Raw genomic sequence first — 104,983 nt, forward strand, 5'->3', positions numbered from 1 at the left:
TGAGAAAGTTTATTGAGTATAAAGCAGCGATCGCTGGCGTGCCGGTGGTATTGGTTCATCCAAAAAATACTTTCCCGCACCTGTCCGGTTTGCGGACATGTGGCCAAAGAAAACAGACCGTCAAGGGATCAGTTTTGTTGTCGAGCTTGTGGGTACGCTGCCCCTGCCGACAACGTGGCTGCGGAAAACATCCGCAGGGCTGCTGTCAACCAGCCGAACGCGGCAGCCAATTAGGCTAGTTGCAAGCCCACGGCTTTAGCCGTTGGGTAGTTGACATAAACGGATGTGATGACATGGTTTATAGCATGACAGGCTTTGGACGCAGCACGAAAAAGAATGAACAGCTAAGCATTACCGTGGAAATGAAGTCAGTGAACCACCGCTTTTGTGAAATTTCCATCCGCATCCCTAGACAATGGATTGTTTTTGAGGATAAAATAAAAAAAGCAATTTTGCAGTACGTGAAACGGGGAAAAATCGAAGTTTTTGTCAATATCGAAGGCGATGGATTGGTGAAGCGAAAATTACATATTGATTGGGATTTAATGAAGGAGTATTATAATAGTTTGCAAAGAGCGAATGAGCAGTTTTCTTTGCATGATCGTGTGACACTTTCCCACTTATTTCAGCTCGAAGGTGTTGCGGAAATTATTGAAGAAGAAACCAACAATGAGGAAATGGAGCAACTGTTACTTGCAGCAGTCAAAGAGGCAGCAGAGCAACTTGCATTTATGCGTAAGCAGGAAGGTGAGGCGCTCCTTGTTGATATAAAAACGCAGCTTTCTAGTATTGAAAAAAGCGTGCAAGCGATTGAGGAGTGGGCCCCTTGCGTCATTGATCATTATCGCGAGCGGTTAATGAAACGTATCAATGAGCTTGTTCCACTTCCTGCCGATGAGTCACGCATTTTAACAGAGGTGGCGATTTTCGCGGAAAAAGCGGACATTAACGAAGAGCTAAAGCGGATTCGCAGCCACCTTAAGCAAGTTGCCGCAACGCTCGAAAAAGACGAACCAATCGGTCGAAAGCTTGACTTTTTAGTACAAGAGTTAAACCGAGAAGTGAATACGATCGGGGCAAAAGCGAACGATAGCCGAATTGCTGCGCAAGTAGTAGAGATGAAAAGCGCGCTCGAAAAGATGAAAGAGCAAGTGCAAAATATCGAGTAATCGTTTAGAACTGCCCAATTGCGGCAACAATAATTTTTATGGCAGGTGGGCATTTCGTGGGGATAAAATTTATTAATATCGGATATGGAAATATGGTATCAGCCGCTCGCATTATTACGATTGTCAGCCCCGATTCAGCACCAATTAAACGAATTATTCAAGATGCGAGAGAAAGCGGAAAATTAGTTGATGCCACTCATGGAAGGAGAACACGGGCTGTCATTATTATGGACAGCGATCATGTCATATTATCTTCCGTTCAACCGGAAACAGTAGCCAATCGTTTATATGGAAGCGATGATTTATCGGAGGAAGGGTAGGGTTTTATATATCTATGAGTGAAAGAGGATTATTGATTGTGTTGTCTGGACCGTCTGGCGTTGGAAAAGGAACGGTGCGAAAAGCATTGTTTTCCCAGCCGGATATTAATTTGCATTATTCCGTTTCCGTAACGACAAGGAAACCGCGGGAAGGAGAAGTCGATGGTGTCGATTACTTCTTTAAAACGCGCGAAGAATTTGAGCAAATGATTCGTGAAAACAAATTGCTTGAGTGGGCAGAATACGTTGGCAATTACTATGGAACTCCAATTGATTATGTGGAAAAAACGTTGCAAGAAGGAAAAGATGTGTTCTTGGAAATTGAAGTGCAAGGGGCGCTTCAAGTGCGCAAAGTGTTTCCGGAAGGTCTTTTTATCTTCCTTGCCCCTCCAAGTTTAAGCGAATTGGAAAAACGAATTATAGCGCGCGGTACAGAGTCAGAAGAGCTCATTCAAAATCGTTTGAAAGCAGCAAAAGAAGAACTTGAAATGATGGATGCTTACGATTATGTCGTGGAAAACGATAAAGTCGAGCTCGCGTGCGAGCGGATTAAAGCGATCGTGATTGCTGAACATTGCCGACGAGAACGTGTGGCAAAACGCTATAAAAAAATGTTGGGGGTGGAATAAACCGTGCTATATCCTTCCATCGATTTGTTGATGCAAAAAGTGGATTCGAAATATAAGCTTGTTACGGTTGCAGCGAAACGCGCGCGTCAACTTCAGGAAAATGAAGAATTAACCATTAAAAATCCGGTGTCGAAAAAATTTGTTGGGCAAGCTTTAGAGGAAATTGCTGCGGACCATATCGAATTAGTAGAAGAAAAATAACAACCTAGCTGTTAGGTTGTTATTTTTTTACAAAAGTATAGTAGAGGTGTTTCTAATATGGTGAATGGAAAGAACATTTTATTATGTGTAACAGGGGGAATTGCAGCTTATAAAGCCGCTGCCTTAACGAGCCAATTAACCCAGCGCGGTGCCAATGTGAAAGTAATGATGAGTGAAGCTGCCTGTCAATTCATTACTCCGCTTACATTCCAAGCATTATCGCGCAACGAAGTATATGTGGATACATTTGAAGAAAAAAATCCAGCGGTAATTGCTCATATTGATGTCGCAGATTGGGCTGATCTTGTTCTTGTTGCCCCTGCTACCGCCAATACAATTGGAAAATTGGCAAACGGCATTGCCGACAACATGATTACAACAACGCTTTTAGCGACAAAAGCGCCGGTATGGATCGCGCCGGCAATGAATGTTCATATGTACGAACATCCGGCAGTGCAAGCCAATATCGAAACGCTATATCGCTTTGGCTATCGCTTTATTGAGCCGTCGGAAGGGTATTTAGCTTGCGGATATGTCGGAAAAGGGAGACTAGAAGAACCAGAAAAAATTATTGACAATATCGAAACATATTTTGCCTCCCTCAATCCTTTCTTAAATGGAAAAAAAGTGCTTGTCACCGCGGGACCGACGCGTGAAAAATTAGATCCTGTCCGCTTTTTTTCCAATCGTTCCACAGGGAAAATGGGCTATGCGATTGCGGAAGCGGCAGCGCGCTTTGGTGCGGAGGTGACGCTCATTTCTGGCCCTACGGAGCTGGATGCGCCAGCAAACGTAGAAACCGTTCGAGTAGAGTCTGCGCAAGAAATGTATGAAGCGGTGATGGATCGCTTTCCGCATGTGGATATCGTCATCAAAACGGCGGCGGTGGCTGACTATCGACCGAAGCATGTGTTTGATCAAAAAATAAAAAAACAGCCGGGCGACTATGTGATTGAAATGGAAAGAACGGTTGATATTTTAAAAACGCTAGGTGAACAAAAAACGACGCAAATTTTAGTCGGATTTGCGGCGGAAACGGACCATGTTGAGGAATATGCCCGGCAAAAATTAGAAAGCAAACGGCTGGATATGGTCGTTGCCAACAACGTCTCGGAAGAAGGAGCGGGGTTTGCTGGCGACACGAATATTGTGACCATTTTCAAACGCGACGGCTCCGTACGTTCGCTGCCACTTTTGCCGAAAAAACAAGTAGCAGAAGAAATTTTAAAAGAAATTCATCATTATATCGAGGCGATTCGATGAAAGTAGCAGCGGTTATTGTAGATGTTCCTTCGCGTCAGACGGATCGGCCTTTTGATTATGCCATCCCAAAAAAATGGGAAGATGTATTGCAGCCAGGCATGCGTGTCACCGTTCCGTTCGGTCCGCGGCGATTGCAAGGGTTTGTGATCGATATTAAGTCTCACTCGGACGTAAAAACATTGAAACCGATTGAAGAAGTGTTAGATGTCACCCCTGTATTAAACGAAGAGCTGCTCGAGTTAGGGAAATATTTAACAGAAACGACGCTTTGTTTTGCGATTTCCGCTTACCAAGCGATGCTTCCGGCAGCGATGAAAGCAAAATATGAAAAGGAAATCCGGCTCGTTCGTACAGAAAATCGCTTTTTACTTCCGGAAGCGATTCAGCCGCTTTTTGTGGATCGCACTGCCATTGATTGGAAAGAAGTGGAGCATAGCGATCTGCTTTGGCCGTTGCAAAAGGCGATTCAACAAGGCTATTTAGAAGTCGTATACCATGTAAAAGAAAAAGCAACAGCAAAAACGGTGAAGTACGTGGAACTGGCGCAATCGCATGAAGAAATCGCGCGTGCCATTAACGCATTGCCGGCAAACGCCGCCAAGCAAAAACAGTTGTTAACGGTTCTTCTGTCTGCGGATGAAGCAATGCCGTTGAAGCAGCTGTTAGAGCAGACCGATGCTTCCTATGCTTCGCTGAAAGCGTTGACCGCAAAAGGACTCGTTGTAGAAAAAGAAATCGAAGTATATCGCGATCCATATGAGCATCGTTCGTTTTCAAAAACAGCGCCGCTTCCGCTTACCGATGAGCAAGAAAAAGCACTTTCCGCCATTGTTGAGCGCGTAAGAGCCAATGAGCATGAGGTGTTTTTGCTATACGGCGTGACGGGAAGCGGAAAAACAGAAGTTTACATGCAAGCGATTGAAGAAGTATTGCGGCAAGGAAAAGAAGCGATTGTTCTTGTTCCGGAAATTTCGCTGACGCCGCAAATGGTCGAACGGTTTAAAGGGCGTTTCGGTTCACAAGTGGCAGTGCTTCATAGCGGTTTATCTGTCGGTGAAAAATATGATGAATGGCGAAAAATTCATCGGAAAGAAGTGCAGCTTGTCGTCGGCGCCCGTTCTGCTATTTTCGCTCCGTTTGAAAATCTCGGCATGATTATTATTGATGAAGAACATGAGACAAGTTACAAACAAGAAGAAAATCCGCGTTATCACGCCCGTGATGTGGCGATTTACCGCGCCCGTGTCCACGGATGTCCTGTCGTACTCGGCAGCGCTACTCCTTCGCTCGAATCGTTTGCGCGGGCGAAAAAAGGGGTATATCAGTTACTGACATTACAAAAGCGGGTAAGCGATAATGGGATGCCGGACGTTCATGTTGTAGATATGCGGGAAGAAATGCGGAGCGGAAACCGTTCGATGTTTTCGCGCTCGTTATTCGAAAAGTTGAAAGACCGTCTTCATAAAGGAGAACAATCTGTATTGTTTTTAAATCGGCGCGGCTACTCGACATTTGTTATGTGCCGTGATTGCGGTTATGTGATTCGTTGTCCACATTGTGATATTTCATTGACGTATCATCGGGTCGAGCAGCGATTAAAATGCCATTATTGCGGGCACGAGGAGCCGATTACGTATCGCTGTCCATCATGCGGAAGTGAGCATATTCGCTTTTTTGGAACGGGAACGCAAAAAGTGGAAGAAGAATTGACGAAACTGCTTCCCGAAGCGCGCGTGATCCGCATGGATGTCGACACAACGAGCCGCAAAGGCGCCCACGAACGGCTGCTTGCTGAGTTTGGCGCAGGGAAGGCCGATATTTTGCTTGGCACACAAATGATTGCCAAAGGTCTTGATTTTCCAAAAGTAACGCTTGTCGGCGTGTTGGCCGCAGATACGATGCTCCATCTTCCTGATTTTCGCGCTTCAGAAAAAACATTTCAGCTGTTGACACAAGTAAGCGGGCGCGCCGGGCGCCACGAGCTTCCCGGCGAAGTCGTCATCCAAACGTATACGCCGGAGCATTACAGCATCACGCTTGCCGCTAAACACGATTATGATGCATTTTATCAAAGAGAAATGGTGCTTCGTAAAATGTACGGCTACCCGCCATTTTACTATTTGACATTAATCACCGTATCACATCCGGAAATAACGAAAGCGGTGGCTGTGACAGAAAAGATTGCGGCATATTTGCGGGCACAGCTGTCGAATGAAGCGATCATTCTTGGCCCTGTCGCTTCACCGATTGCTCGACTTCATGATAGATATCGCTATCAATGCATGATAAAATACAAACGGGAGCCGAACATGACACGGGTATTAAAAGCGGTTATCGATCGTTATCAGCACGATGTTTCCCAAGGAGATTTATCGATTACGATCGATACGAACCCATATACAATGATGTAAATGGAGGAATTGTGTTGGCAATCTTACCAATTGTGACATACCCAGCGGATATTTTAGAAACGATGTGCGAACCGGTAAAACAATTTGACCGTCAGCTTATTCAGCTGTTAAATGACATGTATGAAACAATGATAGATGCGGACGGCGTCGGCTTAGCCGCGCCTCAAGTCGGAATCGCGAAACAAATTGCCGTTGTTGATGTCGGTGACAAGCACGGCCGGATTGAACTGATCAATCCGCGCATTATAGAAGCGCGCGGGGAGCAAATCGGTCCGGAAGGCTGTCTAAGTTTTCCAGGGCTGTTTGGTGAAGTAAAACGCGCCAATTATGTAAAAGTTCGTGCTCAAGATCGGCGCGGTCGGGTGTTTACGCTTGAAGCAACCGAATTTTTAGCGCGCGCGCTTCAACATGAAATCGACCATTTAAACGGAATATTGTTTACTTCGAAAGTAATTCGTTATTACGATCCGGAGGAATTAGAAGGGTAGATGATGGAAAGATGATAAAAGTTGTGTTTATGGGAACACCGGATTTTTCTGTTCCTATATTGAAGCAGCTAATAGAAGATGGCTATAACATTGCTGCCGTCGTTACACAGCCGGATAAACCGAAAGGAAGAAAGCGGGAGTTGACACCGCCGCCTGTCAAAGTGGAAGCGGAAAAACACGGAATTCCGGTATTGCAGCCGACAAAAATTCGTGAAAAAGAACAATATGAACAAGTGTTGGCGTTCAAGCCAGATTTAATTGTGACAGCGGCGTTTGGCCAAATTTTGCCGAAAGCATTGCTCGATGCTCCGAAATACGGCTGCATTAACGTCCATGCTTCATTGCTTCCGGAATTGCGTGGCGGCGCTCCGATTCATTATGCGATTTTGCAAGGAAAGACAAAAACAGGCGTCACGATTATGTATATGGTGGAAAAGCTCGATGCCGGCGATATTTTAACACAAGTGGAAGTACCGATTACCGAAACCGATACGGTTGGCACGCTTCATGATAAATTAAGCATTGCCGGGGCAAAACTGTTATCAGAAACGATTCCGCAATTAGTAGCTGGAAAATTAACTCCAATCAAACAAGACGATGAAAAAGCAACATATGCGTATAATATTAAACGCGAACAAGAAAAGATTGATTGGACAAAGCCGGGAGAAGACATTTATAACCATATACGCGGCTTGCACCCGTGGCCAGTTGCATATACAACGTTTGCCGGAAATGTATGGAAGGTTTGGTGGGGAGAAAAAGTTCCGGCTCCGAAAAAAGCAGAACCCGGAACGATTATTGATATCGTACAGGATGGAATTGTTGTTGCGACCGGCAATGAAACGGCAATTAAAATTACAGAATTGCAGCCGGCGGGGAAAAAACGGATGAATGCGGCGCAATTTTTGCGCGGCGCCGGCGCCCATCTCACTATTGGAATGAAGCTAGGAGATGAACATGAAAGCTAAAAACGTACGAGAAGTCGCTTTGGAAACATTGTTGGCTGTCGAAGAAAAAGAAGCGTACAGCAATTTATTATTAAATAAAATGATTGAGACGCATCGTCTTTCCGAAAGAGATGTCCGGCTGTTGACGGAAATTGTGTACGGAACGATTCAGCGCCGGGATACGCTCGATTATTATTTGACCCCGTTTTTGAAAAAAGCGCGCAAACTAGAGCGGTGGGTTCGCGTGCTTCTTCGCTTGACCCTTTATCAAGTATTGTATTTAGACCGCATCCCTGACCGCGCGGCGATTTTCGAAGCGGTGGAAATTGCGAAAAAACGAGGGCATCAAGGGGTCGCTTCGCTGGTTAACGGGGTGATGCGCGCCATTCAACGTCAAGGGGTGCCGCCTCTTGAGAAAATAGAAGATGAAGTGGAGCGGCTAGCCGTTGCGACAAGCCATCCACTCTGGCTTGTCAAGCGCTGGGTCGAGCAATACGGACTTGAAGAAACAAAACGGATGTGTGAAACGAACTTGTTGCCGCCAAAGCAAACGGCTAGGGTGAATACCGCAAGAATAACTGTCGAGGAAGCAATAGACAAGCTCAAGCAAGAAGGAATGGAAGTGGTACTCGGCGAGGTGGCAGAGGAAGCGATTCAAGCAAAAAGAGGAAATCTTGCGCACACGGATGCGTTTCGCCGCGGATGGATTACGATTCAAGACGAAAGCTCGATGTTAGTGGCGCGGGCGCTTGGACCGAAAGAACATGAGCGCGTTCTTGACAGTTGTGCTGCGCCGGGCGGAAAATCGACCCATATCGCAGAGTTAATGAACAACACCGGACAAGTAATATGTGCGGATATTCATGAACATAAAGTGAATTTAATCGAGGAGAATGCGAAACGACTGCAGCTTACGAATATTTCTGCGCGTGTGCTTGATAGCAGACGTTTAGGCGAAGTATTTGAGCGGGAGATGTTTGATAAAATTTTAGTTGATGCCCCGTGCTCGGGGTTTGGCGTCATCCGCCGTAAACCAGATATTAAATATGCAAAAACGGAAGCAGATATTCCTTCCCTTGTGGCGTTGCAACGTGAAATTTTGCACGCAGTTGCGCCATTGTTAAAAAAGGGCGGTACGCTTGTATATAGCACATGTACGATTGACCGTGATGAAAATGAGGCGGTCATTGCTCAATTTTTAGACGATCACCCAGAATTTTCACCAGATGAAACGATGAAACTGCGGTTGCCCGAAAAAGTACAACCATACGTTCACAACGGGCAACTGCATCTTCTTCCACATTATTTTGGGTCGGACGGATTTTTTATCGCATCATTACGAAAGAAGGTGTAGCTTCGTTGGAACAGACGAATATTGCAAAACAGAAAAAAGAAGAAACAGTATCACGCAATCCATCGATTTATTCACTTACGTTCGAACAGTTAAAAGATTGGATCATCGAGCAAGGAGAAAAACCATTTCGTGCCACGCAAATATATGAATGGTTATATCAAAAACGGGCAACCGATTTTTCTGAGATGACCAACCTTCCGAAAACGTTACGTGAAAAACTAAGCGAACATTTCGATATTACAACATTAAAAACGTTAGTGAAACAAACATCAAAAGACGGCACCATTAAATTTTTGTTTGAACTTCATGACGGATATTCGATTGAAACAGTATTGATGCGTCACAATTATGGAAATTCCATTTGTGTAACGACACAGGTTGGCTGCCGCATCGGTTGCACATTTTGCGCTTCGACGCTTGGCGGATTGAAGCGTCATTTAGAAGCAGGAGAAATTGTAGCGCAAGTCGTAAAAGTACAAAAAGCGCTTGATGAACAAGGAGAGCGCGTAAGCAGCATTGTTGTCATGGGAATCGGCGAGCCGTTTGACAATTACGATGAGCTGATAAAATTTTTGAAAATCGTCAACCATTCAAAAGGGTTGAACATCGGTGCACGACATATCACCGTTTCTACAAGCGGGATCATCCCGAAAATTTACCAATTTGCGGATGAAGGAATGCAAGTGAATTTTGCGATTTCGCTACATGCCCCGACGACAGAGCTGCGCACGAAGTTAATGCCGATCAATAAAGCATATCCGCTTCCAAAATTAATGGATGCTGTCCGTTATTACATTGAAAAAACAGGGCGACGCGTTACGTTTGAATACGGATTGTTTGGCGGAGTCAATGACCAAATCGAACATGCGGAACAGCTAGCCGAGCTCATTAAAGGATTGAAATGCCACGTTAACTTAATTCCGGTAAACTATGTGCCGGAACGAAATTATGTGCGGACACCGCGCGACCAAATTTTTGCGTTTGAACGCGCATTAAAAAAACATGGAATCAATGTTACGATTCGCCGCGAACACGGACACGATATTGACGCAGCATGTGGGCAGCTTCGCGCGAAGGAGCGAAAAGAAGAGACGAGGTGAAATAATGAAAGTCGTTTTTCAAACCGACATTGGTAAAATTCGGGCTCACAACGAAGACAGCGGCGGAGTTTTTCAAAATAAAGACGGGCATTATTTGGCGGTTGTTGCAGATGGGATGGGGGGACATCGCGCCGGCGATGTTGCGAGTGAAATGACGATTTCCTATTTAAAAGAAGAATGGGAACAGTCAGAGCACATCTCTTCTCCAGATATAGCAGAGCAATGGTTGAAAGATCATGTAGCGGCTGTGAACCGGATTTTATTCGAGCATTCCTTGAAGCATACGGAATGCCAAGGAATGGGGACAACGATTGTCAGCGCGATTTGCACTGACCAGTTTGTCACGGTCGGCCATATTGGCGACAGCCGTTGTTACCTTTTAAATAAAAATGGATTTCAGCAAATTACGGAAGACCATTCACTCGTCAATGAATTAGTGAAAACGGGGCAAATTTCAAAGGAAGATGCAGAACACCATCCGCGTAAAAATGTTTTGTTGCGCGCGCTCGGCACGGAAAAAGAAGTGAAATTGGATATGAAGACAATCAGCATCGATGAGCATGATATGTTGCTTTTATGTTCGGATGGTTTGTCAAACAAAGTATCGGAACAAATGATGGTACATATTTTGACATCAGACGACTCGCTCGAGCACAAGGCGCAAGCGCTAATTGACTTGGCAAATGAACATGGAGGAGAAGACAATATTACGCTGGCAATTATTGATTTTTCATTGGAACGTGAAAGTAGGTGATCCGCATGCTCATCGGCAAACGGTTAAATGATCGCTATAAAATTATTAGTTTAATTGGCGGCGGTGGGATGGCAAATGTTTATTTAGCGAGAGATATCATTTTAGACCGCGACGTCGCCGTAAAAGTATTGCGCTTTGATTTTGCCAATGATGAACAGTTTATCAAACGGTTTCACCGCGAAGCACAGGCGGCAACGAGTTTGAATCACGAAAATATCGTCACCATTTATGATGTTGGAGAAGATGAAGGCATTTATTATATTGTCATGGAGTATGTGCGCGGGTATACATTAAAACAATATATTCATCAGCACGCCCCCCTCCCGGTTCCAAAGGCGCTTCATATTATGGAGCAATTAACATCAGCGATTGCGCACGCTCATGAAAACGGGGTTATTCATCGGGATATTAAGCCGCAAAACATTTTAATTGATGAGAATGGAGATGTAAAAGTAACTGATTTCGGGATTGCCGTTGCCCGTAGTTCTACTACGATTACGCAAACAAATTCGGTGCTTGGCTCTGTTCATTATTTGTCCCCCGAACAAGCGCGAGGCGGAATTGCGACAGAAAAATCCGACATTTACTCCCTAGGAATTGTCATGTTTGAGCTTGTAACAGGGCGGCTCCCTTTTTCTGGAGAGTCTGCCGTATCGATTGTGCTCAAACATTTGCAGGCGGAAACTCCTTCTCCAAAAGCATGGAATCCTAGTATTCCTCAAAGTGTCGAGAATATTATTTTAAAAGCGACGGCGAAAGATCCGTTTTATCGTTACCGTTCGGCAAGGGAAATGAATGAGGATATCAGCACGGCTTTAGATCCGGAACGCGTCAATGAGCAAAAATTTATGATTCCTGCCGATGATGAAGAACCGACAAAGGCGATTCCTGTTATTAGAGAGAGCCTTGTCAGCGCCGGGCTGGAACAGCAAACCATTGTTTACGAAGAAAAAAAGGAAGAAGAGAAAAAAGAAACAAAACCGAAGAAAAAGCGAAAATGGATTGTTTGGCTTACTGCGTTATTTTTATTTCTTGCAGCAGCGGGGGTGAGCGCTGTTACGTGGATTCCCGATTTGATTTTTCCGAAAGAAGTGACAATGCCGAATGTCGTCAATGAAGATTATGACGAGGCGGTCGAAAAGTTATCATCGCTAGGATTGGAGATTAAAGATACGATTGACGTCGAGGATGACGAAATCGCAGAAGGAAAGGTTGTACGCACGAAACCGGAAGCAGGAATGATGGTAAAGGAAGGATCTGCTGTTATTATTTATAAAAGCATCGGTAAAAAGAAAGTAGAGTTTGGCGATTTTATCGGCGAAGATATCGAAACAGCGGAAGCACAGCTGAAAAACGAAAATTTTATGAATGTTACACGCAATGAACGTTATAGCGACAAGCCTCCTGGTACCATTATCGATCAATTTCCTTATGCAGGAGATAAAGTCATTCCTGAAGAAACAAAAGTGATTTTCACTGTCAGCCTTGGTCCGGAAAAAATTATGTTGAAAGACTTGACGGGATATACAGAAAAGAGTGTGCGTGATTATGTAGATGATCAACAGTTGTACTTGAAGGTAAAATACGAATATTCGGATAAAGTTCCGGAAGGGCTCGTTATTTCTCAAACACCTACAGCCAATGAAAAAGTAGATAAAGGCGATACCATTACAGTAATTATTTCACGCGGCAAGGAGACGCTTCCTGTGAAAACGGTGATAAAAGATATTGAAATTCCATATGAACCGGAAGAAGAAGGACAAGTGATGGAAGCGCAATTATATATTCAAGATGCCAAACATAATATGACAACGCCGTATAAAACATACCGTCTGACCGCACCGGTAACGGAGACGGTGGAATTTGAAATTCCATATAAGGAAACGGCGTATTATCGTGTCATTGTAAACAATGTAGTAAAGGATGAAGGAACAATTCCATATCCAAACAATGTCACAAAGGAGTGAGGCTATGGCAGAAGGAAAGATTATTAAAGCGCTAAGCGGATTTTATTATGTATTATCGGAAGGAAAGGTGTTTCAATGCCGAGGCAGAGGAGTATTTCGAAAGCAGAAAATTACTCCTCTTGTCGGGGATCATGTCGAGTTTCAGGCGACGAGCGAAACAGAAGGATATATTATGAATATACGCGAACGAAAAAACTGGCTCGTTCGTCCGCCAATCGCTAACGTAGAACAAGCGATTTTAGTGTTTTCGGCAGTGGAGCCAGATTTTAGCACAAGACTTCTCGACCGTTTTCTCGTTCTTGTCGAATCCAAACATATTCGTCCGATTATTGTCGTGAATAAAATGGATTTAGTGGACGACCAGACAAAACCAACAATGGAACAATATATTCGTGATTATCGGCAAATAGGCTATGATGTCATTGAAACGTCAACCATCACCAAATTAGGAGTAGAACAGTTGCTTTCATATTTAGAAGGGCATATTTCCGTTTTTGCTGGGCAATCCGGCGTCGGGAAATCCTCGCTTTTAAATGCGCTCCGTCCGGATTTGCAGTTAAAAACCAATGATATTTCTACACATTTAGGACGTGGAAAACATACAACCCGCCATGTAGAATTGTTGGAAATTGGCGGCGGCCTTGTTGCTGATACGCCAGGTTTTAGTGCATTAGAGCTTGATGATATAGAATTGGAAGAGCTGCCGCTTTATTTTCCAGAGTTTTGTGAGCGCAGCGAGGAATGTAAATTCCGCGGATGTTTGCACATCGCGGAGCCAAAATGCGCTGTGAGAGAAGCGGTCGAATCGGGTAAAATCCCTTCTTATCGATATGAGAATTACATGAGTTTTGTCGAAGAAATTAAAGAACGAAAGCCGAGGTATTAACTATGGTAAAAATTGCACCATCGATTTTATCCGCCGATTTCGCGCGGCTTGCTGAGGAGATCCGTGACGTGGAACAAGGTGGAGCCGATTACATTCATGTTGATGTGATGGATGGCCATTTCGTGCCGAACATTACGATCGGACCGCTAATTGTCGAAGCGATTCGTCCCATTACAAAGCTTCCTTTAGATGTTCATTTAATGATTGAGCAGCCTGACCGATACATTCCTGCTTTTGCAAAGGCGGGAGCGGATTATTTATCCGTTCATGTGGAAGCGTGCCCACACTTGCATCGTACGATTCATTTAATTAAAGAGCAAGGAGTAAAAGCCGGAGTTGTCTTAAATCCACATACGCCGGTAGAAATGATTCAACATATTATCGATGATGTTGATTTAGTGTTATTGATGACAGTTAATCCAGGATTTGGAGGACAGAAATTTATTCCATCTGTATTGCCAAAAATTCGACAAGTTGCGCAACTGGTGAAAGAAAGAGGACGATTTGTAGAAATTGAAGTAGATGGCGGGATTAATGCCAAAACAGCCCGCCTATGCATGGAGGCTGGGGCAAACGTGCTTGTTGCTGGTTCTGCTATTTATAATGAACGTGACCGTGCTGCGGCGATTCGTGCCATTCGTGGCGAAAATGAGGCGGAAGGTGTATAACCTTCCGCTTTAGAGTAAGCAAGAAAGGAAGAAACGTATGTTTATTCATATTGTCGGCGGCGGACCGAGTGAACATCTTCCCTCTTTAGCTAGTTACGATGGAGAACATGTACGATGGATCGGGGTGGATCGTGGAACAAAGACGCTGCTTGAAGCGGGAATCCGGCCGATAAAAGCGTTTGGTGATTTTGACTCCATGACGACGGAAGAGATTATATTACTACAAAAAACACTCGATGATCTTGATATATGGCCGGCGGAAAAAGATAAAACCGATATGGAAATTGCGCTTGATTGGGCGGTGCAGCAAGAAGCGGATAAAATCCGCATTTTTGGAGCAACCGGCGGCCGCCTTGACCATTTATTTGGCAATGTTCAATTGCTGATCAAATACGCAGGGAAACCGATTGAGATGATCGACAGACAAAATATTGTGACTGTCCATCTTCCAGGCACGTACACCGTTTTTTACGATGAACGATATCGATACGTTTCTTACATTCCGATTTCCAATGATATTAAAGGAATGACGTTGGATGGATTTAAATATCCGCTAACAAATAGTCATATTTTTCGAGGTTCGACACTATGTATTAGTAACGAACTTATCCAATCTTCTGGTACTTTTTCATTTTCCAAAGGCATATTAATGATGATAAGAAGTAGCGATGTAGGTACGATTTAAAGTGAAGGGAATATACTTATAAAGAGATGAAGGAAAGTCCGTTATGATGGCAGTGAGGAGGGAATCGGAATGAAATTTTATACCATTAAATTACCGAAATTTCTTGGTGGAATTGTGCGTGCCATGTTAAATTCCTTTAAAAAAGGATAATAAAAAAGCACCAATTTTTTGGTGCTTTTTTATTATGCGGTGTCCGTTAAACGCGTTGTACTTTTCCAGATTTTAATGCGCGGGCAGACACCCATACACGTTTTGGTTTTCCATCGACTAAAATACGAACTTTTTGAAGGTTTACTTTCCATGTGCGTTTATTTGCATTCATCGCATGTGAACGTGAATTGCCGAAAGATTTTTTCTTTCCTGTCACAAAGCATTTTGCCATCTTTTTTCCCTCCTTACTCGTACCGCATTCCGATGTGAGTCTAAAAAACACTATTATAATTTACCATACAAACAGTTAAATTTCAATATATGATGTTTTATCTTTCAAGAAAATATCCTTGACATATATTTTTATTTTCGGCTAAATAATACTAGTGGGCGATGGGAGAACTTTTAAAAAGCAGAGCGTTATAGTACAATGACTGTAGCTATGCGAACAATTCCGAAGGGGGAACTGTCATGTCCATTGAATTGCAAACGAAATACGGGAGAATCGAAATTTCCAATGATGTAATTGCGATGATTGCAGGGGGCGCTGCGGTCGATTGCTACGGAATCGTTGGAATGGCATCGAAAAATCAAATTAAAGACGGAATTTCTGAAATTTTGCGGAGGGAAAACTTTTCTAAAGGTGTGATTGTCCGAGAAGAAAATGGGGAAGTGCATATCGATATGTACATTATTGTTAGCTATGGAACGAAAATTTCTGAAGTTGCTCACAATGTGCAAACAAAAGTGAAATATACGCTTGATCAAATGTTAGGGCTTTCTGTACAGTCGATTAATATTTATGTTCAAGGGGTTCGTGTAACGAATCCGTAGTAAGGAGGAGTTAGTAGGTGACAATTAGGATACTTGACGGAAGACTGTTTGCAGAAATGGTCTTTCAAGGAGCGGCGCATTTATCCAACAATGCAAAAGCGGTCGATGCGCTGAACGTCTTTCCGGTTCCGGATGGCGATACAGGCACGAATATGAATTTATCGATGACTTCTGGTGCAAAGGAAGTAAAAAATAACATTTCTGATCATATTGGAAAAGTCGGCAGTGCATTAGCAAAAGGGCTATTGATGGGAGCACGCGGAAATTCAGGAGTGATTTTATCGCAATTGTTTCGTGGTTTTGCGAAAGCGGTGGAAGCGAAAAAAGAAATTAATAGTGCGGAATTTGCTGCTGCGCTTGAAGCAGGTGTCACCACCGCTTATAAAGCGGTAATGAAGCCGGTGGAAGGCACGATACTGACCGTAGCGAAAGACGCGGCGAAGCGGGCGGTAGAAATCGCAAAAAAAGAACAAGACATTGCCATTGTGATGGAAGAGGTAGTGAAGGAAGCGAAGGCGTCTTTGCAACGCACACCTGAATTATTGCCGGTATTAAAAGAAGTGGGGGTTGTCGATAGCGGCGGTCAAGGGCTTGTCTACGTATATGAAGGATTTTTGAGCGCATTAAAAGGGGAAAATGTTGCTGATCGAAAGCCTATAGAAGTCTCGATGCAAGAATTAATCAATGCTGAACATCATAAAAGTGCACAAAGCCATATCGATACGGATGAAATTGAGTTTGGTTACTGTACCGAATTTATGGTACGGTTTGAACGAGATAAATTGCAAAAACATCCATTCTCTGAAGAAGCGTTTCGTCAAGATTTAAGCCGATTCGGTGACTCATTATTAGTCATTGCTGATGATGAACTTGTAAAAGTGCATATTCACACAGAACAGCCTGGCGAAGTACTGACATATGGACAAAAATACGGAAGTTTAATAAACATTAAAATTGAAAATATGCGCCAACAGCACGCAAATATAGTAAATCAAGAACGCAATGCTGCTTCGAGCGCATCGAAGGCGAAACAAAAAGAGAAATATGGAATTGTGACAATAGCGATGGGATCCGGCGTTGCCGAGCTGTTTAAAAGCATCGGCGCACACGTTGTCATTGAAGGCGGCCAAACGATGAACCCGAGCACGGAGGATATCGTAAAAGCAATTGAAAGCATTAACGCAGAAACAGTATTCGTGCTTCCAAATAATAAAAACATTATTATGACAGCACAACAAGCTGCGACCATCGTCAACCAAAAGGTGATCGTCATTCCATCGAAAACAGTCCCTCAAGGGATGTCGGCATTGCTGGCGTTTAATCCATCACTTTCTGAGGAACAAAATGAAAAAGCAATGACGGTCGCCTTGTCGCGTGTCAAAACAGGACAAGTTACGTTTTCAGTACGGGATACAACGATCGATGGGGTGGAGATTGAAAAAGACGATTATATGGGTCTTGCTGATAATAAAATCGTTGCGGCGGAAAGAGATAAGCTTTCGGTGACGAAGCAATTGCTTAATACGCTAATTGATGAAGATAGTGAAATCGTTACAATGATATATGGGGAAGAAGCAACAGAAGAGGAAGTCGAAGCAATTGTTTCTTATATTGAGGAAACATATCCGGACGTAGAAGTGGAAGTGCATAACGGAAAACAGCCGTTATATCCATTTATCTTTTCTGTTGAATAAATTATGTTAGAATAGTAGAAGGGGAGTTCCCCTTCTATTTTATTGTAATATTAAGGGAGTGAAAATGTGAAATATAAAAGCGTCTTTGATATTATCGGACCGATTATGATTGGCCCATCGAGTTCGCATACAGCGGGAGCGGCGCGAATCGGGAGAGTGGCGCGCAGCTTATTTGGCAGAAAACCGAAATGGGCACATATTTCTTTTTACGGCTCTTTTGCGCAAACGTATAAAGGGCATGGAACCAATGTAGCCATTGTTGGTGGCCTTCTTGATTTCGATACATTTGATGAGCGAATTCCTTATTCGCTTGAAATTGCGAAACAAGAAGGAATGGAAGTCACTTTTTATGAAGAAGATGCGATTCCTCATCATCCTAACACTGCGAGAGTGCGCATTGGAGATGAAAAAGGGGAATTGGAACTTGTCGGTATTTCCATTGGCGGTGGAAAAATCGAGATTATCGAGTTAAACGGATTTGAGTTGAAGTTGTCTGGCCATCATCCGGCATTGCTCATTATGCATAATGACCGGTACGGGGCGATCGCGTCGGTGGCGAATGTTTTAGCGAAATATGCGATTAATATTGGACATATGGAAGTGTCACGGAAAGAAAAAGGAAAAGAAGCGTTGATGACCATTGAAATAGATCAGCCGATTGATCAAACCATTATTGATGAACTGGCGGCATTGCCACATATTATCCAAGTAACAAAAATTGCGGATTAGCGTAAGCGTTTGCAAAAAAGGAGGCCGCATCATGATGTTTCGCAACGTTGCTGAACTTGTGCAATTGGCGGAAAGCCAAAACATTAAAATTGCCGAAGTAATGATTCGGCAAGAGATAGAAGTAACGGGGAGAAGCCGTGAAGAAATTTTTGCGCAAATGGATAAAAACTTGCAAGTAATGGAACAAGCGGTTGCAAAAGGGCTTGCCGGTGTTGTCTCCAGATCGGGGCTCACTGGCGGGGATTCGGTGTTGTTGCAACAATATATCAGACAAGGGAATTTTTTATCAGGAGAAACGATTTTAGATGCCGTTAGTAAAGCGGTGGCGACAAATGAAGTAAACGCGGCAATGGGCGTCATCTGCGCGACGCCGACTGCGGGTTCCGCCGGAGTTGTTCCGGGGACGCTTTTTGCAGTAAAAGAAAAATTAAAGCCGACGCGTGAAGAGATGATTGAATTTTTATTTACAGCGGGGGCATTCGGTTTTGTTGTTGCCAATAACGCCTCCATCTCTGGCGCGGCTGGAGGGTGTCAAGCGGAGGTCGGCTCAGCCGCGGGAATGGCGGCGGCAGCGTTAGTCGAACTTGCCGGGGGAACGCCGAGCCAAGCAGCGGAAGCGATGGCGATCGCTTTAAAAAATATGTTAGGATTAGTATGTGATCCTGTCGCTGGTCTTGTCGAAGTTCCATGTGTAAAGCGAAATGCGATGGGAGCGGCAAATGCGATGGTAGCAGCAGACATGGCGCTTGCTGGTATTAAAAGCCGCATTCCATGTGATGAGGTCATTGAAGCGATGTTTCGCATCGGTGAAACGATGCCAACTGCATTGAAAGAAACTGCAGAAGGAGGGTTAGCAGCAACGCCGACCGGCCGCGCTTTAGCGGCAAAAATTTTCGGCGTTTCAGCTAATAGCCGTGAATCGTGAGTTGCAACAACCTGTTACAGCAATAAAGGGAATTGGAGAAGAAACAAGTGAAGCGCTTCGAGAAATGGGGATTACAACGATCGAGGAATTGTTTATGCATATTCCATACCGCTATGAAGATTATGAGATAAAAGATTTAGCGGAAGTAAAACACGACGAAAAAGTAACAGTCGAAGGGAAGGTTCATAGCGAGCCTTCTCTTACCTATTATGCGAAAAAAAAATCGCGCTTAACATTTCGTCTGCTTGTGGGACGGTATTTAATCACCGTCGTTTGTTTCAATCGTCCTTATTTAAAAGGAAAATTATCCATTAACGATACCGTTACAGTCATTGGAAAATGGGATCAACACCGTCAAATGATTACGGCATATGAATTGAAATTAGGACCGCTGCCGCAAAAGCGGGAAATTGAACCGGTTTACTCGGTTCGTGGATCCATCACAGTGAAAGGAATGCGTCGTTTTATCAAGTTGGCTTTAACGCAATACGGCGAAGCAATCGTGGATCCGCTCCCGCTATCGATACGGCAAACGTACCGGCTTATTTCAAAGCAGGAAGCGATTCGAGCGATCCATTTTCCACGTTCTCATGAGGAATTGAAGCAGGCGAGACGGAGGCTTGTATACGAGGAATTTTTGCTTTTTCAATTAAAAATTCATGCTCTTCGTAAAGTGCAAAGAGAATATTCGGAAGGAATCGCCCATTCGTTTTCGGAGGAAAAATTGCATGCCTTCATCCAACAGCTTCCATTTTCGTTGACAAAAGCACAGCAGCGCGTTGTTCATGAAATACTAGCGGATATGCGATCCCCATACCGTATGAACCGCCTTCTTCAAGGAGACGTTGGTTCGGGAAAAACGGTCGTTGCGGCGATTGTATTATATGCTGCCGTTCTATCCGGCTATCAAGGAGCGCTAATGGTGCCAACGGAAATTCTAGCGGAGCAGCACGCGCAGTCATTGCAAACATTATTCGCATCAACCAATGTAGCGGTGGCGTTACTAACAAGTTCTGTGAAAGGAAAGAAAAGAAAGGAAATTTTAGAACAGCTTGCTTGTGGAGATATTGACATTATTATTGGGACACATGCACTTATTCAAGAAGAAGTAAATTTCAAGCAGCTTGGTTTGGTGATTACAGACGAACAACATCGGTTTGGAGTGGAACAGCGCCGGATTTTGCGCGAAAAAGGGCAATCGCCTGACGTGTTGATGATGACGGCGACACCAATTCCGCGCACGCTTGCCATTACTGCGTTTGGCGAAATGGATGTGTCGGTGATCGACGAAATGCCGGCCGGAAGAAAAAAAGTGCAGACATATTGGGTAAAACACCATATGTTTGAACGCGTTCTTGATTTTATCGAAAAAGAAATTCAAAAAGGACGCCAAGCATATGTCATTTGTCCGCTCATTGAAGAATCGGAAAAATTAGATGTGCAAAATGCGATTGATGTTCATAGCATGTTGACACATTATTACAAAGGGAAATATCATATCGGCCTTATGCACGGACGGCTTTCTTCGGAGGAAAAAGAGGAAGTAATGAAAGCGTTCAGCGAAAATCGTGTGCAAGTGTTAGTTTCTACTACGGTTGTGGAAGTTGGCGTAAATGTCCCGAACGCCACTGTCATGGTGATTTACGATGCGGAACGATTTGGGCTGGCACAGCTGCATCAATTGCGCGGTCGGGTCGGCCGCGGTGATGAGCAATCATATTGTATTTTAATTGCTGATCCAAAATCAGAAACAGGAAAAGAGAGAATGCGCATTATGACGGAAACGACAGACGGATTTGTTCTATCAGAGAAAGACTTGCAGTTGCGCGGCCCTGGTGATTTTTTTGGCACCAAACAAAGTGGTATGCCTGAATTTAAATTTGGAGACGTCGTACATGATTATCGCATTCTGGAAGTAGCGCGCAACGATGCGGCAAAATTAGTTCAATCTACTGCTTTTTGGCGCGATGAGCCGTATCAATGGCTGCGTCTTTATTTACAAGAATCCGGTGTGCTAGATGGCGAAAAATTAGATTGATACGGAGCTGTTTTCGCCATTTTCACCAAAGAATGAAACCACTTTTTTTGCTTGCAATCTTTTTTTTGAGATTATATACTACTATTAGTACCTAGTCATAGAAGTGGACGGTGTAAATAGATGCGAAAAAGCAAACGGGAACGACAACGGCTTTTGCAAGAAACGATTCAAGAAAATCCGTTTATTACCGATGAGGAATTAGCTGAAAAATTTTCCGTCAGCGTTCAAACGATCCGCTTAGACCGTTTAGAGTTGTCGATACCTGAACTGCGTGAGCGAATTAAACATGTCGCGCAGCAATCGCTGGCCGATAAAGTCAGGTCGCTTCCGATTGAGGAAGTAATCGGGGAAATTATCGATATTGAGCCCGACCATAGCGCCATTTCTATTTTCGATGTGAAATCAGAACATGTGTTTAAGCGGAATCGTATTGCGCGCGGTCATCATTTATTTGCCCAAGCCAATTCACTTGCCGTTGCCGTCATCAACGATGAGCTTGCATTGACAGCAAAAGCGAACATTCGCTTTACAAGACAAGTGAAAGAAAATGAACGAGTGGTAGCGAAAGCAAAAGTGGTCGGCGAAAAAGAGAACGGACGAACGATTGTGGAAGTAAACAGCTACGTCGGGCAAGAACTTGTCTTTTCCGGAACGTTTGAAATGTATCGATCAAATCGCGAAAAAAAGGATGGAGACAGCAATGAAAATAGCAATTGATGCGATGGGAGGAGACCATGCCCCAAAAGAAATCGTTCTCGGGGCGATGAAGGCCGTTCAGCACTTTTCAGATGTACATATTACTCTATTCGGAGACGAGGGCAAAATTCGCCCTTATCTTACATCAGACGAACGGATCACTGTCATTCATACCAATGAAGTGATCGAAGCAACGGATGAACCAGTGCGGGCGGTAAGAAGAAAAAAACAATCGTCCATGGTGTTAATGGCCGAAGAAGTGAAAGAAGGACGCGCTGATGCTTGTATATCGGCGGGAAATACGGGCGCGCTTATGGCGGCAGGGCTATTCGTCGTCGGACGAATCGCGGGGATTGATCGACCTGCATTAGCACCAACGCTTCCGACGATTGGCGGCGAAGGGTTTTTGTTTTTAGATGTCGGAGCAAACGTCGATGCCCGTCCGGAACATCTGTTGCAATATGCTTTAATGGGAGCGGTGTACGCGGAAAAAGTTCGGGGAATTCCACGTCCGCGCATCGGCCTATTAAACGTTGGAACAGAAGACCAAAAGGGAAACGATGTTGCCAAGAAGGCGTTCCAACTTTTGCGAGAAACCGATCTTAATTTTATCGGCAACGTAGAAGCGCGCGATTTATTGCAAGGCGTCGCCGATGTGGTTGTCACGGATGGTTTTACTGGCAACGTTGCATTAAAAACGATTGAAGGTACGGCTATTTCCGTTTTTTCTATGTTAAAAGAAGCATTAACAAGCAGTTTTTTAAGCAAATTAGCGGCAGCTATTTTAAAGCCGAAATTAATAGATTTGAAAAAAACGATGGATTATTCCGAATATGGAGGGGCTGCGCTGTTTGGGCTAAACGCTCCTGTCGTAAAAGCGCACGGTTCGTCTGATGCGAACGCCATCTTTCACGCCGTCCGTCAGGCGCGGGAAATGGTAGCGAACGATATCATCACTACAATAAAAGAAGCGATTGAACAAAATCATTCATAAGGGAAGTGGAACATATGGGGAAAATTGCTTTTATTTTTCCAGGACAAGGGTCGCAAACGGTAGGCATGGGAAAAGACGTCGCGCAAAGCGATGCCAACATCGCTGCGGTGTTTCAGTCCGCGGACGAACGTCTTGGTTTTTCGCTTTCTTCGCTTATTTTTGAAGGGCCGCAAGAAACGCTGACTTTAACGTACAACGCACAGCCGGCCTTATTAACGACGAGCATTGCGCTTCTTGAAAAAGTAAAAGAAGCCGGCATTACGGCGGATTATGTCGCTGGCCATAGTTTAGGAGAATATACGGCGCTTGTGGCGGCGGGAGCGATTTCGTTTACCGATGCGGTGTATGCGGTAAGAAAACGCGGGGAGTTTATGGAAGAAGCGGTGCCGGCAGGAGAAGGAACGATGGCCGCGGTGCTGGGAATGGATGCGGCCGCGCTTGAAGCGGTGACAAAAGAAGTATCGGAACAAGGCGATCCAGTACAGCTGGCGAATTTAAACTGTCCAGGGCAAATCGTTATTTCCGGTTCAAAAGCGGGAGTAGAAAAAGCCGGGCAGCTTGCGAAAGAGAGAGGAGCAAAAAGGGTTATTCCGCTTGAGGTGAGCGGTCCGTTTCATTCTTCCCTTATGAAACCGGCAGCAAGCAAATTGCAGGATGTGCTAAACACCATTGCGATTCGTGATGCTGAAATTCCTGTTGTTGCCAACGTTACTGCACAGCCGGTCGTGAAAAAAGAAGAGATTTTGCGTCTATTAATCGAGCAATTGTATTCTCCTGTACGCTGGGAACAATCGGTAGAAATGATGATCGGCTTAGGAGTAGATACATTTATTGAAATCGGTCCGGGAAAAGTGCTGTCAGGACTTGTGAAAAAAATTAACCGCAACGTGAGCGTGTACGCAGTGAACGATCTTGAGTCTTTACAAGCGACCGTTGCGGCATTGAAAGGAGAATAAACGATGTTGCAAGGAAAAGTTGCGCTTGTCACGGGAGCATCGCGCGGCATCGGCCGGGCGATTGCATTGGAGCTGGCGCGTCAAGGCGCAAAAGTAGCGGTCAATTACGCCGGCAATGAAGCGAAAGCGAATGAAGTTGTCGAAGAAATTAAAAATATGGGTGGGGAAGCGTTCGCCATTCAAGCGGACGTATCTAATGCCGAAGCTGTTGATCAGATGGTCAAAGCGGTATTAGAACGATTTGAGCGCATCGATATTTTAGTGAACAATGCCGGCATTACCCGCGATAATTTATTAATGCGCATGAAAGAAGAAGAATGGGATGACGTGATGAATATTAACTTAAAAGGGGTGTTTAACTGCACGAAAGCAGTGACACGCCCGATGATGAAACAGCGGTACGGACGCATCGTGAACATTGCTTCTATCGTCGGCGTCAGCGGAAATCCGGGACAAGCAAACTACGTCGCCGCAAAAGCTGGCGTCATCGGGTTAACGAAAACAGCAGCCCGTGAGCTTGCGAGCCGCAACATTACCGTCAATGCGGTTGCTCCTGGATTTATTACAACCGATATGACCGACCGTCTTAGTGAAGAACTGAAGGCGGAAATGTTAAAACAAATTCCGCTTGCTCGCTTCGGCGAACCGGAAGATGTTGCGAAAGTCGTTTCATTCCTTGTATCGGATGCCGCTAGCTACATGACAGGGCAAACGCTTCATGTCGACGGCGGAATGGTCATGTAAAATCATATGTTTTTGAAATAGCCGCTAGTATTTTCTAGCTGAATCTACTATAATCATGAAGGGAGGTGAATGTGATGGCAGACGTGTTAGAGCGTGTTACGAAAATTATCGTCGACCGCTTGGGTGTCGAAGAATCCCAAGTTACATTGGATGCTTCTTTCAAAGATGATCTAGGTGCAGACTCTCTAGATATCGTAGAGCTTGTGATGGAATTAGAAGATGAATTTAATATGGAAATTTCTGATGAAGAGGCTGAAAAAATTGTCACAGTAGGAGATGCTGTGAACTACATAAAAAGCCACATGTAATATCGTATAGAAAAGTCCCGTTACAAAAGCGGGGCTTTCTATGCTTTTTATCAGTGTAACGTACGGATGAACGGATATAATAAGGAAGGATAAAACATTGCTTTTTCTATATATATTTTTGTGTGGAATGAAGTCGGAGGGCCTTATGTATGTCGAAACCAAAAGATAAAGAACGAATAAATGAAAAAAGGCGAGCGAAATTTAAGGAACTGCAAAAAAAAATCGGCATTTTTTTTACGAATGAAAAACTTCTTATTCAGGCTTTTACCCATTCATCGTATGTGAATGAGCATCGGAGACGGCCGCATGAAGATAATGAACGGCTCGAGTTTTTAGGTGACGCGGTGCTTGAGCTTACCGTTTCGCAATATTTGTTTAAAAAATTTCCGCATATGAGTGAAGGAGAATTAACAAAACTGCGCGCGGCCATTGTATGTGAACCATCGCTTGTCAAATTTGCCAACGCCTTATCATTCGGTGAACTCGTGCTTTTAGGAAAAGGGGAGGAGTTGACAGGGGGGAGAACAAGGCCAGCGCTGTTGGCTGATGTATTCGAAGCATTCATTGGTGCGCTATATTTAGACCAAGGAATGGATGCGGTCATGCAATTTTTGGGACAAACGATTTTCCCAAAAATTGATGAAGGTGCTTTTTCTCATGTGATGGATTTTAAAAGCCAATTGCAAGAACTCGTTCAACGCGATGGCATCGGTGTGCTTGAATATAGCATTTTAGAAGAAAAAGGACCGGCACATAATAAAGAATTTGTCTCTCGCGTTTCGCTAAATGGACAGGCACTTGGCATCGGAATCGGAAAGTCAAAAAAAGAAGCAGAACAACATGCAGCGCAAATGGCATTGCAAAAATTAAAAACAATAGGAAAAGAATAAGGGGCTGGCTCTCCAATATAGTCAGCCCTTCTTTCGGTTCTTTATGTTATAGTGATGGTACAGACATAGGAAAGATTGTGAGGCGGGTATGAATGTTCCTCAAACGGTTGGATATTATCGGATTCAAATCATTTGCTGATCGAGTATCCATTGAATTTGTTCCCGGGGTGACGGCGGTTGTCGGTCCGAACGGGAGCGGAAAAAGCAATATAACCGATGCGATTCGTTGGGTGCTTGGCGAGCAGTCAGCAAAGTCGTTGCGCGGTGCGAAAATGGAAGATATTATTTTTGCTGGGAGTGATTCCCGGAAACCGCTGAATGTGGCAGAAGTGACGATCACTCTTGACAACGAAGATCAATTTTTGCCGCTCGATTATCAAGAAGTCAGCATTACGCGGCGTGTTTACCGCTCGGGAGAAAGTGAATTTTTCATTAATAAACAGCCGTGTCGTTTAAAAGATATTGTAGATCTATTGATGGATTCCGGGTTAGGAAAAGAAGCCTTTTCCATCATTGGCCAAGGTCGCGTCGAGGAAATTTTAAGCAGCAAGCCGGAAGAAAGACGGACCATTTTTGAAGAGGCAGCCGGTGTGTTAAAGTATAAAATCCGCAAGAAAAAAGCGGAAAATAAGCTTGCGGAAACGCAAGAAAACTTGCACCGTGTCAGCGATATTTTACATGAACTAGAACAACAACTAGAGCCGCTGAAAATGCAAGCATCCATCGCGAAAGATTATTTAGAAAAACGCGATGAACTCGAAAGATTTGAAGTAGCACTGATGGTGCATGATATTGAACAATTGCATCAGCAATGGACATCGCTAAAGCAACTGCTTGCCCAGCACCAAAACGAAGAGATACAGCTATCTTCCACATTGCAAAAAGAGGAAGCGGAAATCGAACAGCTTCGCGATCATATTACGGCGCTTGATGAGTCGATTGACGGCCTGCAGCAAGTATTGCTCGTTGCGAGCGAAGAATTGGAAAAGCTCGAAGGGAAAAAAGAAGTATTAAAAGAGCGAAAGAAAAATGCCGCTCAATATAAAAAGCAGCTCGAAGATACAATTTCATCTCTTTCCGAAAAAAAGGAACGCCTCGAGCTAACGTTAAAGCATGAGAAAGAACAGCTTGCTCAGTTAAAGAAGACCGTTTCTACTATTCAAGCGGAACTAAAAGAGAAACAAGCGTCTCTTTCAGCCTATGACGCAAACGTCGAAGAGAAAATCGAGCAGTTAAAAAGCGATTATATTGAACTAGTTCATGAACAAGCTTCGCTAAAAAATGAGCGCTCCCATTTGCAAACACTGTTAGAAAAATTACAGGCAAAACAAATAGCGCTTGCCGAAGAAAACCGCAAATATTTAGACGAGCGCAAATATCTCGAAGAGCAATACGCAAAACTAGACCAAAAGCGTCAACAAATGGAAAAAACGCTGCAAGAAAAGGAAACGCTCTTGCAGCAAAAAACAAACGAAGTTGCGGCGATGAAAGCCGATTTGGAAAAGAAAGAATCCATGCTTTATCAAGCATACCAATATTTGCAACAAACGAAATCGCGCAAAGAAATGCTTGAGGAAATGCAGCAAGACTATGCAGGCTTTTTCCAAGGAGTAAAAGAAATATTAAAAGCACGTGCACAGTTTCCGGGCATTCATGGAGCCATCGTCGAATTGATTCAAGTGCCTGACCGCTACGAAACGGCGATGGAAATCGCTCTCGGCGGCGCGATGCAGCATATCGTTGTAGAAAATGAGGAAGTAGCGCGAAAAGCGATCCATTACTTAAAAGCGCATGCTTACGGGCGTGCTACTTTCTTGCCGATGAATGTCATGCAGCCGAAAACAATTTCTTCCGAACAACTTGCCCTTATTAAAGACCATCCGTCATTTGTCGGAATTGCAAGCGAGCTCATTCATTATGACAGCGCCTATCGTTCGGTCATTGCCAATTTGCTTGGAAATGTGATTATCACAACCGATTTAAAAGGAGCGAATGAACTAGCGCGCTTGCTTCATTATCGTTACCGTCTTGTAACACTCGATGGAGATGTCGTTAGTCCGGGCGGTGCGATGACTGGCGGCGGAATCGCGAAAAAAGCGAATTCTCTTTTAAGCAGAAACCGTGAATTAGAAACGATTACGGCAAAGCTGCATGAAATGGAGCAAAAAACAGAACAGCTTGAACGTTTTGTACAAACGAAGAAGAAAATGATTCATCAAGAGGAAGCGGCATTGCTTGCATTGCGAAAGCAAATAGAGGAGGAGCGTTTTGCGCTTCAAGAAGTAAAAAGCGAATTGCGCGAAGTACAATTGCAGGAAAAAAATATGAATGAACGTCTTGCTCTCTACGACCATGAAAAAGCCAATGATGAACAAGAAGCAAAACAGATGACAGAAAAGCTTGCTGTGATTGAACAACAGCTTTGCGACTTAGAAGAAAAATTGAAGGAAATCGATCGGACGATTGAAACGCTTCAAGCGCAAAAACAAACAGAGCAGACATCAAAAGAAGCGCTGCAAACAGCGATGACGGAACAAAAAATCGCTCTAGCCGAAACACAGCAGCGCCTAAAAAATGTTCAAGAAAAAGTAGAACAGTTCCATAACGAGCTAGCAGATACAGAAAAACAGCTGCAGGCGTCCAAACAAGAACTTGCCTCTTTGATCGAAGAGATGAATTCGAGCCATTTTGGAGAAGAAGAATTAGAGAAAATGCGGCAAAAAAAATCACAAGATAAGCAAAAAACGATTGAACTGATCGCCAGCCGCCGTGAACAGCGCTTGCAATATCAGACGAAGCTCGAGCATTTGGAACGGGAATGGAAAGAGAAAAAACGCCAGCATAAACAGCTTGCAGATATTGTAAAAGACGAAGAAGTCAAGATGAACCGCCTTGATGTAGAGTTGGAAAATTTGTTAAGCCGTCTTCGCGAAGAATATATGCTTTCGTTTGAGGCGGCAAAAGAAGCGTATCCGTTAACGGTGGACGTTCAAGAAGCGCGCAAACGAGTAAAGCTTATTAAACGGGCGATCGATGAGCTCGGAACGGTGAACTTAGGCGCAATTGATGAATACGAACGGGTATCAGAGCGTTATCAATTTTTAACAGAACAAAAAGCGGATCTTCAGCAAGCAAAAGAAACGCTTCATCAAGTCATTGACGAGATGGACCAAGAAATGAAAAAACGATTTTTATCAACGTTTGAACATATTCGTTCCCACTTCGGCGACGTGTTTCGCCAGCTGTTCGGCGGAGGAAACGCTGATTTGCGCCTGACGAATCCGGACGACCTGCTCGAAACAGGCATCGAAATCGTCGCACAGCCGCCAGGAAAGAAATTACAGAATTTAAGCTTGCTTTCCGGCGGGGAGCGTGCGCTAACGGCGATTGCTCTATTGTTCTCCATTTTAAAGGTGCGCCCTGTTCCGTTTTGTGTGCTTGATGAGGTGGAAGCAGCGCTGGATGAAGCGAACGTGCATCGCTACGCCCAATATTTAAAACAATTCAGCGACCAGACACAATTTATTGTCATTACCCATCGAAAAGGAACGATGGAAGAAGCGGACGTGCTGTATGGCGTCACGATGCAGGAATCTGGCGTATCGAAACTCGTTTCCGTCCGTTTAGAAGATTCGAAACAACTCGTAAAGTCATAATGTAGAAAGGATGGCGTCGATATGAGTTTTTTCAAAAAGTTAAAAGAAAAAATTACAAAACAAGCGGATTCGGTTACGGAAAAGTTTAAGCAAGGCCTTTCGAAAACGCGTGATTCATTCGCTGGCCGCGTCAACGATTTAATCGCCCGCTATCGGAAAGTCGATGAAGAATTTTTTGAAGAACTCGAAGAAATTTTGATTAGTGCGGATGTTGGTGTGAATACCGTTATGGAGCTGGTTGATGAACTGAAAATGGAAGTGAAACGCCGCAATATTCAAGATCCGAAAGAAATGAAGGCGGTCATTTCCGAAAAGCTTGTTGAGATTTACCGCGGCGATGATGACGCGAAAGCCGAATTAAATATCCAAGAAAATGGCTTAACCGTTATCTTGTTTGTCGGTGTCAATGGAGTCGGCAAAACGACGACGATCGGCAAGCTTGCCCATAAGTTGAAATCAGAAGGAAAGACGGTTATGCTCGCGGCAGGCGATACGTTCCGCGCCGGAGCGATTGAGCAGCTTGAAGTCTGGGGGGAGCGCGTCGGTGCGGAAGTCATTAAACAATCGGCAGGTTCAGACCCAGCGGCCGTTATATATGATGCGATCCAAGCGGCAAAAGCGCGCCATGTCGATGTGCTTTTATGCGATACAGCTGGACGTTTGCAAAACAAAGTGAATTTAATGAAAGAGCTTGAAAAAGTAAAACGCGTCATTGAACGGGAAATTCCAGGAGCGCCGCATGAAGTGCTGCTTGTACTTGATGCGACAACCGGACAAAATGCGATGAGCCAAGCGAAAATTTTTAAAGAAGTAACTAACGTCACTGGCATCGTGTTGACGAAGCTCGACGGCACGGCCAAAGGCGGGATCGTGCTTGCGATCCGCAATGAGCTTCATATTCCGGTGAAATTCGTTGGGCTTGGCGAAAAAATGGATGATTTGCAGCCGTTTGATCCGGAACAATATGTATATGGTTTGTTTGCGGATTTATTTGATGAAACAAATGAGTAACATATAGGTCTAAAAGACGGGGCTGGCTCGAGACATCATGATTCATGGTCTTTTTGAGCCAGCTTCTTTTTTGTAAAGATAAAATCTTGACATGTATAATAAAAAAAGATACACTAAACATCTGTAAAGGTGTTTCACTTAACAAAAAAGGAGATACACTAAACATCTGTAAAGGTGTTTCACTTAACAAAAAAGGAGGGAGTTTCATGCTCGAAAAAACGATGAGAATGAATTATTTGTATGACTTTTATCAAGCGCTGCTGACGCCAAAACAGCGCAGCTATATGTCGCTCTATTATTTAGACGATTACTCCCTCGGTGAAATTGCCCAGCAGTATGAAGTCAGCCGTCAGGCTGTTTATGATAATATAAAGCGAACCGAAGCGATGCTAGAAGAATATGAAAAAAAATTATCGCTCTTTCAGAAGTTTCAAAAACGAAAACAGCTGATGAACCAACTAAAAGATTATGTTTTACAAAAATATGGAGAGGACAAACAACTTTTCGATATGATTAAAGAACTAGAAGAATTAGAATGATAAGGAGGTGAAAACAGATGGCGTTTGAAGGATTATCCGAACGTTTGCAAAACGTGATGAACAAAATCCGCGGCAAAGGAAAAGTAACGGAAGCGGATGTTAAGGAAATGATGCGTGAAGTTCGCCTTGCCCTTCTTGAAGCGGACGTCAACTTTAAAGTTGTCAAAGACTTTGTCAAGCGGGTCAGCGAACGCGCGGTTGGGCAGGAAGTGTTAAAAAGCTTAACGCCGGGACAGCAAGTCATTAAAGTCGTCAAAGAAGAGCTGACCGAACTGATGGGCGGCGAACAAAGCAAAATTGCGGTTGCCAGCCGTCCGCCGACCGTCATTATGATGGTTGGATTGCAAGGCGCCGGAAAAACGACGACGACCGGGAAATTAGCGAACTTGCTGCGGAAACGATATAATCGCAAACCACTGTTAGCCGCGGCGGACATTTATCGTCCAGCGGCGATTAAACAGCTTGAAACGCTTGGAAAGCAACTAAATATGCCTGTTTTTTCTTTAGGCGATCAAGTCAGCCCTGTGGAAATTGCCAAGCAAGCCATCGAAAAAGCAAAAGAAGAGCATTACGACTATGTGCTCATCGACACGGCCGGACGTCTCCATATTGACGAAACATTGATGGATGAATTAAAGCAAATGAAAGAAGTAGCGAAGCCAGATGAAATTTTCCTCGTTGTCGACGCGATGACGGGGCAAGATGCGGTAAATGTCGCGCAAAGCTTTCATGAACAGCTTGGCATCACCGGCGTTATTTTAACGAAGCTTGACGGCGACACGCGCGGCGGGGCGGCGCTTTCGATTCGAGCGGTTACGAACACCCCGATTAAATTCGTCGGAATGGGTGAAAAGCTCGACGCGCTCGAGCCGTTTCATCCGGAGCGCATGGCTTCGCGCATTCTAGGAATGGGTGATGTGCTTACACTTATTGAAAAAGCGCAGGCCGCTGTCGATGAAGAAAAAGCCAAAGAGCTCGAACAAAAAATGCGCACTGCTACGTTTACACTTGAAGATTTCTTAGAGCAGCTTGGGCAAGTGCGTAAACTCGGACCTCTTGATGAAATTTTAAAAATGCTTCCGGGTGCGAATAAAATAAAAGGGTTGAACAACTTACAAATTGATGAAAAACAAATTAGCCGCGTTGAAGCGATTATTCGCTCGATGACGAAAGAAGAAAAAATGCATCCGGAAATTATTAATGGAAGCCGGAAAAAGCGGATTGCAAAAGGAAGCGGTACATCCGTGCAAGAGGTAAACCGGCTTTTAAAACAGTTTGAAGAAATGAAAAAGATGATGAAAATGATGACAAATATGCCAAAAGGAAAGAAAAGAGGGTTTAAATTCCCGTTTATGTAGAGAATGATGTGTTAAGAAAAAACACTTTACAAACTACGTAATTATTGTTAATATACTATCTTGTGTGAACTATTTACGGAGGTGCTAAAATAACATGGCAGTAAGAATTCGTTTAAAACGCATGGGTGCGAAGAAAAAACCTTTCTATCGTATCGTTGTTGCGGACTCTCGTTCTCCGCGTGACGGACGTTTCATCGAAACAATTGGTACGTATAATCCGATTACAGAACCAGCAGAAATCAAAATCGATGAGGAACTTGCGCTTAAATGGCTGCAAAACGGCGCAAAACCGTCGGATACGGTCCGCAACCTGTTATCCAAACAAGGCATTTTAGAGAAGTTCCATAACTTAAAATACGGCAAATAATGTCTGTGGTGTACATGAAACAATTAATTGAAACGATCGTACAAGCGCTTGTCGATCATCCCGAAGAGGTTTTCGTGACAAACATCGAGGATGAACGGACAATCATTTATGAGGTGTCAGTGCACGAAGAAGATATCGGCAAAGTGATTGGAAAGCAAGGTCGTACGATTCATGCGATTCGCACGGTCGTGTACGCTGCAGCAGTAAAGCAGCCAAAACGTGTGATCGTGCAAGTAAAAGAAAAAGGGTGAGGGTGATTTTCCTCTCCCTTTTTCTATATTTATTTCCGTTAGGAGTGACATTATGAAAATTATTCAAACGATAGAAGTGCGGCAAATCGTAACGGAAAAGAGCAAACAAGCGCTTCGTGAGGCATTTTTAGCCCAAAAACAACAACTCAAGCGGGAATGTGATCAGCTTCGTTTCGAACAGAAACGGCTCGAAAAAACAGGAAAATATTCTTCTTCCCTTCTAAAGCAGCACTTTGCAAAAGAAATGGATGCAAGGCTGGAAAAGATCAAACTTCTTGATTTTCAGCTGGAACAATTACATATCCTACCGTTAGGAAGCGAATTAAAAGAGCGGGAAGTACAAGCGCTCATTGACGTAGAGGTCGGTGACAAGTGGGAAAATGTCATTTCCAAACGTGCCATTATTATTGAAGATGGAATCGTCAAAGAAATTCGCTAGAAGGGGTGAATGGAATGGAAAAGTGGTTTAATGTCGGAAAAATTGTGAATACGCATGGGATTCGTGGCGAAGTACGTGTTATTTCCCGCACTGATTTTCCAGAGGAACGTTATAAAAAAGGAAATACGTTATATATTTTTATGGAGAAATCGAAAGAACCAGTCGCAGTAACCGTCAAAAGCCATCGTGTTCATAAATCATTTGATTTGCTTGCGTTTGAAGGATATGACAACATTAATCTTGTCGAGAAGTTTAAAGGGGCGATGTTGAAGGTGCCGGAGAGCCAGCTTGGCGAGTTAGATGAAGGAGAATATTATTTCCATGAAATTATTGGCTGTACGGTCGTTACAGAAGAAGGGGAAACGATCGGAACCGTGAAAGAAATTTTAACTCCGGGCGCCAACGATGTATGGGTGGTAAAACGGGATAACGGAAAAGAAGTGCTTATTCCATATATAGAAGACGTTGTAAAAAATGTCGATGTAGAAACGAAAACCATTACCATTCGCCCAATGGAAGGGCTGCTCGAATGATGAGAATCGATATATTAACATTATTTCCGAACATGTTTACTGGAGTTTTTAATGAGTCGATTTTGAAAAAGGCACAAGAGAAAAAGGCGGTTTCGCTTAATGTGATCAATTTTCGCGATTTCGCGGATAACAAGCATAAAACAGTGGATGATTATCCATACGGCGGCGGAGCGGGAATGGTGTTAAAGCCGCAGCCGATTTTTGACGCAGTTGCCTATGTGACAAAGTATTCCGAACATCCACGCATCATTTTGCTTTGCCCGCAAGGTGAACGCTACACGCAAAAAAAAGCGGAAGAACTGGCGAAAGAGGACCATTTAGTGCTTATTTGCGGCCATTACGAAGGCTATGATGAACGAATTCGCGAATATTTAGTGACCGATGAAATCTCAATTGGGGATTATGTATTAACAGGCGGGGAATTAGGAGCAATGGTGATCGTCGATAGCGTTGTCCGGCTGCTTCCGGGTGTGCTTGGCAACGAAGCTTCTCCTGTTCATGACTCGTTTAGTTCCGGCTTGCTCGAACACCCACATTACACGCGTCCTGCCGATTTCCGCGGCATGAAAGTTCCAGAAGTACTTTTGTCGGGAAATCATCGCCTCATCGAAGAATGGCGTGAAAAACAATCGTTAAAACGAACGTTTTTGCGCCGACCGGATTTACTAGAAAATTATCCATTAACAGAAAAGCAAAAACGATGGATCGAAGAGTGGAAAAAAGAAGAGCGGTAACTATTGCGCATGATGCAAGTTTATGCTAGTATATTTTTTGTGTGACTTAAGTGATTTGCTTAAGTGAGGAAAACGATGTTCCGCTGCAATGATGGATAAGCATTGTCATGAACATCTGTTGGAAGGAGTGGAAAATGATGCATCATTTAATCCAAGAAATTACGAAAGAGCAATTGCGGACAGATTTACCAGATTTCCGTCCTGGTGACACGGTGCGCGTTCATGTGAAAGTCATCGAAGGAAACCGTGAACGTATCCAAGTGTTTGAAGGCGTTGTAATTAAACGCCGCGGTGCTGGTATTAGCGAAACATTCACCGTCCGCAAAGTATCTTACGGTGTTGGTGTAGAGCGTACTTTCCCAGTGCATACACCGAAAATCGCGAAGTTAGAAGTTGTTCGCCGCGGTAAAGTACGCCGTGCGAAATTGTATTATTTACGTCAACTTCGTGGTAAAGCAGCACGCATTAAAGAAATCGTTCGATAATGAACATTATGAATGGAGAAAAAGGAGCTTGATGGCAAGCTCCTTTTTTCACTACCCGTAATTGTGTCATAATAGATAAAAAATCGTTTAGGTGGGAGAATGATGGAAAAGAAAAGAAGCGAACTGCGGGAATGGTTAAAAGCGATTGTGATTGCCGTTTTGCTCGCGGGCGGCATTCGTTATTTTATTTTCGCGCCGATTATTGTCGACGGCCAGTCAATGATGCCAACCCTGCACAATCATGACCGTATGATTGTCAATAAGCTCTCTTATAAAATCGGTACGCCTCATCGTTTTGACATTGTTGTTTTTCATGCCGAAGAGGGAAAAGACTATATTAAGCGGGTGATCGGTTTGCCGGGCGACCATATTGAATATAAAAACGACACGTTATATATAAACGGCAAACCGTACGACGAACCGTACTTGGCCGAATATAAAAAACAAGTGGTCGATGGTCCATGGACCGAACCGTTTACTTTAGAGGAACGTACCGGCCGGAAGACAGTACCGGAAGGCCATCTGTTTGTGATGGGCGATAACCGCCGTTTTAGCAAAGATAGCCGCCATATTGGGTTTATCCCAATGGACAAAATTGTTGGCAAGGCCAGCATCGTCTATTGGCCGTTGTCTGACGCACGGATTGTGAAATAACGCGATAAATGGGTGATGCATATGACGATTCAATGGTTTCCAGGCCATATGGCGAAGGCAAAACGGGAAGTGCAAGAAAAACTGAAACTAATCGATATCGTGTTCGAATTGCTCGATGCCCGCATTCCGCTGTCATCGAGAAATCCGATGATTCATGAAATTCTCGGCAACAAGCCGCGTATCGTTTTACTAAATAAAGCGGATATGGCTGATGAGACGGTGACGGAGCAATGGATTGCCTATTTCGAACGGCAGCAGTTGCATGCGTTGGCGATCGATGCGCAAACAGGCACAGGAATTAGGCAAATTGTATCGGCAGCAAAGGAAATGTTGAAAGACAAATTTGCGAAAATGGCGGCGAAAGGAATAAAAAATCCTCGACCGATGCGCGCGCTCATTGTTGGAATTCCGAATGTTGGAAAATCTACGCTAATTAATCGTCTTGCTGGAAGGAATATTGCAAAAACAGGGGATAAACCGGGGGTCACGAAAGCGCAGCAATGGATTAAAGTCGGCAAAGAAATGGAGCTTCTTGATACACCAGGTATTTTATGGCCGAAATTTGAGGATGAGGAAGTTGGTCTGAAGCTTGCCACAACCGGGGCCATTAAAGATACGATTTTAAATTTGCAAGATGTTGCTGTATATGCGTTAAATTTTTTAAAACAGCATTATCCAGAACGATTAAAAGAGCGGTATTCTCTTGATGATATTCCTGGAGAAATTGTGGCATTGTTTGATGCAATTGGCAAACGGCGCGGCTGTCTTGTCAGCGGGGGTGCCGTTGACTATGATAAAGTATCCGAAATTGTGCTTCACGATATTCGTACGGAAAAATTAGGAAGATTGAGTTTTGAAACTCCATAAAAGCCCGCTAAATGAATCGGGCTTTATTTTTTTATTGCAATGCCGATAAAATGTATAGAGAAAGAAGAGAGGGACAGGAGAAATGAATAAATATACTGTAAAAGAAATACAAGCTCTATTACAGCAAATCGATGATGAGAATGCTCCCTTGTTTAAAGAGATTGTTCAAGATGAGCGAAAAAGCGTACAAAAGCTCGTTGCTCGCTGGTATAAACAGAAAAAACAAGAAGAACAAGCAAAAAGACAATGGCAGGAAATGTCGCGCTATGAGCGGCAGTTGTTTGAACAAGGAATCGAGTATATAGCCGGCATCGATGAAGCGGGACGAGGGCCGCTTGCTGGTCCAGTTGTTGCCGCGGCCGTCATGCTGCCGAAAGATGCGTACATTCCGGGATTAAATGACTCGAAAAAGCTATCGGAAGCAAAGCGGGAAATGTTATTTCATATGATTCAATCCTGTGCGATTTCGATTGGCATTGGCGTCGTCACAGCTGCGGAAATTGATGAAATGAACATCTATGAAGCAACAAAAAAAGCGATGATCAAAGCGGTCGAACAGCTTTCACCGAAACCGGATTATTTATTAATTGATGCAATGACACTGCCTATATCAACACCGCAACAAAGCATTGTAAAAGGCGATGCAAATAGCGTTTCGATTGCGGCTAGTTCCATCATTGCAAAAGTGACGCGCGACCATTTTATGAAACAGCTCGCAAAGCAATATCCACAATATGGATTTGAAAAAAATATGGGATATGGCACTGCCCAGCATTTAGAAGCGATTCGCGTATACGGTACCATTGATGAACACCGTCGTTCTTTTTCTCCAATTAAAGAAATGATAGAAATGAAGAAAGAAGGAAAGGAATATGATCAAACGCATCGACAAAGCATTGCCGGTTTTTCCAGCTAGCGATGCAACGCACGGCCGCTTTCGCCATGGACAAGTTGTCTATGGAAAAATTGAGAGCATACAAGGAGAAGCTGAAAAGATCGCTCATGTGCGCGTCGGGGATGAAATGGTAACTGCAAGATTACGCGCTTCTTTACAAGCGGGAAATTATTATTTATTCGAAGTAAAAGCCGAAAATGACAATATATATTGGAAAATAATAGGTGAAGAGAGAGGGCTCTCTTTCAACATCGATGAAGCGGCGCAGCATCTTATTCAAAAATGGAAATTACCGCGTGATGCGCATTCTTTTCTTCGCTTTGTATTACAAGAAAAAATACCGGTTGCGAAAGAAGAAATGAGTAAAATCGTTCAATGGACAGAGCAATTAGAAGATAAGGAACAAGGATGGGAAACGCTTCGCTATATGTTTGCCCGTCGTTTTCCGGTGACGAAAGATGTTTTCTTTTCATTGCTTGCGGTAAAAACCAATCCCCCGCTTTTTCAGCAGCTGCAATATACGGAAAAACTGCTGGCGTCTTTGCCAACGGAACAGCAAAAAGATTCATTGCAAGCGTTGCATCGCTATTTGCAACACATTACAAACAATTTTAAAAACGCCTATGAGGTTCTTGCCAAATTACTTCAATCATTACAACAACCTGAACAAAAGATTGCGCAACAATTATTGAACAAGTTAGGTTTACCGTTACACAACATAGATTCTAATCAATTAAAAAAATTCCAAACTGCCATTAGGAATGGCGACTTCCAAGAAATACAGCAGCATTTACAGCTGTTATTTCCAGGATTTGAAGAACAGCAATTTCTTAAACATTTTCAAACGCTTTATGAATCCTATGAGAACGGTTTTCTCTCCAATGAGGAACAACAGCTTTTTTCTGCTATTTTAACAAGATCGGATGATGATATTGCTTTATCGATTTTTCATCTATTAAAAGAGTCGTTTCAGAAGCTTGGGCTTCAGTATGAAGCAAATATACGCCGAGCGCTGGAAACAAAAACGCTTGCCATGACGACGCTAACGTCTTTAAAATCCCTTCTTTTGCAGGCGTTAGAAAACGCGCATGAACCGGTATTGAAAGAAACGTTACAGACGCTTCTTTATCATATTACTGGTCAGCAACTATTATCCCAAGGCGAAGGACCGTTGCAACATGTATTTATGCAAATTCCGATTCAGATTGGAGAACAACGGACGGATGTAGCGATTCATTGGCAAGGAAAAAGACAAAAAGATGGGAAAATCGACCCAGACTATTGTCATATCGTTTTTTGCTTACTTTTGGACAAATTAAAAGAAACGGTTGTCGACGTGCGCGTGCAACAACGTATTGTTCACATTTCCATTTTCAATGATCATCCCCATTTACTCCGCATTGCCAATGAGTTTCAACCTATGCTGAAAGAACGGCTAGAGGCGCATGGATATACGTTATCCGCTTTGAAAATCGAAACATCTAAACAAAAGAAAATGCCCATTGATATCGTATTTCAACAACGTTATAACGGGGTGGATTACCGTATATGAAAAACAAAGAAAAACAAGCGGTGGCCCTTTCCTATGATTCGAATGTACATGAAGCTCCGGTAGTGGTTGCCAAAGGAAGAGGGCATGTAGCGGAAGCGATCATCGATGCCGCAAAACAACACGGGATCCCTATACAAGAAGATCCGTCTCTCGTCCAATTATTGAGTGAACTGGAAATAAACGAAACAATCCCTGAAGATTTGTACTATCTTGTTGCTGAATTGTTTGCGTTTATTTATCGTTTAGACAAACATGTAAAAAAAGAATAGATCCCCTTGTATCAAAGGATTGAAAGGGTTTTCCCTTTTGAAATTTTTTAATTTTGTGTCGAAAAGGTGGACAATATAGAAAGTATCATTATAAAATGAAAGCGCTAGAACTTTTTAGTTTTATACATAGGAGGTTGGCGCATGAATATCCATGAATATCAAGCAAAAGAAATCCTCAGAAATTATGGCGTTAGCGTACCAAACGGCCGCGTAGCGTTCACTGTTGAGGAAGCGGTAGAGGCGGCGAAAGAATTAGGAAGCCCTGTTTGCGTTGTAAAAGCGCAAATTCATGCCGGCGGGCGCGGAAAAGCCGGAGGGGTAAAAGTAGCAAAAAGTTTAGATGAAGTTCGTACATATGCGAGCGAACTGCTAGGAAAAGTGCTTGTTACTCATCAAACAGGTCCGGAAGGAAAAGAAGTAAAACGCTTACTTATTGAAGAAGGCTGCGACATTAAGAAAGAATATTACATTGGTCTCGTTGTGGATCGCGCAACTTCTCGCGTTGTGTTGATGGGTTCAGAAGAAGGCGGTACCGAAATCGAAGAAGTAGCAGCAAAAACACCAGAGAAAATTTTTAAAGAATATATCGACCCAGCGGTGGGATTACAAGCGTTTCAAGCACGTCGTTTAGCGTTTAACATCAACATTCCAAAAGAGCTTGTCAATCAGGCAGTCAAGTTTATGATGGGGCTTTATCAAGTGTTTGTTGACAAAGACTGCTCGATCGCGGAAATCAACCCGCTTGTTGTCACTGGCGACGGCAAAGTAATGGCGCTTGATGCGAAATTAAACTTTGACTCGAACGCTTTATATCGCCATAAAGACATTTTAGAATACCGCGATTTAGATGAGGAAGATCCGAAAGAAGTTGAAGCATCCAAATATGATTTAAACTATATCGCCCTTGACGGTAATATCGGCTGCATGGTCAACGGCGCCGGCCTTGCAATGGCAACGATGGATATCATCAAATATTACGGCGGCGAACCAGCAAACTTCTTGGATGTCGGCGGCGGCGCAACCGCGGAAAAAGTAACGGAAGCGTTTAAAATTATTCTTTCCGACCCGAACGTCAAAGGCATTTTCGTCAATATTTTCGGCGGCATCATGAAATGCGACGTGATCGCTAGCGGCATTGTCGAGGCGACAAAACAAGTCGGCCTTAATCTTCCGCTTGTTGTCCGTCTCGAAGGAACAAATGTCGAACTAGGGAAAAAGATTTTGCAAGAATCGGGTCTAAACATTACCGCTGCTGATTCGATGGCAGACGGCGCACAAAAAATCGTGGAGCTAGTACGTTAAGAAAGTGAGGGAGAAACGTGAGCATTTTTATTAATAAAGATACAAAAGTGATCGTACAAGGGATTACGGGTTCACAAGGATTATTCCATACAAAACAAATGCTCGAGTACGGAACAAAAATTGTAGGCGGTGTCACGCCAGGAAAAGGTGGTACAGAAGTCGAAGGAGTACCAGTGTTTGATACTGTTTCCGAAGCGGTAGAAAAAACAGGAGCAAACGCTTCTGTCATTTACGTTCCGCCAGCATTTGCCGCAGACGCGATTATGGAAGCGGTCGATGCAGAATTAGACCTTGTCGTTTGTATTACGGAAGGTATTCCTGTCCTTGATATGGTGAAAGTAAAACGCTACATGGAAGGCAAGAAAACTCGTCTCATCGGACCAAACTGCCCTGGCGTCATTACGCCGGAAGAATGTAAAATCGGCATTATGCCAGGCTACATTCATAAAAAAGGCCATGTCGGCATTGTTTCCCGCTCTGGTACTTTAACGTACGAAGCGGTTCATCAATTGACGCAAGCGGGCATCGGCCAATCGACAGCGGTCGGAATCGGCGGCGATCCGGTCAATGGCACAAACTTCATTGATGTATTAAAAGCGTTTAACGAAGATGAAGAAACGTATGCCGTTATTATGATTGGGGAAATCGGCGGCACCGCGGAAGAAGAAGCGGCAGAATGGGTAAAAGCGAACATGAAAAAACCGGTCGTCGGCTTTATCGGCGGCCAAACAGCGCCTCCAGGAAAACGGATGGGACATGCTGGCGCAATTATTTCCGGCGGTAAAGGAACGGCAGCAGAAAAAATTAAGAAAATGAACGAATGCGGCATTAAAGTGGCAGAAACACCTGCAGTAATTGGCGAAACATTAATTTCCGTTTTGAAGGAACAAGGCCTTTACGAAAAATGTAAAACTCATTAAAATACATCGTCCCGCATCGTTTTTCAGGCGGGACGATTTTTATTGGGTATTGGCGAATTCTATCATCGTTATGGCAGATTCATGATCGGAACCGTGCAAAAACAGACAAAGGGATAGAAAGGAAGATACGATGTATTCATCCGTTCGTGAGCGCCTTATTCATCTTCACCACTGCCGCGGGGCAGGCTGGAAAACGATCCATCGCTTATTGGAAATCGATCCGACCTTTTCCTCTGTATTTACCCTTCCATCTTCTGCATTGCGAACGCGTATTCCTTTATCCTCCCAACAATATACACAATTTTTCCAAGATTTACATTCCCCTCATATTGAAAGTATGATAAAAACATATAAGGACAAAAATATCCACGTCATCACAATTTTTGACTCAGACTATCCACCTTTGTTAAAACATATATACAAGCCCCCATGGGTGCTATATGCAAAAGGGAATATTCGCCTTTTGTCGTCATTTAAAATGATTAGTATTGTTGGGACGAGACAGCCGACAAAAGAAGGGATACAATCGTTGCGGCAACTAGTTCCGCCGCTGGTGGCGAACGATTGGGTAATCGTAAGCGGTCTCGCGGTAGGAATCGATACGTTAGCGCACGAAATGACAATTGAAAACGGTGGACATACAATCGCGATCATCGCAGGAGGATTTGAACATATATATCCAAGACAAAATAAAAGACTAGCAGACCAATTAATGGGCGGACACCTTATTTTATCGGAACATCCGCCGCATGTGCGGCCGCAAAAATGGCATTTTCCGCTGCGCAATCGGATTATCAGCGGAATATCGCTTGGAACGATCGTCGTACAAGCGAAAGAGAGAAGCGGCTCATTAATTACTGCTCTATTAGCGCTAGAGCAAGGAAGAGAGGTGTTTGCCGTTCCTGGTCCAATTTTTTTGGAACAATCAAAAGGGCCAAACATGTTAATACAGCAAGGAGCAAAATTAGTTCATTCGGCAACCGATATATTCGAGGAATTTTCCTACATTCGATAAAAGCAATGCAAGAATTTTTCATATCTTGTTTGACAAATATCATAAGAATCATTAATAATAATGAAGATTTTAAATTTACCTCGTTAGGGGAGGAAGTTTGATGTCAGACTATCTTGTCATCGTGGAATCGCCAGCGAAAGCGAAGACGATCGAACGATATTTAGGAAAAAAATATAAAGTAAAAGCTTCGATGGGACATGTTCGCGATCTGCCAAAAAGCCAAATGGGCGTTGATATAAATAACGGCTATGAGCCAAAGTATATTACGATTCGCGGTAAAGGGCCAATCATTAAAGAATTAAAAACAGCAGCGAAAAAAGCAAAAAAAGTGTTTCTTGCCGCGGACCCGGACCGCGAAGGGGAAGCGATTGCTTGGCATTTAGCCAATATGCTCGACCTTGATATTCATTCCGACTGCCGCGTTGTATTTAACGAGATTACGAAGGATGCGGTTAAAGAGTCATTTCAACATCCACGTCCGATCAATATGAATCTTGTTGACGCGCAGCAAGCGCGCCGAGTGTTGGACCGGCTGGTTGGATACAACATTAGCCCGCTTCTTTGGAAAAAGGTGAAGAAAGGATTGAGCGCGGGGCGTGTTCAATCTGTAGCGCTGCGTTTGATCATCGACCGCGAAAAAGAAATTAAACAATTTCAGCCGGAAGAGTATTGGACGATTCAAGCCGAATTTGTAAAAGGAAATGAAACGTTTACTGCTTCTTTTTACGGAGTGGATGGGCAAAAGCTTGAATTAAAAAAGGAAGCAGACGTTGCCGCGATTTTACAACGCATAAACGGCAACCACTTTACGGTGACATCGGTGGCAAAAAAGGAGCGGAAACGAAATCCAGTGCCGCCGTTTACGACGTCTTCCTTGCAGCAAGAAGCAGCGCGCAAGCTTAATTTTCGAACGAAGAAAACGATGATGATCGCCCAGCAGCTATATGAAGGAATCGATCTTGGCAGTGAAGGAACGGTCGGCTTAATTACCTATATGCGTACAGACTCGACAAGAGTATCAGAAAGCGCACGGCAAGAGGCACTATCTTATATAGAAGCGACGTTTGGAAAAGAATTTGTCGCACAAGAAAAGCGAAAAGAAAAGAAAAATGCCAATGCGCAAGATGCGCATGAAGCGATTCGTCCGACATCTGCATTTCGCGAGCCGGAAAAGGTAAAGCCATATTTAACCCGCGATCAATTTCGGTTGTATAAGTTAATTTGGGAACGTTTTATCGCAAGCCAAATGGCAGCCGCACTGTTAGATACGATGAGCATTGAACTTGAAAATGAAGGGGTGATCTTTCGGGCAAGCGGCTCGAAAGTAAAATTTCCTGGTTTTATGAAAGTATATGTAGAGGGAACGGATGACCAAACGGATGAACAAGATCGCCTTCTTCCGGATTTGCAGGAAGGGGAAACTGTTTTCAGCAAAGATATTGAACCAAAGCAGCATTTTACTCAGCCGCCTCCTCGCTATACGGAAGCGCGGCTTGTGAAAACGCTAGAAGAGCTTGGCATCGGCCGGCCGTCTACGTACGCGCCGACGCTTGATACGATTCAAAAACGAAACTATGTCGTGCTAGAAAATAAACGTTTTGTTCCAACAGAACTTGGAGAAATCGTGTTAGAACTAATGTTAGAGTTTTTCCCAGAAATCATTGACGTGGAGTTTACAGCGAAAATGGAGAAAAATTTGGATGAAATCGAGGAAGGAAAAGTAGAATGGGTGAAAGTGGTCGACGAATTTTACCAGGAATTTGAAAAGCGGCTGCAAACCGCGGAAAAGGAAATGAAAGAAGTCGAGATTAAAGACGAGCCGGCGGGAGTCGACTGCGAAGTGTGCGGAAGCCCAATGGTATATAAAATGGGGCGATTCGGCAAATTTGTCGCCTGCTCCAATTTCCCGGAATGCCGCAATACAAAGCCGATCGTTAAGGAAATCGGGGTAAAATGTCCGAAATGCCGCGAAGGAAATATTGTGGAGCGCAGCAGTAAGAAAAAGCGGATTTTTTATGGCTGCGACCGTTTTCCACAATGCGATTTCGTCTCGTGGGATAAACCGCTTGCCCGCCCTTGCCCGAAATGCGGCGGCTTGCTAGTGGAAAAGAAACTGAAAAAAGGCGTGCAAGTGCAATGTACGGCATGTGATTACGAAGAAGCACCACAATCTTGACAAATAAAGGAGGAATATATGGTGAACGAACGAACGGTAAATGTCATTGGCGCAGGTTTGGCAGGCAGTGAGGCGGCATGGCAGCTTGCCAACCGCGGCATCCATGTCCGCCTTTACGAAATGAGACCGGTGAAGCAAACGCCTGCTCACCATACAGATAAATTTGCGGAACTTGTTTGCAGCAACTCGTTGCGTGCTAATTCATTAACAAATGCAGTCGGCGTATTAAAAGAAGAAATGCGCCGCTTGAATTCTGTCATTATGAAGGCAGCAGATGAATGCTCTGTTCCGGCGGGAAGTGCGCTTGCTGTAGACCGGCATGAGTTTGCCGCGCGTGTAACCAATCTTGTCCAAGGGCATCCGAATGTGACCGTTATTCGTGAAGAAGTGACAGAAATTCCGTCTGGCCCAACGATTATCGCAACAGGGCCATTAACGTCTAAAGCATTATCCGAACGGCTAAAAGAGCTAACGGGAGAAGAATATTTATATTTTTACGATGCCGCTGCTCCAATCATCGAAAAAGAAAGCATTAATATGGATAAAGCATATGTCAAATCACGTTATGATAAAGGCGAAGCTGCGTATATCAACTGCCCGATGACAGAAGAAGAATTCGACCGCTTTTACGAAGCGCTCATTTCCGCAGAAACGGTTCCATTAAAAGAGTTTGAAAAAGAAATTTATTTTGAAGGCTGCATGCCGATTGAAGTAATGGCGCGGCGAGGGAAAAAGACGCTTCTATTTGGGCCGATGAAACCGGTTGGTTTGGAAGACCCGCGTACCGGAAAGCGTCCATACGCTGTTGTTCAGCTTCGGCAAGATGATGCGGCAGGTACGCTTTACAATATTGTCGGATTCCAGACACATTTGAAATGGGGCCCGCAAAAAGAAGTAATTCGCCTTATTCCGGGGCTAGAAAATGCAGAAATTGTCCGCTATGGCGTGATGCATCGCAATACGTTTATCAACTCGCCAAAATTATTGCGGCCAACGTATCAATATAAAGAACGTGACGATTTATTTTTTGCTGGACAAATGACCGGTGTCGAAGGGTATGTGGAATCAGCAGCATCGGGGCTTGTCGCAGGAATTAACGCAGCACGGCTTGTATTAGGGCAAGAACTTGTTGTTTTTCCGCGTGAAACAGCAATTGGCAGCATGGCGCATTACATTACGTCAACGAATCCAAATCATTTTCAGCCGATGAATGCTAATTTCGGTTTGTTTGCACCTCTAGAAGAAAAAATCAAAGATAAACAGCGCCGCAATGAACGATACGCGCAACGGGCATTGGATACAATTCAGAATTTTATTAAAAAAGATTGCAAGGGCTATTAATATATGTTAATATTTAGTAGCCTTTGTGAGGTGTGAAAAATGGAAAATTCGAAAATTGCGTTAAAATTGTTCATAGAATATTTACAAGTCGAGAAAAATTATTCACAATATACTATTGTGTGTTACCAACGAGATGTAGAGCAGTTTTTCGAGTTTATGAATGAACAAGGGATTCATCATCTGCATGAAGTAACGTATAATGATGTTCGTCTCTATTTGACGAAGCTGTATGAACAAAAACAGTCAAGCCGTTCCATTTCACGGAAAATTTCTAGTTTGCGAAGCTTCTATAAGTTTTTGCTGCGGGAAAAAAAGGTAAAAGAAAATCCGTTTGCGCTCGCTGCACTTCCGAAAAAAGAACAAAAAATTCCTAATTTTTTATATGAGCAGGAATTAGAAAAACTTTTTTATGTCAATGATGTTAATACAGCGATCGGCCAACGCAATCAAGCGATTCTTGAGCTTCTCTACGCGACGGGCGTCCGTGTTAGTGAATGTTGTCACATTCAACTTTCTGATATCGACTTTTCTGTTTCAACTATTTTGATTCATGGTAAAGGAAATAAACAGCGCTATGTCCCGTTTGGCCGTTTTGCCAAAGAAGCATTGGAGCGTTACATTCATCATGGACGGCGTGAGCTTTTGCAAAAAGCAAAAAGCGCTCATGCTTATTTGTTTGTCAACGCCCGCGGCAATCCGTTAACACCTCGGGGAGTGCGTTATATTTTGGATGAAATAGTAAAAAAAGCGGCGCTTACTCAAAATATTAGCCCACACGTGCTGAGACATACGTTTGCGACTCATTTATTAAATGAAGGGGCCGATATGCGTACAGTTCAAGAATTGCTTGGACATGCGCATCTTTCATCAACACAAGTGTATACCCATGTAACGAAAGACCGGCTGCGCCATATTTATTTACATACGCATCCGCGAGCATAACTCTGCCGCGAGCAAAAAGGAGGATGGATAGCGATGGAACAGTTCCACGCGACGACGATTTTTGCGATTCATCATAATGGAAAGGCTGCGATGGCAGGAGACGGTCAAGTAACGTTTGGCAATGCAGTGGTGATGAAACATACAGCGAAAAAAGTACGGAGATTATTTCAAGGAAAAGTGTTAGCAGGATTTGCCGGATCGGTCGCAGATGCGTTTACATTATTTGAGATGTTCGAAGGAAAGCTAGAAGAATTTAATGGGAACTTGCCGCGCGCCGCTGTGGAATTAGCAAAAGAATGGCGCAGCGATAAAGTATTGCGGCGCTTAGAGGCAATGCTAATCGTGATGGATGAACGCCATTTGCTTCTCGTATCAGGAACTGGTGAAGTCATTGAACCGGATGACGGAATATTAGCGATCGGTTCTGGCGGAAATTACGCGCTAGCGGCAGGACGTGCATTAAAACAATACGCAGGAGATCAGCTATCGGCCAAAGAGATTGCCAAAGCGGCGCTAGAAATAGCCGCAAATATTTGTGTGTATACGAATGACCATATTATTGTGGAAGAACTATAAAAAGAGAGGAGGGACAGCGGTGTCAGAAGCATTAACGCCTCGGCAAATTGTCGAAAAGCTTGATCAATTTATCGTTGGGCAAAAGGAAGCGAAAAAAGCAGTTGCGATTGCGCTAAGAAATCGTTATCGCCGCAGTTTGCTTGATGAAAAATTACGGGATGAAGTTGTCCCGAAAAATATTTTAATGATCGGTCCGACAGGGGTCGGAAAAACGGAAATCGCCAGACGGTTGGCGAAGTTGGTTGGCGCTCCGTTTGTCAAAGTGGAGGCAACAAAGTTTACGGAAGTTGGATATGTCGGCCGCGATGTCGAATCGATGGTGCGCGATCTTGTGGAAACGTCCGTTCGATTAGTAAAAGAACGGAAAATGAACGAAGTGAAAGATCGCGCTGAACAGCAAGCGAATAAACGGCTTGTTGAGCTTTTAGTGCCGGGAAAACAAAAACAAACGATGAAAAACCCTCTTGAATTGCTATTCGGTGGAGGGCAAACGACGCAGCAAGACCCAACTCAAACATACGAAGACGATCACATCGAACAAAAACGGAGACAAGTCGCTTGGCAGCTGGCGAACGGTCAGCTGGAAGATGAAATGGTGACAATCGAAGTAGAAGAGCAACAGCCGATGTTTTTTGACTTTTTGCAAGGGGCCGGCATCGAGCAAATGGGAATGAACATGCAGGACGCACTAAGCAGCCTCATTCCGAAGCGCCGCAAAAAACGAAAATTGAAAGTAAGCGAAGCGCGTAAAGTGCTTACGAATGAAGAAGCACAAAAGTTAATTGACATGGATGAAGTAACGCAGGAAGCAATACGTCTTGCCGAACAATCCGGTATCATTTTTATCGATGAAATCGATAAAATTGCGCGCAGCGGGCAAGCTGCTTCTTCAGCGGATGTATCGAGGGAAGGCGTGCAACGCGACATTTTGCCGATTGTCGAAGGCTCCACCGTTATGACGAAATACGGCCCTGTGAAGACAGATCATATATTGTTTATCGCAGCCGGGGCATTTCATATGGCAAAACCGTCCGATTTAATTCCGGAGTTGCAGGGGCGGTTTCCGATTCGTGTCGAATTAACGAAACTTTCGGTTGATGATTTCGTAAAAATATTAGTGGAGCCTAATAATGCTCTTATTAAACAATATAAGGCGCTTCTTGCGACGGAAGGTATAAATCTTGAATTTTCTGACGATGCTATTCGTAAGATTGCCGAAGTCGCCTTTGAAGTGAATCAGACAACCGATAATATTGGAGCAAGACGCCTTCATACGATCATGGAAAAGCTGCTTGAAGATTTATTGTTTGAAGCTCCGGATATTACGCTAGATGAAGTAGTCATTACACCTCAGTATGTCGAACAAAAACTAGGCAACATTGTCAAAAACAAAGATTTAAGTGAATTCATTTTGTAACAAATTAAATGAGGAGGAGAATGAACATATGAATTTATTACAAAAAACAAGAAAGATTAACGCAATGCTGCAAAAAGCAGCGGGAAAACCGGTAAACTTTAAAGAAATGGCAGAAACGCTTTGCGAAGTAATTGAAGCAAACGTATTCGTTGTGAGCCGTCGCGGTAAATTGCTCGGTTTTGCGATTAAACAATCGATTGAAAATGAGCGAATGAAAAGAATGTTGGAAGAACGTCAATTTCCAGAAGAATATACGAAAAAATTATTTAACATCACAGAAACGTCCCCTAACATTGATATTAATAGCGAATATACAGCATTTCCAGTGGAAAATCGCGACTTATTTAAAACTGGTTTGACGACGATTGTTCCGATCAACGGTGGTGGCGAGCGGCTCGGAACGCTTATTTTATCGCGATTGGATCGTGAATTTAATGATGATGATCTTATTCTAGCAGAGTATGGCGCAACGGTTGTCGGCATGGAAATTTTGCGTGAGAAAGCGGAGGAAATTGAAGAAGAAGCACGCAGCAAAGCGGTCGTACAAATGGCAATTAGCTCGCTTTCTTATAGCGAACTAGAAGCGATCGAACATATTTTTGAAGAGCTAGACGGTACAGAAGGGTTGCTTGTCGCAAGCAAAATTGCTGACCGTGTCGGCATTACTCGTTCCGTTATCGTGAATGCCCTTCGTAAACTAGAAAGCGCCGGTGTGATTGAATCACGATCCCTCGGTATGAAAGGAACATATATTAAAGTGTTAAATGATAAGTTTTTAACAGAACTAGAGAAATTAAAATCCAGTTAATAAAATAAGAAAACTGGCCTAAAAGCAGACTTGCTTTTAGGCCGGTTTTTTATATGTCAAAACATTTGTTTGGCCAGCGATTTTAGTACATTTACAATAATATAAAAACGACAGACATAGACAAATTTCGTCTTTTTTTCTATTTAGGATGAAAAAAATAGTACAATCTTCCGGCTATACAATATTTTTTCATTCTCGTAAAATGAATATTAGCATATATTGTCGAAAAAATAGGATAAAAGAGGGGATACCTTTGTCACTGTTTTCGCGTACATTTATGATGCTAGAGCAAGGGCTGGATTATGCGTCATTAAGGGAAAAAGTGATTGCAAACAATATCGCCAATGTAGACACGCCCAATTATAAGGCAAAAGAAGTGCGGTTTCGGGCAGAACTAGACCGAGCGCTTCAACCGCTAGAAGCAAAGCGAACAAATCCGAAACATCTTCCGTTTACCCGTCCAATGACAAACAAATTTCTCGTGACGTCAAGGACCAATGTAGTATACAATCATAATGGAAATAATGTTGATATTGATCAAGAAATGTCATATTTGGCAGAAAATCAAATTTATTACAACGCTTTAGTCGAGCAATTGAACGGAAAGTTCACAACGTTAAAAACGGTCATTAAGGGAGGAAAATAATTATGTCTATTTTTCAAAGTTTAGATATAACAGCGTCTGCGCTTACGGCTCAACGGTTACGCATGGATGTAATTTCCTCCAATATGGCTAATGTCGACACGACTCACGCTCGATTGGTTAATGGACAATGGGAACCGTATCGACGCAAATTCGTTGTGATGGAACCGCGTCAAGAAGGATTTTCTACATATTTGCAAGCTGCGATGAATAGCCGCTCATCTGTTGGTAACGGAGTGAGAGTAACAAAAATTATGGAGGATCAAACTCCTTTTAAACTCGTTTACGATCCTTCTCATCCTGACGCAGACCCTAACGGATATGTTCGCCTTCCTAACGTTGATCCGTTAAAAGAAATGGTCGATTTAATGAGTGCAACACGGTCATATGAAGCAAATGTAACGGTTTTTAATGCGACGAAAGGAATGTTAATGAAAGCATTAGAAATCGGAAAGTAAAAAAATAAAGGGGATATAGATGATGATACAAGGAATTCATCGCTCTTTGTTTTCAGAGGCGACAAACGTTGCTTCACAAGCGACAAAACCAGCTGATGCGCAAAAGGCGTTTTCCACTTTTTTGAAAGATGCGCTGAATAAAGTGAATGACGAGCAATTGCAAGCTTCCCAATTAACAGAGAAGCTTGTAAAAGGGGAAAACGTTGATTTACACAAGGTGATGATCGCTTCGCAAAAAGCGAGCATTTCCTTACAACTTACATTAGAAGTGCGCAACAAAGTGATTGAGGCATATCAAGAAATGATGAGAATGCAAATATAGCATATGGATTGTGAAATAATCGGGGGAATAGTATGAGCAACAAATTAAAAGAATGGCTGAGCCGATTCACCTTATTTTGGAAAGAGAGAACAAAAAAACAAAAATGGATCGCCATTGCCAGCCTCGCTCTTTTCTTGCTTATAACCGGCGTAGCTATATATTTTGCGACAAGAACAGAGTTTGCGCCGTTATATAGCAACTTAACGCCACAGGAAGCGGGGCAAATTAAAGCAACGCTCGACCAGCGGGGAGTCAAATCGGAAGTAGCGGATAACGGCACCACGATTAAAGTGCCAAAAGAGTTAGTAAACTCGTTAAAAGTTGATTTAGCGGCAGAAGGAATTCCAAACAGCGGCACCATTGATTATTCTTATTTTGGAAAAAATGCAAGCTTCGGAATGACGGATAACGAGTTTAATGTTGTCAAACTCGAAGCAATGCAAAATGAGCTGGCAAATTTAATTAAAAGCATCGATGGTGTAGAAGACGCAAAAGTAATGATTAATCTTCCACAGCCGAGCGTGTTTGCTTCCGATGACCAAGGCGAGGCATCGGCTTCGATCGTGTTAAAAACAAAACCGGGATATCAATTTAGCGATCAGCAAATTAGGGCGTTGTACCATCTTGTTTCTAAAAGTGTTCCTAACCTTCCTACAGATAATATCGTCATTATGAATCAGTTTTTTGAGTATTTTGATTTGAAAAATAACGAAAATTTTTCGACAGGCACAACGTTTGCCACACAGCAAGAAATTAAAAAACAAATTGAACGGGATATTCAACGGCAAGTACAGCAAATGTTAGGAACAATGATGGGGCAGGATAAAGTCGTTGTATCCGTAACGGCTGATGTGGACTTTACGCAGGAAAAACGGGAAGAAAACCTTGTTGCTCCGGTTGATGAAAAAAATAACGAAGGCATTGCCGTCAGCGTGCAACGTATTAAAGAGACATACTCTGGGAAAGGCGCGCAGCCGGGCGGCGTGGCCGGTACGGGAGAAAACGAAGTGCCAAGCTATCAGGCTGGAGCAAGCGAGACAAATGGAGATTATGAGCGAACCGAGGAAACGATTAATAACGAAGTGAATAAGATCAAAAAACATATCGTCGAAAGTCCATATAAAATTCGTGATTTAGGCATTCAAGTAATGGTTGAGCCGCCAAATCCGAAAAATCCAAACTCTTTGCCACAGCAAACGATCGACGATATTCAAAAAATATTAGGAACGATTGTCAGAACATCGATTAATAAGCAAGATGGCCAAACATTAACCGATCAGGATATTCAAAATCGCATCGTTGTTTCTGTTCAGAAATTTAACGGAAAACCAACATTTACGGAACCAAAACAGACGATTCCAATGTGGGTATACATCGTCGGTGGAATTGGCCTTGTTCTTCTTATTGCATTGCTCATCTTATTGTGGCGCAGACGTAAAGAGGAAGAAGAGGAAGAAGAGGAAGATATTCTGGAGCCTATGGTTCAAGAAATTCCAGATATCCATGAAGAGAACGAAACGGAATCGACGATGCGCCGTAAGCAACTAGAAAAATTAGCGAAAGAAAAGCCAGACGAATTTGCAAAGCTGTTGCGAACATGGCTATCGGAAGAGTAGGAGGAACGGAAAATGGCAAAGCGCGACAAAAAAGGAGGGTTAACAGGGAGACAAAAAGCAGCGATCCTTCTCATTTCCCTTGGTCCAGATGTGTCCGCCTCCGTTTATAAACATTTGTCAGAAGAAGAAATTGAAAAACTAACGTTAGAAATTTCGAATATGCGGCAAGTGACAGCAGACGCAAAGGAAGAAGTGCTGGAAGAATTTCATCAAATTGCACTGGCACAAGATTATATTGCACAAGGCGGGATCGCTTATGCAAAAGAAGTGCTGGAAAAGGCGCTCGGTCCGGAAAAAGCGATGAATATTATTAACCGGTTAACGTCCGCCTTGATGGTGCGGCCGTTTGATTTCGCCCGTAAAGCGGATCCAACGCAACTATTAAATTTTATTCAAAACGAACATCCACAAACGATTGCCCTTATTCTTTCTTATCTTGAACCGGCGCAAGCAGGACAAATTTTATCGGCACTGCCGCAAGAAATGCAGGCGGATATTGCGCGACGCATCGCGTTAATGGATAGCACATCTCCTGACATTATTAATGAAGTGGAGCAAATTTTAGAACGAAAACTATCGACAACGGTTGTGCAAGATTATACACAAGCCGGCGGCATCGAAGCGGTAGTGGAAGTGTTAAATCAGGTGGACCGCAGCACAGAACGGACGATTCTCGATGCCCTTGAAATTCAAGATCCTGAACTTGCCGAAGAAATTAAGAAACGAATGTTTGTCTTTGAAGATATCGTCACTCTTGATAATCGCGCAATCCAGCGCGTGATTCGTGAAGTGGATAACAATGATTTAATGCTAGCGCTCAAAGTGGCAAGCGATGAAGTAAAAGAGATTGTGTTTCGCAACATGTCCACGCGCATGGCAGAGACATTTAAGGAAGAAATGGAATTTATGGGTCCTGTCCGTTTACGTGATGTTGAAGAAGCGCAGTCACGGATTGTCGCAGTGATTCGCCGCCTAGAAGAAGCAGGGGAAATTGTGATTGCACGCGGTGGAGGAGATGATATTATTGTCTAACGTCATTAAAGCTCCTTTTACAAAAACAAATCGTACTGCTAAAAAAACGATTGAAATTAAACGACTTTTTCTCGAACAGCAAAATATAACAGAAAAACAGCAAGAAAATCACGAAATGATGATGGAACATGCCAAGTATGAGGCAGAACAAATCAGACGGGAAGCAGAACAATATTATGAATCTATTCGGCAGCAATTGTTGAAAGAACAAGAAGCCTGGCATATAGAAAAGGAGCAGCTTATCCAATTAGCGCGTGAAGAAGGATATCAAGACGGATTTCATCAAGGAAAAGAAGAAGCGCTGCATCGTTATCGCGAGCTGATTGAACAGGCGAGACAAATTACAGAAAAAGCAAATGTTCAATTTTATGAACAAATCAATGCATCCGCAGAAACGATCCTCCGCATTGGAATGAAAGTAGCAGAGCGTATTATCGGTGAAAAATTAGCGGAAAATCACGACTATTTTTTATCACTAGTAAAGCGGGCGATTAAAGAAGTTCGGGAACAAACGGAAGTAACGATTTACGTCCATCCGCTTTCTTATGAAACGGTCGTGCAACAAAAAGAAGAATTAAAAGCGTTATTTCATCATGAAGCGGATGTGTTCATTCATCCAGATTTGCAGCTTGCGGAATATAGCTGCATCATTGAAACCCCGTTCGGACGCATCGATGCAAGCGTTGATACACAGCTTGAGCAAATAAAAGAGAAGCTGTTCGAACGAATGAAGGAGGGGGTATCCACTGAATTGGCAAGCTCTGCTCGATGAAATCGACGAGATGGACACTTATAAACGGTTTGGCAAAGTTTCACGGGTCATTGGCTTAATGATTGAAGCGAAAGGACCGGAAAGCTCAGTCGGCGACATTTGCTATATTCACACTAGAAGCGGCAGGCAAAAACAATTGATTGCGGCAGAAGTAGTTGGATTTAAAGAGCAACATGTATTGTTAATGCCGTTTTCGACTGTTCAGCATATTTCACCAGGATGTATTGTTGAAGCAACTGGAAAACCGTTGCAAATTCACGTTGGCTCGCCATTAATCGGGCAAGTGCTTGACCCTCTCGGCTATCCACTGGATGGCAGCCCATTGCCGAAGGGATTGCATCCTATTTCGATTGAGCGCAATCCGCCCAATCCGCTTGCAAGGCCGCCGATCAACGAACCGATCGAAGTTGGGGTTCGGATCATTGACAGCTTGTTAACGGTTGGCAAAGGGCAGCGCGTCGGAATTTTTGCCGGTTCGGGAGTTGGAAAAAGCACGTTAATGGGGATGATTGCCCGTCACACGAATGCGGATATAAATGTTATCGCATTAATTGGTGAGCGCGGACGTGAAGTCCGTGAATTTATTGAACGGGACCTCGGTCCGGAAGGTTTGGCCCGTTCTATCGTTGTCGTTGCCACTTCTGATCAGCCTGCGCTCATGCGTGTAAAAGGAGCATATACCGCCACGGCGATTGCGGAATATTTCCGCGACCAAGGGATGGATGTGATGTTTATGATGGACTCTGTCACACGCGTTGCCATGGCGCAGCGAGAAATTGGACTAGCCATCGGCGAGCCGCCGACAACAAAAGGGTATACTCCGTCCGTGTTTGCTATCTTACCGAAATTATTAGAGCGTACAGGGACGAGCGCTTACGGCACTATTACCGCATTTTATACCGTACTTGTTGACGGAGATGACATGAACGAGCCGATTGCTGATACGGTACGCGGCATTTTGGACGGACATTTCATCCTTGAACGAAGCTTAGCCAATAGGGGACAGTATCCAGCCATTAACGTATTGAAAAGCGTTAGCCGCGTAATGAATCATATTATTACACCAGAACATCGGCAAGCGGCAGATAAACTGCGCCAGCTTCTATCCACTTATATTAATTCGGAAGACTTAATCAATATAGGGGCGTACAAACGAGGATCGTCAAACGAAATTGATGAAGCGATTCGTTATTATCCAAAAATCATTTCCTTTTGCAAACAAGATATTCATGAAAAAATAACAAAAGACGAAAGCATTGAAATGCTAATTGACCTAATCCATGCAGGGTGAAAAAAATGGGATACGCATTTAAGCTGCAAAAAGTTTTAACAATGAAAGAAAATGAGAAACATCAAGCAGCAGGAGAATACAATGAAGCCGTACGGCGCTTTGAGGAAGTGGCGGAAAAATTATACCACTTTCTTAAGCAAAAAGAACAATATGAAGAAATCCATAAACAAAAACTTCAATCAGGATTGTCCATTCAAGAAATTCGCCACTTCCAGCAGTTTATTTCCAATCTTGAACGAACGATCCACCATTATCAGCTTCTAGTGATGCAAGCAAGAGAACAAATGCACCGGAAGCAAATGAAATTAACAGAGCTTAATATAGAAGTAAAAAAATATGAAAAAATGAAAGAAAAATATATACAAGCTGCTTTCGATGCGGAAAGAACCGCAGAAAATAAATGGATGGATGAAATTTCGATTCAACGTTTTGTACATCGGGGAGATTAGAAGATGGCACAAAATCAAGAAATGGAGAGAGAAGAAAAAGAAAGCAAACTCCAATGGTTTTTATTTATCATTGTCATTCCATCGTTGTTTGCGGCGGCATTAGCTCTTGTCATTATGACCATTGCGGGAGTTAACGTTCTTGATACGGTAAAAACATTCAGCAAAAATATTCCGATTATCTCGCAATTGGTAGATGTGCACAAAATACAAAGAAAGCTAGAAACAACGATTGAAAAGCAAAACGAAGTGATCGAGCAACAAAAGAAACAAATTAACGAGCTAGAAAATGAATTATCGGCAAAACAACAAGAAGTGGACAGGCTGAAAAAAGAGAAGGAACATTTAGAAGAACAATTATCATTGATGGAAGCAAACAAAGAGGAACTACCTGAAGACAAAACCGCAACGATGAACACAACGAACAACACAACGATGGAAGACATTGCGAGCATGTATGAAACGATGTCAGAGAAAAACGCTGCAATGATTTTAACAAAAATGCCGGAAAGCGATGTACTGACGATCTTATCCTCACTAGACAGTGATAAAGCGGCGGCCATTTTAGAGAAAATGCCGCCAGATGATGCGGCAAAATATACGTCGATGCTGGCAAAACGCGCTGAAGAAAATCCACCCGTTGAGGAGGCGGCAAGGTGAAAATTGGAACTAGCTATCCACAGTTCGGTCAACCAATAGTAGGACCGCCAAAAAAATCAACTCTTAAGCTAGCAGGGGAAAAAGAGGAATGCAGTCCGTTTCAGCAGCTGCTGGCGATGATCGAAACAAATGCAAAAAATGAAGAAGGAAACGTTCTTGTTTCTAATGAGCGTTTTTCCACGCCATCGAAAGAACAGGAAGACGTAACCGGTGAATTTAGGATAGAAGAATCGTTTTCTTTTCTTCTTTTCCTGTTGAACAACATGATAGATACCAATCAAACTAATTTTCATTCTATTTTTCCCAACCGTTCAATCGAACAGTTAAATAATGTAGTAGATAAAGAAGCGATCATACAGTTAATCCAGCAAATAAGCAATGTTGCGGATAAAGATATGTCAGTAGAACAAATAAGCAATGTTATAAATGACGAAGTAGCGTCCCGTTTGTATTCCTTTTTTGATAACGATATACAGCCTTTGCAGCAAAACAGTATCATGAAAGAAAGTGAAAAACAGATCGATATACAAGCGTTTTTGCGAGAAGTGCTGACAAGATTGGATAGGCAAGAAGAGAAAAGTAAAAAAACAGAAAGATCGATGTTGCAAAATCGGTTTTCACTTTCATCTGCTTTTAGTAAAAGCTTTGATTCCACATTAGGAGACAAAGCGGCTGCTGAAAACGTAGAGAGACAGAAAGAATATCTGAAACAACCGTTTAATAGGTTGTTGCCGAATGGAAATATCATGATGTCACGAGAGAACGCACCGGTTATTGTTGTGGATCAAGCCTTATCAGAACAAAAAGTAAATGAGGCATTTCTCCAACAATTAACAACCATTCTTCAATCAGGTCGATTTGCTCGTTTAAAAAATGGAAATGCGCAACTCGTCATTCGCCTTTATCCTGAGCATTTAGGAACATTGACCATAAAGATTGTACGGGAACATGGGACATTAACAGCAAAGCTGATCGCGTCGACGGATTCGGCGAAAGAACTTTTAGATGCAAATTTATCGCAACTTCAGCAAGTTTTGTCGACGGAAAATATAATGGTGGAAAAATGGAACGTATTGACGCAAGATCGCCATGCGCCTGCATTTTACCAAGAAGAACGCGGGCATGAACAAAAAGAACGGCAGCAGCGAAAAGAAGAGAAAGCGAAAAAGCAGCCTCCTTTCCATACGTTGATGTCAGAAATGATCGATAGGAAAGTATAGGAGGGAAAAGCGTGACAAATGGAATTGATTCAAGTTTGCTGTTAGACAACTATAAGCCGCCCGAGCGGAAAACGGGAAATCAAATATTAGGAAAAGATGATTTTTTAAAAATTTTGCTTGTTCAATTGCAAAACCAAGATCCGTTAAATCCAATGGAAGATAAAGAGTTTATTGCGCAAATGGCGAGCTTTTCCTCTTTGGAACAAATGATCAATATTTCAAGCATGATCGAACAATTTATAAAAACACAACATGATCATGCCCTGCTTCGTTACAGCGAATGGATTGGCAAAAACGTTTATTGGCAAGAGGATGAAAACACAAAAAGCGGGATCGTTCAATCGGTGTCACAAAAAGATCAGCAAATTTTTCTAGAACTTGATAATGGCACAACGATCAAAGCGAGTCTTGTGGTGAAAGTGGAATCTAAATAAAGAAAGGGAGAGGAAACACAATGCTTCGTTCTATGTATTCGGGAATTGGCGCAATGAGAAATTTCCAAACAAAGCTGGATGTCATTGGGAATAACATCGCCAACGTCAATACATATGGATTTAAAAAAGGAAGAACGATTTTTAAAGATTTAGTAAGCCAGCAAATTGCAGGGGCAAGCGGTCCGACAGCAAACCGCGGCGGCGTAAACCCAAAACAAGTTGGTCTAGGATCCCAACTGGCAGCGATTGATACCGTCCATACGCAAGGAAGCTTGCAAACGACAGGACGTCCGTTAGATTTAGCGATTTCGGGAGACGGATTTTTCGTGCTTGGAGATAAGAATGGGGGAAATCATGTATACACAAGAGCTGGCAACTTTTATTTAGATAAAGACGGAAATATTGTCAATGCAGATGGATTGTATTTGCTAGGAATAGGAAATAAGCTCATTAACATTCCATCTAGTGCGGAAAGTTTTAGTATCGGTTCAGACGGTACGGTTAATTATATCGAAAACGGAAGTCTAAAACCTGCTGGACAAATACAATTAGCCAAATTTAACAATAATGACGGATTAGAAAAGGCAGGAGACAATCTTTTCAGACAAACAGCTAACTCTGGTACAGCAACTACAGGCGCTCCTGGTGCTAATGGAACTGGCACTATTGTCGCTGGTACGCTGGAAATGTCCAACGTCGATCTTGCGGAAGAGTTTACGGAAATGATTGTCGCGCAGCGCGGCTTCCAAGCGAATACGCGCATTATTACAACATCGGATGAAATTTTGCAAGAGCTTGTCAACTTGAAGAAATAGTAAAGGGGGGAGGGTACTAGCTGCCGTCTAGTACCCTGTGCATACATGATTACATTAACACGGCTAAATGGAAAAAAGTTTGTGTTAAATGCGATTTATATTGAACAAGTGGAAGCATTTCCCGATACAACGATTACGTTAACAAACGGAAAAAAGTTTGTCGTACGTGAATCCGTACAAGAGGTTATTCGATTGGCGAACGATTTTTATCGACAAGTTGCAGTGGTGCGCTTACCGGAAGGTTTAGGAGGATCGGAAACGTGAAAAGTAATGTAATAAAAACGATGGTAATTATACTTGTTATTATTGCTCTCATTGGCACCGTAGCTTTAATTGCTGTGATGAAACTAACCGAAGAAAAAGATCACAGCGCGCCAAGTGCCGATGAAATCGTGGCGTGCTCGATCGATATCCCAGAAATAACAACAAATTTAGCAGATGGACGTTATGTGAAAGTTTCCTTTAAAATTCAAGCAAACAGTGAAGAAGGAAAAGAAGAAGCGGCAAAACGCGATTTTCAAATTAAAAATATTATTATCGAAGAGCTTTCTGAAATGAAAGCGGAAAATTTTAAAGGAAAAAAAGGCATGACTGATTTAGAAGAACGTTTAAAACAACAAATTAACCAAATTATGCAAGAAGGAAGAGTGGAGCAAGTATATATTACCTCCTTTATCCTCCAATAGCTTGTACTTAAAAAGGGGGAAAACGAGCACATGACGACCGGTGAAGTATTATCACAAAGCGAAATAGACGCGCTGTTAGCGGCGCTGTCCGCGGGAGAAATGAGCGCGGAAGAATTAAAAAAAGAAGAAGAGGGAAAGCGCGTTAAAGTATATGATTTTAAGCGGGCGCTTCGTTTTTCGAAAGATCAAATTCGCAGTCTAACGCGCATTCATGAAAATTTTGCAAGATTATTAACTACCTTTTTCTCGGCGCAATTGCGTACATATGTGCAAATATCGGTGGCATCTGCCGACCAAATTCCGTATGAAGAGTTTATTCGTTCCATTCCGAAAATGACGATTTTAAACATCTTTGAAGTACCACCGCTCAATGGCCATATATTAATAGAAGTGAATCCAAATATCGCCTATGCGATGCTTGATCGTGTAATGGGCGGAAGAGGAACAAGTATGAATAAAGTAGATAATTTAACAGAAATTGAAACAAAAATTATGTCCAATTTATTTGATAAAGCTTTTTCCAATTTGCGTGATGCATGGGAATCGGTGGCAGAGATTGATCCTATTTTCACCGATTTTGAAGTAAATCCGCAGTTTTTGCAAATGATATCACCGAATGACACGGTTGTCGTTATTTCGTTAAACACACAAATTGGCGAGGCGAGCGGAATGATTAATATTTGTATACCACATGTTGTGCTAGAGCCGATTATTCCTAAGCTTTCCGTCCATTATTGGATGCAAACGCAGAAAAAAGAAAGTTTACCGGAAGAAACAAAAGCGATCGATAGGCGAATTCGCTTTGCAAAACTTCCTATTATTGCTGAGCTTGGAAGTGCAACGATTACCATTCAAGAATTTTTACAGCTGGAAGTCGGTGATGTTATTGAGCTCGATCAGTCCATTCATCAACCGCTTCTTATTAAAGTAGGGGATATTCCAAAATTTATTGGCCAGCCCGGAAAGCGAAATAAAAAGTTGGCGATACAAATTTTAGATACGTTTAAGGGGGAAGAAAATTACAATGATGAATGATGATATGTTATCCCAAGATGAAATTGATGCGCTGCTGCGCGGACCAGGCGAAAGTGATAAAATTCCGCAGCTAGATGATGTATTGTCGCCACTTGAGCAAGATGCGCTAGGGGAAATTGGCAACATTTCGTTTGGAAGCTCGGCAACAGCGCTTTCGATATTGTTAAATCAAAAAGTGGAAATTACGACCCCAAGCGTTTCGGTCATTGAACGAAAAAATGTAGCTGACGAGTTTCCATTACCGTATGTAGCGATTCAAGTAAATTATACAGATGGACTTTTAGGAACGAATCTGCTTGTTATTAAACAAGAAGATGCAGCTATCATTGCGGATTTAATGCTAGGTGGAGATGGAAAAAGTGCGGCTGATTTATTAGGAGAGATTCAATTAAGCGCTGTGCAAGAAGCAATGAACCAAATGATGGGATCGGCAGCGACATCGATGTCCACTATTTTCGGAAAACGTGTAGATATTTCTCCCCCAACCGTTCACTTGCTAGATGTCAAAGAAGGGGAAGGAATTGAATATTTGCCGGATGAAGACGTATTTATTAAAGTTTCTTTTCGGTTGAAAATTGGCAATTTAATTGATTCAAATATTATGCAATTATTGCCAGTTGATTTTGCGAAAGAACTTGTGCAACAGCTCCTTCATTCAACTAGTGAAACAGACTCTTCTAGCGGTGTGAAAGAAGCAGGGAAAGAAACCATTATGCAAGAAGCGGCGCTTTCTAAGCAATCAGTAACGGCTGAAACAATTGATACATCGCCGTCTTACGAACTTCCTAAAACGGAAAATTATGTTACACATGAAACAGCTCCTTCTCATCGCGATACAAATCATTTTGGGACGTATGCTAGAGCGGGAGAACGACAAATTCAATCGGTTGATTTTGCTGAATTTGAACCATCCCCGTCAGCGGATGCAGAAGTGAAAAATTTATCGCTTCTTCTTGATGTTCCGCTTCAAGTAACCGTCGAACTTGGTCGTACGAAACGTTCTGTTCAGGAAATTTTAAGTTTGTCATCAGGCTCTATTATCGAATTGGATAAATTAGCGGGAGAGCCTGTTGATATATTGGTGAACAATAAGTTAATTGCTAAAGGAGAAGTAGTTGTGATTGATGAAAATTTCGGTGTACGCGTCACCGATATTATCAGTCAAAGTGATCGCCTAAAAAGACTAAAATAATCATTTAGGAGGTTGATAGACAATGGCAAGAATATTGGTTGTTGATGATGCAGCGTTTATGAGAATGATGATTAAAGATATTTTAACAAAAAACGGACACGAAGTAGTGGCAGAAGCAGCCGATGGCTTGCAAGCGATTGAAAAATATAAGGAAACCCGTCCAGATATCGTAACGATGGACATTACCATGCCGGAGATGGATGGTATTACTGCATTAAAAGAAATTAAGAAAATTGACAGCAATGCAAAAGTTATTATGTGTTCAGCGATGGGGCAGCAAGCAATGGTGATTGATGCTATTCAAGCGGGAGCAAAGGATTTCGTTGTAAAACCATTCCAAGCTGACCGTGTCATTGAGGCGATTAATAAAACGCTTGGATAAATATAAGAGGTGGAACAAGTTTGTTTCGGTTACGAATCATTCCATTATTTTTATGTATCGTCATCACGATTGCTGCGCAAACAGGCTTTCCTGTTTTTGCGGAGCAATCGCCAACGGTGAATGAATGTTTGCAGCATCCTGACTTGTGCGAACAACAAACGGATTCGCATAAAAAAGTTACATCAACTCAAAAAGAGCAAGGTTCGCCTTTATCCGTTTGGGATGTCATTAAACTTATTGGGGCAACAGTGTTTGTACTTTTATTAATTTATGGATTGCTAAAATTTCTCCATCATCGCGGCCAGTTGTTTACTGGAAAAAAAGGAGTTATTGAGCATCTTGGTGGGACAAGCGTTGGAACAAATCGTTCGGTCCAATTAATAAAAGTAGGAAATCGCATTCTTGTGATTGGAGTTGGCGAATCGATTCAACTATTGCGAGAAATCGATGATGAAAAAGAGATAGAAGAAATTTTGGCGCTGCATCATGAACGATTGCAGCAAATGTTAGAACCAAGCAAATGGGGTGCTCGTCTGCACGATTACTTAACAGAGAAACGAAAACAGACAAGTGATCGTCATGATTCGTTCCGCGATATGTTTTTAAAAGAAATGCAGGAGCTGTCAGTCAAGCGGAAAGAATTATTGAAGCAGGTCAAACGGAAAGGAACGACATCCGATGAATGAATTTGTGCAAATGTTTAACCAAGTCGCTCCTGAAAATGTCTCTATGTCTGTAAAACTATTATTATTATTAACTGTATTGTCCATCGCTCCTGGCATTTTAATTATGATGACATGCTTTACACGCATCGTTATCGTTTTATCGTTCGTTCGCACATCGCTTGGAACGCAGCAAATGCCGCCAAACCAAGTGCTGGTCGGTTTAGCGCTATTTTTAACGTTTTTCATTATGGCCCCGACTTTTAAAGAGATAAACGACCAAGCGTTGCAACCATTGTTTTCAGAAAAAATTAGTTTAGAGCAAGCGTATGAACGTGCTTCTGTACCGATAAAAGAGTTTATGAGCAAACATACACGGCAAAAAGATTTGGCTTTATTTTTGTCCTATAGCGGTGCAGAAAAACCGAAATCCGTACAAGATATCCCGCTTACGACGCTTGTTCCGGCATTTGCGATCAGCGAAATAAAAACGGCGTTTCAAATGGGATTTATGATTTTTATTCCGTTTCTTGTCATCGATATGATCGTTGCAAGTGTCTTGATGTCGATGGGAATGATGATGCTGCCGCCTGTGATGATTTCATTGCCGTTTAAAATTTTATTGTTTGTCCTTGTTGATGGATGGTATTTAGTCGTGAAATCTTTGTTAGAAAGCTTTCAGTAAAGTAGGTGGCAAAAATGAGTGCCGATTTTGTCATTCATATGGCGGAGCGGGGAGTGTATATGATTTTAATCGTGTGCGGTCCGCTTCTCTTATTGGCTCTTGCCGTTGGACTGATTGTCAGCATTTTTCAAGCAACAACGCAAATTCAAGAGCAGACGCTTGCATTTGTGCCCAAAATTGTTGCGGTATTAATCGGACTTATTTTTTTCGGGCCTTGGATGTTATCGAGAATGGTGTCCTATGCATATGAGATTTTTAATAACTTAACAAAATTTATAGGCTGATGAGTGATGGAGCAATTATTATTACATTTTCCAGCATTTTTGCTCGTTTTTGCGCGGGTCGCTTCCTTTTTTGCGACATTGCCGCTGTTTTCGTATCGAACGATTCCAGCGGTACATAAAATCGGGCTATCCTTTTTTCTAAGTTGGATGATGTTTTTGGCCATTTCTAAACCGGCAATCCCCTTAGACGGAATGTATGTGCTGCTAGTAGTTAAAGAAGTGCTTGTCGGTCTTTTTATAGGTCTATTTGCCTATATGATTGTGTCGGCGATTCAAATCGTTGGCGGGCTGATTGATTTTCAAATGGGGTTTGCCATTGCCAATGTCATCGATCCGCAAACGGGTGCGCAAAGCCCGCTAGTGGGGCAATATCTTTATACGTTTGCTTTATTGTTGTTGCTCTCAGTCGATGGACATCATTTGCTGCTAGATGGAGTATTTTACAGTTATCGTTTTATCCCGCTTGATCATTGGCCGCATTTTGACCACGGCCATGTCGCTAAATACATTGTCAAATCGTTTAGCACGATGTTTATTATTGCTTTTCAAATGTCGGTTCCACTTGTTGGCTCCTTATTTTTAGTCGATGTTGCGCTTGGAATTGTTGCCCGCACCGTACCGCAGCTTAATATTTTCGTTGTCGGTTTTCCAGTAAAGATTGCTGCGGCGTTTATATTATTGATTGTAACGATGGCAACGCTGTTTATCGCTGTCCGCCATTTGTTCGACATGATGTTTTTGGCGATGCGTGAGCTGATGAAGCTTTTAGGAGGCACATAAATGAATGAGTTGCGCCTTGATTTACAATTTTTCGCCGGCGAAAAAACGGAGAAAGCGACGCCTAGAAAGCGGCAAGAAGTGCGAGAAAAAGGACAAGTTGCCAAAAGTGCCGACATCAATACAGCGATTGTGATGCTTGTTGTTTTTCTTGTTTTGTACTTCTTAGGAACTTTTTATAAAGAAAAGCTTTTGCACTTCATGTATCAATCTTTCGAACAATATGCACGAGTTGATTTAACCATTGACTCGGTTCACCGTCTTTCTATCACTTGGCTGAAAAATATGGCGATGCTCGTTGCACCCATTTTTTTCGCGGCAGTCATCGCCGCTTGTTTAGCCAATTTTTTGCAAGTCGGTTTTTTGTTTACGACAGAACCGTTGAAAATGAAATGGAATAGGCTTGATCCCGTTCAAGGGTTTAAGCGAATGATATCGCTGCGAGCGATTGTAGAACTCTTAAAATCGCTTTTAAAAATCAGTGTTGTCGGACTTGTTACGTTTGCATTGTTATGGTTTCAGATTGATCATATTTTGTCGTTAACAACGAAATCAATAAGCACGACATTAAGCTCGTTAGCTAGTTTAACGGCAAAAATGGGGCTTTATGCTTCTTCAGCGCTGTTGTTTCTCGCCATTTTTGATTATTTATATCAACGCTTTGACTTTGAAAAAAATATTCGAATGTCAAAACAAGATATTAAAGACGAATACAAAAAAACAGAGGGCGATCCATTAATTAAATCAAAGATCAAGCAAAAGCAGCGGGAAATGGCGATGAGGCGGATGATGCAAGAGGTTCCGAAAGCCGACGTTGTCATAACGAACCCAACGCATTATGCGGTAGCACTAAAGTACGAGGACGGAAAAATGGATGCACCGATGGTTGTGGCAAAAGGTGTCGATTATGTTGCGCTAAAAATCAAGCAACTAGCAAAAGAGCATGATGTCGTGACGGTAGAAAATCGTCCGCTTGCCCAGGCGCTTTATCGGCAAACGGAAGTTGGCGATATGATTCCGGAAGAGTTTTTTAAAGCGGTAGCCGAAATTTTAGCGTACGTGTACCGCTTGAAACGAAAAGTTTAGCAGTAAGGAGAGAACGTGTATGCAAGCAAGAGATTTATCGGTATTATTGATGGTTGTTTTAATTGTAGCAATGCTCATTATCCCGCTGCCGTCATGGCTGTTAAGTGTATTAATTATTATTAATATTTCGCTTGCGCTATTAGTTCTCCTTACGGCGATGAATATGAAAGAGCCGCTGCAATTTTCGATTTTTCCGTCCCTTTTATTACTTCTTACACTATTTCGGTTAGGGTTAAACGTTTCTACGACACGTTCGATTTTAAGTAAAGGAGAAGCAGGCGGGGTTGTGGAAACGTTTGGTACGTTTGTTGTTGGCGGCAATGTGGTCGTCGGCTTCGTTGTGTTTTTGATTTTAATTATTATCCAGTTTGTCGTCATTACAAAAGGCGCTGAACGTGTATCAGAAGTAGCGGCACGCTTTACGCTCGATGCGATGCCCGGGAAACAAATGAGCATTGACGCTGATTTAAATGCAGGAATGATTTCGGAACAAGAAGCGCGGCAGCGCCGTGAAAAAATTGCTCAGGAAGCGGACTTTTATGGGGCGATGGATGGAGCGAGCAAATTTGTAAAAGGCGATGCTATTGCCGGGATGATTATTGTCGTCGTTAATATGCTTTTTGGCATGGTGATTGGCGTTGTTCAGCAGGGGCTTGATGTTTCTGAGGCGGCACAGCGCTACACGTTATTAACCGTTGGGGATGGAATTGTTAGTCAAATTCCGGCATTATTAATTTCAACAGCTACGGGAATTGTCGTGACAAGAGCCGCATCCGATAGCAATCTCGGCGGCGACATTATGAAGCAGTTGTTTGCATTTCCAAAAATGTTATATGTGACGGCGGGAACGATTTTCTTGTTAGGCCTGTTCACACCGATTAATGATGTGCTTACGATTCCGATTGCCGGTCTGCTTGCGCTTGGCGGATATCGTTTTTCCACACAGACGGCCCGTCAAGAAGCAGCGCCTTCGCAAGAAGAAACGAAAGAAACGGAAATGGACGAATTAAAAAGTCCGGAAAGTGTTATTAGCCTACTGAATGTGGATCCGATTGAGTTTGAGTTTGGTTATGCCCTTATTCCGCTTGCCGATGCGAATCAAGGCGGGGATTTGCTTGATCGGATTGTCATGATTCGCCGGCAGCTAGCCCTAGAGCTAGGGTTAGTCATTCCAGTTGTTCGTATACGTGATAATATTCAACTTCAGCCAAATGAGTATCGTTTAAAAATTAAAGGGAATGAAGTGGCGCGCGGTGAACTGCTCTTAGATCATTATTTAGCGATGAGCCCAGGAATCGAAGATGATTCCATTGAGGGAATTGACACTGTGGAGCCGGCATTTGGACTTCCTGCCAAATGGATTTCCGAAGATATGAAAGATCGGGCGGAAATGTTGGGCTATACGGTCGTTGATCCGCCGTCTGTCGTTTCTACACATATTACAGAAGTGTTAAAAGCCCATGCTTATGAATTGTTAGGGCGTCAGGAAACGAAGCAGCTTATCGATCATTTGAAAGAATCGTATCCGGTATTAGTGGAAGAAGTGACGCCGAATCCACTTTCGATCGGTGAAGTGCAAAAAGTACTAGCGAAACTATTAAAAGAAAAAGTATCGATTCGCAATTTGCCGCTCATTTTTGAAACACTGGCAGATTTTGCCCGCATGACAACGGATACAGACATATTAACCGAATATGTGAGGCAAGCGTTAGCAAGGCAAATTACGAATCAATATGTCATTCCGGGAGAGCCGTTAAAAGTAATTACATTATCAGGAAAAGTGGAAAAAACGATTGCCGATGCGGTACAACAGACTGAACATGGAAGCTATCTATCGCTGGATCCGGAAAGGTCGCAGTCGATTATTGAAGCGATTGCCGCACAGCTTGAACAGCATCCGTTTGCGAATCAGACGCCGATTTTGCTTTGTTCCCCTGCTGTTCGTATGTATGTGCGGCAATTGACGGAACGATATTTTCCAAACTTGCCGATTTTATCTTACAACGAGCTTGAAGCAAATGTGGAAGTTCAAAGCGTTGGGATGGTGGATATAGCATGAAAGTAAAGAAATTTGTTGCACCGTCGATGCCGGAAGCAATGAAAATGATTCGTGCGGAACTTGGGAGCGATGCGGTGATTTTAAATTCAAAAGTGGTTCGTAAAGGCGGATTTTTGGGGTTATTTACAAAAAAAAATATCGAGGTGATTGCCGCTGTCGACTCGCAGCCTGTTCGCCAAAGATTAGAAAGAAAAAAAGAAACGGCTCCGTTTCTTGCCGAGAAAAAACAGAACAAAGATGCGGAGTTGCTTCATGAACTAAAAGAGTTAAAAACGATGTTAAAACAGCTCTCGACAAACGTCACCACCGGCTTTTCCCATTATCCGAAACCGCTTAGAGAAGTGCATTACCGGCTAGTACGACAAGAAATTTCTGCTCCGCTTGCGCAAGAAATCATGGCTGATTTGCTTGAGAAATGGTATAAAAGTGGCGGAAAAGCGGCAGAAAAGCAGGTGTTTGCCTGGGCCAAAGAAATCGTGAAGGAAAAATTGTCGCCGCTTCCGTTCGGCGGAATTTCCTTTCAGAAAAAATATATTAATGTTGTTGGGCCAACAGGGGTAGGAAAAACGACGACATTAGCCAAAATTGCGGCGCGCTGCGTTTTGGAGCATGGAAAAAACATTGCATTTATTACGACAGACACGTATCGGATTGCAGCCATCGATCAACTGAAAACGTATGCCAACATTTTAAATGTACCTCTTGAAGTTTGCTATAATTTGCAAGATTTTCACGAAGCAAAGAAAAAACTGTCCGATCGCGATGTAGTATTTATTGATACAGCGGGACGAAATTTCCGTCATTTACAATATGTAAAAGATTTGCGAAATATGATCGATTTTAATGAAGAAATGGAAACGTTTCTCGTATTTGCGCTAACGGCAAAATACGAGGATATGAAAACGATTTATGAACAGTTTTCTCTCATTCCGATTGATCGCTTCATCTTTACAAAGTTAGATGAAACAACTCATTACGGTGCGATGTTTAATTTAATGATGGAATATAAAGTAGGAGCTGCTTATTTAACAAATGGCCAAAACGTTCCTGACGATATGATGGAAGCATCGGTTGAACAAATGATGAATATGTTGTTTGGAGTCGAACGAACATGAGAGATCAAGCAGAAAGCTTACGGTTGCGATTAAATAGACGAAATGAACAAAGTGCGACAAAAGCGATTGCAATCACTAGCGGGAAAGGTGGGGTCGGTAAATCCAACGTCTCACTCAACTTTTCGATTATGTTATCCAAACGAGGCTTTCGGGTATTGTTGCTTGACATGGACATTGGAATGGGAAACATCGATATTTTGCTCGGTCAATCGTCTCATGCGACGGTAATTGACTTGTTTTATGAGCGGTTTTCGTTATATGAGCTGATTAAAAATGGTCCGGAAAATATTTCGTTTATTGCTGGAGGAACAGGACTAGCAAACATATTTACAATGGACGAAGAAAAAGTAGATTTCTTTTTAACGCAGCTGCAATTGGTGTCGGAACAATACGACTATCTTATTTTCGATATGGGAGCGGGGATTTCCGAAGATCGTCTTCGTCTTTTAAAGGCGGTCCATGAAATTTTTATCGTCACGACACCGGAGCCGACAGCGATGACAGATGCGTATGCGATGATGAAGTATGTTCATATGCAAGAAAAGAATATTCCGTTTTATGTCATTGTGAATCGAGCCCAGACCGATCAAGAAGGACGAGATACGTTGCGTCGATTAAAAAGTGTGGCAAAACAATTTCTTAATAAGGATATTATTCCGTTGGGCGTTTTGCCGGAAGACCGCTCTGTCTATAAGGCAGTAGTGCGGCAAACACCGTTTTTACTGTTCGACCCGGCTTCGAAAATTAGCCGTGCAATGTATATGCTAACGGATCGTTATTTGTCAGCGCGGGCAATGGATGAAGAAAGAGTCCAGCGATCGTTTAACTTCTTTGCTAGATTGCGGCATTTCCTTTTAGAAAGGTAGAGAATACATGAACAAAGTGAAAGTGCTCGTTGTAGATGACTCGGCTTTTATGCGAAAGTTTATTACCGATCTTCTTTCCGAAAACCCGCAAATCGAAGTAGTAGGAGCGGCTAGAAACGGCAAAGAAGCACTAAAAAAGGTTTCTCTGCTAAATCCGGATGTCGTTACATTAGATGTCGAAATGCCGATTATGAATGGGATTGATGCGCTTAAACAAATAATGAAAGAACATCCGCTTCCTGTTGTAATGTTATCCAGCACGACGACAGAAGGTGCAAAAAATACGATTATCGCCATGCAATATGGGGCGATCGACTTTGTTGCAAAACCGTCCGGGGAGATTTCGCTTGATTTATATAAAGTGAAAGAAGAACTAATAAACAAAGTGCTGCTAGCAAGTCGTGCCAATGTACGGGTAATATCCAAAGACAATGCCAGTGAAATAATAATGAATCCGATGTATGACAAGCGGGCACATCAGCGCAAAAAAATCGTTTGTATTGGGACATCAACGGGAGGCCCCCGCGCTTTACAGCAAGTGTTAACGAGATTGCCAGAAAATATTGCTGCACCAATTATGATCGTTCAACATATGCCAAAAGGATTTACAAAATCATTGGCACAAAGGCTTGATTCACTTTCACAAATTACCGTAAAAGAGGCAGAAGATGGGGAAACGTTGCAAAATGGCACTGCTTATATTGCGCCTGGCGGGTTTCATTTATTAGTACGTGAATCAAATGGGTCGCTTACGGCATGCGTGGAACAGTCGCCGCCACGAAATGGCCATCGTCCATCTGTTGATGTGCTGTTTGAATCGATAAGCGCATTAACGGGCTATGAAAAAATTGCAGTCATTATGACAGGAATGGGTTCAGACGGAACAGCAGGATTAAAAAAATTAAAAGAAAATGGAAACACCAAAGTAATCGCTGAAGCACAGGAAACAGCGGTCGTGTTCGGGATGCCGAGAGCAGCGATTCAAGCAAATGTAGTAGATTCGATCGTGCCTTTAGAACAAATTGCAGAAATGATTGTCAAATATGTAGAAGGGCAAGGGGGAAAAGGCGATGGACATGAGCCAATATTTGGAAGTGTTCATTGAAGAAAGTAAAGAGCATTTACAAGCAATCAATGAACAGTTGCTAGAATTGGAAAAAGCACCTGAAGACATGTCGATTGTAAACGAGATTTTCCGTTCAGCACATACGTTGAAAGGAATGTCTGCAACGATGGGGTTTGAAGATTTAGCAAATTTGACCCATCAAATGGAAAATGTGCTTGACGGCATTCGCAACCATAAAATTACCGTTACCCCAGAAATATTAGATGTTGTTTTTCAGGCAGTGGATCATTTAGAAGCGATGATTATGTCCATTGCGGAAGGCGGCGATGGCAAGCGTGATGTAAAAGAAGTAGTCGATCAATTAAAACGTATTGAACAAGGAGAGTCACCGACTAAATTAGGAACGGAACAGACTAGTTCTTCTAATATATCACTTACCCAAACTTACGGAGAATTTGAGTACAATGTGCTGCAACAATCAAAAGAGCAAGGCTTTTTTGCGTATGAAATACGCGTTAAATTACGAGCTGACTGTTTATTAAAATCTGCACGCGTGTTTATGATATTTGAAGCATTAAACGAAGCAGGCGAAGTGATTAAATCAAACCCTCCTGTAGAGATGCTTGAGGAGGAGAAGTTTGATCGGGAATTCATTGTCACCGTTGTAACGAAAAAATCAGCAGAAGAATTATATGAGCGGATAATGAAAGTTTCCGAAGTGGAAGAAGTGGACGTAGCACTATTCGATATAGATGAGCGGAAGAAAACAAACGATGTCGAAGTTGTTCAGGAAGAAACAATGCAACAACAAGCAGCAACCGTCGAGAAAGAACAGCGTCCGAAAAGCGTTGAGGCAAATGCAGCGACAAAACAATCGATATCAGCAAATAAAACGATCCGCGTTAATATCGAACGACTCGATATGTTAATGAATTTATTTGAGGAGCTTGTCATTGACCGCGGGCGTTTGGAGCAAATTTCCCGCGAATTAAATCATCCGGAACTTCATGAAACGGTGGAACGAATGTCGCGCATTTCAAGCGATTTACAAAACATTATTTTAAATATGCGCATGGTGCCGGTAGAAACGGTCTTTAACCGCTTCCCGCGCATGGTTCGTCAGTTGGCGCGCGAATTAGGGAAAAAAGTAAAGCTAGAAATCATCGGGGCGGAAACAGAGCTTGATCGCACGGTTATTGATGAAATCGGTGATCCGCTTGTTCACCTTCTCCGCAATGCAATTGACCATGGCATTGAAACACCAGATGTGCGTCGGGCAAACGGCAAACCGGAAGAAGGAACGGTAAAATTAAAAGCGTATCATAGCGGTAATCATGTGTTTATTGAAATAGAGGACGATGGTGCCGGCATTAATCGTGATAAAGTGTTGCAAAAAGCGATGGATAAGGGAATTATTTCCCAGCAAAACGCCGCTAATTTAACGGATAGGCAAGTGTATGAGCTTATTTTTGCTCCTGGTTTTTCGACGGCAGACAAAATTTCTGATATTTCTGGACGCGGAGTTGGGCTTGATGTTGTCAAAAGCACGATCGAATCGCTTGGTGGTGCGGTGACAGTGGATTCCGAGGAAGGAAAAGGATCCATTTTTTCGATTCAACTGCCGTTAACATTGTCCATTATTTCAGTGCTGCTTGTTGAAATTCAACAAGAAAAATATGCTATTCCATTATCATCCATTATTGAGACAGCGATCATTAAGAAAGAAGATATTTTCCATGCGCATAATCAGCGAGTCATTGATTTCCGTGGAAAAGTTGTCCCGCTTGTATTCTTAAAAGAAATTTTTGAAGTACCAACTATATCGGAAGAGAAAGAATTTGTTTCCGTGGTCATCGTTCGCAAAGGGGAAAAAATGGCGGGCCTTGTTGTTGATTCCTTTATTGGGCAACAGGAAGTCGTTTTAAAATCATTAGGAAACTATTTAACTTCTGTATTTGCTATTTCCGGTGCCACCATATTAGGGGATGGGCAAGTAGCGCTTATTATCGACTGCAATGCGTTAATTAAATAATAGTGGTTTTAATTGGAAGGAGGAATGTAAGATGGTTGACGTTCAAGAGTCGGAATGGAAAGTGATTGTTTTTCAACTAAAAAATGAAGAATATGCACTCCCTGTTCAATACGTTCGTTCCATCGAAAAAATTCAACATATTACTCGAGTTCCGCGTACGGCGCATTATGTGAAAGGAGTTATTAATTTACGTGGTGTAGTAACACCGATTATTGACTTGAGAGAACGATTTGGTTTTCCTTCTTCCCCTTATTCCGAACAAACGCGCATTATTATTGTTGCGCTTCAAGATATAGAAGTTGGGTTGATTGTCGATGCTGCTAACGATGTGCTTGATATACCCGCGTCAAGCATCGAACCGCCTCCAGAAGCGATTGGTGCTGTGGAAGTGGATTATATTCATGGGGTAGCAAAGGTAGGAAAAAGATTGCTTATTTTGCTCAATTTAGAGAAAGCGTTGGAAACATAATGCCATTGTCGGGAAAGCTTTGCTTTTATCGAGAGGAGTTACAAAATGATGGAACATATCAACAAATTAAGTGGCACCCATATTGATATTTTAAAAGAAATCGGCAATATCGGAGCAGGGAATGCAGCAACAGCCTTATCAAAACTATTAAATAAAAAAATTGAAATGGCTGTTCCATATGTTCAAATTGCTACATTTGATGAAGTAATGGAGCTTATTGGCGGTGCGGAACAAGTAGTAGCATGTGTGTATTTGAGGATTGAAGGAGATGCTCCGGGAAATATGTTTTTTGTACTTTCATTGGCACAGGCAGAGCGGTTTATACGTCAAATGACGGGGGATGAGACGTTTACGTTTGATTCACATCCATCAGAACTAGGACAATCAGCGCTGCAAGAGCTAGGAAATATACTTGCCGGTTCCTATCTTTCGGCACTGGCTGACTTTACTAATTTGACATTTTATCCATCTGTTCCGATGCTAACCGTTGATATGATTGGCGCTATTTTGCAATATGGGTTATTGGAATTGTCTCGCGTTGGTGATTATGCGATTCTTATTGATACCGCTTTGTATGATGAACGCCGTCCAGAAGATAGTGTCAATGGGCATTTCTTCTTGCTTCCTGATCCAGATTCGTTCGCTTCCATTTTTCGCGCATTAGGTGTGGATCTTCCGTGAGCGAAACCATTCATGTAGTAAAAGTTGGCATTGCCGATATGAAGGTGGTTCATGCGCCAAATTTAATTCGAACATCTGGATTAGGATCATGTGTCGGCGTCGTCATTTTTGACCAATGGAAGGAAGTGGCGGGACTTGCGCATGTGATGCTTCCTGATTCTTCGCTTTCGAGATCGGAAACAATGAACGTAGCCAAATATGCAGATACAGCGATCGAAGCGTTAATAGAACTCGTTGTTCAGGCGGGAGGAAGAAAAGGGATGCTAAAAGCAAAAATGGCCGGTGGAGCGCAAATGTTTTCTTTTCCTTCCAAAAGTACGGATATGATGCGAATTGGAGCAAGGAATGTCGAAGCAGTTAGGCAGCAGTTGAACCGGTTTCATATTCCGATCGTTGCCGAAGATGTTGGCGGCAACAGCGGACGAACGATCGAATTTAATCCGAAAACGGCCATTTTATCGATTCGTACAGTGAATCAAGGGACGAAAGAAATATGAGAGAAATAACAGCGGCATTTTGAAAAAGATGAGGTGGAATCACATGGCGAACGTTTTAACGAGCGAAGAACGCAAATATTGGGATCGTTGGATATATCACCGTGACCCGCAAGCCGGAGATAAGCTCGTGCAAACATATATGCCGCTTGTTCATTATCATGTTCAACGAATAGCCGCGTCGTTGCCAAAAACTATAAGTAAACAAGAATTAATAAGTCTTGGATTAATGGGGCTTTACGACGCGCTCGAAAAGTTTGATCCCTCCCGTGATTTAAAATTTGATACGTACGCCTCATTTCGGATTCGCGGCGCCATTTTCGATGGGCTGCGCAAAGAAGATTGGCTTCCGCGCAGCGTAAGGGAAAAGGCGAAAAAAATTGAGGAAACGATCGAAAAGCTGGAGCAGCGGTATATGCGGTCTGTTACAGCAAAAGAAGTTGCCGATGAACTAGGGATCACAGAAGAGGAAGTATATATGGCAGTAAATGAGAACTTTTTTGCCAACGTCTTATCTTTTCAACATGTTATTACGGAAAACAAGGAAGAAGAAAACGCGCTTCTAGCCATTCGTGATGAAAAAACACCTTCTCCGGAGGAAGAAGTTTTAAAGCAGGAATTGTATGAGAAATTGGCAGAAGTAATCCAGCAGCTAAGTGAAAAAGAGCAGCTTGTTATTAGTTTGTTTTATAAAGAAGAACTTACTTTTACCGAAATTGGAGAAATTTTAGGACTTTCCACATCAAGAATTTCCCAGCTTCATTCAAAAGCCATTTTTAAGCTGCGCAAAATTCTAGAACAAGCGCTTTAGCTTAAAAGGAAGTGGGGACATATGGATATCAAATTAATCGAATTACAAATAGCGTTCCCAAAAACGTACGATGCTGGAAAAATTCAAAATGCTTTGCATCATCACGCACAGCTTATGCAATCGCAGCTTGCTGAAGCGACAAAAAAACAAGAGGAGCGAGCGCGGAGGCAAGTGACAGAAAAGCGAACAAGCGCCAATATTTGCCGGGAACAAAACAATAAAAATATCCATCCATATAAAGGAAAAATCATTGATATGATAGGATAGAGGGATGCGATGATTGCATTTTTACTTGTTGTCAGTTTTATTCTTCATGCGCTTTCATTGTTCGTTATTATTTTGCTTTATTTACAATTATCGAAAGTGAAAGAAACAGAAAAACGTCAGCAACAAATGGCTGAGGAGATGGAACAAACGTTTTCTGCATATTTATTGGAGTGGAAGGAAGAAAACGAGCGTTTTCTAAAAGAGCTGACCGACATGCTGACCAATCGCACTAAGGCTGATAGAAAGCAATCTCCTCCCAAAGCCGATGCAACATCGACAAAAGAAGAAGCGCTGCCTAACTATTTTCCAAACGTTGACGATGTGAAAGACATCGTTGATATACGTCATCAAGCTATGCCTTCGCTTGTCGAAGAGGCATGGCAGCTTTTCGAACAAGGAAAAACGATTGAAGAAATCGCTAAAATTCTAAAAAAAGGAAAAACGGAAATCGAGTTATTATTAAAATTTCGCCAAAAGTAGGCTAACAATTGCTTGATTGTCACATGCAGTTATGATATATTTTTACATGGTGTGAATACACACGCCCATCGATTTAAGCAACGGTGCTGACGCTGTCAGTCTTGCTTAAAAATGACGTGGGCGGAGGAATAAAAACCAAGCAAATAGGAGGATCTTGCAATGTCAGTTATTTCTATGAAACAATTGCTTGAAGCTGGTGTTCATTTCGGACATCAAACTCGCCGTTGGAATCCAAAAATGAAAAAATATATTTTCACAGAACGCAACGGCATTTATATTATCGACTTACAAAAAACCGTCAAAAAAATGGAAGAAGCATATAATTTCGTAAAAGAATTAGCAGCAAACGGCGGTAAAATTTTGTTTGTCGGTACGAAAAAACAAGCGCAAGAGTCTGTGAAAGAAGAAGCAGAACGTTGCGGCATGTTCTATGTGAATCAACGTTGGTTAGGTGGTACATTAACAAACTTTGCAACGATTCAAAAACGTATTAAACGTTTAAAAGAAATCGAAAAAATGGCGGAAGACGGCACATTTGACGTACTTCCGAAAAAAGAGGTTATTCGCATAAAGAAAGAACAAGAGCGCCTAGAAAAGTTTTTAGGCGGCATTAAAGAAATGAAAGAATTGCCGGACGCATTGTTCGTAATCGATCCGCGCAAAGAGCGCATTGCTGTTGCAGAAGCGCGCAAATTAAACATCCCGATTATCGGTATCGTTGATACAAACTGCGATCCGGATGAAATTGACTATGTCATTCCAGCAAACGACGATGCGATTCGCGCGGTAAAACTTCTTACTTCGAAAATCGCTGATGCGGTGTTAGAAGGAAAACAAGGCGAAGAAGCAGTTGTTGCTGCTGAGTAACTTGTTTAGGAAAGGTGATAAGAGGGGGAAAGCCTTTTATCACCTTTTTTTGAGACAGAAAATGGCCGTAGTTGGCTATACTAATTACGGGAGAGAGCAAAATTAGCTTCCGCCGATTTTGCTTGAACGATACATATATGCGAGTTTAAAGGAGGATTTTTATTTATGGCGATTACAGCACAAATGGTAAAAGAATTGCGTGAAAAAACAGGCGCGGGGATGATGGATTGCAAAAAAGCGCTCACAGAAACAAACGGTGATATGGAAAAAGCGATCGATTGGCTTCGCGAGAAAGGGATCGCCAAAGCGGCGAAAAAAGCGGATCGTATTGCTGCGGAAGGAATGACGCTGGTCGAAGTCGACGGCAACACGGCTGTTATTTTAGAAGTGAACTCTGAAACGGACTTTGTTGCGAAAAACGAAGCGTTCCAAACGTTAGTAAAAGAACTTGCTGCACACTTGTTAAAACATAAACCAGCTACGTTGGAAGAAGCGCTTGGACAAACAATGGATAACGGGGCAACAGTTCAAGAACATATTAATGCTGCAATTGCAAAAATTGGTGAAAAAATCACGTTGCGTCGTTTTGAAATTGTGGAAAAAGGAGAAAATGATGTTTTCGGTGCGTATTTGCACATGGGAGGCCGCATCGGCGTATTAACATTATTAGCAGGTTCGGCAAACCAAGAAGTAGCGAAAGATGTGGCAATGCATATCGCTGCATTGCATCCGAAATACGTTTCTCGCGACCAAGTGCCGCAAGAAGAAATTAATCGCGAACGCGAAGTATTGAAACAGCAAGCATTAAATGAAGGAAAACCGGAACATATCGTTGAAAAAATGGTAGAAGGCCGTTTAAACAAATTTTATGAAGATATTTGCTTGCTAGAACAAGCATTTGTGAAAAACCCAGATGTAAAAGTCCGTCAATATGTTGAATCTAACGGCGCGACAGTGAAAACATTTATCCGTTATGAAGTTGGCGAAGGTATGGAAAAACGCCAAGATAACTTTGCTGAAGAAGTAATGAATCAAATGAGAAAGCAATGAATGAAGTCCATAGGGAACACACGCCGTGTTCCCTATTTTTAAAAATAGAACGTTACAACGCTTAGCTTGACAGGAAGCAATGTGGCATTTTCTTTGCGATGTTTCCTTGGAAATAAACGTTTTTTCGCTTTTAATTAGCTGCATGGAGGTTTGACATGGAAAAGCCAAAGTATAAGCGAGTTGTATTAAAATTAAGCGGTGAAGCGTTAGCTGGTGAACAAGGATTTGGTATTAATCCTTCGATCATTCAATCCATTGCAAAACAAGTAAAAGAAGTCGCCGAACTCGGTGTTGAGATTGCGATCGTCGTCGGCGGCGGCAATATATGGCGCGGAAAAACGGGAAGCGAGATGGGAATGGATCGCGCCACAGCGGACTATATGGGAATGCTTGCAACAGTGATGAATTCGCTTGCTCTCCAAGATAGCCTTGAAAATCTCGGTGTTGAAACGAGAGTGCAAACATCGATTGAGATGCGGCAAGTGGCTGAACCTTACATACGAAGAAGAGCGATCCGTCATTTGGAGAAAAAACGTGTCGTTATTTTTGCGGCAGGAACAGGAAATCCATATTTTTCAACCGATACGACTGCCGCATTACGTGCTGCTGAAATTGAAGCAGACGTTATTTTAATGGCAAAAAATAACGTTGACGGTGTATATAGCGCTGATCCGAAAATCGATGAAAACGCGGTAAAATATGATGAAGTATCCTATTTAGAGGTTATTAAACAAGGATTAGGCGTGATGGACTCCACTGCTTCATCGTTATGTATGGATAACGATATTCCGTTGATTGTTTTCTCCATTATGGAAGAAGGCAATATAAAACGTGCCGTTCTTGGTGAAAATATAGGAACAATCGTAAGGGGGAAATAAATATGGTACAACAAATTATCAATACTGCAAAGGAAAAAATGGACAAAGCTGTTCAAGCGTTCACTCGTGAGCTTGCGACCATTCGCGCAGGAAGAGCAAACCCGAGTTTATTAGAAAAAGTAACAGTTGATTATTACGGCATGCCTACACCAATTATCCAGCTGGCAAGCATCAGTGTTCCGGAAGCGCGGCTGCTTGTCATTCAGCCGTATGATAAATCGGTGATCAAAGATATCGAAAAAGCCATTTTATCTTCTGATTTAGGATTAACGCCATCCAACGATGGGTCAGTCATTCGCATCACCATTCCGCCATTAACAGAAGAACGTCGCCGCGAGCTAGTGAAGCTTGTCAAAAAATATTCGGAAGATGCGAAAGTTGCTGTTCGTAACATCCGCCGTGATGCAAATGATGAGTTGAAAAAGCTTGAGAAAAACGGGGAAATTACTGAAGACGAATTGCGCGGTTATACAGATGATGTTCAAAAGCTTACCGATGACCATATCGCAAAGATTGATGCGATTACGAAAGAGAAAGAAAAAGAAGTTATGGAAGTGTAATGAAACAGGAAAGACCCTCTATATACATGGAGGGTTTTTTTGTTATAATGAAAAAGCAAATGAGACAGAGAGTTAAAATAGCTGTTTTGAAACTAGCTAGCCGCATGGCACATTAATAATAAAAATCAATACGGAGGACTAGTATGTTTAATAAAATTTGGAAAAATAAGGAGGATGTGTCGTCCTCTTCTCTTGTTTACACAAAAGAAGAAATAATGCAAAATCCGATCCCGAAACATGTCGCCATCATTATGGATGGAAACGGGCGATGGGCGAAAAAACGCGCATTGCCGCGGGCGGCAGGCCATTATGAAGGCATGCAAGTCGTTCGCAAAATTACTCGTTTTGCCAACGAACTTGGCATTAAAATATTATCATTATATGCATTTTCAACAGAAAATTGGAAGCGTCCGAAAAGCGAAGTAGATTATTTAATGAAGCTTCCAGAGCAATTTTTAACGACATTTCTTCCTGAATTGGCAGAGGAGAATGTCAATGTTCGCGTGATTGGCCATATCGAACGGCTTCCAGAGCATACACGGCGGGCGGTAGAAAGAGCCATTGACGAAACAAAGGAAAATACAGGGTTGATTCTTAATTTTGCTTTAAACTACGGAAGCCGTGCGGAAATTACATATGCGATGCAACAAATTGCCAAAGAAGTGCAAAAAGGCTGGTTATCTCCAGAGGAAATTACGGAAGAATTAGTGTCTTCCTATTTAATGACAAAGGATTTAACAGATCCGGATTTACTCATCCGTACAAGCGGAGAAATACGTTTAAGCAATTTTATGTTATGGCAGCTCGCTTACACTGAATTTTGGTTTACCGATGTGTTATGGCCAGATTTTACAGAGCAACATTTATTAGAAGCGATTGCTGCTTTTCAAAAGCGTAATCGCCGGTTTGGAGGAGTTTAAACAAGATGAAGCAACGGATCATTACTGGAGTCATTGCCGCCGCACTGTTTTTACCGATTGTTATTTTTGGCGGATTTCCGTTTATAATAGTAACATATATATTGGCAACGATTGGGCTGTTTGAATTATTGCGCATGAAACGTCTTCGCGTGTTTTCTAAAGAAGGAATCATTGGTTTCCTGATTTTATGGGGGCTTCTTATTCCAAAAGCCTACACCAATTGGCTCGAGTCCTTCAATATAACGAAAGTCGAATTATTAGTAGTTGCCGTATTATTGTTGCTTATATATACGGTGGTGACAAAAAACGCATTTACATTTGAAGAAGCAGGATTTATATGTTTATCCATTCTTTATGTTGGCTTCGGGTTTTATTATTTCATGGAAACCCGCTTTATTGGTTTAGCGTATATGGTTTATGCTTTATTTACCATATGGGCGACAGATACGGGAGCGTATTTTATCGGTCGAGCATGGGGAAAACGCAAGCTTTGGCCGGAAATTAGCCCGAATAAAACCGTAGAAGGCTCGATTGGCGGAATTGTTTGTGCGGTTGTTGTTGCCATTATATATCAACTATGTACAAACCTTTTTGACAGTTTTGCCCTTTTAATTGTGATGACGATTGTTCTTTCCATATTTGGTCAATTAGGGGATTTAGTCGAATCCGCATTTAAACGGCATTATGGCGTGAAAGATTCAGGAAATATTTTGCCGGGTCATGGCGGTATTTTGGACCGCTTTGATAGTTTATTATTCATTTTGCCGATTTTACACTTTTTCATCAATGCAGCGTTATAAGGGAGTTAGGAGTGAAGGAATTGAAATATATTAGTATATTAGGGGCGAGTGGTTCCATCGGCACCCAGACGTTGGATATTATTCGTTCCCATCCAGATGAGTTTCAATTGACAGCAATATCGATTGGAAAAAATGTGGACATGGCGCGAGCGATTATTGAAGAGTTTGCTCCTCGGCTTGTCGCTGTTGCTGAGGCGGACGCTTATGAGAAGCTTCGCAGCGAATACGCAGGAAAAGTGAAAATCGTGTTTGGCGAGGAGGGATTAATTGAAGCAGCGGCTTTCCCAGAGACGGATATCGTTGTGACAGCCGTTGTTGGAAGCGTAGGTCTTGTTCCGACACTAAGAGCTATTGAAGCAGGCAAAACGATTGCATTAGCGAACAAAGAAACACTTGTAACAGCAGGGCATATTGTAACAGCAGCCGCTAAAAAACACGGCGTTTCTTTATTGCCAGTTGACAGCGAACACTCGGCAATTTTTCAATGTTTACAAGGAGAAAAACGAAACCGTGTGGAAAAAATTATTTTAACAGCCTCCGGCGGCAGCTTCCGTGATAAAACAAGGGAAGAATTAAAAAACGTAACAGTGGAAGAAGCGTTGCGCCATCCGAACTGGTCGATGGGAGCAAAAATTACGATTGACTCGGCGACAATGATGAACAAAGGGTTAGAAGTTATTGAGGCGCATTGGCTTTTCGAGTTGCCATATGAGCAAATTGATGTGTTATTACATCGTGAAAGCATCATTCATTCGCTCGTTCAATTCCGTGATACAAGCGTGATCGCCCAGCTCGGAACGCCAGATATGCACGTACCGATTCAATATGCTTTAACATACCCTGAACGCTTGCCGCTAGCCAATGCGAAACCGCTTGACTTAGCAGAAATTAGCACATTACACTTTGAGCGGGTAGACTTTGAGCGTTTTCGTTGTTTACAATTAGCATATGAAGCAGGAAAAGCGGGCGGGTCGTTGCCAACGGTGTTGAACGCAGCGAATGAAGAGGCAGTTTCCGCCTTTTTGCAAGGCCGTATCGCATTTTTAACTATTGAGGAATATATTGAACGTGCACTAGAGCGGCATGAATTCGTAAATGAACCATCGCTGGAGGAGATTCGTGAAATTGATGCGGAAACCCGCCGGTACGTTCGGTCACTACTATAAAAAAAGGTGGTTGAAACATTGGAAACGATCATTGCGTTTATTGTGATTTTCGGTGCGCTTGTGTTTTTCCACGAACTTGGCCATTTGATTTTCGCTAAGCGCGCGGGAATTTTATGCCGTGAATTTGCCATCGGCTTCGGTCCAAAAGTATTTTCATTTAAGAAAAACGAAACCGTATATACGATTCGTTTGCTCCCATTAGGTGGTTTTGTCCGCATGGCCGGTGAAGACCCGGAAATGATCGAAATTAAACCTGGGCAAGTCGTCGGATTAGAACTAGATCGCGATGGCAACGTTGACAAAATTATTGTCAACCATAAAGACGACTATCCAAATGCGAAAATAATTGAAGTAGAACAAGCAGATTTAGAACATCAGATGTACATTACCGGCTATGTGGATCAAAATGAAGATCGCCTCGAACGATTTTCCGTGAACGAGCCAGCCTTTTTCGTCGTCGACCATCAAGAAATTCAAATTGCTCCGTATCATCGTCAATTTGCCGCGAAAACGTTAGGGCAACGGACGATGGCGATTTTAGCAGGACCGCTTATGAATTTTGTGTTGGCATTTGTTGTATTTTTGTTAATCGGATTGCTTCAAGGATATCCGGTTGACAAACCGATAATCGGCGAACTGACAAAAGACGGCGCGGCAAAAGAAGCGGGCCTCAGGCAAGGTGACATCGTTCTTTCGATCGATGACGAACCGGTCAAGACGTGGACGCAAGTCGTTGATATTATTCGTGCCCATCCAGAAGAGGAATTGCTTTTTAAAATACAACGGAATGGAAAAATTATGGATATTACGGTAACGCCTGACGCGAAAACAGTACAAGGAGAAACGATTGGTCTTATTGGTGTGTACGGGCCTATGGAAAAATCGGTTTTCGGCTCATTAAAACAAGGAGTCATTGAAACGTATTATTGGACGAAAGAAATTCTTGTTGGTCTCGGACAGTTAGTCACTGGTCAATTTAAGCTCGATATGCTATCGGGACCGGTTGGCATTGCCGTTTCAACTGGAAAAGTGGCAGAATCGGGAATTTACTATTTAATGAAGTGGGGAGCGATTTTAAGCATTAACCTTGGTATTGTCAACTTATTGCCGCTTCCTGCGCTTGATGGTGGGCGATTGCTCTTTTTCGCCATCGAAGCGCTGCGTGGCAAACCGATTGACCGCCAAAAAGAAGGAATGGTTCATTTTATCGGTTTTGCCCTTTTAATGCTATTAATGCTTGTTGTTACATGGAATGACATTCAAAAGTTTTTCCTATGAAAAGTGAAGGAAAGATGGGAAGTCTTCTTCCTTCTTTCCTTGAACAAAAGAGATAGAGAAAAAGAGGTGCGAGAAGATGAGACAAAGTCAGTCATTTATCCCAACATTGCGTGAAGTGCCTGCAGACGCAGAAGTGAAAAGCCATCAGCTGTTGTTGCGCGCTGGATTTATTCGACAAAGCGCAAGCGGTGTATATACGTTTTTACCGCTTGGCCAGCGCGTATTGCAAAAAGTAGAGGCGATCATTCGTGAGGAAATGAATCGTGCCGGAGCGATCGAATTGCTCATGCCGGCGCTGCAGCCAGCGGAATTATGGCAGCAATCCGGCCGCTGGTATTCGTACGGTCCGGAGCTTATGCGCCTGAAAGACCGTCATGAACGCGATTTTGCGCTTGGACCGACGCATGAGGAAATAATTACGGCGCTTGTGCGTGACGAAGTGAAAACATATAAGCGCCTGCCGCTTACGCTTTATCAAATTCAAGTAAAATTCCGTGATGAAAAACGCCCGCGCTTCGGTTTATTACGCGGCCGTGAATTTATTATGAAAGACGCCTATTCGTTCCATACGTCACAAGAAAGTTTGGATGAAACATACAATAAAATGTATGAAGCGTATTCGAACATCTTCCGCCGCTGTGGTTTAAATTTCCGCGCCGTCATTGCTGATTCCGGAGCGATTGGCGGAAAAGATACGCATGAATTTATGGTATTATCGGAAATCGGTGAAGATACGATCGCCTATTCCGATGCTTCTGATTACGCGGCAAATATCGAAATGGCCCCTGTTATTACTACATATGAAAAAAGCGATGAGCCGCTTCGCAAATTGGAAAAAGTGCATACACCGGGGCAAAAAACAATAGAAGAAGTAGCTTCCTATTTACAGGTGACGCCAGAAAAATGCATCAAGTCATTGCTCTTTAAAGTGGACGACCGTTACGTACTTGTACTTGTCCGCGGCGACCATGAAGCAAACGATGTAAAAGTGAAAAACTTATTTGACGCATCGGTCGTAGAGCTGGCAACACCGGAAGAAACGAAGCAAGCAATGAACTGTGAGGTCGGTTCGCTCGGTCCAATCGGTGTTAGCGAATCTGTTACCATCGTTGCCGATCACGCGGTAAAAGCAATTGTCAATGGTGTATGTGGGGCGAATGAGGAAGGATATCATTATATTGGCGTCAATCCAGAGCGTGATTTTACCATTTCTGAATATGCAGATTTACGTTTTATTCAAGAAGGAGATCCGTCTCCAGATGGAAAAGGCACGATTCGCTTTGCCCGCGGCATTGAAGTTGGCCACGTGTTTAAATTGGGCACGCGTTACAGCAAAGCGATGAACGCGACTTATTTAGATGAAAATGGACGTTCACAAACGATGATTATGGGCTGCTACGGCATCGGCGTTTCCCGGTTAGTGGCTGCGATTGCCGAGCAATTTGCCGACGAAAACGGTCTTGTGTGGCCGGCATCAGTTGCTCCTTTCCACGTCCATCTTATTTCGGTGAATGCAAAAAATGAGGAGCAGCGTCAGCTTGCTGACGAATGGTATGAAAAGCTTGGACAAGCCGGCTTTGAAGTATTATATGATGACCGTCCGGAGCGCGCTGGCGTCAAATTTGCCGACAGCGATTTAATCGGAATTCCGATTCGGGTGACAGTTGGAAAGCGCGCTAATGAAGGAATTGTGGAAATAAAAGTGCGCCAAACAGGCGAGTCAATGGAAGTGTCTGTAGACGAACTGATCGACACGATTCGACGTCTTTTACAACAATAAATATAGATTTTGAAGGGCTGTGCTGGTGAAAAGTAGAAATGTTACTTTTCAGACAGCCCTTCTGTTATTATATTAGGAGAGATGTGTAATCATTTTGAGAGGGGAAAGGATCGACGTCATGTTAACGAACGAGCAAAAAGAGCGATTTCAAGTGTTGTTGCAGCAGCTTGAATTGACGTCTGACGAATTTGTTCCGTATTTCTCTGAGGCAGGCATTCAAAAGCTTGTCATTGAAAAGGAGAAAAAATGTTGGCATTTCTATTTTTTGCTGCCGAAAATTTTGCCTTATCAGGTTTATCAACTGTTTACACAAAAGCTTGTTCATGCGTTCCATCATATCGCAAATGTGAAATATACAATACAAACGATCGATTCCCATTTTACGGAATCGGATGTGCGTGACTATTGGACGCTCTGTTTGCAAGAGTTGCAAGAAGGGGTCTCGCCGCTTTTATCGTTGCTTCATGAGCAAGTTCCGACTGTAAAAGGAAATAAACTATATGTTACTGCTCGCAATGATGCAGAAGCAATGGCGGTGAAGCGCCGCTTCGCCAAAAAAATAGCTGAAGTATATCAATCGTTTGGTTTTCCGCTTTTGCAGCTGGAAATAGAAGTCAAACAGTCAGAAAAAGATTTTGAGCAATTTATAGCGCAAAAACAGCAAGAAGATGCGGAACGTGCCTTAGCGGCATTAACGGAGATGACGAAAGAAACGAAATCGGAAACAGCAGGCAATGCGCCGGCAGGGCCGCTTATTATCGGTTATCCAATTAGAGAAGAAGAGGAAATTCGCACGCTAGACAGCATCGTCGAAGAAGAACGCCGCGTCGTTGTACAAGGATATGTGTTTGACGCGGAGATCAATGAGTTAAAAAGCGGACGGACGTTATTAACACTAAAAATCACCGATTATACAAACTCGATTTTAGTAAAAATGTTTTCACGCGATAAAGAAGATGCCGCACTGATGGCGGATGTAAAAAAAGGAATGTGGGTAAAGGTAAGAGGGAGTGTGCAAAATGATACGTTCGTCCGTGACCTTGTGTTAATCGCCAACGATATAAACGAAATAAAGGCGAAAGAACGCCAAGATACCGCTCCGGAAGGAGAAAAACGGGTGGAACTTCATTTGCATACGCCGATGAGCCAAATGGATGCGGTCACTTCCGTTACGAAGCTCATTGAACAAGCAAAAAAATGGGGCCACCCAGCGATCGCTGTTACGGACCATGCTGTTGTGCAGTCATTTCCAGAAGCGTACAGTGCCGCAAAAAAATACGATATGAAAGTATTGTACGGCGTCGAAGCAAACATTGTCGATGACGGCGTGCCGATCGCCTATAACGAAGCGCACCGCTTGCTTTCCGAGGACACGTACGTCGTCTTTGACGTGGAAACGACCGGTCTATCGGCGGTGTATAATACGATTATTGAACTTGCCGCTGTGAAAGTGAAGGACGGAGAAATTATCGACCGCTTTACTTCATTTGCCAACCCGCATCATCCGTTATCGATTACAACGATCGAGCTGACAGGCATTACCGATGACATGTTGAAAGATGCCCCAGATGTCGAAGAAGTGCTGCGCCAGTTTTACGACTGGATGGGCGATAGCATCCTTGTCGCACATAATGCTAGCTTTGACATTGGATTTTTAAATGTCGGCTTTACGAAACTCGGTCTTGGTAAAGTGACGAATCCGGTTATTGATACACTTGAATTAGCGCGGTTTTTATATCCAGAATTGAAAAATCACCGTTTAAACACGCTATGTAAAAAATTTGATATCGAGCTAACCCAGCATCACCGAGCGATTTACGATGCAGAAGCGACTGGATATTTGCTTATGCGCCTATTAAAAGACGCGCAAGAACGAGGAATTTTATATCATGACGAATTAAATGAACGTTCGAAGGAAGAAGTGTCGTATCAACGATCCCGTCCGTTCCATGTGACATTGCTTGCGCAAAATGACATTGGATTAAAAAATTTATTCAAACTCGTTTCTTTATCACATGTGAAATATTTTTACCGGGTCCCGCGCATTCCTCGCTCAGTGCTTCAGCAGCATCGTGAAGGAATTTTAGTCGGTTCCGGCTGTGATAAAGGAGAAGTATTTGACAATATGATTCAAAAAGCGCCGGAAGAAGTCGAAGAAATCGCGAAATTTTACGATTTTCTCGAGGTGCATCCGCCGGAAGTGTACAAACCGCTGATTGAAATGGATTACGTAAAAGATGAAAATATGATCAAGGAAATTATCCGCAAGATCGTGATGCTCGGGGAAAAATTAAACATTCCTGTCGTTGCAACTGGAAACGTTCATTATTTAAATCCAGAAGATAAAATTTACCGAAAAATTTTGATTCACTCCCAAGGCGGAGCAAATCCGCTCAACCGTTATGAGCTGCCGGATGTATATTTTCGGACGACGGACGAAATGCTCAAGTGCTTCTCTTTTTTAGGAGAAGAAAAAGCAAAAGAAATCGTCGTTATGAATACGCAAAAAATCGCTGATCTTATTGGCGAGGTAAAGCCGATTAAAGATAAGCTGTATACGCCGCGCATTGAAGGGGCGGAAGAGGAAATTCGCGAAATGAGTTATCGGCGCGCCAAAGAAATTTACGGTGATCCGCTGCCGGAAATTGTTGAACAGCGCTTGGAGAAAGAGTTAAAAAGCATTATCGGACACGGCTTTGCCGTCATTTATTTAATTTCCCATAAACTCGTAAAAAAATCGCTTGATGACGGCTACCTTGTCGGTTCGCGCGGATCTGTCGGCTCCTCTTTTGTCGCGACGATGACAGAAATTACAGAAGTAAATCCGCTGCCGCCGCACTATGTTTGTCCGAATTGCAAGCACTCGGAATTTTTCAATGACGGTTCGGTCGGTTCAGGATTTGACTTGCCGGATAAAAATTGTCCAAAATGCGGCACAAAATATAAAAAAGATGGGCATGATATTCCGTTTGAAACGTTCCTTGGCTTTAAAGGGGATAAAGTTCCGGATATCGACTTGAACTTCTCCGGGGAATATCAGCCGCGCGCCCATAACTATACGAAAGTATTGTTCGGAGAAGATAACGTATATCGCGCAGGAACGATCGGTACGGTGGCTGATAAAACGGCTTACGGTTTTGTCAAAGGGTATGCGAGCGATTTGAATTTGCAGCTGCGCAGTGCGGAAATCGACCGTCTTGCCGCGGGATGTACCGGAGTAAAACGGACAACCGGGCAGCATCCAGGAGGCATTATCGTCGTTCCGGATTATATGGATATTTACGATTTTACGCCAATTCAATATCCAGCTGACGATACGAGTTCCGAATGGCGCACGACGCATTTTGATTTCCATTCGATTCATGACAATCTTCTGAAGCTAGATATTCTTGGGCACGACGATCCGACGGTAATTCGTATGCTCCAAGATTTAAGCGGCATTGATCCAAAAACGATTCCGACGGACGATCCGGAAGTGATGAAAATTTTCAGCAGTACTGAATCACTTGGCGTCACGCCGGAACAAATTATGTGCAATGTCGGCACGCTCGGTATTCCAGAATTCGGAACGCGCTTTGTCCGGCAGATGCTTGAAGAAACGAAGCCAAAGACATTTTCCGAGCTGGTGCAAATTTCCGGCCTTTCCCATGGAACGGACGTCTGGCTTGGAAACGCTCAAGAGTTAATTCAAAACGGCACTTGCACCCTTTCTGAAGTAATTGGCTGCCGCGACGACATTATGGTTTATTTAATTTATCGCGGGCTTGAGCCGTCGCTTGCCTTTAAAATTATGGAATCGGTGCGGAAAGGAAAAGGGCTAACGCCGGAATTCGAAGAAGAAATGCGCAAACATGATGTGCCGGAATGGTATATTGAATCATGTAAAAAGATTAAATATATGTTTCCGAAAGCGCACGCTGCCGCGTACGTATTAATGGCGGTTCGCATTGCTTACTTTAAAGTGCATCATCCGCTTTTGTACTATGCTTCTTATTTTACAGTGCGTGCGGAAGACTTTGATTTGGACGCGATGATTAAAGGTTCTGCGGCGATTCGCAAACGCATCGAAGAAATTAATGCGAAAGGATTGAACGCGACGGCAAAAGAAAAAAGCTTGTTGACGGTATTAGAGGTCGCTTTAGAAATGTGTGAACGCGGATTCTCGTTTAAAAACATCGACCTTTACCGTTCACAGGCGACCGAATTCGTCATTGACGGCAATTCGCTTATTCCGCCATTTAACGCCATTCCGGGTCTTGGGACAAACGTGGCGCTCAACATCGTCCGTGCTCGCGAAGAAGGAGAATTTTTATCAAAAGAAGATTTACAGCAGCGCGGAAAACTTTCAAAGACGCTCATCGAATATTTAGAGAGCCGCGGTTGTCTTGATTCGTTGCCAGACCATAACCAGCTTTCCTTATTTTAAAGTCATCTTATCGCGTTGTCAGCGCTAAACAGATTAGCAAATAGGCTTTTCGTTTGTAACGGCATATAGCGCAAAACCGATGTCCCATTTTCAGCCGGACCTTAAAAAATCCTTGACAAATAGGATCTCGTTTTGTTTTCCCATTGCAATATATTTTCCAATATGTTATAGTTTTAGTGGAAATGGTAAAGATAATGGGTAAGGAAAGAGTGGGGAAACCCACTCTTTCGTCTTGAATGGATGCCAATTGCTTTTCATTCCCCGCAGATTTGCAGGGGATTTTCTCGTTATAACGAACGGATGCAGTTTCTCTATGTTAGGAGGAAAAGAATGAGCAAAAAAGTGACGAATATAGTAGAAGAACTAGTCACTCCAATTCTTGCCGACATGGATTTAGAACTTGTGGATATCGAGTATGTAAAAGAGGGAAAAAATTGGTTTTTGCGTGTCTTTATTGATTCCGATAATGGTGTTGATATTGAACAATGCGGCATGGTGAGCGAAAAGTTAAGTGAAAAACTAGATGAAGTCGATCCAATTCCACACAACTATTTTCTTGAAGTTTCTTCACCTGGGGCGGAACGACCGTTAAAAAAGCCGAAGGACTTTACAAAAGCGATTGGGAAAAATGTATATATCAAAACATATGAACCAATTGAAGGAGAAAAGGAGTTTGAAGGCGAACTTATCGGTTTTGATGGAACAACAGTGTCTGTTACGGTTAAAGACAAAACTCGCAAAAAAACAATCGATATTCCGTATGAAAAAGTGGCGAGCGCAAGACTTGCTGTTATCTTTTTTTAATGGTAAAAGGGGGATTTTCGTTTCATGAATACACAATTACTCGATGCCCTAGCGGATATTATCCGTGAAAAAGGCATTAGCAAAGAAGTTGTGATGGAAGCGATTGAAGCGGCGATCATTTCTGCGTATAAACGCAATTTCGGCCAGGCGCAAAACGTACGGGTTGATTTAAATACAGAAACAGGAACGATCCGTGTATTTGCGCGTAAAGAAGTGGTTGATGAAGTAAATGATCCGCGCCTCGAAATTTCTTTAGAAGAAGCACAACGAATCAATCCGAATTATCAAATCGGCGATGTTCTCGAGTTAGAAGTAACGCCGAAAGATTTTGGCCGCATTGCGGCACAAACAGCGAAACAAGTTGTTACACAACGGGTGCGCGAAGCAGAGAGAAGCGTTATTTATGCTGAGTTTGTTGACCGTGAAGAAGATATCATGACAGGGATCGTACAACGTGTAGATCCTCGTTTTGTTTATGTCAGTCTCGGTAAAACAGAAGCGTTGCTGCCGGCTAGCGAACAAATGCCGAACGAAACATACAAACCGCACGACCGCATTAAAGTGTATATTACAAAAGTGGAAAAGACAACAAAAGGACCACAAATTTTTGTTTCACGCACCCATCCGGGATTGCTTAAGCGTCTTTTTGAACTGGAAGTCCCAGAAATTTATGATGGAACAGTAGAAATTAAATCCATTGCCCGTGAGGCGGGAGACCGCTCGAAAATTTCGGTGCATTCCGACAATCCGGAAGTGGATCCGGTCGGCGCGTGCGTCGGTCCAAAAGGGCAGCGGGTTCAAGCGGTTGTGGAGGAATTAAACGGGGAAAAAATTGATATCGTCCGCTGGTCTGCAGATCCTGTTGAGTTTGTCGCAAACGCATTAAGTCCGGCAAAAGTGTTGCGTGTAATCGTCAATGAAGAACAAAAAGCAACGACCGTAATCGTGCCGGATTATCAGCTGTCATTAGCAATCGGCAAACGCGGGCAAAACGCTCGGCTAGCAGCAAAGCTGACAAACTGGAAAATTGATATTAAAAGCGAATCGGAAGCGAGAGAATTAGGAATCGATCCATATGCGCAATCCACTTTTCTTGATTCAGAAGAGACATCGGTCAATAATGAAAATGACAGCAACCAATCATTCGATTTACAAGAAGAGAAAATCGAGTGAGGGGGGGAGCGAGATGGCTGGTCAAAAGAAAGTTCCGTTGCGAAAATGCGTCGTGACTGGTGAAATGAAGCCAAAAAAAGAAATGATGCGCATCGTCCGCTCAAAAGATGGGGAAGTTTCCATTGATCCGACAGGAAAAAAGGCTGGTCGTGGCGCGTACATTACACTAGATAAAGAATGCATTTTACTAGCAAAAAAGAAAAATATTTTAGCCCATCATTTAAAAACGGAAATTCCTGATGCGCTGTATGATGAGTTGCTTCAGTTGGCAGAAAAGGAGACTGCTGCTGGAAATGAGCAATAACCGATGGGCATCATTATTGGGATTAGCGAATCGAGCACGGAAAGTAACTTCGGGTGAGGAGCTGACGGTCAAAGAAATTCGCAGCGGCAAAGCAAAACTCGTACTTTTAGCGGAGGATGCGTCAGAAAATACAATGAAAAAAATCAAAGATAAATGCTCTTCCTATGGCGTTCCGCTCCGTAAAGTGTCTGACCGTTATACGCTCGGGCATGCGATTGGAAAAGATGCCCGCGTCGTTGTTGCGATTATAGATGAAGGGTTTGCTAACAAACTACTGACGATGCTCGATTGATCTTTATGGGGGTGAATCTATGTCTAAAATGCGTGTATATGAGTACGCGAAAAAAAACAATGTACCGAGTAAAGACGTCATTCATAAATTGAAAGAAATGAATATTGAAGTTACCAATCATATGGCAACGTTGGAACCAGAAGTTGTCGAAAAGCTTGATCATACGTACAACAAAAAAAATGAGCGGCCGCAAGCTTCTGCTCCAAAGGAAAAACAAAAGGCGCCAGTAAAACCGAAAAATTATGTCGATGATTTTGATGACGAAGATGAAGAAGTAGTGAAAACAAAAGTTCCGAAGAAAAAATCGGCAAACAAAAAGAAAGAAGGAAAAAAACACGATTTGCAATTACAGCAGCAAGAAAAGAAAATTTTCCATCAACAGAAAAAGAAAATTAAAGGGAAGGCAAAAGCGAAAGAACAGCAGCCTGTACAACAAGAGCAGCCAATGAAAAAAGAAAAAGAGCTTCCTAAGAAGATTACGTTTGAAGGAACATTAACGGTTGCCGAACTAGCGAAAAAACTTGGGCGCGAACCTTCAGAAATTATTAAAAAGCTATTTATGCTCGGCGTTATGGCAACGATCAATCAAGAGTTAGATAAAGATGCGATCGAACTTATTTGTTCCGATTACGGAGTAGAAGTCGAAGAAAAAGTAGTCATTGATGAAACGAATTTTGAATCGATCGAAATTGTCGATGATCCTGAAGATTTAGTGGAACGTCCGCCGGTCGTCACGATTATGGGGCACGTTGACCATGGGAAAACGACGCTATTGGATTCGATTCGTCACTCCAAAGTGACGGAGCAAGAAGCAGGGGGTATTACGCAACATATTGGTGCATATCAAGTGACAGTGAACGATAAAAAAATTACGTTCCTTGATACGCCAGGACATGAGGCGTTTACAACAATGCGGGCAAGAGGAGCGCAAGTAACCGATATTGTTGTCCTCGTTGTTGCTGCGGATGATGGGGTGATGCCGCAAACAGTAGAAGCAATTAACCATGCGAAAGCGGCAAATGTCCCAATTATTGTTGCCATCAATAAAATGGATAAGCCGGATGCCAATCCAGATCGCGTGATGCAAGAATTAATGGAGTATAATCTTATTCCGGAAGAATGGGGCGGAGATACGATCTTCTGTAAACTGTCAGCAAAAACAGGAGAAGGTATTGACAATTTATTGGAAATGATTTTGCTTGTTAGCGAAATGGAAGAATTAAAAGCAAATCCAAATCGTCGTGCAACCGGAACTGTTATCGAGGCAAAACTGGATAAAGGCCGTGGACCAGTGGCAACGTTGCTTGTTCAAGCAGGAACGTTGCATGTCGGCGACCCGATTGTTGTTGGCTGCACATACGGCCGCGTGCGGGCGATGGTCAACGATACAGGGCGTCGTGTGAAAGAAGCAGGTCCTTCGACACCGGTGGAAATCACTGGTCTTCACGAAGTACCGCAGGCTGGAGACCGTTTCATGGTGTTTGAAGATGAGAAGAAAGCGCGGCAAATCGGAGAAGCGCGCGCACAAAAACAATTAATGGAACAACGCAACATGAAAGCTCGCGTTAGCCTAGATGACCTCTTTGAACAAATTAAACAAGGTGAAATGAAAGAATTAAATATTATTGTCAAAGCGGATGTTCAAGGATCGGTTGAAGCGCTGGTTGCTGCCCTGCAAAAAATCGAAGTCGAAGGAGTGCGCGTCAAAATTATCCATGCCGCTGTTGGCGCGATTACCGAATCGGACATTCTTTTAGCAACGACCTCAAATGCCATTGTCATCGGCTTTAATGTCCGTCCGGACGCCAATGCAAAACGCGTCGCCGAATCCGAAAAAGTCGACATTCGTCTGCACCGCATCATCTATAAGGTTATTGAAGAAATTGAAGCAGCGATGAAAGGAATGCTTGATCCGGAATATGAAGAAAAAGTCATCGGTCAAGCGGAAGTTCGTCAAACGTTTAAAGTATCGAAAGTTGGAACGATTGCCGGATGCTATGTGACAGATGGAAAAATTACGCGTGACAGCAAAGTGCGCCTGATCCGTCAAGGCATTGTCGTTTACGAAGGAGAAATCGATTCCTTGAAGCGCTTCAAAGACGATGTCAAAGAAGTGATGCAAGGATATGAATGCGGTTTGACGATTAAAAACTTCAACGATATTAAAGAAGGAGACGTTATTGAAGCGTACATTATGCAGGAAGTGGAAAGAAAATGATCGGCTTTGTCGCCTGTGAATGTGTAATTTATGATGCGCAATCATTAAAAGAAAAACGTGCTGTGTTACAACGAATAATGACACGGTTAAAACAAAAGTATAATATATCTATAGCCGAAATCGATCACCAAAACGTATGGCAGCGGACTACGCTCGGGATTGTCGCGATTACGTCCAATCGGGTGACAACCGAGCGGGAGCTGCAGCGAGCGCTTGCTTTGATCGATTCCTTCCCGGAATTGGAAAGAACGGTTACGACATTTGAGTGGTTTTAATCGAGGTGATTGGCAATGAATTTACGGGCTACACGTGTCGGTGAACAAATGAAAAAAGAATTAAGCGATATTATTGGTCGCAAATTAAAAGATCCACGTATCGGTTTTGTCACTGTTACTGATGTGCGCGTCACAGGCGACTTACAACAAGCAAAAGTGTATATCAGCGTGTTAGGTGATGAAGAACAACGCCAAAACACTTTAAAAGGGCTGGAAAAAGCAAAAGGATTTATCCGCTCCGAAATTGGGCAGCGCATTCGCTTGCGGAAAACACCAGAAATATTTTTCGAAATTGATGAATCAATCGAATACGGCAATCGCATTGAGCAATTAATCCGCCAAATTTCCACTGAGCACGAAGGCGGGAAAAAAGAAGAGGAAAACAAAGAGGAATAATGGATAGACAATTTGTCTATCCATTTCCATTATGTACATAATACATAAGTTATTTTACTAAGAAAGGGTGCGCAAATGGACGGAGTATTACTATTGCATAAACCGCCTGGAATGACATCACATGACTGTGTTGCACGCATTCGCCGGATGCTGCAAATAAAAAAGGTAGGGCATACAGGGACGCTTGATCCAAATGTATCGGGAGTATTGCCGATTTGCATTGGCAAAGCGACGCGCATCGCTGAGTTTTTAACAGGGGCTACGAAAACATATGAGGGGGAGGTTACACTAGGGATTGCTACGACAACGGAAGACAGCACAGGTGAAATCATCGCAAAACAAAAGGTAGACCGTGTTATTCCACGCGATGAAATCGAAGCGGTGTTCCGTCAATTGACGGGAGAAGTTGCGCAAACGCCGCCAATGTATTCCGCGGTAAAAGTGAAAGGAAAGAAACTATACGAATATGCGCGTGCGGGCATTGAAGTCGAGCGGCCGACTCGCATTGTGACGATCCATGAACTAACATTGCTTGATGAAAGAGACGCGTTTGCAGGAGACATCGTTTCGTTTCGTTTTCGTGTCACTTGCAGCAAAGGTACATATATTCGTACATTAGCAGTGATGATCGGCGAACGTCTTGGCTACCCAGCCCATATGTCCGACCTTGTTCGTACTGCATCCGGTCCATTTTCCTTGCAAGATTGCGTCACATTTGAACAATTAGAGCAGTACATAGAGAGCGGCCAACTGAAGTCGATTTTACTGCCGATTGGCAAAGCACTTTTTCATTTGCCGAAATATGAAATAAATGATAAAGTAGCAGAGAAAGTAAAAAACGGAGCAATATTGCCGCTTCCAGCTTTTTTACAGTCGCTCGAGGGACCGGTATTAATGATAAGCAAGCAAAGAGAGGCACTTGCCCTTTATATAAAACATCCTACTAAACCTCACTTAATGAAACCGTTAAAAGTACTTCGATGATAAGGAAAGTTGCAAAAAAACAGAAGGTGATTAAAGAAAATGAAAACATTGTTTATTTCGCATCCCCATCATATAAAAAAAGAAAAGCTACCCCCTACTGTTATGGCGCTTGGCTATTTTGACGGCATTCATCTTGGGCATCAGGAAGTGATCCGTACGGCGGTGAACATTGCGGCGGAGAAAGGATATAAAAGCGCAGTAATGACGTTTCATCCACATCCTTCCGTTGTGCTTGGAAAAAAAGAGCAGCATACCCATTTCATTACGCCGTTAAAGAAAAAAGAACAGCTAATTGCCCAACTTGGCGTCGATTTTTTATATATTGTTGAGTTTACTCCTGCGTTTGCACAACTGTTTCCGCAACAATTTGTGGATCAGTATATTATCGGTTTTCATGTGAAACACGTTGTTGCTGGCTTTGATTTTACTTACGGGCGTCTTGGAAAAGGAACGATGGAGACATTGCCATTTCATTCGCGTGATCAATTTACGCAGACGGTGGTTCCAAAATTGAGCATTGCCGGAGAGAAAATAAGCTCCACTTATGTTCGAAAGTTGCTGAAAAACGGAGAGGTAGAGCAACTGCCGCGTTTGCTCGGCCGCTTTTATGAAGTGGAAGGAACGGTTGTTAACGGCGAACGCCGCGGAAGAACAATTGGATTTCCAACGGCAAATATTGCGTTAAATGATGATTATTTATTGCCGGCCGTTGGTGTATATGCCGTGAAAGTAAAAATCGGGACGGCCGTATTTGAAGGAGTGTGTAATGTTGGATATAAACCGACTTTTCATTCCACCCGTGAAGGAATGCCGAATATCGAGGTGCATATTTTCGATTTTGCGAAAGACATTTATGGGGAAACGATGACGATTGAGTGGCATGTGCGCTTAAGAAGTGAACAAAAATTTGCAAGCGTGGATGAATTGGTTGCGCAAATTCAGCGGGATAAAGAAAAAGCGCAAGCATACTTTCGCAATTTCACCGAAAACACTTGCATTTTATCGCAAAAAGAGGTATTCTAATGAATGTATGTAAAATAACCATTGCTTGGCAAGTCGAGTCACCGCCGCTTGCTAGGTAATTGGGGTTTATAAACGAGGAGGTGAATAAGGATGGCATTATCACAAGAGCGTAAAAGAGAAATTATCGAGCAGTTTAAAATTCATGAGAACGATACAGGTTCTCCGGAAGTGCAAATTGCTATCCTTACAGAGCAAATCAACAATTTAAATGAACATTTACGCGTTCATAAGAAAGACCATCATTCACGTCGCGGATTGCTGAAAATGGTCGGTAAACGCCGTAACTTATTGACTTATTTACGCAATAAAGACATTGCGCGCTATCGTGAGTTGATTAACAAACTTGGATTACGTCGATAAAAAAAGCGGGAGCATTCCCGCTTTTTTGCTAGTTATATAAGCGATTTTTCGCTATGATTAATAAATAGGAACTGATACATTGCCAATGATTCGTCCATACTAACAGTATATACATTCGTTTATTTTCGATTTGTACATAGAGAGGAGTACTCGTTTATATGGAGCAAGAAAAACGCATTTTTTCCATAGACTGGGCTGGACGGCCGCTTGTCGTGGAAATTGGCCAATTAGCGAAACAAGCGAATGGAGCGGTATTAGTCCGTTATGGCGACACAGTGGTATTAAACACAGCAACGGCATCAAAAGAAGCAAAAAACGTCGACTTTTTTCCACTAACGGTCAACTATGAGGAGCGTCTTTATGCGGTTGGTAAAATTCCGGGAGGATTTATTAAGCGGGAAGGACGTCCTAGTGAAAAAGCGATTTTAGCAAGCCGTTTAATTGACCGGCCAATTCGTCCATTGTTTGCGGAAGGATTCCGCAATGAAGTGCAAATCGTTTCGATGGTCATGAGTGTAGACCAAGATTGTTCTCCGGAAATGGCGGCGTTATTCGGTGCGTCACTTGCCTTAACGATTTCGGATATTCCGTTTGAGGGACCGATTGCCGGTGTTACAGTCGGCCGTGTGGATGGAGAGTTTGTGATTAATCCGACTGTCGAACAATCGGAAAAAAGCGATATTCATCTTGTTGTTGCCGGCACGAAAGACGCGATTAATATGGTCGAAGCTGGAGCGGACGAAGTGCCGGAAGAAGTGATTTTAGAAGCGATTATGTTCGGACATGAAGAAGTAAAACGGCTGATCGCTTTCCAAGAGGAAATCGCCGCCCAAGTAGGCAAAGAAAAAATGGAAGTAGTTCTTTATGAGCTTGATCCTCAACTAGAAGCAGAAATTCGCCAACTGGCGGAAGAGGATATTAAACGAGCTGTTCAAGTGCCAGAAAAATTGGCGCGTGATGCAGCGATTGAGGAAGTAAAAGCTAGTGTCATCGCAAAATACGAAGAACAAGAAGCAGATGAAGAAACATTAAAACAAGTAAATGAAATTTTGCATAAACTTGTTAAAGAAGAAGTGCGGCGGCTTATTACCGAAGAAAAAATACGTCCGGACGGCCGTAAGATTGACGAAATTCGGCCTCTCTCCTCTGAAGTCGGCGTATTGCCGCGCACGCACGGTTCAGGGCTGTTTACGCGCGGACAGACGCAAGTGCTTAGTGTTTGTACGTTAGGAGCGCTTGGCGATGTACAAATATTGGACGGGCTTGGTATTGAAGAAACGAAACGGTTTATGCACCACTATAACTTCCCGCCATTTTCGGTTGGCGAAACAGGACCGATGCGCGGTCCAGGCCGCCGTGAAATTGGACACGGAGCGCTTGGAGAACGAGCGTTAGAACCGGTCGTTCCATCTGAAAAAGAATTTCCATATACCATTCGCCTTGTTTCCGAAGTGCTAGAATCGAACGGTTCGACATCTCAAGCTAGCATTTGTGCAAGCACGCTCGCGATGATGGATGCAGGTGTCCCGATTAAAGCACCGGTAGCGGGAATCGCGATGGGACTTGTGAAAAACGATGACAATTATACGATTTTGACAGATATTCAAGGCATTGAAGACCATCTCGGAGATATGGATTTTAAAGTAGCGGGTACGGCAAAAGGCGTCACCGCTTTGCAGATGGATATTAAAATTAAAGGCTTATCTCGTAAAATATTAGAAGAAGCGCTCCAGCAAGCGAAAAAAGGTCGTATGGAAATTTTAGAACATATGATGCAAACGATCCGCGAGCCGCGCAAAGAGTTGTCGAAATACGCTCCGAAAATTTTAACGATGCAAATTAATCCAGAAAAAATTCGCGAAGTCATCGGCCCAAGCGGAAAACAAATTAATAAAATTATTGATGAAACCGGCGTAAAAATTGATATCGAACAAGATGGAACAATTTTCATCTCGTCTGTCAACGAAGCGATGAACCAAAAGGCGAAGCAGATTATCGAAGATATCGTTCGCGAAGTCGAAGTCGGGCAAATTTATTTGGGTAAAGTGAAGCGCATTGAGAAATTTGGGGCATTTGTTGAATTGTTCAACGGCAAAGACGGTCTCGTTCATATTTCCGAATTAGCAGAAGAGCGTGTCGGAAGAGTGGAAGATGTCGTTTCGATCGGCGATGAAATTTTAGTAAAAGTAATGGAAATTGATAAACAAGGACGCGTTAATTTATCGCGAAAAGCAGTATTGCGCGAGAAAAAGGAAAAAAAAGGCAAACGTCCGGAACGGCATAGAATGAAGCCTTAGGATTTCGCTCCTTAAGGCTTCTTTGTTGTGGGGGAAAGTTCTATCTTGTCCCTTCTTCACATATTTGTAGTATAAAAGGAGGGACAGATGTGAACAGAAATTATACCCGCTATTTATCGGTGGCGATTATGTTTTTCTTTGTTTGGGTCATCATCAATCAGCCACCAGTGAGCCAATATATTACCGTTTTTTTGCAAAAAGAGAATATTATGGCTATGAAAGAAGCCGATAAGCTCTATGCAGAAATTGTAGAAAAAGCAAAACAGTATGAAATTCCCCCACAAGATGCGGTCATCGATCGAGTATGGAAAGCAACGCCTGGTTATAACGGATTAAAAATCGATGTGCAAGCTTCGTATGAAAATATGAAAAAGGAAGGAAAGTTTGATGAACGGAAGCTTGTGTACAAACAAGTTCCTCCACGTGTTCATTTAGGAGATTTGCCGCCAGCACCGATTTATCGGGGACATCCGGATAAACCGATGGTCGCATTTCTCATCAATGTGGCATGGGGAAATGAGTATATTCCGAAAATGCTCGATATTTTAAAAAAGCATAACGTGAAGGCAACGTTTTTTTTGGAAGGACGTTGGGTAAAAAATCATCCTGATATGGCAAAAATGATTGTAGATGCTGGTCACGAAATAGGAAATCATTCATATAGCCATCCTGACTTTAAGTCGCTAGATAATGAAAAAATCCGCAAGGAACTAGTCAAAACGAACGAAATCATCGAAGCGACAACCGGGGTGAAATGCAAATGGTTTGCTCCTCCAAGCGGGAGCTATCGTGATGATGTCGTGAAAATCGCCGCTGATTTAGATATGAAAACAATTATGTGGAGCGTCGATACAATTGATTGGCAAAAACCGTCTCCATCTGTTATAGTGAGACGGGTAATGTCCAAAGTTCATCCCGGTGCAATGATTTTGATGCATCCAACGCTATCAACTGCCGAGGCGCTTGAGCCGCTTATTATTTCGATTCAGCAAAAAGAATATGAAATTGGTAATGTGTCTACATTATTAGACGAAAAGAGAATTGTACAAAAATAGGAGGAACGTGATGTTGATTAATAAATATACTTGCAAAAACGGAGTACGAATCGTGCTAGAACAAATTCCGACAGTGCGTTCTGTCGCGATCGGGATATGGATTGGAACAGGTTCACGCAATGAGACGGAGCAAAATAATGGAATTTCACACTTTTTAGAACATATGTTCTTTAAAGGGACAAAAACGCGCACGGCAAGAGAGATTGCCGAAGCGTTTGACAGTATTGGCGGTCAAGTAAATGCGTTTACTTCTAAAGAATATACTTGCTATTATGCCAAAGTATTAGATGAGCATGCATCATTTGCTCTCGAAATGTTAGCAGATATGTTTTTCCATTCTACTTTTGTTGATGAGGAATTACAAAAGGAGAGAAATGTCGTACTAGAAGAAATTAGAATGTATGAAGATACACCGGATGATATTGTTCATGATTTATTAAGCAAAGCTTGCTATGCGAATCATCCGCTTGGTTATCCAATTTTAGGAACGGAAGAAACGCTGCGCACGTTTACGGGCGATTCGCTGCGCGGATATATGGCTGATTATTATACTCCAGACCGTGTTGTCATTTCTATTGCTGGAAATGTTGATGAAAGTTTTATTCAGCAAGTGGAAAGCTATTTCGGTTCTTTCACGGCAAAACAAAAAGCTAGCGAATCGCAAGCGCCGTTATTTCAGCCGCAAAAATTAGTGCGGCAAAAAGATACGGAACAGGCGCATTTATGTATCGGATTCAACGGGCTTCCTGTCGGCCACCCAGATATTTACACATTAATTATTTTAAATAATATTTTAGGGGGCAGCATGAGCAGCCGTCTTTTCCAAGAGGTCCGTGAACAGCGCGGTTTAGCGTACTCGGTCTTTTCTTATCACTCTTCTTACCAAGACAGCGGCTTATTAGCGATTTATGCCGGAACAGGCAACAACCAGCTTGATTTGTTATTTGAAACGATCCAAGAAACGATCGACAAATTAAAAGAAGATGGAATTACCGAAAAAGAACTAAACAACAGTAAAGAACAAATGAAAGGAAGTTTAATGTTAGGCTTAGAAAGCACAAACAGCCGGATGAGCCGCAACGGCAAAAATGAATTGTTGCTTGGCCGCCATCGTTCTCTTGATGAAATTATTGAGGAAATTAATAGCGTAACAGTGGAAAAAGTGAATGAACTTGCACGCTCTATTTTTAATGAAGATTACGCGCTTGCCTTAATTAGTCCAAGCGGTCAATTACCGAACCGAATCAGTTCGTAAGCAAGTTGATAGCAACATCGTTGTGCGAAAATGCCTGCTAAAATGCAGGCATTTTTTTATTTTCCTCATCTTACAATAATAGAAAGAAAAGAAAGGAGGAGAACGCGGTGAGGTTAAGCGAGTTAAGCGGCAAAGAAATTGTGGATGCAAGACGCGCCGAACGGCTAGGGGTGCTAGGACAGACGGATTTGGAAATCAATGAGCAAACTGGGCAAATTCAAGCGTTGCTCATTCCGACAGGAAAATGGTTTGGATTTCGGAAAGAGGGGAGCGAAATTCGCGTTCCGTGGAAATATATAAAAAAAGTTGGTACGGATATGATTATTATCGATTTTCCGGATGAATGATCAAGAGTGCATGTGATCGCCAAAGGCGGTCACTTTTTTCTTTTAAACTGGAGATATTCACCTACAATTCCTTTTTTACATAAGATGTGAAAAGAAATAAAGCTAAAATATAAGTTTCGCATAAAGAAGGTGAGTATACACGATGATGCTAACAGGCATGCATATTGCCATTATAGGTGGGGACGCAAGGCAATTAGAAGTCATACGCAAATTAATTGAGCTAGATGCGAAATTGTCTTTAGTTGGCTTTGATCAATTAGCGCATCATTTTACGGGAGCGACAAAGTTGAGAATAGATGAAGTCGATTTCGCCGATTTAGATGCGATTATTTTGCCGGTTCACGGAACAACTCCGGATGGAAAAGTAAATACCGTGTTTTCGCATGAACCAATTCCCTTTACAGAAGAAATGATGTTAAAAACACCGAAGCATTGCACGGTCTATTCCGGAATTAGTAATAGCTACTTGGACAATTTAATGAAAACCATCGACCGCAAATATGTTCAATTATTTGAACGCGACGATGTAGCGATTTATAACTCGATTCCAACCGCAGAGGGAACGATCATGATTGTCATTCAGCATACCGATTTTACGATTCATGGTTCTCGCGTAGCGGTCCTTGGGCTTGGGCGCGTCGGCATGACGGTTGCACGTACATTTGCTGCACTTGGTGCAAAAGTGAAAGTAGGGGCACGCCGCTCGGAGCATCTGGCCCGCATTACAGAAATGGGTCTTACCCCGTTTCATCTCAATGATTTAGAAAAAGAAGTGCAGGATATCGATATTTGCATTAATACCGTTCCGCATTTAATCGTAACGGCAAGTGTCATCGCAAAAATGCCGGCGCATACGCTTATCGTTGATTTAGCTTCAAGGCCTGGCGGCACCGATTTTCGTTACGCCGAAAAGCGTGGAGTAAAAGCGATCCTCGCACCAGGGCTGCCGGGAGTTGTTGCGCCAAAAACAGCAGGGCAAATTATCGCAAATGTTCTTTCACAACTATTATATACAGATTTAGAAAAAAGAAAGGGGAATGTGTAAATGAGTTTAAAAGGAAAGCGAATCGGATTTGGGTTGACAGGTTCTCATTGCACGTATGATGCGGTCATGCCGGAAATTGAAAAATTAGTAAACGAAGGAGCAGAAGTATTGCCAATTGTTACGTATACGGTAAAAACGACAAACACTCGCTTTGGCGAAGGAGAAGAATGGGTGAAGAAGCTAGAAGAAATAACAGGAAACGAAGTGATTGATACGATTGTCAAAGCAGAGCCGCTCGGTCCGAAAATTCCGCTTGATTGTATGGTTATTGCCCCACTGACAGGAAACTCGATGAGCAAACTTGCTAACGCGATGACAGATTCGCCTGTATTAATGGCAGCAAAGGCAACGATGCGTAATCACCGCCCAGTTGTTCTTGGCATTTCCACGAATGATGCGTTAGGATTAAATGGGGTAAACTTAATGCGCCTAATGGCGGCGAAAAATATTTATTTTATTCCGTTTGGCCAAGACGCCCCGCATACAAAACCGAATTCGATGGTGGCAAAAATGTCGCTGTTGCGTGATACGGTCCTCGCCGCATTAGAAGGAAGACAGCTTCAGCCGGTCATTATTGAAAAATTCCGGGATCAATAAGCAATCGATAGAAAACTCACGAGAACATCCGCCGGAAGCCCACTGCTTTAGCTGTAGGAGGAAGGCGGGGTTTATATTTTCAGTATAT

The 104,983-nt window shown here is 42.7% G+C and carries 111 protein-coding genes and 1 pseudogene; 111 read left to right on the plus strand and 1 reads right to left on the minus strand.

What is annotated here, in order from left to right; translation table 11 throughout:
* From DCC82_RS18690 to spoVM, 17 genes and pseudogenes are all read left to right on the plus strand, one after another.
* Nucleotides 1-234, plus strand: a pseudogene (locus tag DCC82_RS18690) (zinc ribbon domain-containing protein); the annotation flags it as partial.
* Nucleotides 235-293: 59 nt separating this feature from the next.
* Complete coding sequence (locus DCC82_RS07620; RefSeq protein ID WP_089097054.1) at nt 294-1,169, plus strand: YicC/YloC family endoribonuclease; 876 nt, start codon at nt 294-296, stop codon at nt 1,167-1,169.
* Nucleotides 1,170-1,225: 56 nt separating this feature from the next.
* The gene (remA, locus tag DCC82_RS07625; RefSeq protein ID WP_015863391.1) at nt 1,226-1,489 is read left to right on the plus strand and encodes an extracellular matrix/biofilm regulator RemA; all 264 of its coding nucleotides are present in this window, start codon (nt 1,226-1,228) and stop codon (nt 1,487-1,489) included.
* A 14-nt stretch (nt 1,490-1,503) separates the two neighbouring features.
* Entirely contained in the window at nt 1,504-2,118 is a 615-nt protein-coding gene (gene gmk, locus DCC82_RS07630) for a guanylate kinase (protein WP_015863392.1), read from the plus strand.
* Between the two features lie 3 nt (nt 2,119-2,121).
* On the plus strand, nt 2,122-2,319 hold the full coding sequence (gene rpoZ / locus DCC82_RS07635) for a DNA-directed RNA polymerase subunit omega (protein WP_015863393.1): 198 nt from the start codon (nt 2,122-2,124) through the stop codon (nt 2,317-2,319).
* Between the two features lie 57 nt (nt 2,320-2,376).
* Complete coding sequence (coaBC, locus tag DCC82_RS07640) at nt 2,377-3,582, plus strand: bifunctional phosphopantothenoylcysteine decarboxylase/phosphopantothenate--cysteine ligase CoaBC (protein ID WP_097354301.1); 1,206 nt, start codon at nt 2,377-2,379, stop codon at nt 3,580-3,582.
* Nucleotides 3,579-5,993: a primosomal protein N' gene (gene priA / locus DCC82_RS07645; RefSeq protein WP_097354302.1), complete on the plus strand. Its 2,415-nt coding sequence runs from the start codon at nt 3,579-3,581 to the stop codon at nt 5,991-5,993. The genes coaBC and priA overlap by 4 nt, the downstream gene beginning before the upstream one ends.
* Before the next feature lie 14 nt (nt 5,994-6,007).
* On the plus strand, nt 6,008-6,481 hold the full coding sequence (def, locus tag DCC82_RS07650) for a peptide deformylase (RefSeq protein ID WP_097354303.1): 474 nt from the start codon (nt 6,008-6,010) through the stop codon (nt 6,479-6,481).
* 11 nt (nt 6,482-6,492) lie between these two features.
* The gene (gene fmt / locus DCC82_RS07655) at nt 6,493-7,449 is read left to right on the plus strand and encodes a methionyl-tRNA formyltransferase (RefSeq protein WP_015863397.1); all 957 of its coding nucleotides are present in this window, start codon (nt 6,493-6,495) and stop codon (nt 7,447-7,449) included.
* Complete coding sequence (rsmB, locus tag DCC82_RS07660) at nt 7,439-8,782, plus strand: 16S rRNA (cytosine(967)-C(5))-methyltransferase RsmB (RefSeq protein WP_062753437.1); 1,344 nt, start codon at nt 7,439-7,441, stop codon at nt 8,780-8,782. Before fmt ends, rsmB begins: the two co-directional genes overlap by 11 nt.
* A gap of 20 nt (nt 8,783-8,802) precedes the next feature.
* Entirely contained in the window at nt 8,803-9,882 is a 1,080-nt protein-coding gene (gene rlmN, locus DCC82_RS07665) for a dual-specificity RNA methyltransferase RlmN (protein WP_373467267.1), read from the plus strand.
* A gap of 4 nt (nt 9,883-9,886) precedes the next feature.
* Nucleotides 9,887-10,636, plus strand: coding sequence for a Stp1/IreP family PP2C-type Ser/Thr phosphatase (locus tag DCC82_RS07670; RefSeq protein ID WP_015863400.1), 750 nt, complete (start codon nt 9,887-9,889; stop codon nt 10,634-10,636).
* 5 nt (nt 10,637-10,641) lie between these two features.
* Entirely contained in the window at nt 10,642-12,603 is a 1,962-nt protein-coding gene (gene pknB / locus DCC82_RS07675; protein WP_015863401.1) for a Stk1 family PASTA domain-containing Ser/Thr kinase, read from the plus strand.
* Nucleotides 12,604-12,607: 4 nt separating this feature from the next.
* The gene (gene rsgA, locus DCC82_RS07680) at nt 12,608-13,489 is read left to right on the plus strand and encodes a ribosome small subunit-dependent GTPase A (RefSeq protein WP_062678241.1); all 882 of its coding nucleotides are present in this window, start codon (nt 12,608-12,610) and stop codon (nt 13,487-13,489) included.
* Nucleotides 13,490-13,491: 2 nt separating this feature from the next.
* On the plus strand, nt 13,492-14,157 hold the full coding sequence (gene rpe, locus DCC82_RS07685) for a ribulose-phosphate 3-epimerase (protein ID WP_015863403.1): 666 nt from the start codon (nt 13,492-13,494) through the stop codon (nt 14,155-14,157).
* A gap of 37 nt (nt 14,158-14,194) precedes the next feature.
* Entirely contained in the window at nt 14,195-14,842 is a 648-nt protein-coding gene (locus tag DCC82_RS07690) for a thiamine diphosphokinase (protein WP_081189366.1), read from the plus strand.
* A 69-nt stretch (nt 14,843-14,911) separates the two neighbouring features.
* Nucleotides 14,912-14,992, plus strand: a complete 81-nt coding sequence (gene spoVM, locus DCC82_RS07695) for a stage V sporulation protein SpoVM (RefSeq protein ID WP_003394991.1) — start codon at nt 14,912-14,914, stop codon at nt 14,990-14,992.
* 46 nt (nt 14,993-15,038) lie between these two features.
* On the opposite strand, the gene rpmB is transcribed toward spoVM, so the two are convergent.
* A complete protein-coding gene (gene rpmB, locus DCC82_RS07700; protein WP_015863405.1) occupies nt 15,039-15,224 on the minus strand; it encodes a 50S ribosomal protein L28 in 186 nt (61 codons plus the stop codon).
* 239 nt (nt 15,225-15,463) lie between these two features.
* Between rpmB and DCC82_RS07705 the strand changes: the two genes are divergently transcribed.
* The 94 genes from DCC82_RS07705 (at nt 15,464) to DCC82_RS08170 (ending at nt 104,895) form a co-directional block, all read left to right on the plus strand.
* Complete coding sequence (locus DCC82_RS07705) at nt 15,464-15,826, plus strand: Asp23/Gls24 family envelope stress response protein (RefSeq protein WP_015863406.1); 363 nt, start codon at nt 15,464-15,466, stop codon at nt 15,824-15,826.
* 17 nt (nt 15,827-15,843) lie between these two features.
* The gene (locus tag DCC82_RS07710; protein WP_108430300.1) at nt 15,844-17,520 is read left to right on the plus strand and encodes a DAK2 domain-containing protein; all 1,677 of its coding nucleotides are present in this window, start codon (nt 15,844-15,846) and stop codon (nt 17,518-17,520) included.
* Nucleotides 17,521-17,586: 66 nt separating this feature from the next.
* Nucleotides 17,587-18,249: an L-serine ammonia-lyase, iron-sulfur-dependent subunit beta gene (gene sdaAB, locus DCC82_RS07715; protein WP_097354305.1), complete on the plus strand. Its 663-nt coding sequence runs from the start codon at nt 17,587-17,589 to the stop codon at nt 18,247-18,249.
* Nucleotides 18,250-18,283: 34 nt separating this feature from the next.
* On the plus strand, nt 18,284-19,174 hold the full coding sequence (gene sdaAA / locus DCC82_RS07720; RefSeq protein WP_041269848.1) for an L-serine ammonia-lyase, iron-sulfur-dependent, subunit alpha: 891 nt from the start codon (nt 18,284-18,286) through the stop codon (nt 19,172-19,174).
* Nucleotides 19,164-21,212: an ATP-dependent DNA helicase RecG gene (gene recG / locus DCC82_RS07725; protein ID WP_097354306.1), complete on the plus strand. Its 2,049-nt coding sequence runs from the start codon at nt 19,164-19,166 to the stop codon at nt 21,210-21,212. Before sdaAA ends, recG begins: the two co-directional genes overlap by 11 nt.
* A 120-nt stretch (nt 21,213-21,332) precedes the next feature.
* A complete protein-coding gene (gene fapR, locus DCC82_RS07730; RefSeq protein WP_015863411.1) occupies nt 21,333-21,929 on the plus strand; it encodes a transcription factor FapR in 597 nt (198 codons plus the stop codon).
* Nucleotides 21,913-22,902: a phosphate acyltransferase PlsX gene (gene plsX / locus DCC82_RS07735; protein WP_062753429.1), complete on the plus strand. Its 990-nt coding sequence runs from the start codon at nt 21,913-21,915 to the stop codon at nt 22,900-22,902. Before fapR ends, plsX begins: the two co-directional genes overlap by 17 nt.
* Nucleotides 22,903-22,916: 14 nt before the next feature.
* On the plus strand, nt 22,917-23,858 hold the full coding sequence (fabD, locus tag DCC82_RS07740) for an ACP S-malonyltransferase (protein ID WP_108430301.1): 942 nt from the start codon (nt 22,917-22,919) through the stop codon (nt 23,856-23,858).
* Between the two features lie 3 nt (nt 23,859-23,861).
* Entirely contained in the window at nt 23,862-24,602 is a 741-nt protein-coding gene (gene fabG, locus DCC82_RS07745) for a 3-oxoacyl-[acyl-carrier-protein] reductase (RefSeq protein ID WP_015863414.1), read from the plus strand.
* Nucleotides 24,603-24,676: 74 nt separating this feature from the next.
* On the plus strand, nt 24,677-24,910 hold the full coding sequence (locus DCC82_RS07750) for an acyl carrier protein (RefSeq protein WP_003251806.1): 234 nt from the start codon (nt 24,677-24,679) through the stop codon (nt 24,908-24,910).
* A 149-nt stretch (nt 24,911-25,059) separates the two neighbouring features.
* On the plus strand, nt 25,060-25,800 hold the full coding sequence (rnc, locus tag DCC82_RS07755) for a ribonuclease III (RefSeq protein WP_062678236.1): 741 nt from the start codon (nt 25,060-25,062) through the stop codon (nt 25,798-25,800).
* Between the two features lie 92 nt (nt 25,801-25,892).
* Nucleotides 25,893-29,456 carry a chromosome segregation protein SMC gene (gene smc, locus DCC82_RS07760; RefSeq protein WP_108430302.1) on the plus strand — a complete coding sequence of 1,188 codons (3,564 nt, stop codon included), beginning with the start codon at nt 25,893-25,895 and terminating at the stop codon, nt 29,454-29,456.
* A 21-nt stretch (nt 29,457-29,477) separates the two neighbouring features.
* Entirely contained in the window at nt 29,478-30,467 is a 990-nt protein-coding gene (gene ftsY / locus DCC82_RS07765; protein ID WP_015863418.1) for a signal recognition particle-docking protein FtsY, read from the plus strand.
* 206 nt (nt 30,468-30,673) lie between these two features.
* A complete protein-coding gene (locus tag DCC82_RS07770) occupies nt 30,674-31,006 on the plus strand; it encodes a putative DNA-binding protein (protein ID WP_015863419.1) in 333 nt (110 codons plus the stop codon).
* 17 nt (nt 31,007-31,023) lie between these two features.
* Nucleotides 31,024-32,364, plus strand: a complete 1,341-nt coding sequence (gene ffh / locus DCC82_RS07775) for a signal recognition particle protein (RefSeq protein ID WP_015863420.1) — start codon at nt 31,024-31,026, stop codon at nt 32,362-32,364.
* A 94-nt stretch (nt 32,365-32,458) separates the two neighbouring features.
* A complete protein-coding gene (rpsP, locus tag DCC82_RS07780) occupies nt 32,459-32,731 on the plus strand; it encodes a 30S ribosomal protein S16 (RefSeq protein ID WP_015863421.1) in 273 nt (90 codons plus the stop codon).
* A 14-nt stretch (nt 32,732-32,745) separates the two neighbouring features.
* On the plus strand, nt 32,746-32,982 hold the full coding sequence (locus DCC82_RS07785) for a KH domain-containing protein (RefSeq protein WP_041269849.1): 237 nt from the start codon (nt 32,746-32,748) through the stop codon (nt 32,980-32,982).
* Between the two features lie 52 nt (nt 32,983-33,034).
* Entirely contained in the window at nt 33,035-33,421 is a 387-nt protein-coding gene (locus DCC82_RS07790) for a YlqD family protein (protein WP_015863423.1), read from the plus strand.
* Nucleotides 33,422-33,435: 14 nt separating this feature from the next.
* A complete protein-coding gene (gene rimM / locus DCC82_RS07795; protein ID WP_015863424.1) occupies nt 33,436-33,954 on the plus strand; it encodes a ribosome maturation factor RimM in 519 nt (172 codons plus the stop codon).
* Complete coding sequence (trmD, locus tag DCC82_RS07800) at nt 33,954-34,688, plus strand: tRNA (guanosine(37)-N1)-methyltransferase TrmD (protein ID WP_162839690.1); 735 nt, start codon at nt 33,954-33,956, stop codon at nt 34,686-34,688. The genes rimM and trmD overlap by 1 nt, the downstream gene beginning before the upstream one ends.
* Nucleotides 34,689-34,825: 137 nt before the next feature.
* Nucleotides 34,826-35,173 (plus strand): 50S ribosomal protein L19, encoded by a 348-nt coding sequence (gene rplS, locus DCC82_RS07805; protein WP_041269613.1) that lies wholly within the window; start codon nt 34,826-34,828, stop codon nt 35,171-35,173.
* Between the two features lie 102 nt (nt 35,174-35,275).
* Nucleotides 35,276-35,827, plus strand: coding sequence for a signal peptidase I (gene lepB / locus DCC82_RS07810; RefSeq protein ID WP_097354309.1), 552 nt, complete (start codon nt 35,276-35,278; stop codon nt 35,825-35,827).
* Between the two features lie 15 nt (nt 35,828-35,842).
* A complete protein-coding gene (gene ylqF, locus DCC82_RS07815; protein ID WP_015863428.1) occupies nt 35,843-36,694 on the plus strand; it encodes a ribosome biogenesis GTPase YlqF in 852 nt (283 codons plus the stop codon).
* An 82-nt stretch (nt 36,695-36,776) separates the two neighbouring features.
* On the plus strand, nt 36,777-37,610 hold the full coding sequence (locus DCC82_RS07820; RefSeq protein WP_015863429.1) for a ribonuclease HII: 834 nt from the start codon (nt 36,777-36,779) through the stop codon (nt 37,608-37,610).
* Nucleotides 37,567-39,141 carry a PLC family EF-hand domain-containing protein gene (locus DCC82_RS07825; protein WP_187252117.1) on the plus strand — a complete coding sequence of 525 codons (1,575 nt, stop codon included), beginning with the start codon at nt 37,567-37,569 and terminating at the stop codon, nt 39,139-39,141. Before DCC82_RS07820 ends, DCC82_RS07825 begins: the two co-directional genes overlap by 44 nt.
* Nucleotides 39,138-39,410 carry an EscU/YscU/HrcU family type III secretion system export apparatus switch protein gene (locus DCC82_RS07830; protein ID WP_097354310.1) on the plus strand — a complete coding sequence of 91 codons (273 nt, stop codon included), beginning with the start codon at nt 39,138-39,140 and terminating at the stop codon, nt 39,408-39,410. The genes DCC82_RS07825 and DCC82_RS07830 overlap by 4 nt, the downstream gene beginning before the upstream one ends.
* Before the next feature lie 141 nt (nt 39,411-39,551).
* A complete protein-coding gene (gene sucC, locus DCC82_RS07835) occupies nt 39,552-40,712 on the plus strand; it encodes an ADP-forming succinate--CoA ligase subunit beta (RefSeq protein WP_015863432.1) in 1,161 nt (386 codons plus the stop codon).
* Nucleotides 40,713-40,729: 17 nt separating this feature from the next.
* Nucleotides 40,730-41,632: a succinate--CoA ligase subunit alpha gene (sucD, locus tag DCC82_RS07840; RefSeq protein WP_015863433.1), complete on the plus strand. Its 903-nt coding sequence runs from the start codon at nt 40,730-40,732 to the stop codon at nt 41,630-41,632.
* Nucleotides 41,633-41,762: 130 nt separating this feature from the next.
* Nucleotides 41,763-42,647, plus strand: a complete 885-nt coding sequence (gene dprA / locus DCC82_RS07845) for a DNA-processing protein DprA (RefSeq protein WP_015863434.1) — start codon at nt 41,763-41,765, stop codon at nt 42,645-42,647.
* Between the two features lie 100 nt (nt 42,648-42,747).
* Nucleotides 42,748-44,823 (plus strand): type I DNA topoisomerase, encoded by a 2,076-nt coding sequence (topA, locus tag DCC82_RS07850; RefSeq protein ID WP_015863435.1) that lies wholly within the window; start codon nt 42,748-42,750, stop codon nt 44,821-44,823.
* 18 nt (nt 44,824-44,841) lie between these two features.
* Nucleotides 44,842-46,164, plus strand: a complete 1,323-nt coding sequence (gene trmFO / locus DCC82_RS07855) for an FADH(2)-oxidizing methylenetetrahydrofolate--tRNA-(uracil(54)-C(5))-methyltransferase TrmFO (RefSeq protein ID WP_015863436.1) — start codon at nt 44,842-44,844, stop codon at nt 46,162-46,164.
* Nucleotides 46,165-46,203: 39 nt separating this feature from the next.
* Complete coding sequence (gene xerC / locus DCC82_RS07860; RefSeq protein ID WP_015863437.1) at nt 46,204-47,106, plus strand: tyrosine recombinase XerC; 903 nt, start codon at nt 46,204-46,206, stop codon at nt 47,104-47,106.
* A gap of 33 nt (nt 47,107-47,139) precedes the next feature.
* A complete protein-coding gene (gene hslV / locus DCC82_RS07865) occupies nt 47,140-47,682 on the plus strand; it encodes an ATP-dependent protease subunit HslV (RefSeq protein ID WP_015863438.1) in 543 nt (180 codons plus the stop codon).
* A gap of 19 nt (nt 47,683-47,701) precedes the next feature.
* On the plus strand, nt 47,702-49,099 hold the full coding sequence (gene hslU / locus DCC82_RS07870) for an ATP-dependent protease ATPase subunit HslU (protein WP_108430303.1): 1,398 nt from the start codon (nt 47,702-47,704) through the stop codon (nt 49,097-49,099).
* Between the two features lie 28 nt (nt 49,100-49,127).
* Complete coding sequence (codY, locus tag DCC82_RS07875) at nt 49,128-49,907, plus strand: GTP-sensing pleiotropic transcriptional regulator CodY (RefSeq protein WP_062678228.1); 780 nt, start codon at nt 49,128-49,130, stop codon at nt 49,905-49,907.
* Between the two features lie 253 nt (nt 49,908-50,160).
* Complete coding sequence (gene flgB, locus DCC82_RS07880) at nt 50,161-50,553, plus strand: flagellar basal body rod protein FlgB (RefSeq protein ID WP_015863441.1); 393 nt, start codon at nt 50,161-50,163, stop codon at nt 50,551-50,553.
* A gap of 2 nt (nt 50,554-50,555) precedes the next feature.
* Nucleotides 50,556-51,008 (plus strand): flagellar basal body rod protein FlgC, encoded by a 453-nt coding sequence (flgC, locus tag DCC82_RS07885; RefSeq protein WP_015863442.1) that lies wholly within the window; start codon nt 50,556-50,558, stop codon nt 51,006-51,008.
* A gap of 22 nt (nt 51,009-51,030) precedes the next feature.
* Nucleotides 51,031-51,330, plus strand: coding sequence for a flagellar hook-basal body complex protein FliE (gene fliE / locus DCC82_RS07890; protein WP_041269615.1), 300 nt, complete (start codon nt 51,031-51,033; stop codon nt 51,328-51,330).
* 32 nt (nt 51,331-51,362) lie between these two features.
* Nucleotides 51,363-52,946, plus strand: a complete 1,584-nt coding sequence (gene fliF, locus DCC82_RS07895; RefSeq protein WP_062678226.1) for a flagellar basal-body MS-ring/collar protein FliF — start codon at nt 51,363-51,365, stop codon at nt 52,944-52,946.
* A gap of 12 nt (nt 52,947-52,958) precedes the next feature.
* Nucleotides 52,959-53,978 carry a flagellar motor switch protein FliG gene (gene fliG / locus DCC82_RS07900; protein ID WP_015863445.1) on the plus strand — a complete coding sequence of 340 codons (1,020 nt, stop codon included), beginning with the start codon at nt 52,959-52,961 and terminating at the stop codon, nt 53,976-53,978.
* Complete coding sequence (fliH, locus tag DCC82_RS07905; protein ID WP_015863446.1) at nt 53,962-54,750, plus strand: flagellar assembly protein FliH; 789 nt, start codon at nt 53,962-53,964, stop codon at nt 54,748-54,750. The genes fliG and fliH overlap by 17 nt, the downstream gene beginning before the upstream one ends.
* A 10-nt stretch (nt 54,751-54,760) precedes the next feature.
* Entirely contained in the window at nt 54,761-56,041 is a 1,281-nt protein-coding gene (gene fliI / locus DCC82_RS07910; protein ID WP_233252949.1) for a flagellar protein export ATPase FliI, read from the plus strand.
* 5 nt (nt 56,042-56,046) lie between these two features.
* Nucleotides 56,047-56,490 (plus strand): flagellar export protein FliJ, encoded by a 444-nt coding sequence (fliJ, locus tag DCC82_RS07915; protein WP_062753394.1) that lies wholly within the window; start codon nt 56,047-56,049, stop codon nt 56,488-56,490.
* Between the two features lie 3 nt (nt 56,491-56,493).
* Nucleotides 56,494-57,147, plus strand: a complete 654-nt coding sequence (locus tag DCC82_RS07920) for a MotE family protein (protein WP_015863449.1) — start codon at nt 56,494-56,496, stop codon at nt 57,145-57,147.
* The gene (locus tag DCC82_RS07925) at nt 57,144-58,367 is read left to right on the plus strand and encodes a flagellar hook-length control protein FliK (protein WP_108430304.1); all 1,224 of its coding nucleotides are present in this window, start codon (nt 57,144-57,146) and stop codon (nt 58,365-58,367) included. Before DCC82_RS07920 ends, DCC82_RS07925 begins: the two co-directional genes overlap by 4 nt.
* An 11-nt stretch (nt 58,368-58,378) precedes the next feature.
* Nucleotides 58,379-58,801: a flagellar hook assembly protein FlgD gene (flgD, locus tag DCC82_RS07930; protein ID WP_015863451.1), complete on the plus strand. Its 423-nt coding sequence runs from the start codon at nt 58,379-58,381 to the stop codon at nt 58,799-58,801.
* A gap of 20 nt (nt 58,802-58,821) precedes the next feature.
* Nucleotides 58,822-59,616 (plus strand): flagellar basal body rod protein FlgG, encoded by a 795-nt coding sequence (gene flgG, locus DCC82_RS07935; RefSeq protein ID WP_097354732.1) that lies wholly within the window; start codon nt 58,822-58,824, stop codon nt 59,614-59,616.
* Nucleotides 59,617-59,661: 45 nt separating this feature from the next.
* Nucleotides 59,662-59,880, plus strand: coding sequence for a flagellar FlbD family protein (locus DCC82_RS07940; protein WP_062753388.1), 219 nt, complete (start codon nt 59,662-59,664; stop codon nt 59,878-59,880).
* Nucleotides 59,877-60,302 (plus strand): flagellar basal body-associated protein FliL, encoded by a 426-nt coding sequence (fliL, locus tag DCC82_RS07945; protein WP_097354733.1) that lies wholly within the window; start codon nt 59,877-59,879, stop codon nt 60,300-60,302. Before DCC82_RS07940 ends, fliL begins: the two co-directional genes overlap by 4 nt.
* Nucleotides 60,303-60,332: 30 nt before the next feature.
* Nucleotides 60,333-61,337 carry a flagellar motor switch protein FliM gene (fliM, locus tag DCC82_RS07950; RefSeq protein ID WP_062753386.1) on the plus strand — a complete coding sequence of 335 codons (1,005 nt, stop codon included), beginning with the start codon at nt 60,333-60,335 and terminating at the stop codon, nt 61,335-61,337.
* A complete protein-coding gene (gene fliY / locus DCC82_RS07955; RefSeq protein WP_081188577.1) occupies nt 61,327-62,529 on the plus strand; it encodes a flagellar motor switch phosphatase FliY in 1,203 nt (400 codons plus the stop codon). The genes fliM and fliY overlap by 11 nt, the downstream gene beginning before the upstream one ends.
* 22 nt (nt 62,530-62,551) lie before the next feature.
* Entirely contained in the window at nt 62,552-62,911 is a 360-nt protein-coding gene (locus DCC82_RS07960) for a response regulator (protein WP_013401257.1), read from the plus strand.
* Nucleotides 62,912-62,931: 20 nt separating this feature from the next.
* Complete coding sequence (gene fliZ, locus DCC82_RS07965; RefSeq protein WP_062753380.1) at nt 62,932-63,597, plus strand: flagella biosynthesis regulatory protein FliZ; 666 nt, start codon at nt 62,932-62,934, stop codon at nt 63,595-63,597.
* Nucleotides 63,590-64,258: a flagellar type III secretion system pore protein FliP gene (fliP, locus tag DCC82_RS07970; RefSeq protein ID WP_015863458.1), complete on the plus strand. Its 669-nt coding sequence runs from the start codon at nt 63,590-63,592 to the stop codon at nt 64,256-64,258. Before fliZ ends, fliP begins: the two co-directional genes overlap by 8 nt.
* Nucleotides 64,259-64,272: 14 nt before the next feature.
* Complete coding sequence (gene fliQ / locus DCC82_RS07975) at nt 64,273-64,542, plus strand: flagellar biosynthesis protein FliQ (protein WP_062678217.1); 270 nt, start codon at nt 64,273-64,275, stop codon at nt 64,540-64,542.
* A gap of 6 nt (nt 64,543-64,548) precedes the next feature.
* Nucleotides 64,549-65,322 carry a flagellar biosynthetic protein FliR gene (gene fliR, locus DCC82_RS07980; RefSeq protein ID WP_108430305.1) on the plus strand — a complete coding sequence of 258 codons (774 nt, stop codon included), beginning with the start codon at nt 64,549-64,551 and terminating at the stop codon, nt 65,320-65,322.
* Complete coding sequence (gene flhB / locus DCC82_RS07985) at nt 65,323-66,405, plus strand: flagellar biosynthesis protein FlhB (RefSeq protein ID WP_108430306.1); 1,083 nt, start codon at nt 65,323-65,325, stop codon at nt 66,403-66,405. It begins immediately after the preceding gene.
* 19 nt (nt 66,406-66,424) lie between these two features.
* Nucleotides 66,425-68,464, plus strand: a complete 2,040-nt coding sequence (flhA, locus tag DCC82_RS07990) for a flagellar biosynthesis protein FlhA (RefSeq protein ID WP_062753374.1) — start codon at nt 66,425-66,427, stop codon at nt 68,462-68,464.
* Complete coding sequence (flhF, locus tag DCC82_RS07995; protein WP_015863463.1) at nt 68,461-69,579, plus strand: flagellar biosynthesis GTPase FlhF; 1,119 nt, start codon at nt 68,461-68,463, stop codon at nt 69,577-69,579. Before flhA ends, flhF begins: the two co-directional genes overlap by 4 nt.
* Nucleotides 69,576-70,445 (plus strand): MinD/ParA family protein, encoded by an 870-nt coding sequence (locus DCC82_RS08000; RefSeq protein ID WP_015863464.1) that lies wholly within the window; start codon nt 69,576-69,578, stop codon nt 70,443-70,445. The genes flhF and DCC82_RS08000 overlap by 4 nt, the downstream gene beginning before the upstream one ends.
* 7 nt (nt 70,446-70,452) lie before the next feature.
* Nucleotides 70,453-71,550 carry a protein-glutamate methylesterase/protein-glutamine glutaminase gene (locus tag DCC82_RS08005; RefSeq protein WP_015863465.1) on the plus strand — a complete coding sequence of 366 codons (1,098 nt, stop codon included), beginning with the start codon at nt 70,453-70,455 and terminating at the stop codon, nt 71,548-71,550.
* Complete coding sequence (locus DCC82_RS08010) at nt 71,516-73,543, plus strand: chemotaxis protein CheA (RefSeq protein ID WP_108430307.1); 2,028 nt, start codon at nt 71,516-71,518, stop codon at nt 73,541-73,543. The genes DCC82_RS08005 and DCC82_RS08010 overlap by 35 nt, the downstream gene beginning before the upstream one ends.
* Nucleotides 73,544-73,574: 31 nt before the next feature.
* Entirely contained in the window at nt 73,575-74,012 is a 438-nt protein-coding gene (locus tag DCC82_RS08015) for a chemotaxis protein CheW (protein ID WP_015863467.1), read from the plus strand.
* Nucleotides 74,013-74,060: 48 nt separating this feature from the next.
* On the plus strand, nt 74,061-74,693 hold the full coding sequence (locus tag DCC82_RS08020) for a chemotaxis protein CheC (protein WP_081188613.1): 633 nt from the start codon (nt 74,061-74,063) through the stop codon (nt 74,691-74,693).
* 38 nt (nt 74,694-74,731) lie between these two features.
* Entirely contained in the window at nt 74,732-75,190 is a 459-nt protein-coding gene (locus DCC82_RS08025; protein WP_171698686.1) for a chemotaxis protein CheD, read from the plus strand.
* 43 nt (nt 75,191-75,233) lie between these two features.
* Nucleotides 75,234-75,998 carry a FliA/WhiG family RNA polymerase sigma factor gene (locus tag DCC82_RS08030; protein ID WP_015863470.1) on the plus strand — a complete coding sequence of 255 codons (765 nt, stop codon included), beginning with the start codon at nt 75,234-75,236 and terminating at the stop codon, nt 75,996-75,998.
* Between the two features lie 21 nt (nt 75,999-76,019).
* On the plus strand, nt 76,020-76,265 hold the full coding sequence (locus tag DCC82_RS08035) for a hypothetical protein (RefSeq protein ID WP_062753366.1): 246 nt from the start codon (nt 76,020-76,022) through the stop codon (nt 76,263-76,265).
* Nucleotides 76,266-76,274: 9 nt separating this feature from the next.
* Nucleotides 76,275-76,745 (plus strand): hypothetical protein, encoded by a 471-nt coding sequence (locus DCC82_RS08040; RefSeq protein ID WP_108430308.1) that lies wholly within the window; start codon nt 76,275-76,277, stop codon nt 76,743-76,745.
* Nucleotides 76,746-76,904: 159 nt separating this feature from the next.
* Nucleotides 76,905-77,612, plus strand: a complete 708-nt coding sequence (rpsB, locus tag DCC82_RS08045) for a 30S ribosomal protein S2 (RefSeq protein WP_062678209.1) — start codon at nt 76,905-76,907, stop codon at nt 77,610-77,612.
* 165 nt (nt 77,613-77,777) lie between these two features.
* The gene (tsf, locus tag DCC82_RS08050) at nt 77,778-78,662 is read left to right on the plus strand and encodes a translation elongation factor Ts (RefSeq protein WP_015863474.1); all 885 of its coding nucleotides are present in this window, start codon (nt 77,778-77,780) and stop codon (nt 78,660-78,662) included.
* A 155-nt stretch (nt 78,663-78,817) separates the two neighbouring features.
* Nucleotides 78,818-79,540: a UMP kinase gene (pyrH, locus tag DCC82_RS08055; protein ID WP_015863475.1), complete on the plus strand. Its 723-nt coding sequence runs from the start codon at nt 78,818-78,820 to the stop codon at nt 79,538-79,540.
* Nucleotides 79,541-79,542: 2 nt separating this feature from the next.
* Nucleotides 79,543-80,100 carry a ribosome recycling factor gene (gene frr / locus DCC82_RS08060; RefSeq protein WP_015863476.1) on the plus strand — a complete coding sequence of 186 codons (558 nt, stop codon included), beginning with the start codon at nt 79,543-79,545 and terminating at the stop codon, nt 80,098-80,100.
* A 143-nt stretch (nt 80,101-80,243) separates the two neighbouring features.
* On the plus strand, nt 80,244-81,020 hold the full coding sequence (locus tag DCC82_RS08065; protein WP_015863477.1) for an undecaprenyl pyrophosphate synthase: 777 nt from the start codon (nt 80,244-80,246) through the stop codon (nt 81,018-81,020).
* Nucleotides 81,021-81,025: 5 nt separating this feature from the next.
* Complete coding sequence (locus DCC82_RS08070) at nt 81,026-81,820, plus strand: phosphatidate cytidylyltransferase (RefSeq protein WP_062678206.1); 795 nt, start codon at nt 81,026-81,028, stop codon at nt 81,818-81,820.
* Between the two features lie 20 nt (nt 81,821-81,840).
* The gene (gene dxr / locus DCC82_RS08075; RefSeq protein ID WP_015863479.1) at nt 81,841-82,986 is read left to right on the plus strand and encodes a 1-deoxy-D-xylulose-5-phosphate reductoisomerase; all 1,146 of its coding nucleotides are present in this window, start codon (nt 81,841-81,843) and stop codon (nt 82,984-82,986) included.
* Nucleotides 82,987-83,004: 18 nt separating this feature from the next.
* Complete coding sequence (rseP, locus tag DCC82_RS08080; RefSeq protein ID WP_015863480.1) at nt 83,005-84,264, plus strand: RIP metalloprotease RseP; 1,260 nt, start codon at nt 83,005-83,007, stop codon at nt 84,262-84,264.
* 76 nt (nt 84,265-84,340) lie between these two features.
* Nucleotides 84,341-86,044: a proline--tRNA ligase gene (locus DCC82_RS08085; protein WP_015863481.1), complete on the plus strand. Its 1,704-nt coding sequence runs from the start codon at nt 84,341-84,343 to the stop codon at nt 86,042-86,044.
* Nucleotides 86,045-86,162: 118 nt separating this feature from the next.
* On the plus strand, nt 86,163-90,470 hold the full coding sequence (locus DCC82_RS08090; RefSeq protein WP_015863482.1) for a PolC-type DNA polymerase III: 4,308 nt from the start codon (nt 86,163-86,165) through the stop codon (nt 90,468-90,470).
* Nucleotides 90,471-90,800: 330 nt separating this feature from the next.
* A complete protein-coding gene (rimP, locus tag DCC82_RS08095; RefSeq protein WP_015863483.1) occupies nt 90,801-91,274 on the plus strand; it encodes a ribosome maturation factor RimP in 474 nt (157 codons plus the stop codon).
* A gap of 24 nt (nt 91,275-91,298) precedes the next feature.
* Entirely contained in the window at nt 91,299-92,447 is a 1,149-nt protein-coding gene (gene nusA, locus DCC82_RS08100; protein ID WP_015863484.1) for a transcription termination factor NusA, read from the plus strand.
* A gap of 13 nt (nt 92,448-92,460) precedes the next feature.
* The gene (rnpM, locus tag DCC82_RS08105) at nt 92,461-92,751 is read left to right on the plus strand and encodes an RNase P modulator RnpM (RefSeq protein ID WP_015863485.1); all 291 of its coding nucleotides are present in this window, start codon (nt 92,461-92,463) and stop codon (nt 92,749-92,751) included.
* A complete protein-coding gene (locus tag DCC82_RS08110; RefSeq protein WP_015863486.1) occupies nt 92,741-93,043 on the plus strand; it encodes a YlxQ family RNA-binding protein in 303 nt (100 codons plus the stop codon). The genes rnpM and DCC82_RS08110 overlap by 11 nt, the downstream gene beginning before the upstream one ends.
* Nucleotides 93,044-93,062: 19 nt before the next feature.
* Entirely contained in the window at nt 93,063-95,261 is a 2,199-nt protein-coding gene (infB, locus tag DCC82_RS08115) for a translation initiation factor IF-2 (RefSeq protein WP_015863487.1), read from the plus strand.
* Nucleotides 95,258-95,536: a DUF503 domain-containing protein gene (locus DCC82_RS08120; protein ID WP_015863488.1), complete on the plus strand. Its 279-nt coding sequence runs from the start codon at nt 95,258-95,260 to the stop codon at nt 95,534-95,536. The genes infB and DCC82_RS08120 overlap by 4 nt, the downstream gene beginning before the upstream one ends.
* 15 nt (nt 95,537-95,551) lie before the next feature.
* Complete coding sequence (gene rbfA / locus DCC82_RS08125) at nt 95,552-95,932, plus strand: 30S ribosome-binding factor RbfA (protein ID WP_015863489.1); 381 nt, start codon at nt 95,552-95,554, stop codon at nt 95,930-95,932.
* Between the two features lie 75 nt (nt 95,933-96,007).
* Entirely contained in the window at nt 96,008-96,916 is a 909-nt protein-coding gene (gene truB / locus DCC82_RS08130) for a tRNA pseudouridine(55) synthase TruB (RefSeq protein WP_015863490.1), read from the plus strand.
* 39 nt (nt 96,917-96,955) lie between these two features.
* Nucleotides 96,956-97,939 (plus strand): bifunctional riboflavin kinase/FAD synthetase, encoded by a 984-nt coding sequence (gene ribF / locus DCC82_RS08135; RefSeq protein WP_097354743.1) that lies wholly within the window; start codon nt 96,956-96,958, stop codon nt 97,937-97,939.
* Between the two features lie 90 nt (nt 97,940-98,029).
* Nucleotides 98,030-98,299 carry a 30S ribosomal protein S15 gene (rpsO, locus tag DCC82_RS08140; RefSeq protein ID WP_015863492.1) on the plus strand — a complete coding sequence of 90 codons (270 nt, stop codon included), beginning with the start codon at nt 98,030-98,032 and terminating at the stop codon, nt 98,297-98,299.
* A gap of 158 nt (nt 98,300-98,457) precedes the next feature.
* Nucleotides 98,458-100,596 (plus strand): polyribonucleotide nucleotidyltransferase, encoded by a 2,139-nt coding sequence (gene pnp / locus DCC82_RS08145; protein ID WP_062678200.1) that lies wholly within the window; start codon nt 98,458-98,460, stop codon nt 100,594-100,596.
* A gap of 89 nt (nt 100,597-100,685) precedes the next feature.
* Nucleotides 100,686-101,651 (plus strand): polysaccharide deacetylase family protein, encoded by a 966-nt coding sequence (locus tag DCC82_RS08150; RefSeq protein WP_062678199.1) that lies wholly within the window; start codon nt 100,686-100,688, stop codon nt 101,649-101,651.
* A 13-nt stretch (nt 101,652-101,664) separates the two neighbouring features.
* Nucleotides 101,665-102,906: a M16 family metallopeptidase gene (locus DCC82_RS08155; protein WP_108430426.1), complete on the plus strand. Its 1,242-nt coding sequence runs from the start codon at nt 101,665-101,667 to the stop codon at nt 102,904-102,906.
* Between the two features lie 107 nt (nt 102,907-103,013).
* Complete coding sequence (locus DCC82_RS08160; protein WP_015863496.1) at nt 103,014-103,253, plus strand: YlmC/YmxH family sporulation protein; 240 nt, start codon at nt 103,014-103,016, stop codon at nt 103,251-103,253.
* 142 nt (nt 103,254-103,395) lie between these two features.
* On the plus strand, nt 103,396-104,298 hold the full coding sequence (gene dpaA / locus DCC82_RS08165) for a dipicolinic acid synthetase subunit A (RefSeq protein WP_015863497.1): 903 nt from the start codon (nt 103,396-103,398) through the stop codon (nt 104,296-104,298).
* Nucleotides 104,299-104,895 carry a dipicolinate synthase subunit B gene (locus DCC82_RS08170; RefSeq protein WP_015863498.1) on the plus strand — a complete coding sequence of 199 codons (597 nt, stop codon included), beginning with the start codon at nt 104,299-104,301 and terminating at the stop codon, nt 104,893-104,895. It begins immediately after the preceding gene.
* The last annotated feature ends 88 nt before the right edge of the window (nt 104,896-104,983 follow it).

This window comes from Geobacillus sp. LYN3 (genome assembly GCF_003064505.1).
In the GTDB taxonomy this organism is placed as follows: Bacteria; Bacillota; Bacilli; order Bacillales; family Anoxybacillaceae; genus Parageobacillus_B; species Parageobacillus_B toebii.

Bases quoted from the DNA above. Each gene is read 5' to 3' on its own strand.
- pknB (WP_015863401.1), top strand. From the start codon at position 10,642: ATGCTCATCGGCAAACGGTTAAATGATCGCTATAAAATTATTAGTTTA.
- DCC82_RS07690 (WP_081189366.1), top strand. From the start codon at position 14,195: ATGTTTATTCATATTGTCGGCGGCGGACCGAGTGAACATCTTCCCTCT.
- trmD (WP_162839690.1), top strand. From the start codon at position 33,954: ATGAGAATCGATATATTAACATTATTTCCGAACATGTTTACTGGAGTT.
- DCC82_RS08070 (WP_062678206.1), top strand. From the start codon at position 81,026: ATGAAGCAACGGATCATTACTGGAGTCATTGCCGCCGCACTGTTTTTA.
- DCC82_RS07750 (WP_003251806.1), top strand. From the start codon at position 24,677: ATGGCAGACGTGTTAGAGCGTGTTACGAAAATTATCGTCGACCGCTTG.
- plsX (WP_062753429.1), top strand. From the start codon at position 21,913: ATGAAAATAGCAATTGATGCGATGGGAGGAGACCATGCCCCAAAAGAA.
- DCC82_RS08040 (WP_108430308.1), top strand. From the start codon at position 76,275: ATGATTGCATTTTTACTTGTTGTCAGTTTTATTCTTCATGCGCTTTCA.
- fliE (WP_041269615.1), top strand. From the start codon at position 51,031: ATGATACAAGGAATTCATCGCTCTTTGTTTTCAGAGGCGACAAACGTT.
- DCC82_RS07670 (WP_015863400.1), top strand. From the start codon at position 9,887: ATGAAAGTCGTTTTTCAAACCGACATTGGTAAAATTCGGGCTCACAAC.
- spoVM (WP_003394991.1), top strand. From the start codon at position 14,912: ATGAAATTTTATACCATTAAATTACCGAAATTTCTTGGTGGAATTGTG.
- DCC82_RS07830 (WP_097354310.1), top strand. From the start codon at position 39,138: ATGAAAAACAAAGAAAAACAAGCGGTGGCCCTTTCCTATGATTCGAAT.
- pyrH (WP_015863475.1), top strand. From the start codon at position 78,818: ATGGAAAAGCCAAAGTATAAGCGAGTTGTATTAAAATTAAGCGGTGAA.
- flhB (WP_108430306.1), top strand. From the start codon at position 65,323: ATGAATGAGTTGCGCCTTGATTTACAATTTTTCGCCGGCGAAAAAACG.
- nusA (WP_015863484.1), top strand. From the start codon at position 91,299: ATGAATACACAATTACTCGATGCCCTAGCGGATATTATCCGTGAAAAA.
- rsmB (WP_062753437.1), top strand. From the start codon at position 7,439: ATGAAAGCTAAAAACGTACGAGAAGTCGCTTTGGAAACATTGTTGGCT.
- smc (WP_108430302.1), top strand. From the start codon at position 25,893: ATGTTCCTCAAACGGTTGGATATTATCGGATTCAAATCATTTGCTGAT.
- DCC82_RS07785 (WP_041269849.1), top strand. From the start codon at position 32,746: ATGAAACAATTAATTGAAACGATCGTACAAGCGCTTGTCGATCATCCC.
- DCC82_RS07770 (WP_015863419.1), top strand. From the start codon at position 30,674: ATGCTCGAAAAAACGATGAGAATGAATTATTTGTATGACTTTTATCAA.
- dpaA (WP_015863497.1), top strand. From the start codon at position 103,396: ATGATGCTAACAGGCATGCATATTGCCATTATAGGTGGGGACGCAAGG.
- fliM (WP_062753386.1), top strand. From the start codon at position 60,333: ATGACGACCGGTGAAGTATTATCACAAAGCGAAATAGACGCGCTGTTA.
- flhA (WP_062753374.1), top strand. From the start codon at position 66,425: ATGCAAGCAAGAGATTTATCGGTATTATTGATGGTTGTTTTAATTGTA.
- rplS (WP_041269613.1), top strand. From the start codon at position 34,826: ATGCATCATTTAATCCAAGAAATTACGAAAGAGCAATTGCGGACAGAT.
- codY (WP_062678228.1), top strand. From the start codon at position 49,128: ATGAATTTATTACAAAAAACAAGAAAGATTAACGCAATGCTGCAAAAA.
- DCC82_RS08085 (WP_015863481.1), top strand. From the start codon at position 84,341: ATGAGACAAAGTCAGTCATTTATCCCAACATTGCGTGAAGTGCCTGCA.
- rbfA (WP_015863489.1), top strand. From the start codon at position 95,552: ATGAATTTACGGGCTACACGTGTCGGTGAACAAATGAAAAAAGAATTA.
- rnc (WP_062678236.1), top strand. From the start codon at position 25,060: ATGTCGAAACCAAAAGATAAAGAACGAATAAATGAAAAAAGGCGAGCG.
- DCC82_RS08020 (WP_081188613.1), top strand. From the start codon at position 74,061: ATGGAACATATCAACAAATTAAGTGGCACCCATATTGATATTTTAAAA.
- DCC82_RS07960 (WP_013401257.1), top strand. From the start codon at position 62,552: ATGGCAAGAATATTGGTTGTTGATGATGCAGCGTTTATGAGAATGATG.
- DCC82_RS08035 (WP_062753366.1), top strand. From the start codon at position 76,020: ATGGATATCAAATTAATCGAATTACAAATAGCGTTCCCAAAAACGTAC.
- rpmB (WP_015863405.1), bottom strand. From the start codon at position 15,224: ATGGCAAAATGCTTTGTGACAGGAAAGAAAAAATCTTTCGGCAATTCA.
- priA (WP_097354302.1), top strand. From the start codon at position 3,579: ATGAAAGTAGCAGCGGTTATTGTAGATGTTCCTTCGCGTCAGACGGAT.
- ftsY (WP_015863418.1), top strand. From the start codon at position 29,478: ATGAGTTTTTTCAAAAAGTTAAAAGAAAAAATTACAAAACAAGCGGAT.
- dprA (WP_015863434.1), top strand. From the start codon at position 41,763: ATGTATTCATCCGTTCGTGAGCGCCTTATTCATCTTCACCACTGCCGC.
- DCC82_RS08090 (WP_015863482.1), top strand. From the start codon at position 86,163: ATGTTAACGAACGAGCAAAAAGAGCGATTTCAAGTGTTGTTGCAGCAG.
- DCC82_RS07940 (WP_062753388.1), top strand. From the start codon at position 59,662: ATGATTACATTAACACGGCTAAATGGAAAAAAGTTTGTGTTAAATGCG.
- sucC (WP_015863432.1), top strand. From the start codon at position 39,552: ATGAATATCCATGAATATCAAGCAAAAGAAATCCTCAGAAATTATGGC.
- frr (WP_015863476.1), top strand. From the start codon at position 79,543: ATGGTACAACAAATTATCAATACTGCAAAGGAAAAAATGGACAAAGCT.
- rimP (WP_015863483.1), top strand. From the start codon at position 90,801: ATGAGCAAAAAAGTGACGAATATAGTAGAAGAACTAGTCACTCCAATT.
- DCC82_RS07790 (WP_015863423.1), top strand. From the start codon at position 33,035: ATGAAAATTATTCAAACGATAGAAGTGCGGCAAATCGTAACGGAAAAG.
- hslV (WP_015863438.1), top strand. From the start codon at position 47,140: ATGGAACAGTTCCACGCGACGACGATTTTTGCGATTCATCATAATGGA.
- fliR (WP_108430305.1), top strand. From the start codon at position 64,549: ATGGAGCAATTATTATTACATTTTCCAGCATTTTTGCTCGTTTTTGCG.
- flgC (WP_015863442.1), top strand. From the start codon at position 50,556: ATGTCTATTTTTCAAAGTTTAGATATAACAGCGTCTGCGCTTACGGCT.
- fliF (WP_062678226.1), top strand. From the start codon at position 51,363: ATGAGCAACAAATTAAAAGAATGGCTGAGCCGATTCACCTTATTTTGG.
- infB (WP_015863487.1), top strand. From the start codon at position 93,063: ATGTCTAAAATGCGTGTATATGAGTACGCGAAAAAAAACAATGTACCG.
- coaBC (WP_097354301.1), top strand. From the start codon at position 2,377: ATGGTGAATGGAAAGAACATTTTATTATGTGTAACAGGGGGAATTGCA.
- trmFO (WP_015863436.1), top strand. From the start codon at position 44,842: ATGGTGAACGAACGAACGGTAAATGTCATTGGCGCAGGTTTGGCAGGC.
- rimM (WP_015863424.1), top strand. From the start codon at position 33,436: ATGGAAAAGTGGTTTAATGTCGGAAAAATTGTGAATACGCATGGGATT.
- fliQ (WP_062678217.1), top strand. From the start codon at position 64,273: ATGAGTGCCGATTTTGTCATTCATATGGCGGAGCGGGGAGTGTATATG.
- xerC (WP_015863437.1), top strand. From the start codon at position 46,204: ATGGAAAATTCGAAAATTGCGTTAAAATTGTTCATAGAATATTTACAA.
- tsf (WP_015863474.1), top strand. From the start codon at position 77,778: ATGGCGATTACAGCACAAATGGTAAAAGAATTGCGTGAAAAAACAGGC.
- fabD (WP_108430301.1), top strand. From the start codon at position 22,917: ATGGGGAAAATTGCTTTTATTTTTCCAGGACAAGGGTCGCAAACGGTA.
- fmt (WP_015863397.1), top strand. From the start codon at position 6,493: ATGATAAAAGTTGTGTTTATGGGAACACCGGATTTTTCTGTTCCTATA.
- DCC82_RS08005 (WP_015863465.1), top strand. From the start codon at position 70,453: ATGAACAAAGTGAAAGTGCTCGTTGTAGATGACTCGGCTTTTATGCGA.
- fliP (WP_015863458.1), top strand. From the start codon at position 63,590: ATGAATGAATTTGTGCAAATGTTTAACCAAGTCGCTCCTGAAAATGTC.
- ylqF (WP_015863428.1), top strand. From the start codon at position 35,843: ATGCATATGACGATTCAATGGTTTCCAGGCCATATGGCGAAGGCAAAA.
- DCC82_RS08120 (WP_015863488.1), top strand. From the start codon at position 95,258: ATGATCGGCTTTGTCGCCTGTGAATGTGTAATTTATGATGCGCAATCA.
- DCC82_RS08000 (WP_015863464.1), top strand. From the start codon at position 69,576: ATGAGAGATCAAGCAGAAAGCTTACGGTTGCGATTAAATAGACGAAAT.
- DCC82_RS07620 (WP_089097054.1), top strand. From the start codon at position 294: ATGGTTTATAGCATGACAGGCTTTGGACGCAGCACGAAAAAGAATGAA.
- gmk (WP_015863392.1), top strand. From the start codon at position 1,504: ATGAGTGAAAGAGGATTATTGATTGTGTTGTCTGGACCGTCTGGCGTT.
- rpsP (WP_015863421.1), top strand. From the start codon at position 32,459: ATGGCAGTAAGAATTCGTTTAAAACGCATGGGTGCGAAGAAAAAACCT.
- fliY (WP_081188577.1), top strand. From the start codon at position 61,327: ATGATGAATGATGATATGTTATCCCAAGATGAAATTGATGCGCTGCTG.
- DCC82_RS08065 (WP_015863477.1), top strand. From the start codon at position 80,244: ATGTTTAATAAAATTTGGAAAAATAAGGAGGATGTGTCGTCCTCTTCT.
- DCC82_RS07825 (WP_187252117.1), top strand. From the start codon at position 37,567: ATGATCAAACGCATCGACAAAGCATTGCCGGTTTTTCCAGCTAGCGAT.
- DCC82_RS08170 (WP_015863498.1), top strand. From the start codon at position 104,299: ATGAGTTTAAAAGGAAAGCGAATCGGATTTGGGTTGACAGGTTCTCAT.
- sdaAA (WP_041269848.1), top strand. From the start codon at position 18,284: ATGTTTCGCAACGTTGCTGAACTTGTGCAATTGGCGGAAAGCCAAAAC.
- fliG (WP_015863445.1), top strand. From the start codon at position 52,959: ATGGCAAAGCGCGACAAAAAAGGAGGGTTAACAGGGAGACAAAAAGCA.
- ffh (WP_015863420.1), top strand. From the start codon at position 31,024: ATGGCGTTTGAAGGATTATCCGAACGTTTGCAAAACGTGATGAACAAA.
- pnp (WP_062678200.1), top strand. From the start codon at position 98,458: ATGGAGCAAGAAAAACGCATTTTTTCCATAGACTGGGCTGGACGGCCG.
- rpsB (WP_062678209.1), top strand. From the start codon at position 76,905: ATGTCAGTTATTTCTATGAAACAATTGCTTGAAGCTGGTGTTCATTTC.
- DCC82_RS07705 (WP_015863406.1), top strand. From the start codon at position 15,464: ATGTCCATTGAATTGCAAACGAAATACGGGAGAATCGAAATTTCCAAT.
- DCC82_RS07820 (WP_015863429.1), top strand. From the start codon at position 36,777: ATGAATAAATATACTGTAAAAGAAATACAAGCTCTATTACAGCAAATC.
- fapR (WP_015863411.1), top strand. From the start codon at position 21,333: ATGCGAAAAAGCAAACGGGAACGACAACGGCTTTTGCAAGAAACGATT.
- flgG (WP_097354732.1), top strand. From the start codon at position 58,822: ATGCTTCGTTCTATGTATTCGGGAATTGGCGCAATGAGAAATTTCCAA.
- flhF (WP_015863463.1), top strand. From the start codon at position 68,461: ATGAAAGTAAAGAAATTTGTTGCACCGTCGATGCCGGAAGCAATGAAA.
- rpsO (WP_015863492.1), top strand. From the start codon at position 98,030: ATGGCATTATCACAAGAGCGTAAAAGAGAAATTATCGAGCAGTTTAAA.
- fliJ (WP_062753394.1), top strand. From the start codon at position 56,047: ATGGGATACGCATTTAAGCTGCAAAAAGTTTTAACAATGAAAGAAAAT.
- truB (WP_015863490.1), top strand. From the start codon at position 96,008: ATGGACGGAGTATTACTATTGCATAAACCGCCTGGAATGACATCACAT.
- fliH (WP_015863446.1), top strand. From the start codon at position 53,962: ATGATATTATTGTCTAACGTCATTAAAGCTCCTTTTACAAAAACAAAT.
- rnpM (WP_015863485.1), top strand. From the start codon at position 92,461: ATGGCTGGTCAAAAGAAAGTTCCGTTGCGAAAATGCGTCGTGACTGGT.
- fliI (WP_233252949.1), top strand. From the start codon at position 54,761: ATGGACACTTATAAACGGTTTGGCAAAGTTTCACGGGTCATTGGCTTA.
- DCC82_RS07920 (WP_015863449.1), top strand. From the start codon at position 56,494: ATGGCACAAAATCAAGAAATGGAGAGAGAAGAAAAAGAAAGCAAACTC.
- lepB (WP_097354309.1), top strand. From the start codon at position 35,276: ATGGAAAAGAAAAGAAGCGAACTGCGGGAATGGTTAAAAGCGATTGTG.
- fabG (WP_015863414.1), top strand. From the start codon at position 23,862: ATGTTGCAAGGAAAAGTTGCGCTTGTCACGGGAGCATCGCGCGGCATC.
- ribF (WP_097354743.1), top strand. From the start codon at position 96,956: ATGAAAACATTGTTTATTTCGCATCCCCATCATATAAAAAAAGAAAAG.
- DCC82_RS08015 (WP_015863467.1), top strand. From the start codon at position 73,575: ATGGTTGACGTTCAAGAGTCGGAATGGAAAGTGATTGTTTTTCAACTA.
- DCC82_RS08030 (WP_015863470.1), top strand. From the start codon at position 75,234: ATGGCGAACGTTTTAACGAGCGAAGAACGCAAATATTGGGATCGTTGG.
- DCC82_RS08025 (WP_171698686.1), top strand. From the start codon at position 74,732: ATGAAGGTGGTTCATGCGCCAAATTTAATTCGAACATCTGGATTAGGA.
- topA (WP_015863435.1), top strand. From the start codon at position 42,748: ATGTCAGACTATCTTGTCATCGTGGAATCGCCAGCGAAAGCGAAGACG.
- rpe (WP_015863403.1), top strand. From the start codon at position 13,492: ATGGTAAAAATTGCACCATCGATTTTATCCGCCGATTTCGCGCGGCTT.
- rsgA (WP_062678241.1), top strand. From the start codon at position 12,608: ATGGCAGAAGGAAAGATTATTAAAGCGCTAAGCGGATTTTATTATGTA.
- DCC82_RS08110 (WP_015863486.1), top strand. From the start codon at position 92,741: ATGAGCAATAACCGATGGGCATCATTATTGGGATTAGCGAATCGAGCA.
- DCC82_RS08010 (WP_108430307.1), top strand. From the start codon at position 71,516: ATGGACATGAGCCAATATTTGGAAGTGTTCATTGAAGAAAGTAAAGAG.